The 115,343-nt window shown below is 53.9% G+C and carries 80 protein-coding genes, 1 tRNA gene, 1 other RNA gene and 1 pseudogene (2 of these 83 running past the window's edge); 53 read left to right on the forward strand and 30 right to left on the reverse strand.

What is annotated here, in order from left to right:
• Both xylH and xylR read left to right on the forward strand, forming a co-directional pair.
• Window positions 1–835, forward strand: the 3' portion of a protein-coding gene (xylH, locus tag MUA00_RS15970; RefSeq protein WP_271124015.1) for a xylose ABC transporter permease XylH. 347 nt of this gene lie to the left of the window's left edge; only the last 835 of its 1,182 coding nucleotides appear in the window; its start codon lies off the left edge, out of view; it ends in the stop codon at window positions 833–835.
• A 93-nt stretch (window positions 836–928) separates the two neighbouring features.
• Complete coding sequence (gene xylR / locus MUA00_RS15975; RefSeq protein WP_271124016.1) at window positions 929–2,107, forward strand: D-xylose utilization transcriptional activator XylR; 1,179 nt, start codon at window positions 929–931, stop codon at window positions 2,105–2,107.
• Window positions 2,108–2,188: 81 nt separating this feature from the next.
• On the opposite strand, the gene MUA00_RS15980 is transcribed toward xylR, so the two are convergent.
• Entirely contained in the window at window positions 2,189–3,037 is an 849-nt protein-coding gene (locus MUA00_RS15980) for a protein bax (protein WP_271124017.1), read from the reverse strand.
• Between the two features lie 314 nt (window positions 3,038–3,351).
• On the opposite strand from MUA00_RS15980, the gene MUA00_RS15985 reads away from it, so the two are divergent.
• The 3 genes from MUA00_RS15985 (at window position 3,352) to yajD (ending at window position 7,194) form a co-directional block, all read left to right on the forward strand.
• Entirely contained in the window at window positions 3,352–5,370 is a 2,019-nt protein-coding gene (locus tag MUA00_RS15985) for an alpha-amylase (protein ID WP_271124018.1), read from the forward strand.
• A 133-nt stretch (window positions 5,371–5,503) separates the two neighbouring features.
• The gene (gene avtA / locus MUA00_RS15990) at window positions 5,504–6,754 is read left to right on the forward strand and encodes a valine--pyruvate transaminase (protein WP_271124019.1); all 1,251 of its coding nucleotides are present in this window, start codon (window positions 5,504–5,506) and stop codon (window positions 6,752–6,754) included.
• 95 nt (window positions 6,755–6,849) lie between these two features.
• A complete protein-coding gene (yajD, locus tag MUA00_RS15995; protein WP_271124020.1) occupies window positions 6,850–7,194 on the forward strand; it encodes an HNH nuclease YajD in 345 nt (114 codons plus the stop codon).
• A gap of 37 nt (window positions 7,195–7,231) precedes the next feature.
• Here yajD and MUA00_RS16000 read toward each other — a convergent pair whose 3' ends face one another.
• Both MUA00_RS16000 and MUA00_RS16005 read right to left on the reverse strand, forming a co-directional pair.
• Complete coding sequence (locus tag MUA00_RS16000; RefSeq protein ID WP_271124021.1) at window positions 7,232–8,371, reverse strand: HlyD family secretion protein; 1,140 nt, start codon at window positions 8,369–8,371, stop codon at window positions 7,232–7,234.
• A 16-nt stretch (window positions 8,372–8,387) separates the two neighbouring features.
• On the reverse strand, window positions 8,388–8,726 hold the full coding sequence (locus MUA00_RS16005; RefSeq protein ID WP_271124022.1) for a DUF3302 domain-containing protein: 339 nt from the start codon (window positions 8,724–8,726) through the stop codon (window positions 8,388–8,390).
• A 185-nt stretch (window positions 8,727–8,911) separates the two neighbouring features.
• On the opposite strand from MUA00_RS16005, the gene MUA00_RS16010 reads away from it, so the two are divergent.
• Window positions 8,912–9,541, forward strand: a complete 630-nt coding sequence (locus tag MUA00_RS16010; protein ID WP_271124023.1) for a helix-turn-helix domain-containing protein — start codon at window positions 8,912–8,914, stop codon at window positions 9,539–9,541.
• Between the two features lie 159 nt (window positions 9,542–9,700).
• Complete coding sequence (gene ompA / locus MUA00_RS16015) at window positions 9,701–10,750, forward strand: porin OmpA (RefSeq protein ID WP_271124024.1); 1,050 nt, start codon at window positions 9,701–9,703, stop codon at window positions 10,748–10,750.
• A 121-nt stretch (window positions 10,751–10,871) separates the two neighbouring features.
• On the opposite strand, the gene exaC is transcribed toward ompA, so the two are convergent.
• On the reverse strand, window positions 10,872–12,410 hold the full coding sequence (gene exaC, locus MUA00_RS16020) for an acetaldehyde dehydrogenase ExaC (protein ID WP_271124025.1): 1,539 nt from the start codon (window positions 12,408–12,410) through the stop codon (window positions 10,872–10,874).
• A 188-nt stretch (window positions 12,411–12,598) separates the two neighbouring features.
• Here exaC and MUA00_RS16025 point away from each other — a divergent pair, with 188 nt between their 5' ends.
• Window positions 12,599–13,471, forward strand: coding sequence for an ROK family protein (locus MUA00_RS16025; protein WP_271124026.1), 873 nt, complete (start codon window positions 12,599–12,601; stop codon window positions 13,469–13,471).
• A gap of 96 nt (window positions 13,472–13,567) precedes the next feature.
• Here MUA00_RS16025 and selB read toward each other — a convergent pair whose 3' ends face one another.
• The 3 genes from selB to MUA00_RS16040 all read right to left on the reverse strand — a co-directional run bounded on the left by selB (window position 13,568) and on the right by MUA00_RS16040 (window position 17,485).
• On the reverse strand, window positions 13,568–15,418 hold the full coding sequence (gene selB / locus MUA00_RS16030) for a selenocysteine-specific translation elongation factor (protein WP_271124027.1): 1,851 nt from the start codon (window positions 15,416–15,418) through the stop codon (window positions 13,568–13,570).
• Window positions 15,415–16,806 carry an L-seryl-tRNA(Sec) selenium transferase gene (selA, locus tag MUA00_RS16035; protein ID WP_271124028.1) on the reverse strand — a complete coding sequence of 464 codons (1,392 nt, stop codon included), beginning with the start codon at window positions 16,804–16,806 and terminating at the stop codon, window positions 15,415–15,417. The genes selB and selA overlap by 4 nt, the downstream gene beginning before the upstream one ends.
• A 70-nt stretch (window positions 16,807–16,876) precedes the next feature.
• Window positions 16,877–17,485, reverse strand: coding sequence for a glutathione S-transferase (locus tag MUA00_RS16040; protein WP_271124029.1), 609 nt, complete (start codon window positions 17,483–17,485; stop codon window positions 16,877–16,879).
• Between the two features lie 473 nt (window positions 17,486–17,958).
• Here MUA00_RS16040 and MUA00_RS16045 point away from each other — a divergent pair, with 473 nt between their 5' ends.
• From MUA00_RS16045 to MUA00_RS16070, 6 genes are all read left to right on the forward strand, one after another.
• Window positions 17,959–19,878 carry a PTS mannitol transporter subunit IICBA gene (locus MUA00_RS16045; protein ID WP_271124030.1) on the forward strand — a complete coding sequence of 640 codons (1,920 nt, stop codon included), beginning with the start codon at window positions 17,959–17,961 and terminating at the stop codon, window positions 19,876–19,878.
• 179 nt (window positions 19,879–20,057) lie between these two features.
• Window positions 20,058–21,206, forward strand: a complete 1,149-nt coding sequence (gene mtlD / locus MUA00_RS16050; protein WP_271124031.1) for a mannitol-1-phosphate 5-dehydrogenase — start codon at window positions 20,058–20,060, stop codon at window positions 21,204–21,206.
• Between the two features lie 46 nt (window positions 21,207–21,252).
• On the forward strand, window positions 21,253–21,792 hold the full coding sequence (gene mtlR / locus MUA00_RS16055) for a mannitol operon repressor MtlR (protein WP_271124252.1): 540 nt from the start codon (window positions 21,253–21,255) through the stop codon (window positions 21,790–21,792).
• Between the two features lie 82 nt (window positions 21,793–21,874).
• Window positions 21,875–22,237 (forward strand): YibL family ribosome-associated protein, encoded by a 363-nt coding sequence (locus tag MUA00_RS16060; RefSeq protein WP_271124032.1) that lies wholly within the window; start codon window positions 21,875–21,877, stop codon window positions 22,235–22,237.
• A gap of 102 nt (window positions 22,238–22,339) precedes the next feature.
• On the forward strand, window positions 22,340–22,594 hold the full coding sequence (locus tag MUA00_RS16065) for a type II toxin-antitoxin system Phd/YefM family antitoxin (protein ID WP_271124033.1): 255 nt from the start codon (window positions 22,340–22,342) through the stop codon (window positions 22,592–22,594).
• Window positions 22,594–22,899, forward strand: coding sequence for a type II toxin-antitoxin system RelE/ParE family toxin (locus MUA00_RS16070; RefSeq protein ID WP_271124034.1), 306 nt, complete (start codon window positions 22,594–22,596; stop codon window positions 22,897–22,899). Before MUA00_RS16065 ends, MUA00_RS16070 begins: the two co-directional genes overlap by 1 nt.
• A gap of 37 nt (window positions 22,900–22,936) precedes the next feature.
• Here the strand turns inward: MUA00_RS16070 and ghrB are convergent, their stop codons facing one another.
• The 6 genes from ghrB to MUA00_RS16100 all read right to left on the reverse strand — a co-directional run bounded on the left by ghrB (window position 22,937) and on the right by MUA00_RS16100 (window position 28,946).
• Window positions 22,937–23,911 (reverse strand): glyoxylate/hydroxypyruvate reductase GhrB, encoded by a 975-nt coding sequence (gene ghrB, locus MUA00_RS16075; protein ID WP_271124035.1) that lies wholly within the window; start codon window positions 23,909–23,911, stop codon window positions 22,937–22,939.
• A 60-nt stretch (window positions 23,912–23,971) separates the two neighbouring features.
• Window positions 23,972–25,255, reverse strand: a complete 1,284-nt coding sequence (locus MUA00_RS16080; RefSeq protein WP_271124036.1) for an MFS transporter — start codon at window positions 25,253–25,255, stop codon at window positions 23,972–23,974.
• A 69-nt stretch (window positions 25,256–25,324) separates the two neighbouring features.
• Window positions 25,325–26,263 (reverse strand): sugar kinase, encoded by a 939-nt coding sequence (locus MUA00_RS16085; protein ID WP_271124037.1) that lies wholly within the window; start codon window positions 26,261–26,263, stop codon window positions 25,325–25,327.
• A gap of 3 nt (window positions 26,264–26,266) precedes the next feature.
• A complete protein-coding gene (locus tag MUA00_RS16090; protein ID WP_271124038.1) occupies window positions 26,267–27,016 on the reverse strand; it encodes a sugar phosphate isomerase/epimerase family protein in 750 nt (249 codons plus the stop codon).
• A gap of 113 nt (window positions 27,017–27,129) precedes the next feature.
• Entirely contained in the window at window positions 27,130–28,149 is a 1,020-nt protein-coding gene (locus MUA00_RS16095; protein WP_271124039.1) for a LacI family DNA-binding transcriptional regulator, read from the reverse strand.
• A gap of 137 nt (window positions 28,150–28,286) precedes the next feature.
• The gene (locus MUA00_RS16100) at window positions 28,287–28,946 is read right to left on the reverse strand and encodes an OmpA family lipoprotein (RefSeq protein ID WP_271124040.1); all 660 of its coding nucleotides are present in this window, start codon (window positions 28,944–28,946) and stop codon (window positions 28,287–28,289) included.
• A gap of 153 nt (window positions 28,947–29,099) precedes the next feature.
• On the opposite strand from MUA00_RS16100, the gene MUA00_RS16105 reads away from it, so the two are divergent.
• Entirely contained in the window at window positions 29,100–31,430 is a 2,331-nt protein-coding gene (locus tag MUA00_RS16105; protein WP_271124041.1) for a molybdopterin guanine dinucleotide-containing S/N-oxide reductase, read from the forward strand.
• On the opposite strand, the gene MUA00_RS16110 is transcribed toward MUA00_RS16105, so the two are convergent.
• Window positions 31,399–31,839, reverse strand: coding sequence for an N-acetyltransferase (locus tag MUA00_RS16110; RefSeq protein ID WP_271124042.1), 441 nt, complete (start codon window positions 31,837–31,839; stop codon window positions 31,399–31,401). The genes MUA00_RS16105 and MUA00_RS16110 overlap by 32 nt on opposite strands.
• Window positions 31,836–32,399, reverse strand: a complete 564-nt coding sequence (tag, locus tag MUA00_RS16115; protein WP_271124043.1) for a DNA-3-methyladenine glycosylase I — start codon at window positions 32,397–32,399, stop codon at window positions 31,836–31,838. Before tag ends, MUA00_RS16110 begins: the two co-directional genes overlap by 4 nt.
• A gap of 142 nt (window positions 32,400–32,541) precedes the next feature.
• Between tag and MUA00_RS16120 the strand changes: the two genes are divergently transcribed.
• Window positions 32,542–33,258, forward strand: a complete 717-nt coding sequence (locus MUA00_RS16120) for an autotransporter domain-containing protein (protein WP_271124044.1) — start codon at window positions 32,542–32,544, stop codon at window positions 33,256–33,258.
• Window positions 33,259–33,265: 7 nt separating this feature from the next.
• On the opposite strand, the gene MUA00_RS16125 is transcribed toward MUA00_RS16120, so the two are convergent.
• Complete coding sequence (locus MUA00_RS16125) at window positions 33,266–33,556, reverse strand: helix-turn-helix domain-containing protein (protein ID WP_271124045.1); 291 nt, start codon at window positions 33,554–33,556, stop codon at window positions 33,266–33,268.
• A pseudogene (locus tag MUA00_RS16130) lies at window positions 33,549–33,704 on the reverse strand (type II toxin-antitoxin system RelE/ParE family toxin); the annotation flags it as partial. The pseudogene MUA00_RS16130 and the gene MUA00_RS16125, both read right to left, overlap by 8 nt.
• Before the next feature lie 558 nt (window positions 33,705–34,262).
• Here MUA00_RS16130 and MUA00_RS16135 point away from each other — a divergent pair.
• Window positions 34,263–35,471: an L-lactate MFS transporter gene (locus tag MUA00_RS16135; protein ID WP_271124047.1), complete on the forward strand. Its 1,209-nt coding sequence runs from the start codon at window positions 34,263–34,265 to the stop codon at window positions 35,469–35,471.
• Here the strand turns inward: MUA00_RS16135 and MUA00_RS16140 are convergent.
• On the reverse strand, window positions 35,462–36,049 hold the full coding sequence (locus MUA00_RS16140) for an HD domain-containing protein (protein WP_271124253.1): 588 nt from the start codon (window positions 36,047–36,049) through the stop codon (window positions 35,462–35,464). The genes MUA00_RS16135 and MUA00_RS16140 overlap by 10 nt on opposite strands.
• Window positions 36,050–36,366: 317 nt before the next feature.
• Between MUA00_RS16140 and eptB the strand changes: the two genes are divergently transcribed.
• The 15 genes from eptB to MUA00_RS16215 all read left to right on the forward strand — a co-directional run bounded on the left by eptB (window position 36,367) and on the right by MUA00_RS16215 (window position 56,583).
• Complete coding sequence (gene eptB / locus MUA00_RS16145) at window positions 36,367–38,049, forward strand: kdo(2)-lipid A phosphoethanolamine 7''-transferase (protein ID WP_271124048.1); 1,683 nt, start codon at window positions 36,367–36,369, stop codon at window positions 38,047–38,049.
• Between the two features lie 100 nt (window positions 38,050–38,149).
• Window positions 38,150–38,226: transfer RNA gene (locus MUA00_RS16150), tRNA-Pro, on the forward strand.
• Between the two features lie 32 nt (window positions 38,227–38,258).
• Window positions 38,259–38,372: non-coding RNA, RtT sRNA (locus MUA00_RS16155), on the forward strand.
• A gap of 697 nt (window positions 38,373–39,069) precedes the next feature.
• A complete protein-coding gene (dppA, locus tag MUA00_RS16160; protein WP_271124049.1) occupies window positions 39,070–40,677 on the forward strand; it encodes a dipeptide ABC transporter periplasmic-binding protein DppA in 1,608 nt (535 codons plus the stop codon).
• Window positions 40,678–40,904: 227 nt separating this feature from the next.
• Window positions 40,905–41,924 (forward strand): dipeptide ABC transporter permease DppB, encoded by a 1,020-nt coding sequence (dppB, locus tag MUA00_RS16165; RefSeq protein ID WP_271124050.1) that lies wholly within the window; start codon window positions 40,905–40,907, stop codon window positions 41,922–41,924.
• A 9-nt stretch (window positions 41,925–41,933) separates the two neighbouring features.
• Entirely contained in the window at window positions 41,934–42,836 is a 903-nt protein-coding gene (dppC, locus tag MUA00_RS16170) for a dipeptide ABC transporter permease DppC (RefSeq protein ID WP_271124051.1), read from the forward strand.
• 11 nt (window positions 42,837–42,847) lie between these two features.
• Window positions 42,848–43,831 (forward strand): dipeptide ABC transporter ATP-binding protein, encoded by a 984-nt coding sequence (dppD, locus tag MUA00_RS16175; protein ID WP_271124052.1) that lies wholly within the window; start codon window positions 42,848–42,850, stop codon window positions 43,829–43,831.
• Window positions 43,828–44,832, forward strand: coding sequence for a dipeptide ABC transporter ATP-binding subunit DppF (gene dppF, locus MUA00_RS16180; RefSeq protein WP_271124053.1), 1,005 nt, complete (start codon window positions 43,828–43,830; stop codon window positions 44,830–44,832). Before dppD ends, dppF begins: the two co-directional genes overlap by 4 nt.
• A gap of 587 nt (window positions 44,833–45,419) precedes the next feature.
• The gene (bcsO, locus tag MUA00_RS16185; protein WP_271124054.1) at window positions 45,420–45,986 is read left to right on the forward strand and encodes a cellulose biosynthesis protein BcsO; all 567 of its coding nucleotides are present in this window, start codon (window positions 45,420–45,422) and stop codon (window positions 45,984–45,986) included.
• Window positions 45,977–46,783 (forward strand): cellulose biosynthesis protein BcsQ, encoded by an 807-nt coding sequence (gene bcsQ / locus MUA00_RS16190; RefSeq protein ID WP_271124055.1) that lies wholly within the window; start codon window positions 45,977–45,979, stop codon window positions 46,781–46,783. Before bcsO ends, bcsQ (MUA00_RS16190) begins: the two co-directional genes overlap by 10 nt.
• 20 nt (window positions 46,784–46,803) lie before the next feature.
• Window positions 46,804–48,924, forward strand: coding sequence for a UDP-forming cellulose synthase catalytic subunit (bcsA, locus tag MUA00_RS16195; RefSeq protein WP_271124056.1), 2,121 nt, complete (start codon window positions 46,804–46,806; stop codon window positions 48,922–48,924).
• Window positions 48,921–51,239 (forward strand): cellulose biosynthesis cyclic di-GMP-binding regulatory protein BcsB, encoded by a 2,319-nt coding sequence (bcsB, locus tag MUA00_RS16200; protein WP_271124057.1) that lies wholly within the window; start codon window positions 48,921–48,923, stop codon window positions 51,237–51,239. The genes bcsA (MUA00_RS16195) and bcsB (MUA00_RS16200) overlap by 4 nt, the downstream gene beginning before the upstream one ends.
• Before the next feature lie 13 nt (window positions 51,240–51,252).
• Window positions 51,253–55,113: a cellulose biosynthesis protein BcsC gene (locus MUA00_RS16205; protein ID WP_271124058.1), complete on the forward strand. Its 3,861-nt coding sequence runs from the start codon at window positions 51,253–51,255 to the stop codon at window positions 55,111–55,113.
• Window positions 55,113–55,580, forward strand: a complete 468-nt coding sequence (gene bcsD, locus MUA00_RS16210; protein ID WP_271124059.1) for a cellulose biosynthesis protein BcsD — start codon at window positions 55,113–55,115, stop codon at window positions 55,578–55,580. Before MUA00_RS16205 ends, bcsD begins: the two co-directional genes overlap by 1 nt.
• Window positions 55,581–55,614: 34 nt before the next feature.
• On the forward strand, window positions 55,615–56,583 hold the full coding sequence (locus MUA00_RS16215; protein WP_408639720.1) for a glycosyl hydrolase family 8: 969 nt from the start codon (window positions 55,615–55,617) through the stop codon (window positions 56,581–56,583).
• Window positions 56,584–56,654: 71 nt separating this feature from the next.
• Here the strand turns inward: MUA00_RS16215 and bcsG are convergent, their stop codons facing one another.
• From bcsG to bcsE, 3 genes are read right to left on the reverse strand one after another with little or no spacing between them, the layout of a single operon-like run.
• A complete protein-coding gene (bcsG, locus tag MUA00_RS16220) occupies window positions 56,655–58,334 on the reverse strand; it encodes a cellulose biosynthesis protein BcsG (protein ID WP_271124061.1) in 1,680 nt (559 codons plus the stop codon).
• Window positions 58,327–58,518 carry a cellulose biosynthesis protein BcsF gene (gene bcsF / locus MUA00_RS16225; RefSeq protein ID WP_271124254.1) on the reverse strand — a complete coding sequence of 64 codons (192 nt, stop codon included), beginning with the start codon at window positions 58,516–58,518 and terminating at the stop codon, window positions 58,327–58,329. The genes bcsG and bcsF overlap by 8 nt, the downstream gene beginning before the upstream one ends.
• Before the next feature lie 2 nt (window positions 58,519–58,520).
• Window positions 58,521–60,083: a cellulose biosynthesis protein BcsE gene (gene bcsE, locus MUA00_RS16230; RefSeq protein WP_271124062.1), complete on the reverse strand. Its 1,563-nt coding sequence runs from the start codon at window positions 60,081–60,083 to the stop codon at window positions 58,521–58,523.
• A 173-nt stretch (window positions 60,084–60,256) separates the two neighbouring features.
• Between bcsE and bcsR the strand changes: the two genes are divergently transcribed.
• The 8 genes from bcsR to MUA00_RS16270 all read left to right on the forward strand — a co-directional run bounded on the left by bcsR (window position 60,257) and on the right by MUA00_RS16270 (window position 75,060).
• Window positions 60,257–60,436, forward strand: coding sequence for a cellulose biosynthesis protein BcsR (gene bcsR / locus MUA00_RS16235; protein ID WP_271124063.1), 180 nt, complete (start codon window positions 60,257–60,259; stop codon window positions 60,434–60,436).
• 16 nt (window positions 60,437–60,452) lie between these two features.
• Window positions 60,453–61,217, forward strand: coding sequence for a cellulose biosynthesis protein BcsQ (bcsQ, locus tag MUA00_RS16240; protein ID WP_271124064.1), 765 nt, complete (start codon window positions 60,453–60,455; stop codon window positions 61,215–61,217).
• On the forward strand, window positions 61,214–63,832 hold the full coding sequence (bcsA, locus tag MUA00_RS16245) for a UDP-forming cellulose synthase catalytic subunit (protein ID WP_271124065.1): 2,619 nt from the start codon (window positions 61,214–61,216) through the stop codon (window positions 63,830–63,832). Before bcsQ (MUA00_RS16240) ends, bcsA (MUA00_RS16245) begins: the two co-directional genes overlap by 4 nt.
• Window positions 63,833–63,842: 10 nt before the next feature.
• On the forward strand, window positions 63,843–66,155 hold the full coding sequence (gene bcsB, locus MUA00_RS16250; RefSeq protein WP_271124066.1) for a cellulose biosynthesis cyclic di-GMP-binding regulatory protein BcsB: 2,313 nt from the start codon (window positions 63,843–63,845) through the stop codon (window positions 66,153–66,155).
• Between the two features lie 104 nt (window positions 66,156–66,259).
• Window positions 66,260–69,736 carry a cellulose synthase complex outer membrane protein BcsC gene (bcsC, locus tag MUA00_RS16255; RefSeq protein ID WP_271124067.1) on the forward strand — a complete coding sequence of 1,159 codons (3,477 nt, stop codon included), beginning with the start codon at window positions 66,260–66,262 and terminating at the stop codon, window positions 69,734–69,736.
• A 150-nt stretch (window positions 69,737–69,886) separates the two neighbouring features.
• Window positions 69,887–71,881 carry a biofilm formation regulator HmsP gene (gene hmsP / locus MUA00_RS16260; RefSeq protein ID WP_271124068.1) on the forward strand — a complete coding sequence of 665 codons (1,995 nt, stop codon included), beginning with the start codon at window positions 69,887–69,889 and terminating at the stop codon, window positions 71,879–71,881.
• A 191-nt stretch (window positions 71,882–72,072) separates the two neighbouring features.
• The gene (locus MUA00_RS16265; RefSeq protein WP_271124069.1) at window positions 72,073–73,359 is read left to right on the forward strand and encodes a dicarboxylate/amino acid:cation symporter; all 1,287 of its coding nucleotides are present in this window, start codon (window positions 72,073–72,075) and stop codon (window positions 73,357–73,359) included.
• A gap of 216 nt (window positions 73,360–73,575) precedes the next feature.
• A complete protein-coding gene (locus tag MUA00_RS16270; protein WP_271124070.1) occupies window positions 73,576–75,060 on the forward strand; it encodes a M16 family metallopeptidase in 1,485 nt (494 codons plus the stop codon).
• 46 nt (window positions 75,061–75,106) lie between these two features.
• On the opposite strand, the gene kdgK is transcribed toward MUA00_RS16270, so the two are convergent.
• Window positions 75,107–76,039 (reverse strand): 2-dehydro-3-deoxygluconokinase, encoded by a 933-nt coding sequence (gene kdgK / locus MUA00_RS16275; RefSeq protein ID WP_271124071.1) that lies wholly within the window; start codon window positions 76,037–76,039, stop codon window positions 75,107–75,109.
• Window positions 76,040–76,272: 233 nt separating this feature from the next.
• Between kdgK and pdeH the strand changes: the two genes are divergently transcribed.
• Window positions 76,273–77,046 (forward strand): cyclic-guanylate-specific phosphodiesterase, encoded by a 774-nt coding sequence (gene pdeH, locus MUA00_RS16280; protein WP_271124072.1) that lies wholly within the window; start codon window positions 76,273–76,275, stop codon window positions 77,044–77,046.
• A gap of 65 nt (window positions 77,047–77,111) precedes the next feature.
• Window positions 77,112–79,178, forward strand: a complete 2,067-nt coding sequence (locus tag MUA00_RS16285; RefSeq protein WP_271124073.1) for an AsmA family protein — start codon at window positions 77,112–77,114, stop codon at window positions 79,176–79,178.
• 92 nt (window positions 79,179–79,270) lie between these two features.
• On the opposite strand, the gene MUA00_RS16290 is transcribed toward MUA00_RS16285, so the two are convergent.
• The 3 genes from MUA00_RS16290 to MUA00_RS16300 form a co-directional block, all read right to left on the reverse strand.
• On the reverse strand, window positions 79,271–80,596 hold the full coding sequence (locus tag MUA00_RS16290) for an MFS transporter (protein WP_271124074.1): 1,326 nt from the start codon (window positions 80,594–80,596) through the stop codon (window positions 79,271–79,273).
• Window positions 80,597–80,858: 262 nt separating this feature from the next.
• Complete coding sequence (yhjD, locus tag MUA00_RS16295; RefSeq protein ID WP_271124075.1) at window positions 80,859–81,920, reverse strand: inner membrane protein YhjD; 1,062 nt, start codon at window positions 81,918–81,920, stop codon at window positions 80,859–80,861.
• 51 nt (window positions 81,921–81,971) lie between these two features.
• Window positions 81,972–82,871 (reverse strand): LysR family transcriptional regulator, encoded by a 900-nt coding sequence (locus MUA00_RS16300; RefSeq protein ID WP_271124076.1) that lies wholly within the window; start codon window positions 82,869–82,871, stop codon window positions 81,972–81,974.
• 119 nt (window positions 82,872–82,990) lie between these two features.
• Here MUA00_RS16300 and MUA00_RS16305 point away from each other — a divergent pair, with 119 nt between their 5' ends.
• Window positions 82,991–83,749 (forward strand): SDR family NAD(P)-dependent oxidoreductase, encoded by a 759-nt coding sequence (locus tag MUA00_RS16305; RefSeq protein ID WP_271124077.1) that lies wholly within the window; start codon window positions 82,991–82,993, stop codon window positions 83,747–83,749.
• Between the two features lie 41 nt (window positions 83,750–83,790).
• On the opposite strand, the gene MUA00_RS16310 is transcribed toward MUA00_RS16305, so the two are convergent.
• Window positions 83,791–84,189 (reverse strand): YdeI family stress tolerance OB fold protein, encoded by a 399-nt coding sequence (locus tag MUA00_RS16310; RefSeq protein WP_271124078.1) that lies wholly within the window; start codon window positions 84,187–84,189, stop codon window positions 83,791–83,793.
• A gap of 274 nt (window positions 84,190–84,463) precedes the next feature.
• The gene (locus tag MUA00_RS16315) at window positions 84,464–84,637 is read right to left on the reverse strand and encodes a DUF1127 domain-containing protein (protein WP_271124079.1); all 174 of its coding nucleotides are present in this window, start codon (window positions 84,635–84,637) and stop codon (window positions 84,464–84,466) included.
• Between the two features lie 176 nt (window positions 84,638–84,813).
• On the opposite strand from MUA00_RS16315, the gene MUA00_RS16320 reads away from it, so the two are divergent.
• The 10 genes from MUA00_RS16320 (at window position 84,814) to MUA00_RS16365 (ending at window position 113,228) form a co-directional block, all read left to right on the forward strand.
• A complete protein-coding gene (locus tag MUA00_RS16320; RefSeq protein WP_271124080.1) occupies window positions 84,814–86,232 on the forward strand; it encodes an aminotransferase-like domain-containing protein in 1,419 nt (472 codons plus the stop codon).
• Between the two features lie 165 nt (window positions 86,233–86,397).
• Complete coding sequence (locus MUA00_RS16325; RefSeq protein ID WP_271124081.1) at window positions 86,398–88,038, forward strand: STY4199 family HEPN domain-containing protein; 1,641 nt, start codon at window positions 86,398–86,400, stop codon at window positions 88,036–88,038.
• Between the two features lie 1,510 nt (window positions 88,039–89,548).
• Window positions 89,549–89,935: a hypothetical protein gene (locus MUA00_RS16330; protein WP_271124082.1), complete on the forward strand. Its 387-nt coding sequence runs from the start codon at window positions 89,549–89,551 to the stop codon at window positions 89,933–89,935.
• Window positions 89,936–89,964: 29 nt separating this feature from the next.
• Window positions 89,965–90,549 (forward strand): helix-turn-helix domain-containing protein, encoded by a 585-nt coding sequence (locus MUA00_RS16335; RefSeq protein WP_271124083.1) that lies wholly within the window; start codon window positions 89,965–89,967, stop codon window positions 90,547–90,549.
• 71 nt (window positions 90,550–90,620) lie between these two features.
• Window positions 90,621–91,592, forward strand: coding sequence for an OmpA family protein (locus MUA00_RS16340; RefSeq protein ID WP_271124084.1), 972 nt, complete (start codon window positions 90,621–90,623; stop codon window positions 91,590–91,592).
• Between the two features lie 213 nt (window positions 91,593–91,805).
• Window positions 91,806–107,003, forward strand: a complete 15,198-nt coding sequence (locus MUA00_RS16345) for an Ig-like domain-containing protein (protein WP_271124085.1) — start codon at window positions 91,806–91,808, stop codon at window positions 107,001–107,003.
• 91 nt (window positions 107,004–107,094) lie between these two features.
• Window positions 107,095–109,020: a TolC family protein gene (locus MUA00_RS16350; RefSeq protein ID WP_271124086.1), complete on the forward strand. Its 1,926-nt coding sequence runs from the start codon at window positions 107,095–107,097 to the stop codon at window positions 109,018–109,020.
• 23 nt (window positions 109,021–109,043) lie between these two features.
• Window positions 109,044–111,308, forward strand: coding sequence for a type I secretion system permease/ATPase (locus tag MUA00_RS16355; protein ID WP_271124087.1), 2,265 nt, complete (start codon window positions 109,044–109,046; stop codon window positions 111,306–111,308).
• A complete protein-coding gene (locus MUA00_RS16360; RefSeq protein ID WP_271124088.1) occupies window positions 111,301–112,578 on the forward strand; it encodes an HlyD family type I secretion periplasmic adaptor subunit in 1,278 nt (425 codons plus the stop codon). Before MUA00_RS16355 ends, MUA00_RS16360 begins: the two co-directional genes overlap by 8 nt.
• A gap of 281 nt (window positions 112,579–112,859) precedes the next feature.
• The gene (locus MUA00_RS16365; RefSeq protein ID WP_271124089.1) at window positions 112,860–113,228 is read left to right on the forward strand and encodes a hypothetical protein; all 369 of its coding nucleotides are present in this window, start codon (window positions 112,860–112,862) and stop codon (window positions 113,226–113,228) included.
• Window positions 113,229–113,315: 87 nt separating this feature from the next.
• Here MUA00_RS16365 and MUA00_RS16370 read toward each other — a convergent pair whose 3' ends face one another.
• The 3 genes from MUA00_RS16370 to gorA all read right to left on the reverse strand — a co-directional run.
• On the reverse strand, window positions 113,316–113,783 hold the full coding sequence (locus tag MUA00_RS16370) for a hypothetical protein (protein WP_271124090.1): 468 nt from the start codon (window positions 113,781–113,783) through the stop codon (window positions 113,316–113,318).
• A complete protein-coding gene (locus MUA00_RS16375) occupies window positions 113,780–114,547 on the reverse strand; it encodes a winged helix-turn-helix domain-containing protein (protein WP_271124091.1) in 768 nt (255 codons plus the stop codon). The genes MUA00_RS16370 and MUA00_RS16375 overlap by 4 nt, the downstream gene beginning before the upstream one ends.
• Before the next feature lie 451 nt (window positions 114,548–114,998).
• A protein-coding gene (gene gorA, locus MUA00_RS16380) for a glutathione-disulfide reductase (RefSeq protein WP_271124092.1) crosses the window boundary here: on the reverse strand, window positions 114,999–115,343 show its 3' end. The gene runs 1,008 nt beyond the window's last position; only the last 345 of its 1,353 coding nucleotides appear in the window; the start codon falls outside the window, past its right edge; it ends in the stop codon at window positions 114,999–115,001.

A 115,343-nucleotide genomic window follows, 5' to 3' on the forward strand; every position in this document is an offset into this window, starting at 1 on the left:
GCTTGCGCTCGGCCTGGTGCTGGGAGCCTGGAATGGCTGGTGGGTGGCGTATCGCAAAGTGCCGTCGTTTATCGTTACGCTGGCGGGTATGCTCGCCTTTCGCGGCGTGCTGATTGGCATCACCAACGGGACAACCGTTTCACCAACAAGCGCTGCGATGTCGCAAATCGGGCAAAGCTACCTGCCGGATGGTATTGGCTTTGGCGTCGGGGTCCTGGCTCTGATGGCGTTTGTGGCCTGGCAATGGCGGCTTCGCGTGCGTCGGCAGGCGCTTGGGTTGGCCACACCCGCTTCAACGGGCGTTGTTGGGCGACAGGCGGTAACTGCGGTCATCGTGCTGGGAGCAATCTGGCTGCTGAATGATTATCGCGGCGTTCCCACGCCGGTGCTGATTCTGACGCTGCTGTTGCTCGCCGGCATGTTTATGGCGACCCGTACCGCGTTTGGTCGCCGCATTTATGCCATTGGCGGCAATATCGAAGCGGCGCGCCTTTCGGGCATTAACGTGGAGCGCACCAAGCTTGCCGTATTTGCCATTAACGGGCTGATGGTAGCGATTGCCGGGTTGATTCTGAGTTCGCGCCTGGGGGCCGGTTCTCCTTCTGCGGGGAATATTGCCGAGCTGGATGCTATCGCCGCGTGCGTGATTGGCGGCACCAGCCTTGCAGGCGGAGTCGGCAGCGTGGCCGGCGCGGTGATGGGCGCCTTTATTATGGCTTCGCTCGATAACGGGATGAGCATGATGGATGTCCCGACGTTCTGGCAGTACATCGTTAAAGGCGCCATTTTGCTGCTGGCGGTGTGGATGGACTCGGCAACAAAACGTCGGGCGTGAGAATGTGCAAGCGATCACAATGCCGGGGCAAGGTTCCCCGGCTTTGCCGTTGCTATGGTATTCAGATACCGGGTAATTTCAGGAACTTTTAGCATGTTTGAGAAACGTCATCGCATTACGTTGTTATTCAATGCCAATAAAGCTTACGACCGTCAGGTCGTTGAAGGCGTTGGCGAATATTTGCAGGCGTCTCAATCAGAATGGGACATTTTTATCGAAGAAGATTTTCGCGCCCGTATCGATAACATCAAGGAGTGGCTGGGGGACGGGGTGATTGCGGATTTTGACGATACGGAAATCGAAAGGTTACTTAAAGGGGCCGATGTGCCGATTGTTGGCGTGGGCGGCTCGTATCACAGGCCCGAGCATTATCCGCCGGTGCACTATATCGCAACGGATAATCACGCTCTTGTGCAGAGCGCGTTTTTACATTTGAAAGAAAAGGGCGTGCAGCGTTTTGCTTTTTACGGCCTGCCGGGTTCAAGCAATAAGCGCTGGGCGGTGGAGCGCGAGCATGCCTTCCGTGAGCTGGTTGCTGAGGAAAAATACCGCGGCGTGGTGTATCAGGGGATCGAGACCGCGCCGGAAAACTGGCAGCACGCGCAAAACCGGCTGGCGGATTGGGTGCAAACGTTGCCGCCGCAGACGGGCATTATTGCGGTTACCGATGCCAGAGCGCGCCATTTGCTGCAGGTTTGCGAGCACTTGCATATTCCGGTGCCGGAAAAGCTTTGCGTGATTGGTATCGATAACGAAGAGCTGACGCGCTATCTGTCCCGCGTTGCGCTGTCATCCGTGGCGCAGGGCACACGGCAAATGGGATACCAGGCGGCCAAGCTGCTGCACCGCCTGCTGGATAACGAAGCGTTACCGCTACAACGGGTTCTGGTGCCGCCGGTGCGCGTGGTGGAAAGGCGCTCAACGGATTACCGCTCTTTGCACGATCCGGCGGTCATTCAGGCGATGCATTACATCCGCAATCACGCCTGCAAGGGCATTAAGGTAGAGCAGGTGCTGGATGCGGTAGGTATTTCACGTTCCAATCTTGAAAAGCGATTTAAAGAAGAAGTGGGTGAAACTATTCATGCGGTTATCCATGCGGAAAAGCTGGAGAAAGCGCGCAGCCTGCTGATTTCTACATCCTTGTCGATAAATGAAATTTCGCAAATGTGCGGTTATCCTTCGCTGCAGTATTTCTATTCGGTATTTAAAAAAGAGTACGATGCAACGCCAAAAGAGCATCGGGAACGTCACAGCGAGATCCTGGTTTAATTAAAAAAAACGCCTTCAGATTGAAGGCGTGTAATGTTTTTTTATTAACTTTGTTTTAACACTTCTTTTTTAATTACTTGTTCAGTTAGCAGCCATTAAACGTTGGTTGCTTTGGTACATCGCAAACAGATAATTGTTATAGCTATTACCTCTTGTCGAATACCCTTTCAGCTTGTGAATCATATTGCTGGCCGTCACTTCCTGATCGGCTTTACGCAATTGCGCGCGCGATTTACGGAAAGATTTATAGGCCGGATGCGTGTTCAGGTTAACCACGTAGGCGTTAACGCCTTCTTTTACCGAATCGAAATGCTGATAACCTTTTACCTTACCGGAGCCGTTATTGCAGTGACGTTTGCTGCATTTCATGCCAAAAAGGTTGTTATTGCTGCGGGCAAGCTTAGATGTGCCCCAGCCGCTTTCAGCCGCCGCCATCGTTGCCACCATGTTGGTTGGGATGATGTCGACTTTTTCCATAAGCTGGTTCCACGGTACACGGTTAGTGTTGCCGTTCCAGGCGATTTTATAGCGCTGAGTAATGCTTTTCAGACGCGTGCGCTCAGACGGCGACCAGCGCTTTTCGTACTGCTTGGAAACAAGCCAGTTGCGATCGGCGGTGATAGCAGCATTTTGACTGGTAATATATGGCATGACCGTCCGGAGAAACGCTTTTTTCCTTGGTGTTCCGGAAGGGTATTTTCGCAAATCAGGGAGAGATGCCAGTTCACTATTGCGAGAATACTCTTTTTTACTACTTGCCAGTTTCTTACTTGGTGTCTTAGTACTGTGTATCTTTGTGCTTTTTGCCTTAACGGTATGGGCTTTATGCGATTTTGGCTCATGTTTACTTGCTATTACCCCAGTTGAAAAACTGAAGGTCAGTAACATAAGTATCGCAGCCCCAAATCGTCGGATTGGGGTTGATATCATTAGATCTCCTGGGCGGATCGATGCGTCTCGTGTGCCTTAATTGTCAAAGGAATCGAATAAACTAAACGCGAATAGTACCAAAAATAACTTTCCAGGGCACCAAAAGAAATAATCCGATTCTGAATAGATGTCACGTACGATTTCCTTATGACAGCGGAAACTATCGTAATATGCGAGAGTTATCGCATATTTTAGCGAATTGATACCTGGATCACTCACCCTCCTTTCTCCTCCCTCTCAACTTGCTTTTCAGGAGGAATAACACCCGTAAAAACAATGCCACACTGGTTAAAAGATACCCATGGGTAAAAAAAATGAAAAAAATTCCTCTGCTGCTTTTATTGTTCCCGGGCCTGGCGCTGGCAAACTGGGCAGCGCCGGGTTTAAACACCTTTAAAGAACAAAGCCCTGGCCTGTTTATGAGCGAGTCAAAGCTTGCAAAAGGCGTTCTGCCGCTAAGTTTTAAGCAGGAGCAGACCTGCTGGCAGCCCGCCGAAACCATCAGGCTGAACCAAATGCTCTCGCTCAAACCTTGTGAAGGGGAAGCGCCGCAGTGGAAGCTGTTCCGCGAGGGAGATTACCAGGTACAAATCGATACGCGCAGCGGCACGCCAACGTTAATGCTGAGCGTAAAGAGTACCGCGACAGCGGCGCCCGTTGATGTGACTCGTCAGTGTCCAAAATGGGATGGAAAACCACTGACCATTAACGTGAGCAAAACTTTCCCGGAAGGGAGCGAAGTCCGTGATTTTTACAGCGGGCAAACGGCTAGCGTTAAACAGGGACAGGTAACCATGATGCCTGCGGCAAACAGCAATGGCCTGCTGCTGCTCGAAAGCGCATCCACAGAAAAAAACGCGCCGTTTGACTGGCATAATGCGACGGTTTATTTCGTGCTCACCGACCGTTTTGAGAACGGCAATCCAGCCAACGATAACAGCTACGGTCGCCATAAAGATGGTATGGAAGACATTGCCACCTTCCACGGCGGCGATCTGGCGGGCTTAACCAGCAAACTCGATTATCTGCAAAATCTCGGCGTTAATGCGCTGTGGATAAGCTCTCCGCTGGAACAAATTCACGGCTGGGTAGGCGGCGGCACAAAAGGGGACTTCCCGCATTACGCCTATCACGGCTATTACACCATGGACTGGACGAAGCTCGATGCCAACATGGGCACCGAGGACGATCTGCGCAAGCTGGTGGATGAAGCTCATAAGCGCGGCATCCGTATTCTGTTTGATATCGTCATGAACCACACCGGCTATGCAACGCTTGCGGATATGCAGGAATACCAGTTTGGCGCGCTGTATCTGAAAGGTGACGAGTTGACAAAAACGCTCGGCAAAAAATGGACCGACTGGAAACCCGGCCCCGGTCAGAGCTGGCACACCTTTAATGACTACATCAACTTCAGCGACAAAACGGCCTGGCAAAACTGGTGGGGTAAAAACTGGATCCGCACGGATATCGGCGATTACGACAATCCAGGCTTTGACGATATCACCATGTCTCTCGCCTTCCTGCCGGATTTAAAAACGGAATCTAAGCAGGCCGCGGGTCTGCCGGTGTTCTATCGCCACAAGCCGGACACGAATGCCAAAGAAATCGCCGGTTATACGGTGCGCGATTACATGACTCACTGGCTTAGCCAGTGGGTGCGCGATTACGGCATCGACGGCTTCCGTGTCGATACCGCAAAACACGTTGAAAAAGATGCCTGGAAGCAGCTAAAAGCACAGTCGGTAGAAGCGCTGGCCGCCTGGAAAAAAGCTAACCCGGATAAAAAACTGGACGATGGTCCGTTCTGGATGACGGGCGAGTCCTGGGGCCACGGCGTGATGAAAAGCGATTATTACAACAGCGGTTTTGACGCGATGATCAATTTTGATTATCAGGAGCAGGCCGCGAAAGCTACCGGCTGCCTGTCGAACATGGATATCACCTGGCAGCAAATGGCGGAAAAATTGCAGAGCTTCAATGTGCTTAGCTACCTTTCTTCCCACGATACCCGCTTGTTCCGCGACGGCGGGCAACGCGCTGCGGAATTGTTGTTGCTGGCGCCCGGAGCGGTGCAGATTTTCTACGGCGATGAAACAGAGCGCCCGTTTGGCCCGACAGGTTCCGATCCGCTCCAGGGCACGCGCTCCGATATGAACTGGGGTAAAAATGCCGCCACGCTCGCGCACTGGGAAAAAATCAGCCAGTTCCGGGCTCGCCATCCGGCAATTGGCGCGGGCACACAAAATACGCTGAGTATGCAAGAGGGTTATGGCTTTAGCCGCCAGAGCGGCGATGACAAAGTGATGGTGGTGTGGGCGGGGAATCCATGATCGGCATTTAATGCTAAGTATTCCGCTCTGGGCAGCATATTGACAAGGGTAGGCTATCCTTAATGCGTTTGCACCGCGACTTCTGCGGCGCTATGGTTAGCCTCTTTTTGACAGTAAGCGACAGATCTACGTTATGACGTTTTCACTTTTCGGCGACAAATTTACCCGCCATGCAGGCATCACGCGCCTGATGGAGGACCTCAACGACGGTTTACGCACGCCGGGCGCTATTATGCTCGGCGGCGGTAATCCGGCACAGATCCCTGCGATGAACGATTATTTCCAGGCCCTGCTGGCGGACATGCTGGCAAGCGGGAAAATGACTGACGCGCTGTGCAATTACGATGGTCCTCAAGGGAAAAGTGAGTTACTCGGCGCGCTTGCTACACTGCTTCGCACCGAATTAGGCTGGGATATTGAACCGCAGAATATTGCACTGACAAACGGCAGTCAGAGCGCATTTTTCTACTTGTTTAACCTGTTTGCTGGTCGCCATGCCGATGGCAGCACCAAAAAAGTGCTTTTCCCGTTGGCGCCTGAATATATCGGCTACGGTGATTCGGGTCTCGAAGAAGACCTGTTTGTCTCGGCGCGTCCGAACATCGAGCTGTTGCCGGAAGGCCAGTTTAAATATCACGTCGATTTCGAACATTTGCACATCGGTGAAGACACCGGGATGATTTGCGTCTCGCGTCCAACTAACCCGACTGGCAACGTCATCACGGATGAAGAGTTGATTAAACTTGATGCGCTGGCGCACCAGCACGGCATCCCGCTGGTGATTGATAACGCTTACGGCGTGCCGTTCCCCGGCATCATTTTCAGCGAAGCGCGCCCACTGTGGAATCCGAACATCGTGCTGTGCATGAGCCTGTCGAAGCTTGGTCTGCCTGGCACCCGCTGCGGCATTATTATCGCTAACGAAAAAATCATCTCTGCCATCAGCAATATGAACGGTATTATCAGCCTGGCGCCGGGCGGCATCGGCCCTGCGATGGCAACGGAGATGATCAAACGCAACGATCTGCTGCGCCTGTCCGAAACCGTCATCAAACCGTTTTATTACCAGCGCGTTCAGGAAACTATCGCGGTTATTCGCCGCTACTTGTCGCCAGAACGCTGCCTGATCCATAAACCGGAAGGAGCGATTTTCCTCTGGCTGTGGTTTAAAGATTTGCCGATAACGACTGAACTGCTTTATCAGCGCCTGAAAAAGCGCGGCGTGCTGATGGTGCCGGGCGATTATTTCTTCCCGGGGCTGGATAAACCGTGGCCGCATACGCATCAGTGCATGCGCATGAACTACGTGCCGGAGCCGGAAAAAATCGAGGCGGGAGTGAAGATTCTGGCCGAAGAGATTGAACGAGCCTGGACGGAAGCATAGTCGAGTCACCAAAGCCTTCTCCCGCCGGGGGAAGGCTGACAAACGAAATTTAGCCGAACGCTGACTGTAACCTTACTCATTTTCAGGTATTCATCATGGCCATTATCCCGAAAAACTATACGCGACTGGAAAGCGGCTACCGCGAGAAAGCGCTGAAACTCTTCCCGTGGGTCTGCGGGCGCTGTTCCCGCGAGTTCGTCTATTCGAACCTGCGCGAGCTTACCGTCCACCACATGGATCACGACCATACCAATAACCCGGAAGACGGCAGTAACTGGGAGTTGCTGTGCCTGTATTGTCACGACCACGAGCATTCAAAATACACTGAAGCCGATCAATACGGTTCCACCGTAGTCGCCGGCGAAGACGCGCAAAAAGACGTTGGCGAAGCGACCTGGAGTCCTTTTGCCGATTTGAAGGCGATGCTGAATAAGAAATAAGACGCTCGGCGCTTTGTTGTCTTAATCACCTTGATTGTTAATGATCAACGTAAAGATAATGCGTCCAACTGGTCATACGCAGCAGGATTTTTCGCAGCAAAGATAAGTGTTCGAAATGGTCGGTATAAATAGCGGCCTGCGCCGTGGTGCCCGCCGGGAGCCTGTCCACTTCGGCGTTCGGTTCGAGGGCGATTTCAGCATAGATACCATCCAGCTTTGCATCCTCATTAAGCCCTTGCAGGAAGCCCTGCGCCTGGTAGCTGCTGTTGCCGACCACCGGCAGTATCTGCTTCACCCGGCCTGCAAAGACCTTGCCGGGAATGCCGTTGAAAATCACTTCCGCTTCGTCGCCTGGGTTCAAACGTAAGGCCGAGTTTTGCCGGAATGCAGCATAAATATTGCCGCTTTGCTGCGGCACAAAGACCATAGCGGGCCTGAGCGGCAGCGGGCGTAGATACATTCCCGGTTTTAACAGAACCTGGGTGGCATAGCCCGCTTGCGGGGCGCGAACGACCGTTTTGTCGAGATAATATTGCGCCTCTTTCAGGCTGGATTTAAGTTTATAGACCGTAGCGTTTTCCCCGCCGACTAACGCATTGAGCTGCGCGATTGTTTGTTCGCGCCTGGATTGCGCTGACTGCCATTGCGCCTGTGCGGCCAGATAGTGTTGCCGAGCGTTAACCACTTCCTGATCGGTGAAGGGACTTTTTAGCTTGTCGCGGCTACCTTCCCGATAGCGATTTGCATCTTTTAACGCCAAATCCCGGTTCGCTTTATATTGCGCAATATCCGCTGTTTGCGAAGCGAGGCGAGCTTTAAGCACTTCGACATTCTGCTGTGCGCTCTCAATTTCACCTTTAATGACATCGACTTTCGCCTGATACGGAGTGGGATCGATACGGAAAAGAAAATCCCCTTTTTTCATCATCTTATTGGTATTGTGCGTGACTTCTGTCACCACACCTTCCACCTCGGGAATAATCGGCACCGTCACCGTTAACATCTGTGCGCGTTCGCTATAAGGATGGTTGTAATTCATGGTAAGAATTAAGCTGCTCAGAATAACAACGCCGCCGAGTATTGCCGTCGGTACCGACCATTTATTTAACGGGATGTTAAAGATTTTAAAGAGGCCGATACAAAAGGCGGCATAAATGAGAATAAGCAATAATTCCATAATAATTCCCGGTAAATTAATGAATCACATCGTTGAGCTTTTCTTTATCCTCAGCGGCGAGTTTGCTTTCAAGGTAAGCAAGCCGGGTTTGTAACGCAGCGATAGAATTACTTTCATTTTTATGGAAACCCCACCCGCGGTCTTCGCGATATAACATTGCCCAGATCCAAATAAACGGCCACAGCACATGCAGCGTTAACAGGCTGACCCAGCCTGCGGCATGAATAGCATCCTGATGTGGATGGTTACGCTCGACGGCAATTTCATAAGGAATATCGTGAATCACGATAATACCGTAGAAAACAATTATCCCGGCGAAGCACAGCAGGCCCAGAGCAAAATAGTTCAGAAACATAAAATTTAATTCCTGTAATGTGGGACGGGGTACGTTAATTTTTCAGATGACGCTGTGCCAGCGCTAATTTATTTAAAAATAAATTTTTATGGCCCGGTGAGCCCTGCAATAATGAGTCGAAAATCACCTTTGAACATATTCGTCTATAATGGCTAAAAATTGTAAACGCTTTTTAAGGATTGCCTGTGACCACTTCCGCACCTGTTCGCCCGGACGATTCCATCACCCGTCTGCTTGATGTTCTGCAACCCATCAGTACGCCAATAGAAGTGGTTCCTCGTAAGCGCCTGCACTGGGATTACAAAGGAAGAGCGCAGTTTTATCTCTTTTTGAAGGGGGAAGTTTCCGTGCTGCGCGCGTCCGATGGGCTGGTTATCGCCACCGCCTACGATCCGCATCTTTTTGGCATAGCGGAGGGCGTGCAGCCGCTGCACTGGAACATCCTGCGTATCGAAACAGAGTCAACCATCATGCGTGTTGATGCACAAAAAGCCATGGAGACGATTACTGCGAATAATTTATGGCAGGATGTCGCAATTATGATGTCCTATTTCACCAGCTATTTATTTTATCGCGATGCGTTAGTCGTTCAGCAACGCACCTATTCTGTTATTCGCGATCATCTCCTGGAAATGATGCAATTACCTGAAGAGACCCGATTACGCGTTTCTATACTTGAATATATCCAGGATAGAACGCATTTATCACGCAGCAGCGTACTCAATATGGTTTTTTCATTGAAAGAAAGTAAGCATATTGAAACAAAGCGCGGTGGATATTTACTCTCCATGAAAGACCTACCTGAAAGTTTTTGAACATTTAATGCGGTGCTGGATAACCCAGCGCCGCTTTGTTTAAAAATAAACGAATTGTTAATTCTCATCCTGGAGTAATCCTAATATCCTTTTTGTCGACAAGCTTATGGCAATTAAATTCTGAAGCGTGGCTCGGATACAGGAACTCCAGGACATAATATGAAAAAGACACTTGTAGCTTTACTTATGGTTAATGCGTTAGCCGCGACTAACGCCTTTGCCGCCGCAGATGCTAACACCTGGTACGGTGGCGCTAAAATGGGCTGGTCGCATTATTTTGATGCCAGCGGTAATAAAGATTTCAGCGATAACGTTAATAACGCAACCGATTTTGATTTCGATAAAGACAACGTTAGCGGCGGCGTATTCGGTGGTTACCAGATTACCCCCTGGCTTGCGGTCGAAGGCGGCTATGACTATCTCGGCAATATGGATATTCACGGTAACCACGGCGTGCCGGGTGCAAAACTCGAAAGCCAGGGCCTGCAAATGTCTCTGAAAGCCAGCTACGGATTGACCGACAACTGGGATATTTACGGCCGCGCCGGTGCGATGGGTTATCGCGCTGAAACTAAAAACGCGGGCCACAATAAATTCGATACCGGCGTTCGCCCGCTGGCGGCTGTCGGTACGGAATACGCGTTTAATAAAAACTGGGCTGGCCGCGTGGAATACCAGTGGGTCAGCAACGTGGGCAACTCGAACCAGATTGGCGTCAGTAGCGATGTCAGCTCGGTATCCGCAGGCCTGGTCTACCGCTTTGGTCAGCATGACGACGCCGCCCCGATTGCAGCCGAGCCGGTAGCCGCGGTTGCGGCACCCGAAGTAAAAACATTCAATCTCAAATCTGACGTGCTGTTCGGCTACAACTCCGCCGCGTTGACGCCAGAAGGTCATGCGGCAATCCAGCAGATGTACAACAGCCCGGAAATGCAGGCGGCTAAAAACAGCTCAACGACGGTTGTGGGTTACAGCGATCGCCTGGGTTCAGATGGGTACAACCAGCAGCTTTCCGCCGAACGCGCCCAGTCCGTAGCAGATGCGCTGATTGCGCAAGGTATGCCTGCTCAGAACGTTCGCGCAGAAGGCCGTGGTGAGAGTAACTCCGTCACCGGCAACAGTTGCGACAACGGTTTACCTAAGTCACAACTGATTAATTGCCTGGCGCCGGATCGCCGCGTAGTGGTTGAAATCGCAGGAGAGAAATAAGCACTAAGAAGTGAAGCCAGAATCGATCATACGATCGTTGAAGTCCTAAAAAAATAAACCTCATTGATGTCCGTTGCCCGATATTTACTATCGGGCTTTTTTTGTGAAGCGGACAAATCAATCAGAACAGGCCCAGCGGCTTGTCGGAATAACTTACCAGCAGGCATTTGGTTTGTTGGTAATGCTCAAGCATCATTTTATGGGTTTCGCGTCCGATGCCGGACTGTTTGTATCCGCCAAACGCCGCGTGAGCCGGGTAGGCGTGATAACAGTTGGTCCAGACTCGTCCTGCCTGAATGCCGCGGCCCATTTTGTACGCCAGGTTACCGTTGCGGCTCCAGACGCCCGCGCCCAGGCCGTACTCGGTATCGTTCGCCAGTTCCAGCGCTTCTTCCATGGTTTTGAAGGTGGTAACGGCAAGTACCGGCCCAAAAATCTCCTCCTGGAAAACGCGCATGTTGTTTTTACCAAACAGAATGGTCGGTTCCAGGTAGTAGCCCGCTTTCAGATCCCCTTCAAATGCCTTGCGACGTCCGCCGGTCAGCACGTCCGCGCCTTCTTTTTTGCCGATATCGATGTAATTGAGGATGGTTTCCATCTGACCCTGGGAAACCTGCGCGCCCATTTGCGTGCTGGCGTCCAGCGGGTTGCCGCTGCGGATGGATTCTACGCGGCGAATGGCGCGTTCCATAAAGCGTTCATAGATGGATTCCTGCACCAGCGCGCGGCTTGGGCAGGTACAGACTTCGCCCTGGTTAAAGGCGAACAGCGCAAAACCTTCCAGCGCCTTGTCGAAGAACGCATCCTCTTCGTCCATCACGTCGGCAAAGAAGATATTCGGGGATTTGCCGCCCAGCTCAAGGGTGACCGGAATAATATTCCGGGTGGCGTACTGCATGATTTGCTGGCCCACTTCGGTGGAGCCGGTGAAGGCCACTTTGGCGATGCGTTTGGATGTCGCAAGATATTCACCGATTTCACCGCCCGCGCCGTTCACCACGTTAATGACGCCCGGCGGCAGTAAATCCCCGACCAGTTCCATCAACAGCAATACGGAAAGCGGCGTGAGGCGCGCCGGTTTAAGCACGATGCAGTTCCCTGCCGCCAGCGCCGGGGCCATTTTCCAGCTCGCCATCAGCAGCGGGAAGTTCCACGGGATAATTTGTGCGACCACGCCCAGCGGTTCGTGGAAGTGATACGCTACGGTTTCGCCGTCAACTTCGCTGATCCCGCCTTCTTGTGCGCGAATACAGGAGGCAAAATAGCGGAAGTGGTCGACTGCCAGCGGAACGTCGGCAGCGCTGGTTTCGCGGATAGGTTTGCCGTTATCCCAGGTTTCGGCCGCGGCGAGCAGGTCGATGTTCTGCTCCATGCGGTCGGCAATTTTTAGCAGGATATTCGCTCTTTCCTGCACGGACATGCCGCCCCATGCCGCTTTCGCCTCGTGAGCCGCGTCCAGCGCGAGATCGATATCGCCTTTGCTGGAACTGGCGATTTCACACAGCGGCTGGCCGGTTACCGGGGTAAGGTTTTCGTAATATTTGCCGTCTACCGGCGGGACCCACTGGCCGCCAATATAGTTGTCATAGCGCGGTTTCAGTTTGAGCGGGAAGCCATATTCGCCGGGGATAATTCGGGTATCTGGAGGATTGTTTGTCATGGTGTTCTCCTTGTCGCGGTTGCTTATCAAGGGTAGACGCCAGCGGCGATTTCTTCGCCAGCGTTTGAAGGCTTTACGACGCGGCTCACGGATTAAATTTTTTTGATTCGGAGTATTCAGCCAGCAGGCTAACTAATTTGATTCATACTAAAAGATTACTTTTTCCCGTTTCGCAACAAGGATTGCTCATGCGCCTGTTTATTAGTTTTGATGTAGGCGGTACCCATGTAAAACATGGTCTGTTCACCGAAGAGGGGGAGGTGCTGATTGCTGAAGAATATGATACCCACTACGACCGCCAGCTTTTTTTGAGCTCATGGCAAAGCGTGGTGGCGGGCTACCGGCAGCATAACGAAATCGCCGGTATCGCCATTAGTTTTCCGGGCTATATCAATCCGCACACCGGCCAGGTGCCAAAGGCCGGATCGCTCGCGTTTCTGGATGGCTGCAACCTGCTTGAAATATTTGGCGAGCTAACCGATTTGCCGATAACCGTCGAAAACGATGCGAACTGCGCCGCGCTCGGTGAGATGTGGCTGGGCGCAGGCCATGATTATGATTCGCTGGTGTGCGTGACCATTGGTACAGGTATCGGCGGCGGCATTATCGTTAATCGCGAACTGATGCGCGGTTCGCACTTCCGGGCCGGGGAATTCGGGGTGCTGCCCGTAGGACAATACGGAGAAGACATGCACCAGTTGGCTTCCGCCAAAGGGCTGATGGACGCCTGCCGCAGAGAGATGAATATCCCGGCAGATGAAAAAATCCACGGCCAGGATATTTTTGCCCGTGCCGAGACGGATTTACATATTCAGGGCGTGATTGATAACTGGGTGAAATATCTGGCGCGCGGCATTTATAGCGTGGTGTCGCTGTTCGATCCGCAGGCGATTTTGCTCGGCGGCGGCGTGAGCACCCAGCCGATGCTGTACCCGATGCTGGAACGCCATCTCGAAGGGTTTAAGTTCTGGGACGTGCTGAAGGTGCCGATTCGCCCCTGCAAGCTCGGCAACAAAGCCGGCATGCTCGGGGCGGTTTGGTTGGCTAAGCAGAAGGATTGATGATGGATTGTGTCGGATGGCACTGGGGCTTATCCGACCTACACGAGTCCGGGCTATAGGTTTTGTAGATCAGCGCAGCGCCATCCACAGAATTCCTTAAGCATTTTCCTTCTGGAATAACGCCTTATCCCGCAATACATGTTCATTACCGCGACGGCGTGTAAAGCCGATCCTGTCGAAATATTCCAGAATTTGTATGGCGAGCTTGCGGCCGACGCCCAGCCGGTCACGGAAATCTGCCGCGCTGGTTGCGCCCTGCGTTTGATCCAACTCGCGGATCAAATTAGCAAATGCCTGAATCCGATCGTTACGGTAATAACGATCTTTTAAGATCGCCGTCACCAGACCGAGCTGAGCGGCAAAGCGCAGCAGTTGGCGAACCAGTTGCTCATCCTGTTTAATTTCCGCTGCCAGGTCGCGCACCCACCAGGGGTCGTCACCAAACAGACTGTCGATTCTCTCCCATATCGCCTGCTGATCCGCTGAAAAACCGGGGCTATGGTCGGGCAGATGCAGCCAGCCCTGGCGGCTGATGATTGCGCCTTCACGGCGCATTTTTTCGATAAGCGCCAGCACCAGCGGTTCGTCTTCAGCCGGCAGCGCCATGCGGCGCAGGCGTTCGCGTCCAGGGCCTGGCTGATCGTCATGCTGCTGATGGTAGCGCGCAAGCGTATCAAGGAGTTTTTGCCGCCAGCGGGCGGCGACTTCGTCGCTCAGCAGGTTATCTCCCGCCTGCAAGTAACCCGGTTTCGCCAGCAGCTTCTGCAGGCCGCTGCCGGTGAGCTGGCGCGCCCAGGCAAAGGCTGGCAGGGATACCGCGCCGCGCTGTAAATGTAAGTCCAGAACCTGCGGGTCGCCGCTGGTTTGCTCAAGACGATGAAGCCATTCAAGATAAGCGGGCTGACGTTTGCCGCGGCGTGGAGCGTGCAGAAGAAGCGTTCGCGCGCCGGCAAGCGTGACGCGTGCGGCTATATCGCGCAGCACAAGTCGGTCATTTTCCGCCAGCCACAGCGGCACATCCAGCACCAGTTCAGCCAGCTCGCCCTCAAGCAGAGAAACTCGGCCGGTAACGTGGCTTGCAGCGTGATGAATGTGCAGCGGCTGCCATTGTTGTAGCGGCGAATGAGCCTGAAGCTGAACGATAACGCGTTCCACTGGCTGCAGCGGTTTTTCCGTAAGCAACCAGTCGCCGCGGCTGATATCCGATTTTTCAGCGTCACCGCTAATATTGAGCGCGATACGTTGCCCGGCAAAGGCGGTGTCTGTCGGCTGGTTTTGCGCATGCAGGCCGCGCACGCGCATAGGTTTATCCGCTCCGGTTAACCACAGGGTATCGCCAACCTTCACCTCGCCGCTCAGCGCCGTGCCTGTTACTACCAGACCTGCGCCTTTAACAGTGAAAGCGCGATCGATCGCCAGGCGGAAGCGGTGCTGACGAGGATGCGGGCGTTCCGGAAGCTTTTGTAAATGGCTGCGCAGTTCGGCAATGCCTTTTCCTGCTGTGGCAGCGGTAACGAAGATTTTTGCATCCTGCCAGCCCGCTTCGCTGAGCATCGCCTGAACCGCTTCTCGCACTTCTTCAATACGCGTTTCGCTGACGCGGTCTGCTTTGGTCAGCGCGACGGTAATGGCAGGTTTGCCAGTCAGTTGCAAAATGGCGAGATGTTCGCGAGTTTGCGCCATCACGCCGTCATCGCAGGCCACGACCAGCAGAGCGTGATCGATGCCGCCCACGCCCGCCAGCATATTAGCGAGAAATTTTTCGTGCCCCGGCACGTCGATAAAGCCGATGATTCGTCCGTCCGGCTGCGGCCAGTAGGCGTAGCCGAGGTCGATGGTCATGCCGCGTTTTTTCTCTTCCGGCAGGCGATCCGCGTTAACGCCCGTCAGGGCCTGCAACAGCGTCGTTTTTCCGTGGTCCACGTGTCCGGCGGTGGCGATAATCATTGGGTCAGCATCTCCATGAAGCCAGCTTCATCTTCGAGGCAGCGTAAATCCAGCCACAGGCGTCCGTCGCTGATGCGGCCGATGACCGGTTTGCGTTGCTCACGCAGGCGCTGCGTTAACGCATTAAGCGTGACCCCGCGGCCATCTTTTGGCGTAAAGGTGATGGCGGCGCTCGGCAGCCTGTCGACCGGCAAAGAACCGCTGCCGATTTGCGATAAGCAGGGTTCTACGCGCACCTCAAACTGTTCGCCAAAATGAGTCTGCAACGCAGGAAAAAGACGCTGTGCTTGTTTGCTGATGGACGTTGCATCTCGGGTTAGCAGGCGCAGCGTCGGCAATCTTTCAACCAGGGTTTCCGGGTGCTGATACAGGCGCAGCGTGGCTTCCAGCGCTGCCAGCGTCATTTTATCGGCGCGCAGGGCACGCTTGAGCGGATGGCTTTGAATGCGGGCGATAAGCTCTTTTTTGCCAACGATAATCCCCGCCTGCGGGCCGCCGAGCAGTTTATCTCCTGAGAAGCTCACCAGGCTTACGCCAGCCGCAAGCATCTGCTTCGGCATCGGTTCCGGCGGCAATCCCCACTGGCTGAGGTCGACAAGCGAGCCGCTTCCCAAATCGCTGATTACCGGAACGTTCAGTTCGTTACCCAGTTCGGCCAGCTCTGCCTCGGACACCGTTTTGGTAAAGCCTTCAATCTGATAATTGCTGGTATGCACCTTCATCAGCAGCGCGACGTTTCCGTCAACGGTCGCCTTGCGATAATCTTTCAGGTGCGTGCGGTTAGTGGTGCCGACTTCGACGAGGCGGCAGCCGGCCTGGCGCATCACGTCAGGAATGCGGAACGCGCCGCCGATTTCTACCAGTTCGCCACGCGAGACAACGACTTCGCCGCCATCCGCACAGGCCGCCAGCATTAACAGTACCGCCGCCGCGTTGTTATTGACGATGCAGGCGTCTTCCGCACCTGTTAGCTCGCACAGCAGGTCCGCCAGCGCCCGGTCGCGGTGTCCGCGTGCTGCGCCATCGAGATTGTATTCCAGCGTAATCGGGGAGCGCATCACCTGAGCGACAGCTTCAACGGCGGCTTCAGCCTGCAAAGCACGTCCCAGGTTGGTATGCAGCACGGTGCCGGTCAGGTTAAAGACCGGCTGCAATGCGCTGCGCTGGTTTGCCTCAAGTTTTTGCTTCGCCTGAGCTGCCCAATCCTCGTTCCACGGCGGCAATGTTTCCTGCAAACGGATGTGCTCGCGCGCATCATCAAGCATTTCGCGCAGGGTGCTGACCACGCGGGAATGGCCGAATTCATGCAGCAGGGCGCTGAAAGATGCGTCACGCAGCAGGCGGTCTGTCGCCGGAAGTTGGCTATACAAAGTACGATGAGAGGTCATGGCAAGCCGTGAGAGTTGAGGAATTTTGCGTTAGTTTACAGGGGGAGCAAGCCCCCTGTCGTGGGGGAGATCATGACTTAGGCGGTTCGGTGCGGGCAAAGCTTTCGCGCTGGAAAAGTTCTTCCACCAGTTTGACGAGATGCGGACGGTCAACGCACCAGCCAGGAGAAACGCGGCGAAAATTGAGGTAGCCCACGGCGCAGGCCACGGCAATGTTCGCAACGGTTAGCGGTTCGGCGGATAGCGTTTTGTCTGCGGCGAATTGTTCAAGCATGTCCAGCCCGCGGCTGATTTTTTCCCGCTGGCGCAGCAGCTCGATTTCTGACTGCTGAGCGGGCGGGCGCTGCTGTTCACGGACTGAAACGAGCGCAGCATCCATTATGCCGTCCGCCAGGGCTTCCAGTTGGCGCATTTTCAGCGCGGCTTTTGGTTCGCGAGGGATAAGCGCGGGCGCAATGTCGAGAAGTTCGAGGTATTCCGCAATAACCGGCGAGTCGAACCAGTGTTCATCGTCGCTTGTTACCAGCGCGGGCACTTTCCCGAGCGGATTGTAATGCGGCGCGTTGCTTTCGGTTGTCCACGGGTTGTCATTCACAAATTCAAAAGTAATGCCTTTCTCCAGCAGGATGACCGAAATTTTGCGTACGTACGGGCTGGTGTAATTGCCGATCAGTTTCATTACATCGTCCATTTTTAGCCAACAAGAGATAAGTATGGATCAGGATGGGTGAAAAGGCAGCGTCAGGAAAACATGTAATAAAGTTACATCCGGAAACTATCGCAGCGGCGCAGGTTGCCCTGGATCACACTCGGAAAATTCTGATGAAAATACTTTGTGATGTAAGTCACAAATAAATAACAAACCCGAAAAGGATAAATGTGATTTTCATCACAAATAACCTCAATCTTCGGTTAAAAGGTTATCACTGTATTATTTTTACACGGCAATTTTGTGAGGATGATCACGGAGTAAGGCCCCTTATTCCCTAATTATTAGTGATCTATGTCACATTAATTCCCGCCCGCTGGACAGCTTAACGATCACGTGCCAGATTCGCCTCACTTAAAGCATCTGGCAGGCTTCTCTGCCGCCACGTTAACAATAAACCTCGGGCTGCTCTCCAGCGCGTAAACACAACAAGGGGTGTGCGTATGTCATCCGATATCAAGATCAGAGTGCAAAGCTTTGGTCGTTTCCTCAGCAATATGGTAATGCCTAACATCGGCGCATTTATTGCCTGGGGTATTATCACAGCGTTATTTATTCCCACCGGATGGTTGCCAAGTGAGACGCTGGCGAAACTGGTAGGCCCGATGATCACCTATCTGCTGCCGCTGCTCATCGGTTATACCGGTGGTCGCTTAATCGGCGGCGACCGTGGTGGCGTGGTTGGCGCTATCACCACGATGGGGGTTATCGTCGGCGCGGATATGCCGATGTTCCTCGGCGCGATGATTGCCGGTCCTCTGGGCGGCTGGGCGATTAAACATTTCGACGCCTGGGTAGACGGTAAAATTAAATCCGGCTTTGAAATGCTGGTGAACAACTTCTCCGCTGGCATCATCGGGATGATCCTGGCGATTCTGGCGTTCATGGGCATCGGCCCGGCTGTTGAAGTGCTCTCCAAAATTCTGGCGGCGGGCGTTAACTTCATGGTTGTCCATGACATGCTGCCGCTGGCTTCTATCTTCGTCGAACCGGCGAAAATCCTGTTCCTCAATAACGCAATCAACCACGGTATCTTCTCGCCGCTGGGTATTCAGCAGTCCCACGAACTGGGCAAATCAATCTTCTTCCTGATTGAAGCAAACCCGGGTCCGGGTATGGGCGTGCTGATGGCGTACATGTTCTTCGGTCGTGGCAACGCTAAGCAGTCTGCGGGCGGCGCGGCAATCATCCACTTCCTGGGCGGTATCCACGAAATTTACTTCCCGTATGTGCTGATGAACCCACGTCTGATCCTGGCCGTTATCCTCGGCGGTATGACCGGCGTATTCACGCTGACCATCCTGAACGGCGGCCTGGTTTCACCTGCTTCTCCGGGTTCTATCCTTGCGGTACTGGCGATGACGCCAAAAGGCGCTTACTTCGCTAACATCGCAGCCATTATTGCAGCGACGGCGGTTTCCTTCGTGGTCTCAGCAATCCTGCTGAAAACCAGCAAGGTGAAAGAAGAAGACGACATCGAAGTGGCGGCTCGCCGAATGGCTGAGATGAAAGCGCAATCTAAAGGCGGTACGGCTCCGCTGGCCGTGGGCGCTGGTCTGTCTAACGATCTGAGCCACGTGCGTAAAATCATCGTAGCTTGCGACGCCGGTATGGGTTCAAGCGCAATGGGCGCGGGCGTTCTGCGTAAGAAAGTGGGCGACGCGGGCCTGAAAAATATCTCCGTCACCAACTGCGCGATTAACAGCCTGCCGGACGACGTTGACCTGGTCATTACGCACCGCGACCTGACCGAGCGTGCTATGCGCCAGGTGCCTCAGGCGCAGCATATCTCTCTGACCAACTTCCTCGACAGCAGCCTGTATTCCAACCTGACCGAGCGTCTGGTGGCTTCACAGAACCTGAGTGAGAAAGAAGTGAAGGTGATGAGCAGCCTGGAAGACAGCTTTGTCGCAAGCGAAGAAGGGCTGTTCCGCCTCGGCGCTGGCAATATCTTCCTTGGCCTGACCGCAGCGACCAAAGAAGAAGCGATTCGTTTTGCCGGTGAGCAACTGGTAAACGGCGGTTATGTGCAGCCTGAATATGTGGATGCGATGTTCGAGCGTGAAAAACTGACCCCAACTTATCTGGGCGAAGGTATCGCAGTTCCACACGGCACCGTTGAAGCAAAAGATCGCGTGCTGAAAACCGGCATCGTCTTCTGCCAGTACCCGGCGGGCGTACACTTCGGCGAAGAGCCGGAAGATATGGCGCGTCTGGTTATCGGTATTGCTGCCCGCAATAACGAACACATCCAGGTTATCACCAGCCTGACTAACGCGCTGGATGATGAGTCTGTGATTGAGCGTCTGGCGAATACGACCAGCGTACAGGAAGTGCTCGACCTGCTGGCCGGTAAAAAGTAAGTCACGGAAGCGGCGGGTGGCGCTCCCGCTTACCCGCCCTACGTAGGGTGGATAAGCGAAGCGTCATCCACCGGGCTTTCCCTCTCCCTATGGGGAGAGGGCTCGGGTGAGGGTCGTTATAGCAAACGATCTTTCACCCCAGCCCTCTCGGGTGATTCAAATTTAAGAAGGTGACAGACATGAAAGCATTACATTTTGGCGCAGGTAATATCGGACGTGGCTTTATCGGCAAACTGCTGGCGGACGCAGGCATTCAGCTTACGTTTGCCGATGTGAATCAGGTTGTGCTGGACGCACTTAATGCGCGCCACAGCTATCAGGTACACGTGGTTGGCGAGCAGGAGCAGGTCGATACCGTTTCCAACGTGAATGCCGTTAGCAGCATCGGCGACGAGGTTATCGACCTGATTGCCGAAGTGGATCTGGTCACCACCGCCGTCGGGCCAGTCGTGCTGGAACGTATCGCGCCATCCGTAGCGAAAGGCCTGGTGCTGCGCCGCGCAAACGGCAACGAAAAGCCGCTTAATATCATCGCCTGTGAAAATATGGTGCGCGGCACCTCGCAGTTAAAAGCGCACGTATTGAAAGCGCTGCCGGAAGACGACCAGGCGTGGGTTGAAGAGCACGTTGGCTTTGTGGATTCCGCCGTTGACCGCATCGTGCCGCCGTCAGCATCCGCAACCAACGACCCGCTGGAAGTCACCGTTGAAACCTTCAGCGAATGGATTGTTGATAAAACCCAGTTTAAAGGCGAGCTGCCGAACATTGCCGGCATGGAGCTGACGGATAATCTGATGGCGTTTGTCGAACGTAAACTCTTCACGCTGAATACCGGGCATGCTATAACCGCCTACCTCGGCCAACTGGCCGGTCACCAGACCATTCGCGATGCGATTCTGGATGAAAAAATCCGCGCCGTGGTGAAAGGGGCGATGGATGAGAGCGGCGCGGTGCTGATCAAACGTTACGGCTTTGATGCCGATAAGCACGCGGCCTACATCCAGAAAATCCTCGGCCGTTTTGAAAACCCGTATCTGAAAGACGATGTGGAGCGCGTTGGCCGTCAGCCGCTGCGTAAATTAAGCGCGGGCGACCGCCTGATTAAGCCGCTGCTCGGTACGCTCGAATACGATTTGCCGCACGCAAACTTAGTTGAAGGGATTGCTGCTGCCATGCATTACCGCAGCGAGCAGGATCCGCAGGCTCAGGAACTGGTTGCATTACTGACCCAAACGGGTCCGCAGGCAACGCTTGCGCAGGTTTCTGGCCTTGATGCAAACAGCGACGTGGTCGCTCAAGCGGTGAAAGCTTATAACGCAAAAGCGTAATGGAGAACGGACGCGGTTATGCCGCGTCCAACACTAAATTTCAGTGATGCAGGCAAAGATGGAAGAAACACAGGCCTTTGAAAACCGAGTGCTTGAGCGTCTGAATGCCGGCAAAACCGTCAGAAGCCTGCTAATTGCCGCCGTTGAGCTTCTCACCGAAGCGGTAAATATCCTGGTGCTTCAGGTATTCCGTAAAGACGATTATGCGGTGAAATATGCCGTTGAGCCCTTGCTGGACGGGGATGGCCCGCTGGGCGATCTCTCGGTGCGCATGAAGCTTATCTACGGGCTTGGCGTTTTGAATCGCGCCGAATACGAAGATTGCGAATTGCTGATGGCGCTGCGCGAAGAGCTTAACCACGACGGCAACGAATACAATTTTACCGATGACGAAATCCTCGGGCCCTTTGGCGAACTGCACTGCGTTGCGGCTTTTCCGCCTGCGCCAACAATTGTCGACGGCGGCGATCCTGAGCTGCAGGCCATGCAGAGGCAGCGCTACCAGCAAATCGTCCGTTCAACGATGGTGCTTTCCCTGACCGAGCTGATCTCCAGGATCAGCCTAAAAAAAGCCTTCCAGAAATAGTCTCATCCACAGACCCTTTTCGCCCTCTTCCACCGAATGGTGTATCCTTGCCGCAAAGCACTTTATTCACGGTTAATTAAAAATGAAAGAAATCGAAAAAGCAGAAATTAAACGTCTTAGCGATCGTCTGGACGCCATCCGCCATGAAATGCCCGAACTGCATCTGATCAACGAAGCGGAAAAATACGCCGAGCTGGAAAAAGAGAAAGCGAAGCTTGAGATTGAAATTGCCCGTCTGCAGGCGGTACGCAACCAGAAGCTGAGCAAAGAAGCGCAAAAGCTGATGGCGCTGCCGTACAAACGGCCTATCACTAAAAAAGAACAGGCGGACATGGGCAAGCTGAAGAAAGCCGTGCGTGGCCTGGTTATCGTGCATCCAATGACGGCGTTAGGCCGCGAAATGGATCTCGAAGAGATGACCGGTTTTTCTAAGACTGAGTTTTAATTCCCTTCCCCCTTGTGCCTTCTGGTCCACCCGGCCTGATTAGATTAAAATAGGTATGAATCGAACGATTCATACCTGATTAAACGATCTGAGGGCGCAGCTATGCTTAGTTTTACAGCCAATCAGGCTAAAACCCAGTTTGGGGAAATGATCGCTAAAGCCCAGCGTGAGCCGGTGAGCATTACCAAAAACGGCAAACCTTCCGTTGTCGTGATGTCTGTTGATGATTACAACGAACTCGAAGCGTTAAAGTTACAGCTCCTGCGCGACAGGCTCGCTCATTCCATCGCTCAGGCCCAGGCTGGTCAATTGCATGAGGGTGAAGCGGTTTTTGACGAGTTAATGAAGGATCTTTAATGGCTCGCTTCAAACTGACGGAAGATGCGCGGGAGGATTTGCGCGAAATAAAGGGATTTTCTCAGAAGCGGTTTGGCGCACTTGTGGCTCGGGAGTATCTGGCTGGTATGCGAGTCACCCTGCAACATCTGGCTGCCATGCCAGGCATAGGTACAGATGAGACGGCAGAGTTACTTGCTGGCGTATGGAGTTTTCCCTATATGAGCCACACGATTTACTACCAACCCGTTGCGGAAGGGATATCTGTTATCGGCATTATTCACCAGAGCAGAATGCCTGGGCTGTTACTGAAGCGTGAACGGTAAAGGTTGAGCCAGCAGGCTTCCCCGCTGGCTCAAACACCTACTTCAATACCTGTGGGTTCACGCAGTTCTCTTTCACGTCGCCCGTTAGCGCGGCAATCAGATTATCTACCGCGCAGGCGGCCATGTTGTAACGCGTTTCGTGCGTGGCGGAGCCGATGTGCGGCAGGGCGACGACGTTTGGCATCTCCAGCAGCGGGGAGTCGACCGGCAGCGGCTCCTGCTCGAACACGTCAAGGCCGGCGGCATGAATGGTGCCCGCCTGCAGCGCCTGAATCAGGGCTTTTTCGTCAATCACCGGACCGCGTCCTGCGTTAATCAGAATGGCCGATGGCTTCATTTTGGCTAGCTGTTCTGCGCCAATCATATGGTGCGTCTCTTCGGTCAGCGGCAGGGAAATACAAACAAAGTCTGATTCCGCAAGCAGCGTATCCAGGTCGCAATAGCGCGCATCGAAACGCTCTTCCGCTTCTTTGTGATGACGGCGAGCGTTATACAGAATCGGCATGCTAAAGCCGAAGTGCGCGCGCTGCGCCAGCGCAAGACCGATGCGGCCCATACCCAGAATACCCAGCGTTTTGTGGTGCACGTCAATGCCGAACCAGTCCGGGCCGATGCTGCCTTTCCACTCGCCCGCTTTGACTCGCTCGGCCCCTTCTACCGCGCGACGAGCGGTTGCCAGCACCAGCGTCATCATGGTGTCCGCGACGGTTTCAGTCAGTACCGTAGGCGTATGCATCAGCGCGATGCCGCGGGCGGTCAGCGCATCAACATCAAAGTTATCGTAGCCGACAGAAACGGTCGAAGCGGCGCGCAGCTTTGGCGCATGCTCTAACAACGCTTCATCGACCTTCTCGCTGGAACCTAAAATCCCTTGCGCATTAGCGAAAGCTTCGGCGTTCTGTTTTACGGTTTCCGGGCTTAAATCGCTTAGCTGAGTGACGTTGAAATGGCTTTCAAGGCGGGTGAGCAGGTCGTCAGGTAACTTTTTATAGAGGATGACGGACGGCTTCATGATGTTCTCCGTAATTGAATTAAGCACTACCGGGCGGCGTGCGTACCGCCCGGTCAAAAGTCATGCGTGGCGGACACCCACCGGCATTTGTTGATTTGTTGCCGGTTTCACTATCAGAGTTAGCCACACTGAGGCGATCAGCGCCACCCCCATAAAAATGTAGGACGCGGAAGGGCTGCCGGTTGCCCCGTTCAGGTAACCCACAAACCAGGAGCCGACAAACGAACCCAGCGCGCCCATGCTGTTAATCAACGCCATGGCGCCGCCGGCCACGTTTCTTGGCAGCATCTCCGGAATGATGGCGAAGAAGGGACCATATGGCGCGTACATAGCCGCTCCGGCAATCACCAGCAGAGTATAAGAAACCCAGAAGTGATCGGCGCCAACCAGCCAGGAGCCGAGGAAAGCCAGCGCGCCAATCAGCAGCAGCGGCCAGACGAACAGCTTACGATTCTGCATTTTGTCAGAGGCCCAGGAAACGGCGATCATCGCGATGGTTGCCGCCAGGTAAGGCACTGACGAGAGCCAGCCCACTTCCACCATGCCCATGCCGGCTGCGCCTGCGCCGCGGATTATCGACGGCAGCCACAGCACGAAACCGTACACGCCGATGCTCCAGCAGAAATATTGCATACACAGCAGCACTACGTTGCGGGAGCGGAACGCTTCGCCGTAGTTACGCACGGCTTTAATGCCTTCCTGTTCTTTTTGCAGTTGCGCCTGCAACGCGGCCTTCTCAGCATCGGAAAGCCAGCCAACCTGCGTTGGTTTATCTTTTACCAGCACCCACCAGGCAAACGCCCAGATAACCGCCGGAATACCTTCGAAGATAAACATTTCACGCCAGCCGAACGCCTGAATCAGGTAGCCGGAAACCACCGACATCCACAGAACCGTGACCGGGTTGCCGAGAATGAGGAAAGTATTGGCGCGTGAGCGTTCGGATTTGGTGAACCAGTTACTGATGTAAATCAGCATCGCGGGCATTACCGCCGCTTCCACCACGCCCAGCACGAAGCGAATGGCCGCCAGCGCTGGAATGTTGCTGACCATGCCGGTCAGAGATGCGCAGCCGCCCCATAAAATCAGGCAGACGAAGATAAGCTTACGCACGCTGCGACGTTCGGCGTACATGGCGCCGGGGATCTGGAAGAAGAAGTAACCGAGGAAGAACAGGGCGCCCAGCAGGGACGAAATGCCTTTGGTGATGCCGAGGTCATCATTAATACCGGCGGCGGATGCAAAACTAAAGTTGGCGCGGTCGAGGTAGGCCAGGCTGTACGTGATAAACACGATAGGCATGATATACCACCAACGTTTTGGCGCGATTGTATTGGTTTTCATAAGGCTTGCCTCTATGTTGAGGAGAGTCGCATCGGGCCGGATGTAGGGTACAGCCGATGCCGTTTTCGTTTATTCGCCCAGCGCAGCTCGGGTTGGCAACCCTTCGCTGTCACCGATGACCTGTATCGCCAGCGAGCCGATTTTGTTACCGCGGCTGACGGCATGTTGTAAGGATTTCCCTTCCAGCAGGGCGCTTATCACCCCGACCGCAAAGCCATCTCCGGCGCCCACGGTATCAACCACGTTCTCCACTTTTACGGCGGCTACCGCGCCTTTTTCGCCCTCAGCGGTTTTATACCAGGCTCCGTCAGCGCCGGTTTTCAGCACCACGGTTTTAACGCCCTGATTGAGATAAAAATCGGCAATGCCTTCCGGGGTTTTTTGGCCGGTGAGGATAAGACCTTCTTTCACGCCGGGCAGAACCCAGTCTGCCTGGAAAGCCAGTTGGTTGAGCTGCTTTATCATTTCGGCTTCGCTTTTCCACAGCACCGGGCGCAGGTTCGGATCAAAGGAAATTGTTTTTCCTTTTTCCTTCATAGCCTTAGCCGTGTGGTTAAGCAGTTCGAGGGAAGAATCAGAGAGCGCTGCCGCAACGCCGCTTAAGTGCAGATGGCGCGCGCTGAAAAAGTAATCCTCGCTGAAGTCTTCCACGGAGAGGTGACTTGCTGCCGAACCTTTACGGAAATATTCCACGATGGGATCGGTTCCATCTTCAACTTTGGATTTGAGCTGAAAACCCGTTGCGTAGCGTTCATCCGTGGTGACGCCACGGCTGTCGATTTGCTCTTTCGCGAGCTGTTGCAGGACGTAGCGGCCAAAAGAATCGTTGCCCACGCGGCTCACCCAGCCTACCTTCAGCCCAAGGCGCGCAAGGCCGGTTGCGACGTTCAGCTCAGCGCCCGCCACGCGTTTTACAAACTGTTCGGCCGCGGCTAAATCACCGGTTTCGGTGGCCACAAACATTGCCATCGCTTCACCGATGGTGATGACATCCAACTGATTAGTCATCGCTTACTCCTCGCGTAACAGATTAACGTAATGGCGGGTGACGGCGGTCAGATCGCGGCCTTCAAGCGGAAACTCTATGCCGCGTGGCGCATCGCCTGGCAGACTGTTAAGCAGTTCCAGCCAGCGCGGTTCGGCGTCGTCCAGCGCAACAGCACGGTAGTGATAATGATGTGGGATGGCTGCTTTAACGTGGATGTAGCTGACGTTTGCTGCCAGCACGCGCGCTGCGGCTTCGGGTGAATCGTCGACCCACAACCAGTTCGCCATATCAAAGGTTAGCGTCACCGGTAGATTCAGCACGTTGCAGGCGGCCTGGAAGCGCTGCATGGGCGCGAGTTTTCCACTGGCGGTCTGATCGTTTTCCACCACCAGCGCGACGTCACTTTGCGCCAGCCACTGCTGTAATAATGGAAACTGCTGGCTGCTGCGGAATTCGCCGAGGGAAAGCTTCAGCCAGCTCGCATTAAGCTGGTGGGCTTCGAGCAACAGCGAAGGAATCAGCGGATTGAGTTTGCCGTCTTCAGCGAAAAGCGGTTCAGGCGCGGAATAACAGGCCTGCAGCTTGTGATCTGCAATTTGCCGCGCCAGTTCCGGCAGGGAATCCAGTTGCGTATTGCTAAGGAGTTCGCGGCGGATTTCTACGCCGTCTGCCCCTGCGTTGGCGATAATCGGCAACAGCGCCTGCTGGCCGCCAAGTGCGGCGATGCGGTCATGCCCGTAAGCGGCGGTGACGACAATAATTTTTCGCGGCATGAAAAGCTCCATCACGGTAATAGCTAAATAAGATAACTATTACGCTAGATGGAACCGGTTCCAAAGAGAAGCCAGGCATGCTGAATTTATGATCGCTATCACGAAGATAATTTTTAACGGGCGGTGGACCCACGCACGATTAATTCACCGGAAAAGACCTGCTCATGCACGCTTTCAGCGGCGCCTTCAATACGCTTCACCACCTGTTCAAGCGCGGCATAGCCTATCTGCCAGGTCGGCTGTTTCAGAGTGGTGATGCCCACGCCTGCAAGCTCGGCCCATTCGAGTTCATCGAAGCCCAGCAGGCCAATATCGCTGCCCCAGTGCAGGCCGATGCGGCGCATGGCGCGGGCAACCTGCAGAGTAAGCGCGCCATTTGCGGAAATTACCGCTTTGCGCATTCCGCGAAAGCGTGTGTGAAACTGGCGCAGCGTGTTATCCATCAGCTCCGTTTCGTGCAGGGGGATCTCGGCGTTTTCCGCCACGATGCCGGGATAACGATCGATAGTGTTACGAAACGCGCGCAGGCGTTCGCGGCGGGTATTCACCATGCCGAGCGGTTCACTCAGGAACAGAATCGCTTCAAAGCCTTGCTCGATAAGATGCACGGTTGCGGTAGTGGCGGCCTGAATATTGTCCAGCCCCACCACGTCACAGGCGAAATCGGGGATTTTACGGTCGATAAGCACCATCGGCAGCGCCGACTGTTGCAGACGGTTCAGTCCTTCCTCGCGCATCCCTACGGCGTTCACCACAATCCCTTCAACCTGGTAGCTGCGCAGTAAATCAAGGTAATGCAGCTCCTGATCCACTTCGTTGTTGGTATTGCAGACCAGCGGCGTAAAGCCTTTTTCCCGGCACGCGGCTTCGATGCCGCTCAGCACGTCGACGGAATAGGGATTGGTAATGTCGGCAATGATCAGGCCAATCAAACGCGTGCGGCCACGCTTCAGGCCACGCGCCATCTGGCTGGGGCGATAATCAAGGTCGGCAATGGCCGTTTCGATACGAATGCGCAGGTCGTCGGACAGCAGATTTTGCTCGCCGTTAAGATAGCGGGAAACGCTGGTTTTACCGGTTTTCGCCGCTTTTGCGACGTCGCTTATCGTAGGGCGCGCAACCTTGCCGTTCATGTCCGTCTCCTGGAGGGGGTAACTTTCTGGAGAGTAACATAAATTTTGTTGGCTGTTGGTGGATGGCGCTAACGCTTATCCACCCTACGGAGTGGGATGCGTAGGGCGGATAAGTGCAGCGTCATCCGCTATAGCGTTTAAGACAGAGGGCTTAACGTAATCTCTACGCGGCGGTTCTGCGCTTTGCCTTCGGCGGTGCTGTTGCTGGCGATTGGATTCGCCGGGCCCACGCCTGTGGTACGCACGCGGCTGGCGTCCACGCCCTGGGTTATTAGCGCGCTGCCTACGCCGTCCGCGCGCTGCTGGGAGAGCTTCATGTTCAGCTCATTGCTGCCGGTGCTGTCCGTGTAGCCCACGATGTTAACCGCGGTTTTTGGATACTCTTTCAGCACCATTGCCACGCCGGTTAGCGTATTGGCGCCTGCGGGTTTAAGCGTTGCGCTGCTGCTGTCGAAGGTGACGTTGTTCGGCATGTTCAGCACGATGTTATCGCCATTTCGCGTCACGCTTACGCCTGTTCCCTGCATTTTATCGCGCAGTTTCGCTTCCTGCACATCCATGTAATAACCCACGCCGCCGCCCAGAGCCGCACCGGCCGCCGCGCCAATCAGAGCGCCTTTGCCGCGATCTTTTTTTGATGAGGAGAGCGCGCCTACGCCTGCGCCCACCAGCGAGCCAATTCCGGCGCCGACGCCGGATTTACCTGCTTCTCTTTCGCCGGTGTAGGGGTTGGTCGTACAGCCAGAAACTGCTAACGTGCCGCAAACCAGGGCGGCAATCATCACGCGATTTTTCATCTCATTTCCTTTGCGAATTATATTTTTGTGCCGCACACAACTGCGGCGATTGATTATGCCGGGTGAATGTGTAGAAAATTCCACAGAGTCGTCTGAATTTGTAAACAATATTGAGTGGCCGCAGGCCGCCATCTGCAAACACCGGAGCCCCATTTGGCTAAGACATTCTCAACAAATAAAAAAGTGTTAACCGCCGCCCACTGGGGGCCGATGGTGGTTGAGACTGATGGCGAGCGCGTGCTCACATCCTATGGCGCGCTGAATACAGGGCACGAAAACACACTCCAGCAGGCCGTGCCGGATCAGGTGCACAGCAAAGCGCGAGTGCAGTTTCCTGCGGCGCGAAAAGGTTTCCTGGCATCGCCGGATGCGCCGCAGGGCGTGCGCGGCGAGGATGAATATGTGCGCATCAGTTGGGACGAAGCCCTGAAGCTGATTCATCAGCAGCATCGGCGTATTCGCAACGCTTACGGCGCCGCGTCGATTTTTGCGGGTTCCTATGGCTGGCGTTCTAACGGCGTGCTGCACAAGGCCGCCACGCTGCTGCAGCGCTATATGAGCCTCGCCGGCGGTTACACCGGCCATCTGGGGGATTATTCCACCGGCGCGGCGCAGGTGATCATGCCTTATGTCGTGGGCTCCAACGAAGTTTATCAGCAGCAAACCAGTTGGCCTTTGGTGCTTGAGCACAGCGATGTTGTGGTGCTGTGGAGCGCCAACCCGCTGAACACATTGAAGATCGCCTGGAACGCCAGCGACGAGCAGGGCGTGAAGTATTTCGAGCAGCTAAAAAACAGCGGTAAAACGGTGATCGCCATCGATCCGATGCGATCGGAGACGGTGGATTTCTTCGGCGATCGCGCCCAGTGGATCGCCCCGTATATGGGTACCGATGTGGCTTTGATGCTCGGTATCGCCCATACGCTCGCCAGGCATGGCTGGCACGATACGGAATTCCTGGCCCGCTGCACTTACGGCTACGACAAATTTGCCGCCTATCTGAAGGGCGAAACCGATGGTCAGCCGAAAAATGCCGAATGGGCGGCGAAGATTTGCGGCGTGCCGGTGCAAACTATCGAATATCTGGCGCAGCTATTTAGCAGCAACCGCACCATGCTGATGTCGGGCTGGGGAATGCAGCGCCAGCAGTACGGCGAGCAGAAACACTGGATGCTGGTGACGCTGGCAGCCATGCTCGGGCAGATTGGCACGCCGGGCGGCGGATTTGGTCTTTCATACCATTTCGCCAACGGCGGTAACCCTACGCGGCGTGCGGCGGTACTCGGCTCGCTGCAAGGGTCAGTGGCTGGCGGGACGGACGCGGTTGAAAAAATCCCCGTTGCCCGCATCGTTGAAGCGCTGGAAAACCCAGGCGGCATGTATCAGCACAACGGGATGGAGAAAACCTTCCCGGATATCCGCATGCTGTGGTGGGCGGGCGGCGGCAACTTTACCCATCATCAGGATACTAACCGCCTGATTAAGGCGTGGCAGAAACCGGAGCTGGTGGTGATTTCGGAATGCTTCTGGACGGCGGCGGCGAAACACGCGGATATCGTACTGCCGATTACTACCTCGTTTGAACGCAACGATATGACCATGACCGGCGATTACAGCAACCAGCATCTGGTGCCGATGAAGCAGGTCGTTGCCCCGCGCGGCGAAGCGCGTAATGATTTTGACGTCTTTGCCGAATTGAGCGAATTATGGGAGCAGGGCGGCAAAGCGCGTTTCACCGAAGCGAAAAGCGAGCTGCAGTGGCTGGAAACCTTCTACGAAATTGCTCGCAGCCGTGGGGCGGCTCAGCAGGTTACGCTGCCGGAATTTAGCGATTTCTGGGAAGCTAACCAGCTTATAGAAATGCCGGAAAGCGAGAAAAATAACGATTTTGTGCGCTTTAGCGATTTCCGCCAGCACCCGCAGGAAAATCCGCTAAAAACGCCGAGCGGAAAAATTGAAATTTACTCAGAGCGAATCGCCGCTTTTGGTTATGAAGACTGCCCGCCGCACCCGACCTGGCTTGCGCCTGACGAATGGCAGGGCAACGCGGAAAAAAATCAGCTCCAACTGCTTTCGGCTCATCCGGCCCACCGGTTGCACAGCCAGCTCAACTATTCGGCATTGCGTGATAAATATGCCGTTGCCGGGCGGGAACCGCTGACGCTGCATCCTCAGGACGCCGCCGCGCGCGGCATAAGCGATGGCGATCTGGTGCGCGTCTGGAATCACCGTGGGCAGGTGCTGGTGGGAGCGATGGTGACGGAAGGCATTAAGCCTGGCGTGGTGTGCATTCACGAAGGGGCATGGCCAGATTTGGACGGCGAGAAACTGTGTAAGAATGGCGCGGTGAATGTGCTGACGCTGGATATTCCTACGTCACGCCTGGCAAACGCCTGCGCGGCCAATTCCTCGCTGGTATGGGCTGAAAAATATAACGGCCCGGCGCCAAAGGTTACGGCGTTTGATCCGCCCGCCAGCTCATAATCCAGGTTGGGTGGCGCGTTTCTTCCTGCCAGGCGCTTTCTTCGATACGAAAGCCCTGATGGTGGTAGAAATGCACCGCCCGCTGGTTTTTCTGATAAACCTCAAGACTCAGTTCCGGGAAGCGAGCCTGCGCATGTTTTATCAGCGCGCTGCCAATGCCTTTGCCTGAAAAAGTATCGGCGACAAACAGCGCGCCGATAAAGCGTTGGTCCAGGATGCTGATAAAGCCAACGATTTTTTCTTGCTCCACGTAAACCCAGGTGCGCGACTGCGGAATGTAGACGTTGCGCACAATCGATTCGCTTTCCTGCCAGTAACTTTTGGCGATAAACGGGTGGGCATCAATGGTGCTGGCAAGCCACAGCGCAATCAGCGCATCCATCTCACCGGGAAGCAGGCGACGAATCATTTGATATTGTCGGGATGGCAAAAACAGCCGGTAACATGGTCATTAACCAGCCCGCAAGCCTGCATAAACGAATAGCAAATTGTGGAGCCGACAAATTTAAAACCGCGTTTTTTCAGGGCCTTAGACAGCGCGTCTGAAGCCGGTGTCGTGGTGGCTATCTCGGTGAGCGTGGCGGCGGTGGTCACCTGGGGTTCGTTGTTCACAAATGACCAGACAAATTCCGGAAACTTTTCGCCGTTCGCCTCCATCGCCAGATAAGCTTTGGCGTTATTGATAATGGCCTCGATTTTACCGCGATGGCGAATAATGCCTGCATCTAGCACCAGCACATCAACATCTTCCGGCTGGAGCAACGCCACGGCCTGCGGGTCAAAATCTTTAAAGCAGCGACGATAGTTTTCGCGCTTTTTCAGCACGGTTATCCAGGAAAGGCCAGCCTGTTGCCCTTCAAGGCAGATCATCTCAAAAAGTTTTTTCCCCTCCGTGACCGGGACACCCCACTCCTTATCGTGATATTCGAGATAAAGCGGGTCCTGAGTAACCCATCCGCAACGCTGCATAAGACTGTTCCCTCTGATGAAATATTTACGAGCTAACTTGACGTGCCAGATAAAGAGACAATAGTTAATTCAGGGTTTTCCACAAGCCCGACAAAAACACAAAAAGCATCGCCGGATTTGGCTCTTCTCTGGAGTCGTTTTGATGATAAAAAATTCTATACGCAGTGGTCGCCGTGTCACGTTTATCACGGCGCTGGCCTCGTGGTGCCTGCTCCATGCCACACATGCATTTGCATGGCAGCAAGAATATATTGCAGAAGAATCAACGGGCGATGCCCAGGACCGTTATACCTGGGATAGCGACCGCGCGCCAAGCTATAACGAGATCCTTGCTGAACGCATTCGCTCATCCACGGTTGTGCAAAGCCAGCAGGGGCTGAACTATTCTGCCGGAAATGATAGCACCAGCCGTGATAATTCGCGGCTCGGCATCGGCTGGACTTTCCCCGTATTGGGAAACATTACTACCGGCCCAACCGCGGAATATAGCTGGGACGGCAGCTCAACGGGCATCTATAACGAATATGGCGACAGCGTGGTGGCTTCGCGCTTTAACGACCAGCTCTGGCATGCCAGCGTTTCCAGCGTGGGCTGGCGGCTGGATTCGTCCGTGGGATATATTCGCCCGTGGGCGCAGGTAAGCTACAACCACCAGTACGGCGATAATATCTGGAAAGCGCAGGCCGGCTCGCGCACCTTTGCTGCAAGCGTCCAGGACATCAGTTGGATGGATGTCACCGTCGGCGCGGATATGCCTATCGGCAAAAATGTGGCGGCGTTCGCTTCTATGTCGCAGGCCGAGGGCGTTTCTACTGGCGAAGCTTATATATATAACCTGGGCGTGAGCGCGCGCTTTTGATAATGGTTCAGCCTCTGGCGGCGAGTGTAAGATCGATCCCACAGGCTGCGGCATAGCGCTTAAGCGTCTGCCACGTTGCTTTCGTTATATGGCGCTCAAGGCGGCTTATCGCGGGAGGTGTTATGCCCATTCTTTTTGCGACTTCCGCACGCGTTAAACCTGCGCTTTCCCTCCACTGCGTTAATTGCTCAAGCAGGGCGATTTCTTCGCTCATTTCGTCATAGGCGGCCAGGGCTTCGGGTGTATCCAGCAGACGTTTAATGACGGTTTCATGCTTAATGGGGATAACTTTAGCCATGGGTCATTTCCTCAAGACGTTTAATGGCGAGCCTGATTTCATGAGCAGGCGTTTTTTCATCTTTCTTAATAAATGTTCTGAGTATCCAGATTGTTTTTCCTCTTTGATAAATAAATATTGTCCGCGCGATATTCGTGCCATCTTCCCTTTTAGAACTGGAGGGAGCATTTCCAACTCTTTTACTCCTGCCGGATGATAGGCCAGTTCGAACATAACTCACTTACCTGTCGTTGTTAATATTAACTTATAAGTTAATATCTGCGTCTATTCTAAAAGCACAGCAGGCGATCATGAGATAAAGAGTGCTCTAACTGAGATACCTCTGCCGGTACAGGTCGTTAGAACTGGAAAACGCCGCGAAAATTTTTTGAAGAGAAAGGAATGACGATAGGTTTAGTTAGCGTTCGCTAACTTCTTTAATTGAAGAAACGGAGCGCCATTACGTTGATTTCTGTCGATCTCCTTTACAATTGTGTTAACCCCGTCACAGTATGATTTAACATTTTATATACAGCAATGACGCGCCTTGTAATGATAGTGGTTACTCACAAACTCGTGTGCTGATGTCGTGTTCAGGTCGTTCATTCCCGCTCAGAGGCATTTCATTCCGTCTTCAACGCACTTCATGCCTTTTTCTCCTGGAATAAAATGCGCTTCGTTATCTTAAGCGGCAGATAACTTCCCTTAGATTTGCAGGACATCTGCCATGAACGCTGCTCAATACAACCGCACTCGTTGGTTAACCCTTATCGGGACGATTATTACCCAGTTCGCTCTGGGTTCCGTTTATACCTGGAGCCTGTTTAACAGCGCCTTATCCGAAAAGCTCAACGAACCCATCAGCCAGGTGGCGTTCTCCTTCGGTTTATTAAGCCTGGGCCTTGCCATCTCTTCTTCCGTTGCCGGTAAATTGCAGGAACGCTTTGGGGTTCGTAAGGTAACGATGGCGGCGGGCGTGCTGTTGGGCGTCGGCTTCTTCCTGACGGCCCATTCAAATAATTTAATGATGCTGTGGCTAAGCGCGGGCGTGCTGGTTGGGCTTGCGGACGGCGCGGGCTACCTGTTAACGCTTTCTAACTGCGTAAAATGGTTCCCGGAGCGCAAAGGGCTGATTTCCGCTTTTGCGATTGGCTCTTATGGCCTGGGCAGCCTTGGGTTCAAATATATTGATACCCACCTACTTGCAACCTACGGCCTGGAAAATACGTTTATGATCTGGGGCGCGCTGGCGACGGTGATGATTTTATTCGGCGCGTCGCTGATGAAAGATGCGCCGGTACACGAAGCGCAAGTCGTTAATGGCGTGACCGAGAAAGATTACACGCTGGCAGAATCTATGCGTAAACCGCAGTACTGGATGCTGGCGGTAATGTTCCTGACTGCCTGCATGAGCGGCCTGTATGTGATCGGCGTAGCGAAAGATATTGCCCAGGGCATGGTGCACTTAACCGCGGAATCTGCGGCGAACGCCGTCACGGTGATAGCGATCGCTAACCTGAGCGGTCGCCTCGTGCTCGGCATCCTGTCCGATAAAATCGCTCGTATCCGGGTAATTACGCTCGGCCAGGTCATTTCCCTGATTGGTATGGCGGCCCTGCTGTTCGCTCCGCTTAACGAAGCAACATTCTTTGCGGCGATTGCCTGCGTGGCCTTTAACTTCGGCGGCACCATCACCGTTTACCCCTCTCTGGTAAGTGAGTTCTTTGGCCTGAACAATCTGACTAAAAACTACGGCGTGATTTATCTGGGGTTCGGCATCGGCAGCATCTGTGGTTCGATTATCGCCTCGCTGTTTGGCGGCTTCTATGTGACCTTCTGCGTGATCTTCGCTTTGTTGATTTTGTCTCTGGCGCTTTCCACAACGATTCGCCAGCCGGCGCGTGCAGCTATGCAGCATGAACACGCTCACGCCTGATAGCGCGCTATTATTTTCGTAAACCATGCCGCCGGAACGTTATACGGCGGCATCATTAATTGTGAAATTCCCCGTTCGATAATGCCGTGCGCCTGCTTTTTTAAGCTCGCGTCGCCTCGCTCTAAGCCTGCCAGTTGTAACTTCTTTTCGATTAAATAAACTCGCGCAAAATGCGGGTCGTAACGCAAAATTTCACGAGTATTATCAATAATATCCGCAAGCTTAATGGTTTGTGCGTCCGGACAGGCCTGAGCGGTATGCAGAAAATGGGCGCGTTTGCGATGGGCGCGATTGATGCCGGGAAGCTGCTCTGGATTGGTTAGCATCGCCACCAGGGCGGCCACTTCAGGGCCGAAACGCTCTTCAATATCAATAATGGTTGTGCCGGTGTCTTCCACCGTGTCGTGCAGCCAGGCGGCGGCCAGCACCTCTTCTTTGCAACAGACGCTGCGCACCAGTTCCACGACGGCCGCAGGATGGACGATATAGGGTTCATTGGTATATTTGCGGCGTTGCTCGCAGGCGGCGTGTGCCCTGGTGGCATAACGACGGGCGCGCTCTTCTAAGGATTGCATGATGTACCCTCCGCATGCCGTTTGCCCGGCCGGGGCTTATATTGTTAATGCAAAGTGTTTGTACAAGAATAACCGTGTAAATCCCGGACTAATAAATCGTATTGATTCATGCTTTATTGTGTAAATATCACGCTTGCTCACTCTTTTTGTCGATACTTTTTTCACTCGCTGTGCTCTACTAGCCCGCGCCATTGCTATAACTCATGGCCTGAGAATCATCCTGATTCCCTTGCAACGCTTTCTTTCTCAGAACTCCCTCAAAGTTTAAAGGTCTGAGTAACGTTTTATACGTCTTCTTATTTTGCGCCAGGACACCCTGAATGAATTACATTAAATCGATGACCCAGCAGAAATTATGCTTTCTGTTAGCGGTATACATCGGCCTGTTCTTAAACATCTCGGTTTTTTATCACCGTTTTGATGGATTAGCGCATGACTTCAACGCATGGAAAGCGTTTGCCGCTGTGGCGGAAGTGTGCGCCACAGTGCTGGTCACTTTCTTCTTACTGCGTGTGCTTTCGCTGTTTGGACGTTTAGTCTGGCGAATCCTCACCACCTTTATTGTGCTGTGCTCCGTGGGCGCCAGCTATTATATGACCTTCCTCAATGTGGTCATTGGCTATGGCATTATCGCTTCGGTAATGACCACGGATATCGATCTGTCGAAAGAAATCGTCGGCTATCATTTCGTTTTATGGATGGTGCTGGTTAGCGCCATTCCGCTGTTTCTTATCTGGAGCAATACCTGCCGCTACACGCTTCTTAAGCAGTTGCAAACCCGCGGGCATCGCGTGAAGAGCGTGGCGATTGTTCTGCTCGCAGGCCTGATGGTTTGGGCGCCGCTGCGCTATCTCGATAAGCAGCAAAACCGTAACGAAAAACGCTCAACGGTAGATATGCCAAGCTATGGCGGCGTGGTGGCGAACTCCTACCTGCCATCAAACTGGATTTCCGCGCTTGGCCTGTTCGCCTGGGCACAGGCGGATGAGTCGAACGATAACAGCTCGCTGATGAACCCGGTGAAGAAATTCACCTATGTGGCGCCAAAAGACATTGATGATACCTATATGGTGTTCATCATCGGTGAAACCACGCGCTGGGATCACATGGGCATTCTGGGCTATGACCGCGACACCACGCCGAAGCTTGCCCAGGAGAAAAACCTGGTCGCTTTCCGTGGCGAGTCGTGCGATACCGCAACCAAGCTTTCGCTGCGCTGCATGTTTGTGCGTGAAGGCGGGGCGGAAGATAACCCGCAGCGTACCCTGAAAGAGCAGAACGTTTTTGCCGTTCTCAAGCAGCTTGGCTTCTCCTCAAGCCTGTACGCAATGCAAAGTGAAGTCTGGTTCTACGGCAACACCATGGCGGACAACTTCTCCTATCGCGAGCAGATTGCCGCTGAGCCGCGTAACAGCGGGAAACAGGTTGATGACATGCTGCTGGTCGAAGAGATGAAACGTTCTATCGATGAGCATCCGAAGGGCAAACATCTGGTGGTTCTGCACACCAAAGGCTCGCATTTCTCCTATGTGCAACGTTATCCGCGCAGCTTTGCGAAATGGACGCCGGAGTGCGTAAGCATTGATAAAGAGTGCAGCAAAGAGCAGTTAATTAACGCCTTTGATAACTCCGTGCTGTATACGGACACGGTTATCGCGGACATCATCAATAAGCTGCGTGATAAGCGTGCGATTATCTTTTATGCCTCGGATCACGGTGAATCAATCAGTGAGCACAAACACCTGCACGGTACGCCACGTGATATGGCTCCGCCAGAGCAGTTCCGCGTGCCGCTGCTGGTCTGGGCGTCTGATAAATACCTTGAAGACCCGGATCGCGCCCGTTCTTTCGAACATATGAAAGAGCAGGCGGCTATGAAAGTACCGCATCGTCACGTGGAACTGTACGACACCATTATGGGTTGTCTCGGTTATACCTCGCCAAACGGCGGGATTAACGAGAACAATAACTGGTGCCACGTTCCGCAGAAGGCCGCGCAGTAACATTTGCGATACAAGCGCTTGCTTTTAAGCCAAACGATTTGAATTTTTAAGTTAAGGGATTGACGGCTAAAACGGTGCGCAGTAAGATGCGCTCCGCATTCGGCGAGTAGCGCAGCTTGGTAGCGCAACTGGTTTGGGACCAGTGGGTCGGAGGTTCGAATCCTCTCTCGCCGACCACATTCAGAAAAACCTGCTTCGGCAGGTTTTTTTACGTCTGTAGCTTACAGAGGATGAGAACCTCCGAAGGAGGTTTGAGCCGAGCGCAGCGAGACAACGTTGCTTTAGCAACGGCCCGCAGGGGGATAATCCTCTCTCGCCGACCACATTCAGAAAAGGCCAGCTTTCGAGCTGGCCTTTTTGCATCTGTAATTTATGCATCCGTAGGTTGGATAAGCGTCAGCGCCATCCAACGATTATTATGGACAAAGGCGGATACCGCATTGCTTATCCGCCCTACAAATCCCCCTCTCTTCCCAAAATACCCGTTCCATCGTCCAACACACGCCTTTATATGATTTTGTGACATATTCCATCGTATTTTGTTATGAAAAACCGTGGTTTTTTGCTCCATTGCTTATGTTTCCATCTAGCACGATTCGCTGTAAGAGATGCAGATCACAAAATAAATCGTTCATATAATCATCGTTCGGCAAGAAATTTTTTAAAAAGCGCGCAACCGATTACCGCTATCGGTTGCAAATTAAGCAGTGTAATATTCTGGTAACAAGCCCGTAGCATAAATTTCCCTGCTGGAAATGACCCTGCTGGCTTTTTTTTAACTTTGTTCGCTGTTTCTCACCCCGGTTGTAAATCCCCGATACCTGTATTGACGTTTAAACGATCTGTTGACAGATTGTAGGGCGTGAGGGGCACTTTATGGACAGTCCGCACTACCACACAGCTAGCCTGACGAAAGGAACCCCTGGCCTCACCAACGCCCGCGGGCACACCGGACAGACCGCACTCAAATAACAAAGGTCTAACGGATAAAAACAACACATCTCACATTGGAGCAGAAGAATGAGTATTTCCTTGAAGAAGTCAGGGATGCTGAAATTTGGTCTGAGCCTGGTAGCTTTGACCGTTGCAGCCAGCGTTCAGGCTAAGACCCTGGTTTATTGTTCAGAAGGATCGCCTGAAGGTTTTAACCCTCAGCTTTTCACTTCTGGCACAACTTACGATGCCAGCTCAGTGCCAATCTATAACCGTCTGGTCGAGTTCAAAATCGGCACCACAGAAATCATCCCGGGCCTTGCTGAAAAATGGGAAGTGAGTGAAGACGGCAAAACCTATACCTTCCACCTGCGTCAGGGCGTGAAGTGGCAGGACAATAAAGACTTCAAACCAACGCGTGATTTCAACGCCGACGACGTTGTGTTCTCCTTCGATCGTCAGAAAAACGCCCAGAACCCGTACCATAAAGTTTCTGGCGGCAGCTACGAATACTTCGAAGGCATGGGCCTGCCGGACCTGATAAGCGAAATCAAGAAAGTGGACGACAAAACCGTTCAGTTCGTGCTGACTCGCCCGGAAGCGCCGTTCCTGGCGGATATGGCGATGGACTTCGCTTCCATCCTGTCCAAAGAATATGCGGACAACATGATGAAAGCCGGCACGCCGGAAAAAACTGACCTTAACCCAATCGGTACCGGTCCGTTCCAGCTTCTGCAATACCAGAAAGACTCCCGCATTCTGTACAAAGCGTTCCCGGGCTTCTGGGGCACCAAGCCGCAAATTGACCGTCTGGTCTTCTCCATCACGCCTGACGCCTCCGTGCGTTACGCTAAGCTACAGAAAAACGAGTGCCAGGTGATGCCGTACCCGAACCCGGCTGACATCGCTCGTATGAAGCAGGACAAGAACATCGATCTGATGGAACAGGCTGGCCTGAACGTGGGTTATCTTTCCTTCAACACCGAGAAGAAACCGTTCGATGACGTAAAAGTACGTCAGGCGCTGACTTACGCGGTGAACAAAGAAGCGATCATCAAAGCGGTTTATCAGGGCGCCGGCACCGCCGCTAAAAACCTGATCCCACCAACCATGTGGGGCTACAACGATGACGTGAAGGACTACACCTACGATCCTGAGAAAGCGAAAGCGCTGCTGAAAGAAGCAGGCCAGGATAAAGGCTTCACCGTTGACCTGTGGGCAATGCCTGTTCAGCGTCCGTACAACCCGAACGCTCGCCGTATGGCTGAGATGATTCAGGCTGACTGGGCGAAAGTCGGCGTTACCGCCAAAATCGTCACCTACGAGTGGGGCGAGTACCTCAAGCGCGCTAAAGCGGGCGAGCACCAGGCCGTGATGATGGGCTGGACCGGGGACAATGGGGATCCGGACAACTTCTTCGCCACGCTGTTTAGCTGTGATGCGGCGAAAGACGGCTCTAACTACTCTCGCTGGTGCTACAAGCCGTTTGAAGAACTGATCCAGCCTGCGCGTGCGGCAGAAGATCACAACAAACGTATCGAGCTGTACAAGCAGGCTCAGGTAGTGATGCATGACCAGGCTCCGGCGCTGATCATTGCTCACTCCACCGTATACGAGCCTGTGCGTAAAGAAGTGAAAGGTTATGTGGTTGATCCATTAGGCAAACATCACTTCGAAAACGTGTCTGTCGAATAATAAAACGGACCCAACCCGAAGCCGGTTGAATACGTAGGGTGGATAAGCGATAGCGCCATCCACCACTTATGTGGTTGCGGCGGATGGCGCACTGCTTACCCGCCCTACGGTTCAGCCCTTCGCAAGCTTCGGGTGAATAAATTATTCCCTCTATGATGAGGGAAAGATTTGTGAGCAATACAATCCTTGTGCTGCAAAGCCCAGGGAGATTACAGAGAATCCGGGATATGTTGCAGTTCATCCTTCGACGTCTGGGGCTAGTTATCCCCACGTTTATCGGTATTACCCTACTTACCTTCGCCTTTGTGCATATGATTCCCGGTGACCCGGTGATGATCATGGCCGGCGAGCGTGGTATCTCTCCTGAACGTCATGCCCAGTTGCTGGCCGAACTCGGTCTCGATAAGCCGATGTGGCAGCAGTACCTCCATTACATATGGGGCGTAATGCACGGCGATTTAGGCATTTCGTTAAAAAGCCGCCTCCCGGTATGGGATGAGTTCGTGCCGCGCTTTAAAGCGACCATGGAACTCGGCGTATGCGCCATGATTTTCGCCGTTGCCGTGGGTATCCCGGTTGGCGTGCTGGCAGCCGTTAAACGCGGTTCCATCTTTGACCACACTTCGGTTGGCCTGGCGCTTACCGGTTATTCCATGCCTATCTTCTGGTGGGGCATGATGCTTATCATGCTGGTTTCGGTGTACTGGAACCTGACTCCGGTTTCCGGGCGCGTCAGCGATACGGTATTCCTTGACGACACCATGCCGCTTACCGGTTTTATGCTGATAGACACCGCTATCTGGGGCGAACAGGGCGACTTCATCGATGCGCTTGCCCATATGGTCCTGCCTGCCGTCGTGCTCGGCACCATTCCATTAGCGGTAATCGTGCGTATGACCCGTTCTGCCATGCTTGAAGTGCTTGGCGAAGACTACATCCGTACCGCGCGTGCGAAAGGCCTGACGCGTATGCGCGTCATCGTGGTTCATGCCCTGCGCAACGCAATGTTGCCGGTGGTGACGGTTATCGGCCTGCAGGTCGGGACGCTGCTTGCCGGCGCGATTCTGACGGAAACCATTTTTTCCTGGCCGGGCCTTGGCCGCTGGCTTATCGACGCGCTTCAGCGTCGTGATTACCCGGTAGTGCAGGGCGGCGTATTGCTGGTGGCGACGATGATTATCCTCGTTAACCTGCTCGTCGACTTACTGTACGGCGTGGTGAACCCGCGTATACGCCATAAGAAATAAGGGGCCATCATGACGCAAGTAACTGAAAGTAAAGTAGTGGCGGCGCCGAAGCCAATGACGCCATTCCAGGAGTTCTGGCACTATTTCAAACGTAACAAAGGCGCGGTCGTAGGCCTCGTGTACGTCACGGTGATGATTCTGATTGCCATCTTTGCCAACGTCCTCGCCCCGCACGGCCCGGCTGAACAGTTCCGCGATGCGCTGCTGCATCCGCCGGTCTGGCAGGAAGGCGGTAGCTGGCAGTTTATTCTCGGTACCGATGACGTAGGCCGCGACATTATGGCTCGCCTGATGTACGGCGCGCGCCTGTCGCTGCTGGTGGGCTGCCTGGTCGTTGTGCTGTCGTTGATTATGGGCGTGATACTCGGCCTGATAGCCGGATATTTCGGCGGCCTTATCGACAACATCATCATGCGTATCGTTGACATTATGCTGGCGCTGCCAAGCCTGCTGCTGGCCCTGGTGCTGGTGGCGATCTTCGGCCCGTCGATTGTTAACGCCTCGCTTGCTCTGACGTTCGTTGCGCTGCCGCACTATGTGCGACTGACGCGTGGCGCGGTGCTGGTGGAAGTTAACCGCGATTATGTCACCGCTTCCCGCGTGGCGGGCGCAAGCCCGATGCGCCAGATGTTCATCAACATTTTACCGAACTGCCTTGCACCGCTTATCGTGCAGGCGTCTCTGGGCTTCTCTAACGCCATTCTCGATATGGCCGCTCTTGGCTTCCTTGGCATGGGTGCGCAGCCGCCAACACCGGAATGGGGCACCATGCTCTCCGATGTGTTGCAGTTCGCGCAAAGCGCCTGGTGGGTTGTCACCTTCCCCGGTGTCGCAATCCTGCTGACGGTGCTGGCATTTAACCTGATGGGTGACGGGCTGCGTGATGCGCTCGATCCTAAACTCAAGCAGTAAAGGGCGACGTAATGGCGTTATTGAATGTAGATAAATTATCGGTGCACTTCGGCGACGAAGGGACACCGTTCCGTGCCGTAGACCGCGTAAGTTACACGGTAAATCAGGGCGAAGTTGTCGGTATTGTAGGCGAATCGGGTTCCGGTAAATCCGTCAGCTCGCTGGCGATTATGGGGCTGATTGATTATCCAGGCCGCGTCATGGCCGAGAAGCTGGAATTTAACGGCCAGGACCTGCAGAAGATTTCTGAGAAAGAGCGTCGCAATCTGGTAGGCGCCGAAGTGGCGATGATTTTCCAGGACCCGATGACCAGCCTCAATCCTTGCTACACCGTTGGTTTCCAGATAATGGAAGCGATTAAGGTGCACCAGGGCGGCAACAAGAAAACCCGTCGTCAGCGTGCCATCGACCTGCTGAACCTGGTGGGTATTCCCGATGCGGCATCGCGTCTGGACGTTTATCCGCACCAGCTTTCCGGTGGGATGAGCCAGCGCGTGATGATAGCGATGGCGATTGCCTGTCGTCCAAAACTGCTGATTGCCGATGAACCGACCACCGCGCTGGATGTCACTATTCAGGCGCAAATCATCGAGCTGTTACTGGAACTGCAGCAAAAAGAAAATATGGCGCTGATCCTTATCACCCATGACCTTGCGCTGGTGGCCGAAGCGGCACACAAAATTATCGTGATGTACGCAGGTCAGGTGGTGGAAACGGGCGAAGCGAAGGACATCTTCCGCGCACCGCGTCACCCTTATACCCAGGCGCTGCTGCGCGCGCTGCCGGAATTTGCGCAGGACAAAGCCCGTCTGGCCTCGCTGCCGGGCGTTGTACCGGGCAAGTACGACCGCCCGAACGGCTGCCTGCTGAACCCGCGTTGCCCGTATGCGACAGACCGCTGCCGTGCCGAAGAGCCGGAACTGAATCTGGTGGACAACGGACGTCAGTCCAAATGCCACTACCCACTCGATGATGCCGGGAGGCCAACCCTATGAGTACCGAACAGGCCGCCACGCAACCGCTGTTGCAGGCCATCGACCTGAAAAAACACTACCCGGTGAAAAAGGGCATTTTCGGCCAGGAACGCCTGGTGAAAGCGCTCGACGGGGTTTCCTTTAACCTCGAACGCGGTAAAACGCTGGCGGTAGTAGGCGAATCCGGCTGTGGGAAATCCACTCTCGGCCGCCTGCTGACGATGATCGAAATCCCGACCGGCGGCGAGCTGTACTATCAGGGCCAGGACTTGCTCAAGCCTGATGAAACGGCGGAAAAGCTGCGTCGCCAGAAGATCCAGATTGTGTTCCAGAACCCGTACGGCTCGCTGAACCCGCGTAAAAAAGTGGGGCAAATTCTGGAAGAGCCGCTGCAAATCAACACCAGCCTGAGCAAAGCCGAACGCCGTGAAAAAGCGCTGGCGATGATGGCGAAGGTCGGCCTGAAAACCGAGCATTACGACCGCTATCCGCATATGTTCTCCGGCGGCCAGCGTCAGCGTATCGCTATCGCACGCGGTTTGATGCTGGATCCGGACGTTGTGATTGCGGACGAACCTGTTTCCGCGCTGGACGTATCCGTGCGCGCGCAGGTGTTGAACCTGATGATGGATCTGCAGCAGGAAATGGGGCTGTCGTACGTGTTCATATCTCACGACCTGTCGGTGGTAGAGCACATCGCTGATGAAGTGATGGTGATGTACCTTGGCCGTTGCGTGGAGAAAGGTACGAAAGACCAGATCTTCTCCAACCCGCGTCATCCGTACACGCAGGCGCTGCTTTCAGCCACGCCGCGCCTGAACCCGGACGACCGTCGCGAGCGCATCAAGCTGACCGGCGAGTTGCCAAGCCCGCTGAATCCGCCTCCGGGCTGTGCGTTCAACGCCCGCTGCCGTCGTCGTTTTGGGCCGTGCACGCAGCTTCAGCCGCAGCTCAAAGAGTACGGCGGCCAGTTAGTGGCTTGCTTTGCTGTTGACCAGGATGAGAACGGGGAAATTCGTTAAAATATAAAGCCGGGGATTCTCCCGGCTTTTTTGTAGGGCGGATAAGCTTGCGTCATCCGCCTTCTGGAACGTTTAGGGTGGGTGACGCTCGTGCTTACCCACCCTACAGTTACTGTATTTTTCCAGTCTGTAATATTGCGCAGCCGCTTGGTATATTTTCCCTTTAAATAATCACACAAATATTCCTTTCGCGATAAATGTTAATTTCTCTCACAAAATAAATCTTTGGGCTTTCTTATTTTTTAACGTATCGCACAGCTTAAAATAGGGTTATTTGCTTTATGTCGGGATAAATAATGTGCTACTGCCTTGACGGACTAATACTTTATGCTTATATAGAATTGAATAAGAAAAAAAGATGGAGATATGGCTCAGGCTATCGATATCATATTACGAATAACCCGCCGTGCAGGTTACGGAAATAATAATAAATAGTGTAATTATCACGCCACGCAAATGAAACACGCTGCGTGGCGTTTGTATGTATGTCACTGCCGCAGACAAAACTTTAATTTCCAGCAATGCCTGGCCACGATAAAGCCGTGCGTGGCATTCATAATATTTACTTGTAAATCATGGGCATCGAAATGAAAAGTTATGATGATTTGCAGCGTTTCAAGGACAAGACACGCACGGGCGCTATTGGGTTCAAGGATATGTCGGCGCAAACTCAGCAGTTAAGCACCAGTAACTGGGCGATTATCAAACAGCTTTCCGGCGATAACGATGATTCGGTGCTGGCGCAGGCCGGCAGCGTCGCGGTGCCTGTACCGCAGGCGATCAAACCCGGCGAATTTGACGCAGCTTTTGCTAAGCCGATACCTGCACAGGTTATTGAGCCGGTGGGCGCGCATCACTCTATTCTTGGCAGCCTGAACGCGGCTATGCCAGTTGAAAAAGCCGCAGAAAATTCGCTCCCGGAAGAGAAACCCGCGGCGGCTTCCCTGTTTGCACAACTGACCCCCGCCGCCGCGGCCCCTGCGCCATCTGCTGCTCCAGCTTTTGAACCCGCGAAACACTATGCCGCGCCGGCAAAAGCCGAACCTGTGCGTTTTGAACAGCTTTTTGCGGCCAAAGGGGCAACGACGACAAACCATCCTGCCAAAGACCTCCCGTTACAACCGCTCCTGGAGATGATTGCTTCATGCCGCTAGTTTGTGTTTGCTCGCCAAAAGGTGGGGTAGGAAAAACCACGATCACCGCCAACCTGGCGTACGCCCTGGCGCGTTCCGGCAGCAAAGTGCTGGCCATTGATTTCGATGTGCAAAACGCGCTGCGTCTGCATTTTGGCGTACCGTTGTCCGACGGACGCGGCTTCGTGGCTCGCGCCAGCGAGTCTGCCGACTGGAGCCAGTCCGTGCTCACCGCGGGCAGCAACATGTTTGTGCTGCCTTATGGCGATGTTACTGAAGAACAGCGCCTCGATTTCGAACAGCGTCTTACTAACGACAGCCATTTCCTGACGCGTGGATTAAGCGCCCTGCTTAATTATCCCGGCCTGGTGATTCTGGCTGACTTCCCCCCGGGACCCAATCCTGCGCTGAAGGCCATGTCTCAACTGGCCGACCTGCATCTGGTGACGATGCTGGCGGATACCGCTTCGCTGTCGCTCCTGCCGCACATCGAAAACCATCGGCTGACGGGCGGCGAGCCGCTTAATCATAAAGCCGGATATTATTTCCTGATAAACCAAAGCGATAGCCGTCGTCACATTAGCCGTGATGTCACTGCTTTTATGCAGCAGCGTCTCGGCGATCGTCTGCTCGGCATTATTAACCGGGATGAAAGCGTCGCTGAAGCCAATGCCTCACAGCAATCGATATTTGATTTCAGCGCAGCCTCTGCCGCTGCTTTTGATATTGAGCTGGTGAGCAAACGCGTGGCGGGCATTCTGGGAATAAAAATTGGTGACGGTGCTGTACACGCCGGTCTGAGAACGTCTAATTTCTGAACACACTTTCAGGAAGTCCTATGAAAAAGGCCCTGTTTTATTTACTGCTATTGGTGTTGGCGCCAATAGCCGTGCTGATCGTTATTACGCCTATGGACAGCCAAAAGCAGTATATTTTTGGTTTAATCAGCATTGGCGTTTTGTTTTTATTAGGTTTTAGCAAAAAGCACAGCATTTCCGTCATCATGATGGTGGTGGCTGTTTTAATGTCTACCCGATATATCTATTTTCGTGCAACGCAGACCCTGCATTTTAATTCTGAAATAGAAGCCATACTGGGCATCGGTCTTTTTTTAGCAGAACTCTACATTTGGATAATTATAATGTTGAGCTATCTGCAAAACCTCTTCCCGCTTAAGCGCACGATTGTGCCGCTGCCCGATGACACGTCAAAATGGCCAACCGTTGACGTCTATATCCCGACGTATAACGAAAGCCTGGAGGTGGTGCGTGATACCGTACTGGCGGCCCAGTGCCTTGATTATCCTGCCGATAAACTAAAAATCTATTTGCTGGATGACGGTAAGCGCAGCGAATTCGCGGTGTTCGCCGCAAACGTCGGCGTCGGCTACATCACGCGTAACGACAACTCTCACGCCAAGGCGGGCAACCTCAACCACGCCATGAAGCTGACAAAAGGTGAGCTGATCTGCGTGTTCGACTGCGATCACGTTGCCACACGTATCTTCCTGCAGGCGACCGTTGGGGCGTTTCTGGTTGACCCGCGACTGGCGCTAATGCAGACGCCGCATTACTTCTATTCTCCGGACCCGTTTGAGCGCAACCTTTCCGTCGGGCGAAATATTCCCAACGAAGGCCAGCTTTTCTACGGGCAAATTCAGCGCGGCAACGATAACTGGAACGCGACGTTTTTCTGCGGTTCCTGCGCGGTTATCCGTCGCAGCGCGCTGGAAGAAATCGGCGGCTTTGCCGTTGAAACTGTTACCGAAGATGCGCACACCGCGCTGAAAATGCAGCGTCTGGGCTGGAAATCCGCCTATCTGGATATCCCACTGGCGGCAGGCCTTGCCACCGAACGTCTGGTGCTGCACGTCATTCAGCGAACCCGCTGGGCGCGCGGCATGACGCAAATCATGCGTCTGGACAATCCTCTTTTAGGCCGCGGCCTGAAGTGGCAGCAGCGCCTTTGCTACCTGACGGCGATGCTCTCGTTCCAGTTTGCTTTGCCGCGCGTGGCGTTCCTGACCGCGCCGCTGGCTTATCTGCTGTTTAACCTGAACATTATCCACTCCTCGGCGAGCCTGATTTTCGCCTATATGTTGCCGCACCTGTTCCTGTGTATTTACCTGAACTCGCGGCTGAACGGGCGGTTCCGCTACAGCTTCTGGGGCGAAATCTACGATATGGTGCTGGCGTTCCATCTGATTCTGCCAACCATCATCACGCTGATATTCCCGAAACGTGGCAAATTCAACGTAACGGACAAAGGCGCGCTGCTGGACGTAGGCTATTTCGATTTCAGTATCGTGCGTCCGCACATTGTCATCGCAGTGCTGCTTGCGATAGGCGTTATCGCCGGGATTGTGCGCGCCTGCGCCCATGACTATTTTGGCGTCGACCCGAAAGTTATCGCGCTGAACGTAGCCTGGGGCGTATACAGCCTGATCTTCCTGCTGGCGGCGATTGCCGTTGCGCGTGAAACCCGGCAGACGCGTAAAACCATTCGTATCGACGTTAGCGTGCCGGTTGTTATTCACTATGCGAGCGGCATTTCTTCGCGTAGCCATACTCTTGATTTATCCATGGGCGGCTGCCGCATCGCGGTGGTGGATGAACGCCATCTGCATGACGAAATCGAAGAAGTAGAGCTGCAGTTGCAGTCTGGCACCATCAGTATTCCGGTTAAGATAATCGCCAGCGACGACAAATCTATTCGCCTGATGTTCGACGAAATTCCCCTCGACCGCCGCCGTGAACTGGTGCGCGTGGTGCTGGCCCGTGCCGATGCGTGGATCCATCCGCCAAAACCGCAGGACAATCCGTTCCGCTCGTTGCTGACCATCATTCGCAGCGTGTTCGATCTCTTCTGGCTGACCTGGAAATCCCGCCGTGAAAATCGTCGTCGACGTCTTGAAGAAGCCCGCCGCATAGATAACGCCAACGAGGACAGCGCAGTATGAAATGGATGTTCCGTAAAGCCTGCCAGATGTTCCTGGCTTTCAGCGTCCTGGCGATGCCGGTTATGGCTGAAGAGCCGACAAGCGTGGAATCCCTTCTGCCGGTAGATTTTCCGCCCCCGGCCGCGGAACCTGCGCCTGCTGGTCTTGCGCCTTCAGCCTTTACGCCCGGTAACGTCAGCAGCGTTACCGTTGCACAGATGGGGCAGCCTCTTGGCGTCGTGTTAAGCGGCGGACAGCTACAGGGCGGTATCGACTTCACCCTGTCGGCGGATCAGGTTGTTACCAACGCCCAACTGATGCTGAACCTGAAAGTGTCTCCGGCGATGGCGGCGCGCAACACTACGCTACAACTGATGCTCAACGGCCAGCCGCTTGGCACGGTGCCGCTGGGCTCGGCGGACAGCAACGTTTCTACCTACCAGCTCGATATCCCGGCGGCGATGGTGGTATCACGCAACAATATCAGCTTCAAGATTAATGACGGCGACGCGCTGCTTTGTCAGCGGGATCTGTCGGATAAATATCAGGTCACCATCATGCCGAGCACCCGGCTTGATCTGGAAGCTCAACAGCTCAATATCGGCGCCGATTTAAGCCACTTCCCGCGTCCGTTCTTTGACGAGATGCAGATGACTCCTGCGACCATGATGTTCGCCTTCCCGGCGAAAACGCTGCCTGAACAGGTGAGCGCGGCGGCGCAGGTTGCCTCATGGCTGGGGATTCAGGCTGATTATCGCGGCATCTCCTTTGAAGCCATGCAGGACAAACTGCCGGAGAAAAACGGCATTCTGTTCGGCAAGCCCGGTGAATCTATCGGCGGTCTGAAGCTTCCGGCGAGCAATGGCGCGATGCTGCAAATCATCGATAATCCCGGCAACCCGGTTTATAAGCTGTTGCTGGTGGTGGGTAATAACGATCGGCAGCTACGCAGCGCCGTCTGGCGGCTAACCCGCGGTCAGTTCAAAACGCTGACCTCCAGCGCGGCGGTTGAGCCGCAGACCATTCCGGTCAGCAAGCCCTACGACGCGCCGCGCTGGATTTCTACCGAACGTCCGGTACGCCTGAGCGAGCTGATGCGCAAAGACCAAAGCCTGACCGCCACCGGCATCTGGCATGATTCCCTGCGCCTGGCGTTCCGCGCCGCGCCCGATCTTTTTATGTGGGACGGCGACACCATTCCGCTGAAGATCGGTTATCGCTTCCCGTCGGAGCCGTGGATCGATGAGGATCGCTCGTATCTGTCGATGACCTTCAACGGCACCTTCCTGCACAACCTGCCGGTCAACAAGCAGGGCGCGCTGGAAACGCTGTGGCACAAAGTGGGCGGCGACGCGCGTCAGGAAAGCTACGACATGCCGCTTGAGCCGTATTTGATTTACGGCGACAACCAACTGGCGCTTTATTTTAAGATTGAAACCAAAGAAAACGCGCCGTGCAGCGTGCTGCTTAACAACAATATCAAAAGCCGTATCGACGAAGATTCGTGGATTGATTTGAGCAACACTCGTCACTTTGCGCTGTTGCCGAATCTTTCGTATTTCGTTGGGGCTTCGTTCCCGTTCACACGTCTTGCGGACTTCTCGCAAACCGTGCTGCTGCTGCCTGAAAATCCAGGCGAAAGCGAAATTGGCACGCTGCTGGATTTGGCTGCCCGTTCAGGCAACGCCACCGGCACTGCGCTTAGCAACAACCGGGTTATGTTTGGCCTCCCTTCCGGCGGAGCGAATCAGTTGCACCTGAGCGAAAGCGATGTGCTGGCGGTTTCCACGCTGGAACAAAGCGCGTTTAACCGTGCGCTGCTGGCTCAGTCCTCGTTTACCAGCAACGAACATACCTTCGGCGTGCGCGAACCAGGTATGTGGGAAAAAGCCCAGCGCTGGCTGGAAGGAGACTGGGGCGCGTCGGGCGTTGACGCTGACCGCTACTTCTCCTCCAACGAGGCGTGGCGTGGATTCGTGAGCTTCCGCTCGCAGTGGAACCCGTCGCGCCTGGTGGTGATGGCGATTGGCAGCAATGGCGAACAGCTTTCCCGTTTGCACAACGACCTCAGCTCGGCGCGTATCAACGCGGGGATTCGTGGCGACGCCGCCATCATCACCGATGAAAACGGCGTGCGCAGCTTCCGCGTTGGCCCGCAGTTCCCGAGCGGCCAGATGCCCTGGTACATGATGGTGGTGTGGTACGCCAACCAGCATTCGGCGCTGCTGGCGATTTTTGGCCTGCTGTTTGCGACGATTATTGGTTTGAGCCTCTATGCCCTGCTGAAACAGCGCGCGCGCAAACGTCTTAACCCTCGGGGTGATGATCGTGAGTAAAGGTGGTAGCAGAATGAATCATAAGAATAAAACCGCCAGACATTTGTCCACGCTTTGCCTGTTTGGCGGGCTGGCGATGGGAGCCATACACAGCGCGCAGGCGGCGGACACTAACAATCCGGCGTTAAAAGCCTTGTTCGAGCAGGCCAACTACTGGCATGAAAAATCTCACGACGATCTGGCGATGGAATCGCTGAAAAAAGTGCTGATGGTGGATGCCGGCAATACCCAGGCGTTATATCTGATGGCGCTGTGGTCGCAGCAGGCGGGCGATCTCAAAGGCGCTGCCCAGTGGCGTGAACGTCTGGCGTCGGTTTCCCCGCAGGACGGCAATTTACAGGCGCTTGATAACGCCAAACAGATGCAGCAGGTGCCGCGTGGGCAGCTTGATCTGGCCCGTCAGCAGGCGCGCAGCGGCAACGTTCCGGCAGCGCTGGCAACCTGGCGTTCGCTGTTTAACGGCGATCGGCCGCCGCCGAGTCTTGCGCCGGAATACTATCTGACGATGGCCGGGGAAAAATCGCTCTATCCGCAGGCTGTGACCGAGCTGCGTCAGCTCACCGCGCAATATCCACAGGACAACAGCGCGCGTATTGCGTTGGGTAAAGTGTTGACCTACCAGGAAGATACGCGTCGCGAAGGCATGGATATCCTCCAGACGATGGCCAGCGGCAGCCAGGATGCGGATAAATCCCTGCGCCAGGCTTTGCTATGGCTGGGGCCGAAGGCGGGCGACGATCAATATTATCAGACTTATTTACAGCGCCACCCGAAAGACGCCGCCGTGCAGGAGTACTTCCGTAAAAGCATTGGCGGAACGGCAAAGGGCGAAGGTTTTACCGCGCTTAACAGCGGTAATGCCGATGCGGCGCGCAGCCAGTTTGAACAGGTATTACAGACCAACCCGGAAGACGCCGATGCGTTGGCCGGGATGGGCTATGTTGCTCTGCGTAAAGGGGATTACGCCGCAGGTGCGCAGTATCTGAACCGGGCGGCAAGCCTTGGCGGAGCGGATTCAGATGCGCGTAAACAGCAGGCTGCCGACGCCGAATTTTACGGCCAGCTTGCCGGCGCGCAGGCGGCCTTTAAGCAAGGCAACGTCAGCCAGGCGCTGGCGTTAAGCGCTCCGCTGGCGCAACAAAGCGGCGAGCAGGGAACGTCTGCCAAACTGTTCCGCGCCGACGTGCAGCGTCACAACAAAGATTACACCGCCGCCGAGCAGACGCTGCGTAGCGTGCTGGACGACCAGCCGAATAACGCCTCCGCGCGTGAAAACCTCTACTACGTGCTGCGCGATCAGAACAAAACAGCGGAAGCTCAGGCGATGCTGCAAACGCTGCCGTCAAGCCTGCAGGCTAAGCTCCAGCCGCGAGTTTCCGGCGGCAACCCGACCGATCCTGTGCGCCGACAGGCGCAGCAGGCGGCGGCAAATGGCGATCCGCAGCGTGCGATTGCCATCCTGCAACAGGGCGTGGCCCGTTATCCCTCCGACCCATGGCTGCGTCTGGACCTGGCTCGCCAGTTACAAAAACAAGGGCGCAGCGCCGAAGCGGCGAACGTCATGGCTCCGTCGTTCCGCAGCAATGCGAGCAACACCGAGCTGTACGCCGCCGCGCTTTTTGCCAGCGAAAACAACGCCTGGCAGCAGTCGCAGACGCTGCTGTCGCGCATTCCGGCCGCCAGCCAGAATAGCGATATGCGCGAGCTGTCCCAGCGTGTGAACTACAACCTGCAAATGGCGGTTGCCGAACGCTATCTGGCGCAGGGCGATACCACCGCCGCCGCAAATACGCTCAAAGCGTTAGCCGTCCGTCCACCGCAGAGTCCGGCGGATGCAGGCAAGCTGGCGCGCATGCTGGCGCAAAGCGGCGACGTTAATACCGCCGTTTCCATCGTGCGGGACAATATGCGCCGTGGCGTGCAGGGCAACGCCGGCGATTATGCTGACCAGGTTAGCGTGCTTAATCAGGCGGGTCTGGGGCGTGAAGCGCAGGCGTGGCTCGCTAATCCTGAACTGCAATCGCGCAGCACAACGACCCAACTGGCGAGCCTTCGCAACGGCTATGTTATTAACGAAGCCGACCAGCTTCGTACCCAGGGCAACTATGCGGCGGCTTATGACAAGCTGATCCGCGCGATGCAGAGTGACCCGCAGAATACCGATCTGATATTTGCCATGGCGCGCCTGTATCAGTCCGGCAAAATGAACAAAGAAGCGGGTGTGGTTTACGACTATCTGATGACGCGCGACACGCCGGAGCAGGATGCCCGGGCGGGCGCCATCGACGTGGCGTTAGCCAGCAAAGACGTGGATAAGGCGAAACAGTTGGCGGCCGGGCTGCGTAACGACGAAACGCCGCAGCGTTTGCTGCTGCTTGCGCGTGTATCGGAAGCAGAAGGCAACCATCAGCAGGCGATGAGCTATCTGCGCACCGCTCGCGGCAAGCTGCTTGGCTTGCAGAACAGCAACGGCGAAACGGCTCCGATGCTCGGCGGCCTGGCGTTAGCGGATAATCCGTTTGTGGGGACTGCCAGCCGTAGCGCCAGACCAGCGTCCGCCTCGCTGTATGGCGAGGCGATGCCGTGGCAGGAAGCGCAGTTGGCGCGTAATCCGCAAACCGCTCCGCCGGGCACAACGCGTACCGATCTGCCTGTGGAAAGCGAGCAGGCCGGCACGCTGCGCCAGGTGGACAATATGATGGAGCAACTGACCGACAAAACCGCCACCTGGGCGCGCGGTGCGGTTTCCGTGCGCGGACGCGATGGTGAAAGCGGCCTGAGCAAGCTCACTGAAATCAAATCGCCGCTGCAATGGTCTACCGTCCCCTTTGGCGATTCGCGCTTTGATATCAACGTTACGCCAATCAGCCTGAACGCGGGAAGCTCATCTGAGGAGTCCAGCCGCCGCTTCGGCACCGGGGCGCTGATTCAGGGCGCGGTAGGCGAAGAGTTGTATAACGCATCAACCACCACGCCAAAAACGCTGACCGATGTCGATAAGATCAAGGTGCCATCGCAGGGCTCGCAAAACGCGTCTGGCGTAGAAGTGGGCATGGCGCTGACCGGCGACCAGTACAAGCTTGACGTTGGCTCCACGCCGCTCGGCCAGGATCTGAACACCGTCGTGGGGGGCATTCAGTGGTCACCGCAACTGACGGATTACCTCAAGCTGGTGCTGACCGGCGAGCGTCGCGCCGTGATGGACAGCCTGCTGTCTTATGTCGGCGTTGAAGACAAATACAGCGGCAAGAAGTGGGGCCAGGTCACGAAAAACGGCGGCAGCGCGCAACTGAGCTACGACAACGGCGACGCCGGGTTTTATGCCGGATTCGGGCTGTATAACTACCTGGGTGAAAACGTGCCGAGCAACAGCAACGTCAACGGGTCGGCGGGCGTCTATCTGCGTCCGTTCCACTACGATGACCGGGAGCTGAAGACCGGTATCAGCATGAGCTATATGGACTTCTCCAAAAACCTCAGCTATTTCAGCTACGGCCAGGGCGGCTATTTTAGCCCGCAGGATTACGTTAGCGTCTCCTTCCCGGTGGATTACACGCAGAAGTTCGACAACTGGAAGCTGGGCGTCGGCGCGTCGCTGGGTTATCAGTCTTATACCCAGGACGAAAGTCCGTACTTCCCGGGCGATTCGGCCCTGCAATCGCAGTTGGAAAACTACGTGGCTAACGGCTTCGCCAAAGAAGCTTACTACGGCGGCGGCAGCGAAAACGGCCTCGGCTACAATCTGCGCGCGTCGGCTGATTATAAGATTAACAAAGATATGAGCATGGGTGGCCAGGTGGGTTACGACACCTTTGGCGATTACAACGAAAGTACCGCGCAGGTTTACTTCCGCTACTTGCTGGGGAACAAATAATGAACGACCAACAACTGCTGCATTATTTCCAAAACCAGCAGGCGCAGCCGGGCTGGTTCTCGCTGATTCACATCATGATTGATAGCATGGTGACTAACGTTGGCGAGGCGCAAAGTCGCCCGTTCCTGGTGCAGATGGGCGACAAGCTGGGCGCGCGTTTCCCATTAACGCTCGCGAGAACCGTGGGCGAGCTTGAAGAGCAGATAAATGTTCAGCTCGCCGCCTTCAACTGGGGCTATATTGATATCGAGGCCAGCGAAACGGCGATGCAGATTCGCCATATGGCGCTGCCTGTTCCTGCTGACGAAGCGCAGCAGGCCGCCTGGAACAGCGCGTTTAGCGCCGTGCTGGAGGGGCTTTATGCCCGCTGGCTGCGGGATCAGGGCGGTAAATCGCATGTTTCACTGTGGCGTGAGGCGTCCCCATCGGCCACGGTGGTGCATTTCAGATATCAAAACAGCAGGTAGAGGTGAAGGAATGTGGCAGCGATGCAAAGTGCTGATGATGGCGGTAATCGCGTTGGTTATCAGTCAGCAGGCGTTGGCAGGTCAGGCGTGGGAAAGCTATAAAACCCGGTTTTTGATGGCGGATGGTCGTATTATCGACACCGGTAATAACAGCATCAGCCATACGGAAGGGCAGGGTTTCGCCATGATGATGGCGGTGAGGAATAACGACCGCGCAAGCTTCGACAAGATCTGGCGCTGGACGCAACAAAACCTCAAAAATCCCGATAACGGGCTGTTCTACTGGCGCTATAACCCGGTTGCCGCCCAGCCTGTCGCCGATAAAAACAACGCCACCGATGGCGACACGTTCATCGCCTGGGCGCTGCTCAAAGCGGGCGATCTTTGGCACGATGACAGCTATTTAAAGGCGTCGGATGCGATAACCCGCGCGCTGGTGGAGCATAACGTCATTAACTTTGGCGGTTACCGCGTCATGCTGCCGGGCGCGAAGGGCTTTAACCTCAACAGCTATGTGAATCTTAACCCGTCCTACTTTGTTTTCCCGGCCTGGCAGGACTTCGCCAACCGCAGCCATTTAACGGTATGGCGGGATCTGATTAACGATGGGCAAAAGCTGCTGGGTAAAATGCGTTTTGGTAACCCCCAGCTTCCGGCTGACTGGGTTTCGCTGTATGCAGACGGACACGTTGTGCCCGCCAAAGAGTGGCCAGCGCGTTTTAGCTACGACGCCATTCGCGTGCCGCTTTATGTGAAGTGGTTCACCCCGGCAAGCCCGCTACTGGAACCTTATAAAGCCTGGTGGGGACGCTTCGCGCGCGCCCAGACCCCGGCCTGGGTCAACGTTACTACCAACGATCCCGCGCCTTACATGATGGAAGGCGGTTTGTTGGCGGTACGCGATCTGGTCATGGGGGATAACGCTCAGGGCGAGCTGCAAATCACCCAGCAGGAAGATTATTATTCCGCGAGTTTGAAGATGCTGGCGGGTTTGGCGCGATAGTCGTTAGCGGGGCAGGATGCCCCCGTCCTTTCTCCTGAGAGAGGACGGGGCGCCCCACCCAAAGCGGGCGCTTACTGCGGGTAAGGCACCCAGTCGCCGCCGCTAAGACGAACGTACGGTTTGTCCTGATACTGAATCACTATTGCGTTCGAGTTCTCGGACACTCTGGCGGTTTGCGGCAGGTTCTTCGTTAACGCATCCCAGTCCACCCGGTCGGCAACAAAGTTTTTGCCGTCTACCGAGCGGGCGACCAGCTCGGAAATCGCCAGCATGCTGCTCGGCTGGTTGATTTCGATGGCGTCGCCTTCGTGCGGGGCCTTCATGCCAACGAATTTCACCCCCGACGGGACATGGGTGATATCCGGGCTTGGAATGTCACGCAGCCCGGAAACCTGCATTTTATCGCCTTTCAGCGCCGCGCCATGCTCCGGCACAATCACCACCATCACTTTGCGGCCGGATTTCTCAAGCTGTGTCAGAAACGCGTCCAGTTCATCAAACAATTTCTGCGCGCGGGCCTTATAGTCGGCGGTTTTGCTGGTGCCCGGATAGTGATTACCGTCGTGCAGCGGCAGCAGGTTGAAGAAGGTTGCGCTGCGGGCGTTTGGTTCACGCTCTTCACCTTCCATCCAGCGATTCAGGACGGCGGTATCGTCGTAAACCGGTGAATTATCAAACGAGAGCAGACCGGCTGGCAGCTCAGCCTGGTTCATCAACGGAGCCTGCATACCGCCGTTTTCGCGGACTTCTTTGAGGAAATCGCCGAACACGCCGTTGTGATCCAGCATCAGGTGCTGGCTGAAGCCAAGTTTTGCCAGGTTTTCAAACAGATAGCATTGGTTTCCCGCAGGCTCGTAGAGATTCTTGTGCGACGGCTGTCCGCAGCTTGCGCGCAACAGGCGAATGGCCGCCGGACCGCTGTAGGACGTCGCCGAGTTGAAGTTTTTAAACAGAATATCAAAGTGTTTCCACAGCGGATGCGACTCTAACCCGGCCGCGTCGATATCAGCCCAGGAGAGCGAACAGATGTTGATAACCAGCAGTTCGAAAGGCTGAGCGCCGGCGGGAAGCGCCGTCGGGAATTGGGTTGCACGTTTCGCTTCGCTTGCGTAGAAGCTATTCAACCAGGCGGTCAGATTTTGCGTGGTTGGCGGAGCGGTCTGCGCGGGAATATCACCCGGCACAGGCGCGACCGCGTTTCCTGTTTCTGTTTCAGTTGCCGTGGCGCCCGCCGTTGCGGCCGCAGGGGCCTGGCTTTGCGCCGGAAACAGCGAAATAGCCGGACCCGCGATAGTCAGTACGTTGAGCCAGACGAGCGCCCCCACAACAAACACCGTGACGCGCACCCATTGCGAGACAAACAGCCAGACGACCAGCAGCACAAAGGCGGCGCCCACCATCTCCCAGTTAATAAAGCGGGTCACTAAATCGATAATATAATCCAGGCTAAAGCCCGCAAGCTGCGAGCCCTGGCTTACGATGCTTTCCGGGCCGGGCAGCCAGGTATCGTGCCAGAACAGACCAATCCCTACGGGGAGCGCAATCCAGTTGCGCAGGCGATGCAGCTTTAAGCCTGGGAGCGGGAACAGCAAAAATGCGATAAAGACCAGGTTCGCCAGCGGATGAAAGTTGAGGTAACCCGTCCAGAGCAGGCCGAACTTCAGTAAAAAGTAGTAATTCCAGCCACCGAGGCCGCGCCAGTTTTGCCAGAAAGGGGCGTTTAACGATCCCGCCTTCGCTTGATTAGTCATGTGGATGGTCTGCCTTGACGGAAGGCCGGCGCAGCGTACCGGCCGGTTTAACGTAACGTGGTTTTAAAAATAAAAGACGAATCAGCGCCGTCAGACGCGGTAGCCAGCGATGCGCGAAATATCCCAGCGGGATAAAAACGATCGCGCATAACAGCACCAGTTGCATGATGTCGGTTATGTTCATCATTATTGCGCCCGCTCCCCTTTTGACGCCTTGAGAAGCGTGACCGGCACGGGCACCCGGCGCACTATTTCCCCGCCGCGTTTAACATTGCGCGCCTCGCTAATCTCAACGGAAACGGCGAGAGGTTTGACCCATTTTTCCGGGTTCATCGCCTGCATCTGCACAATTTCAGCGGCAATCTGGCTGTCTTCGTACCACACCATGCGGTTGGAGAAAATATCCCCCACCGGCAAGGGGAATATGTGTCTGAGCGCGGTGTCCAGATCGTTGATACGACAAAACGATAAAAACAGCACGACGCGATTATCACTGAGGGTGACGATATCGCCCAGGCGGTTGGTGTGGCAAAGCGTGAGCGCCTGTTCGGAGCGATAACCCGGCACAGGGCGTAGGGCAACCATCACCCCTTTTCCATCCTGCGGCAGCAAAGCGTTGTCCATCAAAGAGGAGATCGCGCGGCAGAACACGTCCCAGGGCTGGTAGCCGCGAAGTTTCAACGGCTGCATTTGATCGATAAGGATATTGATGTCTTCCGGTACATGGCGGCTGAACTGCGTGCCCTGCACGCTTTCGATCATCATCAGGCTGCGGGAAAGCGGCGCGTTCCAGGGGATGACTAGCGTTGCGCCGCAGCCCAGCAGCAGGCGTTCATCCGTCGTGCGCAGGCTGGCGGTATTTTCGCGCACGATGATTTTCAGCGCGCTGCCGCGCTGGCGACGAAGGGCGTGGATTTGACGCGCAAGGCTGTCTATCTGGTTATTTTGCGAAAGCAAAAAGATAACGGTCGCTACCTGAGCGGTTCGGGCTGCCTGGAAAAGGGCTTCGTTTGTGTCGAACGTTTGCCAGTATTCCGAGAACGGCGGCGCGCCTTCAAGAACGGCAATATGGCTTAAGATTTGTTTTTCGTCGCTGCGCGGCTGTACCACGGTTTCGGTGGTTTCAACCCGTTGCCAGCCATTGTTGGTCCAGCGTACATCCAGTTGTTGCCGGGCGCTGACGCCTTTTTCGCTGCACCAGAATGCGATGTCGTAATGGTGAACATCGCCCTGATAGCGCAGACTCGCCAGGCCATTGAGTATCCGATGTTCGCTGACTAATAAAGATCGTTGTTTATCGCTATTATTTCCGACATTAAGGAACAGGAACGTACATTTATACCGCTGTGTCCATTTACTGATATTTAACAGCCATTTGCATAATTCTTCAGCAGATATATTTTCCCAGACGTTGTCTGCGCCCAGTAGTATAAAGAAATAGTTTTCAGGGTTAATGTTACACATTAAATCACGGCGTAAAAAGTTTAGACTATTTTGCGAGTTTGGCATGTTAAATAAGTTAACTTTTTTCGGGCCGTGATCGCCATCCAGTTTGACAATATCTTTCGCCTGCGCGCCCATAGTAATAATCGCCGTTTTGGCGTGGCTATTTTGTGACACAATTGTTTGATTTAAAAGAGTAATTGCATCTTCCCGGCGATCAATATTCAGCCACCAGACACCACCGGCAGGCATGTGTCGCAATTCATCCCACAGTGAACGGATGCCGACTGAAAATATAGGCTCCATGGCGTCCCCTTGAGCATAAATTAGTATGTATGTCAGTTTACTAGCGAAAGCCTGGAAATAAACCTAACATTGAAAATAAATAGCATCAGTTTTAGCATTGTAAATCAATTTTCGTTTTCCGAACATTTGCCATTATCCTTCTTAAGGATAGCGGTTAAGGAATGTGAGCCATAATGCATAAAAAAGAAGCTGGAGATGTTCAGGAAAAGACCCTTGTCTATGCTTTCCAGAATGATTTTTTAGCGCTCAGTAAAGCATTTTCACTGCCCGAAATAGATTACGCAGATATTTCACAGCGCGAGCAGTTGGCCGTGGCGATTAAACGCTGGCCCTTACTGGCGGAACTCACGTAACAATAGGGAGTGCCTGATGGCGATCATTGGGTTACAAGGGTTGCGTGGCGGCGTGGGAACCACCTCGATCACCGCAGCGCTTGGGTGGTCCTTGCAACAGACAGGAGAGTCGGTTCTGGTGGTGGATGCTTCACCGGATAATTTACTGCGCCTGCATTTCAACATCGATTTTGCTCATTCCGGCGGCTGGGCACGGGCGCTGCTGGATAAAAGCAACTGGCACGATAAAGCATGGAGCTACGCCTCCCACCTCGATATTCTGCCTTTCGGGCAATTAACCCCCGGCGAACGTGAAAATTTCTCCTCGCTTGAAAAAGCGCTCGGTTATTTCAGCCACTCGCTCGATGAACTCAAAACAAGCGGGCGCTATCAATGGATTCTGGTGGATTTACCCTATGGCCACGACCCGCTGACGCGTCAATTATTAAGCCAGATCGATAATGTGCTGACCGTGGTTAAGCCCGACACTAACTGCCACACGCGTCTGCACCAGCAAACGCTGCCGCAATCGTCGCAGATTCTGGTCAACTATCTGCTGGTGGCAAGCCAGCTACAGGATGATATTTATCAGGTCTGGCTGCAAACCCAGCGCAGCATGATCCCTGTCGTCATTCATCGTGATGAAGCGATGGCCGAGTCCGCCGCATTGAAACAGCCGCTCGGTGAAGCCCGCCCGGGTTCCCTTGCGGCGCAAGAGCTGATGACCCTCGCTAGCTGGTGTTTGCTGAATTTTTCTCAGGCAAAGCAAACCGGCGCAAAAAACGCAGGGACTGAAGAATGACGACGCTTGCAAACTGGCTGTTGCTGCCCGCTGCCAGCCAGCGTCTTAGCGTGCGTTATCGCACTTATCGTCGTAACGGCTCGCCGCCTTTTAGCGCCGCGCTCGGCTGTCTCTGGTTCATTTTGGCGTGGGCGCTGTTACCGCTGGAAAACACACGCTGGACGCGCATTCGTACCCGCCATGCCCAGCTTTATCCGCATATTAATCCGCTTCGTCCTCGCCCGCTGGATGCCGTGCGTTACGCGCTCCAGAGCCTCTGGCTGCTTATCTGCGCGCCGGAAACGCAAAGACAGGGGCCGCGCTTTAAATCTTTGAACAGAATGCGGGACTTGCGAATGAGCTGGCACGGCTGGCTTGATAGCCTGCCCGAACGCTTAAGCCGGCAAACCAGCCATCTGAGGAGCGAAAAAGAGTTGGGCCATCTCAATCGTGGCCTGCGCAAAATTATTCTCGGCGTGATTGTGGCGTTTTCCACGATTCTGGCGCTGTTGTGCATTACCCAGCCGTTTAACCCGCTGGCGCAGTTTATTTTCGTGATTTTGCTGTGGGGTGTTGCTCTGCTGGTGCGGCGTCTGCCGGGCCGCTTCGCCGCGCTGATGATGATCGTGCTGTCGCTTACCGTTTCCTGTCGCTATATCTGGTGGCGCTATACCTCCACGCTGAACTGGAACGATCCGGTGAGCCTGGTGTGCGGCCTCGTCCTGCTGTTCGCGGAAACTTACGCCTGGCTGGTGCTGGTGCTGGGTTACTTCCAGGTCGTCTGGCCGCTTAACCGCCAGCCGGTGCCGATGCCTGAAGACACCAAAACCTGGCCGGTAGTCGATATCTTTGTTCCAACGTACAACGAAGATTTGAGCGTGGTAAAAAGCACGATTTACGCCTCGCTGGGCATCGACTGGCCGAAGAATAAGCTCAATATCTGGATTCTGGACGACGGCGGGCGCGAAGAGTTTCGTCAGTTCGCAGACCAGGTTGAGGTGAAGTACGTTGCCCGAACCACGCACGAACACGCCAAAGCCGGGAACATCAACAACGCGCTAAAGTACGCCACCGGCGAGTTTGTGGCGATTTTTGACTGTGACCATGTGCCGACGCGCTCGTTCCTGCAGTTAACGATGGGCTGGTTCTTTAAAGAGAAACAGCTTGCGATGATGCAAACGCCCCATCACTTTTTCTCGCCCGATCCGTTTGAGCGCAACCTTGGACGCTTCCGTAAAACGCCTAACGAAGGCACGCTGTTCTACGGTCTGGTTCAGGACGGGAACGACATGTGGGATGCGACTTTCTTCTGTGGCTCCTGTGCGGTAATTCGCCGTGAACCGTTGGATGCGATTGGCGGTATCGCCGTTGAGACGGTGACCGAAGATGCGCACACGTCTTTGCGTTTGCACCGTCGCGGCTGGACGTCGGCTTATTTGCGTATTCCGCAGGCGGCTGGGCTTGCGACAGAAAGTTTGTCCGCGCATATCGGGCAGCGTATTCGCTGGGCGCGAGGCATGACGCAAATTTTCCGTCTGGATAATCCGCTGCTAGGCAAAGGGCTGAAGTTCGCGCAGCGCCTGTGTTATGCCAACGCCATGTTCCACTTTCTGTCCGGTATTCCGCGCCTTGTCTTCCTGACGGCTCCGCTGGCGTTTCTGCTGCTGCATGCCTATATCATTTATGCTCCGGCGTTGATGATCGCGCTATTTGTACTGCCGCATATGATTCACGCAAGCCTGACCAACTCAAAAATTCAGGGCAAATATCGTCACTCTTTCTGGAGTGAAATCTACGAAACGGTACTGGCCTGGTATATTGCGCAGCCAACGCTTATGGCGTTGCTTAACCCGCATAAAGGCAAGTTTAACGTTACGGCCAAAGGCGGCCTGGTCGAGAATGAATATGTCGACTGGGTGATCACCAAACCTTACCTGTGGCTGGTCGTGCTCAATCTGTTGGGCGTGCTGTTTGGCGTCTGGCGTTTCTTTAACGGCCCGGAAAACGAAGTGCTCACGGTGGTAGTGAGCGTGGTGTGGGTATTCTACAACCTGATTATTCTTGGCGGAGCGGTGGCCGTTTCCGTGGAAAGCAAACAGGTCAGACGCGCGCACCGCGTTGAGATTGCCATGCCCGCGGCCATTGCCCGTGAAGACGGGCATCTGTTCCCCTGTACCGTGCGCGACTATTCCGACGGCGGGGTGGGTATCAAAATTCATGGCCCGGCCAATATTCTGGAAGGGCGAAAAGTGAGCCTGCTGCTTAAACGAGGCCAGCAGGAATACGCCTTTCCGGCGCAGGTGATACGCGTTTTGGATGATGAGGTAGGGTTACAGCTTGCCAGCATGACTACCCGTCAACACATTGATTTTATTCAATGTACATTTGCCCGGGCCGATACCTGGGCGCTCTGGCAGGATAGTTTCCCGGAGGACAAGCCGCTGGAAAGCCTGCTGGATATCCTCAAGCTCGGTTTCCGGGGCTACCGGCATCTGGCGGAGTTTGCTCCGCCGTCACTGAAATTTATTTTCCACGCCGTCACGATGCTGGTGGACTGGATTGTGTCATTTATTCCGCGCGGTCCGGAAAAAGAACCGGCAGAGCAGCGGACCGTGTCCGAATTGGCCCAACAATGATGAATTTGCGATGAAAAGAAAAATATCCTGGTTTTGCGCAGCGGCGCTGGGTCTGAATGCCCTGCCAATGATGATGACAAATGCGAATGCCGCCGATGCGGTCACGCCCGCCGATCCCGTTGTGAATGCGGCGCCTGAGTCGCCGGCCGTCGTTAGTACGAATGCGCCTGCCGTTGAGGACAACGTTCCTTCCAGAGACGTAAAGCTCAACTTCGCCCAAATCGCGCCGCCTCCGGGAAACATGGTGCTGCGCGGCGTGAACCCGACCGGCTCGGTTGAGTTCGGCATGCGCAGCGATGAAGTCGTCTCCAGAGCAATGCTGAATCTGGAATACACCCCGTCGCCTGCGCTGTTGCCGGTGCAGTCACAGCTCAAAGTTTATCTGAACGATGAACTGATGGGCGTATTGCCGGTGACCAAAGAGCAACTGGGCAAAAAAACCTTTGCTCAGGTGCCTGTCGACCCGCTATACATCACCGACTTTAACCGCGTGCGTCTGGAGTTTGTGGGCCATTACCGCGATATCTGCGAAAACCCGGCGAATTCAACGCTGTGGCTGGACGTTGGGCGCAGCAGTTCTCTGGCGCTGACCTACCAGCGTTTGCCGATACAAAACGATCTGTCGCATTTTCCGGTCCCGTTCTTTGATAGCCGGGACGATCGCCCGTTGGTATTGCCGATGGTCTTTGCCGGCACGCCTGATATTGAACAGCAGCGTGCCGCAGGAATTATTGCTTCCTGGTTCGGTTCCCGCACCGTGTGGCGCGGCCAGCAGTACCCCGTGCTTTACAACCAGTTGCCCGATCGTAACGGCATCGTCTTTGCAACCAATGACAAGCGTCCGGATTTCTTACGCGACCATCCGCCGGTAAAAGCGCCGACGGTGGAGATGATAAGCCATCCGGATAATCCGTATGTGAAACTGCTGGTGGTGTTTGGCCGCGACGATAAAGACCTTATCCAGGCGGCAAAAGGCATCGCGCAGGGTAACGTGCTGTTCCGCGGCAACAGCGTTACCGTTGACGAAGTGAAGCCGCTTCTTCCGCGTCAGCCTTATGATGCGCCAAACTGGGTGCGCACCGACCGTCCTGTCACCCTTGGCGAACTGAAAAGTTATGAAGAGCAACTGCAGTCCTCCGGCCTTGAGCCGTCTGCGATTAGCGTCACGCTGAACCTGCCGCCGGATCTGTATCTGATGCGCAGCAACGGTATCGAAATGGGTCTGAAGTATCGCTATACCGCACCGCCGCTCAAAGACAGTTCGCGCATGGACATCAGCCTTAATAACCAGTTCCTGCAGTCGTTTAACCTACAGCCTAATGAAGAAAACAATAAGCTTCTGCTGCGCTTGCCGGTATTGCAAGGGCTGCTGGATGGTAAAAACAATGTGGCTATTCCGGCGCTGCGGCTGGGCACGGCCAACCAATTGCGCTTTGATTTCTCGTACATGAATCCGATGCCGGGCGGTTCCATCGAAAACTGTATTACCTTCCAGCCGGTGCAAAATCACGTGGTGATTGAAGATGATTCAACGATCGACTTCTCCAGCTATTACCACTTTATTGCGATGCCGGATCTGCGAACCTTTGCCAACGCTGGCTTCCCGTTCAGCCGGATGGCGGATCTGTCGCAATCGGTCATCGTGGTGAATAAAGACCCGAAACCGGCGCAGGTTACGGCGATGCTGGGCGCGCTCGGCACCATCGGCGCGCAAACCGGCTTCCCGGCTATTAACGTCGCTATTACCGACAATGCCAACGAAATTAAGGATAAAGATGCCGATATCATGCTGATCGGCACAATCCCCGATGCGCTCAAGGACGATAAGCGCGTCGACCTGCTGGTGGACGCAGCGCAAAGCTGGGTGAAAACCCCAATGCGCCAGTCGGCTTTGCAAAGCGCGATGTCGGATAAAATTGACCGCGTGGCGGATACAAAAACGACTATCTCCTCGCAGGGGGCGATGGCCGCCATTGTCGGCTTCCAGTCCCCGTATAACGACCAGCGCAGCGTTATCGCGCTGCTTGCCGACAGCCCGCGTGGTTTTGAGTTGCTGAATAATGCAATGAACGACAGCGGCAAACGTGCGGCGATGTCGGGTTCGGTGGTCGTTATCCGTGAATCCGGCGTCAACGGCATTCGCGTCGGGGATATTTACTACGTCGGCCATCTGCCGTGGTTCGAACGTATCTGGTACGCGCTTTCCAACCATCCGATGCTGCTGGCCTTCCTGGCGGCAATCAGCGTTGTTCTGCTGGCCTGGGTGCTGTGGCGCATTCTGCGTATTCTGAGCCGTCGCCGTATCGATCCGGATGATGAGTAAGCGTTATGAAGCCGTGCCGGAACAGGCTATAAGTTGACCATGGAAGGTATCAGCAATTTATTGTTTTCATGCTCAGGGTAAGTTAATCCCGAACTGGGGCAGGTATGCACAAATACTCAATAAATATTATTAGCTTATCGCTGGGTCTCTTGCTGATGCCCTGGGCGGTCGCCGCCGTCACGCCGCAACAGCAGCTTCTTGAGCAGGTGCGCCTGGGTGAAGCCAGCAAGCGTGAGGATTTGGTGCGCCAGTCTCTTTATCGTCTGGAGTTAATGGACCCTGATAACCCGGACGTGATTGCCGCACGGATGCGTTATTTACTGCGCCTGGGCGATAACGAGGGCGCAAAGAAACAGCTCGGCCGCTTATCGCAGTTAGCTCCCTCTTCGTCGGCTTATCAGCAGTCGGTAACGACCATGACGCTTTCGACGCCGGAAGGGCGTCAGCAATTGCAACAGGCAAGGCTGCTTGCGACTACGGGCCATACCGCAGAAGCCGCCGCGGCCTATGAAAAGATCTTCAACGGCAATCCACCGGCGGGCGATCTGGCGGTGGAATACTGGACGCTGATGGCTAAAGAACCGGCCCGGCGCCGCCTGGCTATTGACAAGCTTAAAGCGCTGAATGCCGCAAACCCCGGTAATGCCGAATTGCGCAGTAATCTTGCGCGCCTGCTGTTTGCCAGCGGGCGAAGTGAGGAAGGTTTTACGGTGCTTGAACAGATGGCGAAGTCGAATAACAGCCGCCAGGACGCTGCGCAAATCTGGTATGACCAAATCAGTCATCTTCCGGTCAGCGATGCAAGCGTTGCCGCGTTGACTCGTTTCCTTGGCGTCTTCACCGAAGGTGAAACGGTGACCGCCGCTCGCGCTAAACTTGCTGAGCAGCAAAAACAGCTTTCCGATCCCGCTTTTAAAGCCCGTGCGCAGGGGCTGGCGAATGTCGAAACCGGCCGCGGAGGAAAAGCCGTTGCGCAATTACAGGAGGCGCTGGCCTCCGGGCATAACGACAGCGAGGCCGTAGGCGCATTAGGCCAGGCTTATTCACAGCAGGGAAACCGCGCCCGTGCCGTGCAGCAGCTTGAAAAGGCGATCCGCATGGATCCCAACAGCGATAACCGCAGCAAATGGGACAGCCTGCTGCAAACTAACCGCTACTGGCTGCTTATTGCGCAGGGCGACGAGCAGCTCAAAGCCAATAATCTCGCGGGCGCGCAGCTTAAATATCAGCAGGCCAGGCGCGTAGATAATACCGACAGCTACGCGGTGATCGGGCTTGGAGACGTGGCCGTTGCGCGTAAAGACGATGTCGCCGCCGAGCGCTTTTATCAGCAGGCGTTACGTATGGATCGCGGCAACAGCAACGCGGTGCGAGGGCTTGCGAATGTCTACCGCCGTCAGTCTACCGAACGGGCAACGGCGTTTATCCACAGCCTTTCCGCCAGCCAGCGGCGCAGCATAGACGATATCGAACGCAGCCTTGAGGGCGACCGTCTGGAGCAGGAAGCTGCCGCCCTTGAAAGTCAGGGGCAATGGGGGCGAGCCGCGGAAGTTCAGCGTCGGCGTTTGCAGCTCGACCCGGAAAGCGTATGGATAACATATCGTCTGGGCAAAGATTTATATGCCGCCGGCAAGCACAGCGAGGCGGACGTGTTAATGCGCGGGCTTGCAAAACGCCGCCCCGCAGATCCGGAGCAGGTTTACGCCAACGGGCTGTATCTGTCGGGGAATAATCAGGCTGACGCGGCGCTGGCCCATTTAAATACGCTGCCGCGCGGCCAGTGGAACGACAATATCAACGAGCTGGCCGAGCGCCTGCAAAACAATCGCGTGCTGGAAACGGCTAACCGCCTGCGTGACGGCGGCAAAGAAGCCGAGGCTATTGCGCTCCTTAAACAGCAGCCTCGGTCCGATCGTATCGATCTGACGCTTGCCGACTGGGCGACGCAGCGCGACGACCACCGTGCTGCCGTGGCGCAATACCAGCAGGTTCTCCAGCGCGACCCGAAAAACGCCGACGCGCGGCTTGGGCTTGCGGAAGAGTACGTGGCGCAGGGCGATAAAACGCAGGCTCGCGAGCAGCTAACCCGCATGCAGCAGGCTCCGGCCAGCGGGCAGGCGTCGATGAATACCGAACGCCGTATCGCCAACATTCAGAGCGCCCTTGGGGATAAAAGCCAGGCTGAAAAAACCTTCTCCCGTATTATTCCCGCCGCGAAAATTCAGCCGCCATCGATGGAAAGCGCGCAGGCGCTACGCGATGCCGCTCGTTTTCAGGCTGAAAACCATCAGCCGCAGCAGGCGCTGGAAACCTATAGCGACGCGATGGTTTCTTCTGGCGTGGCGGGTAAACGGCCAGCGGATAACGACACGTTTACGCGCCTGACGCGCAACGATGCGAAAGACGACTGGCTTAAGCGCGGCGTGCGCAGCGATGCGGCCGATCTTTATCGCCAGCAGGATGTAAACGTCACGCTCGATCATGATTACTGGGGGGCGAGCGGTACGCCGGGGTATTCAGATTTACAGGCGCACACCACGATGCTTCAGGTGGATGCGCCGCTCAGCGACGGCCGGATGTGGTTCCGTACCGATATAGTGAACATGGACGCCGGGACGTTTAATAACAGCGGCGACGGCGGCTATAACGAACGCTGGGGGACCTGCGCGGAAAACGCCTGTTCCGGCAGCAATCAGCAACGGGCAAACGGTGCGAGCCTGGCCGTCGGCTGGAAGAATACAACCTGGAATGCGGATATCGGCACCACGCCGCTTGGTTTTGACGTGGTAGACGTGGTCGGCGGTGTGAGTTATAGCAACGATCTCGGCCCGCTGGGTTATACGCTGAATGCCCACCGCCGCCCGATTTCCAGCTCGATGCTTTCGTTTGCAGGCCAGCGCGATCCAAATACCAACACGGTTTGGGGCGGCGTGCGCGCCACGGGAATTGGGGTCAGCACCAGCTATGATAAAGGCGAAGCAAACGGCGTCTGGGCAAGCCTGAGCGGCGATACGCTCACCGGGAAAAACGTGGAAGATAACTGGCGAGTGCGTTTTATGACCGGTTATTACTACAAGCTGATTAACGAAAACAACCGCCGCCTGACCGTCGGCCTGACCAATATGCTCTGGCACTACGATAAAGACCTGAGCGACTATTTCCTTGGCCAGGGCGGCTATTACAGCCCGCAGCAGTACGTTTCGTTTGCAATCCCGATTATCTGGCGTCAGCGTACCGAAAACTGGTCCTGGGAGCTCGGCGGTTCAGGCTCCTGGTCGCATTCAAAATCTAACGCCGGAAAGCGCTATCCGGTTTCAGGCCTGGTGCCGGCTACGCTGGATTATCCTGACCGTAACGATACTTTCGGCGGCAGCAGCAGTAATGGATTTGGTTACACCGCCCGTGCGCTGGTTGAACGCCGCCTTGATTCCCACTGGTCGATTGGCGCCGGAATAGATATTCAGGAGGCGAAAGATTATACGCCAAGCCACGCGCTGATATTCGTGCGCTACTCGCAGGCGGGCTGGCAGGGAGATATGAATATGCCTCCGCAGCCTCTTGTGCCGTACGCTGATTTCTAAACGTCTGCGGGAGAGAGGCGGAATAAGGGTTTTTAGCGCTAAAGCAGGAAACAGATTTTCCTTATTCTCCCCGCCCACTGCCTTAAACTATCAACAATGCAGTATACTCAGCCCGCATAACAGGCGGGCCAGAAACAGCGGAGAGTAAGCTTGCGAGTCAGTCGTTCCTTAACGATTAAACAAATGGCGATGGTGTCAGCCGTTGCCGTGGTGTTTATTTTCATTTTTATCGTCGTGCAGCTTTTTCACTTTGTGCAGCAAAGCCGCTATGACACCGCAAGCCAGATGGAAAAAATTGCCCATTCGGTGCGTCTGCCCCTGTCCGAAGCCGTCTTAAAAGCCGATATTCCTCAAGCGGAAGCTATTCTCTCGCAAATTCAACCTTCCGGCATCATCAGCCGGGCGGATGTCGTACTGCCTAACCAGTTCCAGGCCCTGCGTAAAAGCTTTGCGCCGGAGCGCCCGATTCCGGTCTGGATCGCGCGCCTGTTTGAGCTGCCGGTGCAAATTTCCCTGCCGCTGTATTCGTTAGAACGCCCGGCGAACCCGCAGCCGCTGGCTTATCTGGTGCTGCAGGCGGATTCCTGGCGGATGTACAAATTTATTATCAGCACCATTTCCACGCTGCTGACCACTTATCTGCTGCTGGCGCTGATTTTATCCGTGGCAATAAGCTGGTCGATTAACCGTTTAATTATCCATCCGCTGCGTAGAATCGCTCGCGAGCTGGATGATCTTAGCCCGCAGGACGCGGCAGGCCATCAGCTTAAGCTGCCGCCGCTGCATCACGATGATGAAATCGGCATGATGGTGCGCAGCTACAACCGTAATCAGCAGATGGCGCTGCGTCTGCACCAGGACATGTGCGCGATGAGCACCCGTCACGCGGTGACGGATCTGCCAAACAAAGCCCTGCTGCTGGCGCTGCTTGAACAAGTGGTGGTGAATGAGAAAAACAGCGCGCTGATGATAGTTGCCAGCGAAACGCTCAACGACACCGCCGGCGTGCTCAACGAAGAGCAACGCGAAACGCTGCTGTTGACTATGGTAGGCAAAATCAAAAGCGTGCTGCCGCCGCGAATGGTGCTGGCGCAGCTTAGCGGCAACGACTTCGGGATTATCGCCCACGGCACAAAAGATTCCTGGCAGGCTATGGCGCTGGCTCAGCAGATTATGGCGGCGCTTAATGAAAAATTGCCGATTAACGGGTTACAGCTTAAGCCGACCGCGAGCATTGGTATCGCGATGTATCACGGCGGGCTAACGGCAGAACAGCTTTATCGTCGCGCGGTTTCCGCTGCGTTTTCCGCACGTCGTCACGGCAAAAATCAGATTCATTTCTTTGATCCGGAACAAATGGAAAACGCGCAACGTCGCCTGACGGAAGAACACGACATCCTGCATGCGCTTGAACAGCAGCAGTTGGCTATCTGGCTGCAGCCGCAGGTGAATATGCGCAACGGCGAAACGGTGAGCGCGGAAGTGCTGTTGCGTATGCAGCAGCCCGACGGCTCCTGGGCTTTGCCGGACGGGTTGATTGAGCGTATCGAAGCCTGCGGGCTGATGATAACGATTGGCACCTGGATCCTCGAAGAATCCTGCCGCACGCTTTCCGCGTGGCAAAAGCGGGGAATCGCCATGCCGCTCTCAGTTAATCTTTCGGCGCTGCAACTGCTGCATGAGGCGATGGTGCCTTCGCTGCTGGAAATGCTCACGCGCTATCGCATTCAGCCCGGCTCGCTGATTCTGGAGATTACGGAAAGCCGCCGTATCGACGATCCGGATGCGGCGGTGAAAATTCTCCGCCCGCTTCGTAAAGCGGGTGTGAGAATTGCGCTGGACGATTTTGGCATGGGCTATGCCAGCCTGCGCCATCTGCATCATATGAAGGCCTTACCGATAGACGCGCTGAAAATCGACAAAAGTTTTGTTGATGGCCTGCCGGAAGACGGTGCGATGGTCAGCGTGATTGTCGCAATGGCTAAGACTCTGGGCCTGAAACTGGTTGCTGAAGGGGTGGAGAAAGCCGCTCAGCGCGACTGGCTGCTGGCTGAAGATGTATTGATAGCGCAAGGCTATCTTTTCTCTAAGGCGCTGACCTTAGAAGAGTTTGAAGCTCGCTATCTTTCTGCGCCGATTGAGTAGCGCCCTTGTTGCAAATGTTATTGAGCTGATGCGAGTCAACTCTGAATTTAACAATTTTGTTTACAAATTAGCGCTGTATCACGTCCCCTCTTTTTCATGGGTGTTATTTTTGCAGCCGCAGGCCGTAAGGCTTACCCGTTATAGGGTATTAAAAAGCGGCGCTGCGGAATTTTTCCTCTCAAGGACACCTTATGAAAATCTCACTCTTCAAAAGCCTCTACTTCCAGGTGCTGACCGCAATTGCCGTAGGTATTTTGCTTGGGCATTTTTACCCAGAGTTGGGCGCGCAGATGAAACCGCTTGGCGATGCCTTCGTTAAGCTGATTAAAATGATCATCGCGCCCGTCATCTTCTGTACCGTGGTGACCGGTATTGCGGGTATGGAAAGCATGAAAGCCGTGGGGCGCACCGGTGCGGTGGCGCTGCTCTATTTCGAAGTGGTCAGTACTATCGCGCTGATTATCGGCCTGGTGATTGTGAATCTGGTGCAGCCGGGCGCGGGCATGAACGTCGACCCCGCCACGCTTGATGCCAAAGCCGTTGCGATGTACGCCGAACAGGCGCAACAGCAGGGCGTAGTGGCGTTTCTGCTGGATGTGATCCCCGGCAGCGTGATTGGCGCTTTTGCCAGCGGCAACATTTTGCAGGTGCTGCTGTTTGCCGTGCTGTTTGGTTTTGCGCTGCACCGTCTGGGCCATAAAGGCCAGTTGATTTTTAACGTTATTGAAAGCTTCTCGCAGGTCATTTTCGGCATCATCAATATGATTATGCGCCTCGCGCCAATCGGCGCTTTTGGGGCAATGGCGTTTACCATCGGTAAATACGGCGTCGGTACGCTGGTGCAGCTCGGCCAGCTCATCATCTGTTTCTACATTACCTGTATCTTGTTTGTGGTGGTGGTGCTCGGTTCTATCGCGCGGGCTACGGGCTTTAGCATCTTCAAATTTATCCGCTATATCAGAGAAGAGCTGCTGATTGTGCTGGGTACGTCCTCCTCGGAGTCCGCGCTGCCGCGTATGCTCGACAAAATGGAGAAGCTCGGCTGCCGTAAATCGGTGGTGGGGCTGGTTATTCCAACGGGATATTCCTTTAACCTGGACGGCACGTCGATATACCTGACGATGGCGGCGGTGTTTATCGCCCAGGCGACCAACAGCCACATGGATATTTTCCATCAGATCACGCTGCTGGTGGTGCTGCTGCTCTCTTCTAAAGGGGCGGCGGGCGTGACAGGGAGCGGGTTTATCGTGCTGGCGGCGACCATCTCCGCCGTGGGGCATTTACCGGTGGCAGGCCTGGCGTTGATCCTCGGCATCGACCGTTTTATGTCCGAAGCACGCGCGCTGACCAACCTGGTGGGTAACGGTGTGGCGACGGTCGTCGTTGCTAAGTGGGTTAAGCAACTCGATGAGAAACAGCTTAAAGAAACGCTTGATAACAAACATTCCGCCAAAAAAGTGACCGAAGTCTCCCCTTAATCCCCCCAATTGCCCGCAGCGACTTGCCCTCGCTGCGGGTGGCTGCGCATAATTACCCCCAATTACAGTAGCGCTTGGCTATTTTTTTATTTTTACGTGACGTTTTCGCGCAAATGCGGTCAAACGGAATGGTGAAACGTCACCAACGTCGGCTTTTTCAGGTAATCCTGCGCCGACGTTATACTTTTTAACCAGGAATGTTTCTCAGGGGTTCACATGCAGGGCACCAAAATTCGACTCTTAGCTGGCGGATTGCTGTTGGTCGCCGCCGCCAGTAACGTGCAGGCAGAAACGCTACAGCCCGACCCGGCCTGGCAACAGGGCCAGCTTGCAAATGGTTTTCAGTGGCAGGTTCTTGCTACTCCGCAGCGCCCCAGCGATCGTGTAGAAATCCGTCTGTTGGTGAATACCGGCTCCTTAACTGAGAGTACCCAACAAAGCGGCTACAGCCACTTTTTGCCACGCCTGGCGCTGACTCAACATGGCAGTCTGCAACCTTTGCAGGCCCGTTCGTTATGGCAGCAGAGCGTGGACCCAACGCGTCCCCTGCCGCCGGTTATCGTCTCTTATGACTTCACGCTGTTTAATCTCAGCCTGCCGAACAACCGCAATGATTTGCTTAAAGAAGCGCTGACCTTCCTTGCGGACAGCAGCGGAAATATGGCGGTGACGCCTGAAACCGTGAATACCGCTTTGCAAACTCAGGATATGGTCGCGACCTGGCCGATGGACACCCAGGATAGCTGGTGGCGCTACCGCCTGAAAGGCTCCACGCTGTTGGGCCACGATCCTGCTGAAAATTTAAAACAGCCGGTCGATGCCGGGCAGCTCAATGCGTTCTATAAAAAATGGTACACCCCGGATGCCATGACCCTCATCGTGGTCGGGAACGTGGACAGCCGCAGCGTTGCTGAGCAGATCAATAAAACCTTTGGCGAGCTGAAAGGCAAACGCGAAACGCCGGTCCCGGTGCCAACGCTCTCTCCGCTTAAGCTTGAGCCGGTCAGCCTGATGACCGACAGTGTGCGTCACGATCGCCTGTCGCTGATGTGGGACAACCCATGGCAGCCGATTCGTGATTCCGCAACCCTGCAGCGCTACTGGCGTGCAGACCTTGCCCGTGAGGCGCTGTTCTGGCACGTGCAGCAGAATCTCAGTAAAGGGAATGCGAAAGACCTTAACCTGAGTTTTGACTGTCGGGTGCTCTACCAGCGTGCGCAATGCGGCATTAATCTGGAAACGCCTAACGATAAGCTCAATGGAAACCTGGCGACCGTAGGACGCGAACTGGTGCATGTGCGGGATAAAGGGCTGTCACAGGAAGAGTTTGACGCGCTGATTGCACAAAAGAGCATGGAGCTGACAAAACTGTTCGCCACCTATGCCCGCACCGACACCGACGTGCTGATTAGCCAGCGCATGCGTTCGTTGCAAAACCAGGTCGTGGATATCGCGCCGGAACAGTATCAGAAGCTGCGTCAGAGCTTCCTGAATAGCCTGACGCTGACGATGCTTAATCAGGATTTGCGCCAGCAGCTATCGCAGGATATGACGCTGGTGCTGCTGCAGCCGAAAGGCGAGGCGGAGTTCAATATGAAAGAGCTTCAGGCGACGTGGGCGAAAGTTATGACGCCTGCTCAGGCACAGCCGCTGACGGATAATCCTAAGCAGGATGTGTCGGATATTCCGCCTGCTCAGTGATATGTTGGCTATACCCTCTCCCCGGTGGGGAGAGGGATAGTAAACCTTAATCCGGCATCGCTTCCTTAGGAATAATAGCCCCACGGTACTGAATCACAGTGCTCGCCGTTAAGTGCCCGCGTTTTGCTGCAGCTTCTGCGCTGCCGCCAGTCAGACGTACGGCCAGATACCCGGCGCTGAATGAATCCCCGGCCGCGGTTGTATCAATCACCTTTTCTTTCGGTAATTTCACCGCTGGCACTTCAAGCCAGGTTTCGCCAGCAATGGCGACCAGGCAAGATTCTGCGCCGCGTTTAATGACGACTTCGCTCACGCCTGCTGCCTGAGTACGTTGAATCACCTCTTCTACCGGCTTTTTGCCCCACAGCAGGTCTTCGTCATCCAGCGTCAGGAAGGCGATATCCGTGCAGTTCAGCATCTGCTGATAAACCTTTTGCGTCTCTTCTTTGCTCGTCCACAGACGAGGGCGATAGTTATTGTCGAAAATCACCTTGCAGCCGTTAGCGCGCGCTTTGCTTAACAGCGCCATTAATTTTTCACGGCTGGCCGGATTAAGGATGGCAAGGCTGATGCCGCTCAGATAGAGATAGTCGAACTTTGCCAGCTCCCCGCAGATCGCATCGGCCTGCTCGCTTTCCAGCCAAAAGCGGGCCGCCGCTTCGTTACGCCAGTAATAGAAAGTACGTTCGCCGCAGGCGTCCGTTTCGATGTAATACAGGCCAGGCAGACGGTGTTCAAGGCGTTGTGTAAGCGAGGTCTGGACGTTTTCTTCGTGCCACGCATCCAGCATCTGCTGGCTGAAGTTATCTTCGCCAAGCGCGGTAACGTAGTGCACTTCGAGGTCGCCTGCTTCAACCTGACGAGCAATATAGACAGACGTATTAAGGGTGTCGCCACCAAAGCCACGGCTGACTTCCGCACCTTTTTGCGACAGTTCAATCATACATTCGCCGATAACGGCAATTTTCCGGGTTGGCATAAGTCGAGAACCTGAATAAGTGAAATTGGCAATATTGTGAGCCGCAGCTAAAAACGAGTCAAACATTTTAAAACGATGTTTCGGAAAACTTTGAGCCATGCCAGCTTATTGATGGCGCGATGGAAATTTGTGAAGACGGCTTTGCGCTAATGATGAACATAAAGTTATCAATCGCAACGCCGATAACCTCTCGACGGGCCATCTGAGTTATCAAGTCAAACAGGACGTGCAAGATGAAGTTGAAGCAGATTACTCACCGGCTTAATACGGCTGAAGCGAGTGTCGAAAGTTTGCAGGAAAGACGGTTTTGGTCGCAGTGCCAGCGGCAATATACTTTTCAGCCGATTTATAAAATCGACGGGACGTTAATGGCGGTTGAGCTACTGACGATAGTGACGCATCCGGGCGAGGAAGATGTACGCATTCCTCCGGATCGCTATTTTGCTTCTATTTCGACCCGCAATCGTCTGATGGTGATTGAAGAACAACTGCGTCTGCTGGAAACATGGCAATCAACCTTCCTTGGGTACGGCATTCTCGCCTCGGTAAATGTGGACGGTCCGGCGCTGATGGCGATGAAGCATCACCAGCCGATCCTGGCGCTTATCGACAAGCTCCCCTGGGTGCGTTTCGAACTGGTGGAACACATCACTCAACCTCAGGCTGCGACGCTTGCGCGTATGCAAGAGTTCGGCCCGCTCTGGCTTGATGACTTTGGCACAGGGATGGCGAACTTCTCGGCGCTTAGCGAAGTGCGTTATGACTACATCAAAGTCGCGCGCGACCTGTTTGTCATGCTGCGTAAAAGCGAAGAAGGCCGCACATTGTTTACCGGATTGCTCCAGTTGATGAACCGCTACTGCAAAGGCGTTATTGTCGAAGGAATTGAAACGCTTGATGAATGGCGTGATGTTCAGAATTCTCCGGCTTTTGCTGCGCAAGGCTACTATCTTTCTCGCCCTGTCCCGTTTGAGGAGCTGGAAAATGTACTGATTCGTCTTCCCTGATGCCGTTTTGGCTACCCTAAACTATCTTTAGTTAATGGTAAGCCACGGTAGGTAGGTGAAAAGATATGACAAGAACCGGTAAAATTATCAGCGCTGTAGTCGGGGTTTTATTGTTGTTGGTTGTGGTAGTCATCATCATTATTGCTACGTTTGACTGGAATCGACTCAAGCCGACCATCAACCAAAAAGTCTCGACGGAGCTCAATCGTCCCTTTGCCATACGTGGTGATTTAGGGGTGGCCTGGGAGCGTAATAAAGAGGAAACCGGCTGGCGCAGTTGGGTGCCATGGCCGCATGTTCATGCCGAAGACATTATCCTCGGCAATCCGCCTGATATTCCTGAAGTGACTATGGTGCATCTGCCGCGCGTGGACGCCACGCTTGCGCCTTTGGCACTGCTCACCAAAACCGTTTACATCCCGTGGATCAAGCTCGTGCAGCCTGATGCGCGGCTGATTCGTCTGTCTGAAAAAAACAATAACTGGACCTTTAAGCTTGCGGGCGATGAAAACAAAGATCCTAACCAGCCGCCGTCTGCCTGGTCGTTCCGCATGGACAATATCCTGTTCGACAAAGGACGCATTGCCGTTGATGACAAAGTGAGCAAAGCGGACATGGTCATCATCGTCGATCCCCTTGGCAAACCGCTGCCGTTTAACGAAGTTTCCGGGGCGAAGCCAACCGGGAAAGATGCCGCAAAAGCGGGCGACTATGTGTTTGGGTTGAAGGTGGACGGGCGCTACAACGGCGAACCGATTGAAGGCACCGGTAAAATCGGCGGTATGTTAGCGCTGCGTAGCGAAGGGGACACGGCTTTCCCTGTGCAGGCGGATGTTCGTTCCGGCACTTCTCGCGTTGCGCTCATTGGCACCATCAACGATCCGATGAAAATGGGCGGCGTTGACTTAAGGCTTAAATTCTCCGGCGATTCGCTGGGTAATCTCTACGAGCTGACCGGCGTGCTGCTGCCGGATACGCCGCCGTTTGAAACCGACGGGCACCTGCTTGCGAAAATCGATACCGAAAAAGGCTCGGTCTTCCGCTATCAGAATTTTAACGGCCGTATCGGCGACAGCGACATTCATGGCTCCTTGACGTTCACCCAGGGCAAACCGCGTCCTAAGCTTGAAGGCGATATGGAATCTAAACAGCTCCGACTGGCGGATTTAGGCCCGCTGATCGGCGTTGATTCTGGCAAGGGTGCGCAACAAAGCAAAAAATCCGAAGAGAAAAAAGGCGAGAAAACCGTGCAGCCTGCCGACAAGGTTCTGCCGTATGACCGCTTCGAAACGGACAAATGGGATGTCATGGATGCGGACGTTCGCTTTAAAGGAGGCCGTATTGAACATAGCGGTACGCTGCCGTTAAGCGATCTCTCAACCCATGTGATTCTTAAAAATGCCGACCTGCGCCTGCAGCCGCTCAAATTCGGCATGGCGGGCGGCACCATCAACGCCAATATTCACCTTGAAGGCGATAAGAAACCGATGCAGGGCCGGGCGGATATTCAGGCGCGCCGCCTGCAGCTAAAACAGCTAATGCCAAAAGTGGAATCGATGCAGAAAACCCTTGGCGAACTGAACGGCGATGCGGATATTCGCGGGCGCGGCAACTCGGTAGCCGCGCTGCTGGGCAGCAGCGACGGCAATCTTAAGCTTCTGATGAACGATGGGTTAATCAGCCGTAACCTGATGGAAATAGTCGGGCTCAACGTGGGTAACTATATCGTCGGGCAGATTTTCGGTGATGATGAAGTGCGCATTAACTGCGCCGCTGCGAACCTGGATTTACGGGGCGGGATTGCCACGCCGCGCATCTTTGCTTTTGATACGGAAAATGCCCTGATTAACGTAACGGGCACAACCAATTTCGCCAACGAACGGCTCGATTTAACTATCGATCCGGAGAGCAAGGGGATTCGTATTATTACCCTGCGCTCGCCGCTCTATGTACGCGGCACGTTTAAAAATCCGGATGCCGGCGTGAAAGCCGGGCCGCTGATTGCCCGAGGCGCAGTCGCCGCCGCGCTGGCGACCCTTGTCACACCTGCCGCTGCGCTGCTGGCGCTCGTTTCGCCATCCGAGGGTAACGATAACCAGTGCCGGAACATTCTGGGACAGATGAAGAAGTAATTTGAAAAAGGCGGCGGGTGGCGCTGGCGCTTACCCGCCCTACAAAGCGGGAAAGTAGGGTGGATAAGCGTCAGCGCCATCCACCGAAGAGTTTACAAAGACTGGTGACGAGTCTCTTTGGTCAGCAGCAAGGCAACCAACGTCAGCGCGGCCATCGCGGCCAGGTAGACGCCGACATAGAACAGGCCATAGTTTGCCTGCAGCCAGGTGGCGATATAAGGCGCCACCGACGCGCCCAGAATCGACGACATGTTGTAGGAAAACGATGCGCCTGTATAACGCACTTCTGTCGGGAACAGTTCCGGCAGCAGCGCGCCCATCGGGCCGAAGGTCAGGCCCATCAGGCTCAGGCCAATTAACAGGAACGCCATGACCAGCGCAGGGCTACCGGAACCCAGCAGCGGTTGGAAGATGCACAGTGCGAAGACAATTATCAGGCTGGTTATCACAATCATGCATTTCCGGCGGCCAAACGCATCGGCCAGATAGCCCGCAATCGGCACCATCACGCCAAATCCAATCACCGCCATCATCAGCATCCACAGGACGTCGTTGCGCGAGAAACCGAGGCCAACCGGAACCGCCGCTGTGCTGTAGGTCATGGAGTAGACCGTCATTATGTAGAACAGCGTGTAAGTGGCAATCATGATAAAGGTGCCTAAAACCGTCGCTTTCAGATGCTTAGTCAGAAGCGTACCCATCGGCACTTTTACCTGTTTTCCCGCTTTGGCGATTTTGGCAAACACCGGCGTTTCATGCAGCGAGACGCGAACATACAGGCCGATGATGACCAGAACGGCGGACAGAATGAACGGTACGCGCCAGCCCCAGGACATGAACTGTTCGTCAGTCAGCAGCCAGGAAAGCAGCAGGAAGGTGCCGTTAGCAAAGAAGAAGCCAATCGGTGCGCCCAACTGTGGGAAGGAGCCGTACAGCGCGCGTTTGCGCGGCGGCGCGTTTTCCGTGGCCAGCAATGCCGCGCCGCCCCATTCACCGCCCAGGCCCAGACCCTGTCCGAAACGTGCAAGCGCCAGCAGCAGCGGAGCCAGAACGCCGATGGTTTCGTAGCTCGGCAGCAGGCCGATAACCACGGTAGAAATCCCCATCGTCAGCAACGAGGCGACAAGCGTCACTTTGCGGCCCACGCGGTCGCCAAAGTGGCCAAATAGCGCGGAACCAATCGGGCGTGCAATAAAGGCGATGGCGAAGGTTGCCAGCGACTGTAACGTCGCGGCGGTCGGGTCGCCCTGCGGGAAGAAGATATGCGGGAAGACAATCACTGCCGCAGTGGCGTAGATATAGAAGTCGAAAAATTCAATGGCCGTGCCGACCAGCGAAGCAACGACAACTTTTCCCCGTGAGTTAACCGGCGTGGCGTCAGCCTCGCTCTCGATAGTTGTGGCAATGGATGCTTGCATAATTTTTTCTTATTTATAGGACGAACGAACGGCCATATTACGCATAGCAAATGCCTTATTTCAATGCGGCGGCCGCGCGGGGCTTGTATGAAATGCGTACAATAAGCGGATAATTTTCAGTCCCGGCGGGAAACTTCTATGGAATGCTTCACATATTTTATAAATCAGCAGATAAAACTGGTTTTTGGTTAAATAAAAGTTACAGGCTGGATTTATGTGCTGATTTGCTTTTCCTCTCCCTGTGGGAGAGGAAAAAAGAGACTTACTTATGGGATTTTCCCGGCATCCGCGGGTCGTCTTTGTATTCAGCGGTGGCAATCCACGCCGCGCAAAACAATGTGAGACGCGCGAAGAAATAGAAGAACGCCATTAAGCCTAATACCGAACCAAAGGCTGCCCCGGACGGGGAGCTGACAAGCTTTGGCAGGCTGTAAGTCATGATTATCTTGATCACCTCAAACCCAATAGCCGCGATGAATGTACCGCGTATCAGCGCTTTTTTCCGCGGACGATGACGCGGCAGGCGCCAGAATATCCAGAAGAAGAGCAGGTAGTTGGCGCAGATGGAGATAGCCAGGCCAATCAGGTGCCAGGCCGGTTTGAGCCAGTCAATGCCGTCCAGGCGCAGGAAGCTGATGATAGTCGCCTGTGCCGAACCGGCAATGGAGGTAATCGAAAGGGTCACAATCAGCGCGACCAGCAGGCCAATCAGCGAAATAAAATCGCGCAGATACTTCACCCAGAATTTCTCATCATCCTGCGGGTTGCGCTCCCATTGATCGCGCGACTGGGCGCGCACGGCCTCGCGCAGGTTGCCCATCCAGTTAATACCGGAATAAAGCGCAATCAAAAGCCCCACCAGACCGACCGTCGTACGCTGTTGCACGGCGGTGCTTATGGTGCTTTTCAGCGTGGTGGCAAGCGTCGGGTCGCTGACGTTTTCCAGAATTTTATTGAAGATGTCCTGCAGCAGCGTGGGATGCGAGGCGAGGACATAACCCCCGGCGGCAAAGGCCACCATCATGATGGGAATCAGCGATAAAAACGAAAAATAGGTAATCGCCGCGCCAAACTGGTTGCCGAGGCGATCGTTAAACCGCTCGGTGGCACGCAAAAGGTGCGCCACCATCGGACGCCGCGCTACTTTATTTACGGTGGCGATCGTTTCGTTTACCGTTTCGTTGCCCGTTGTTATTTTGACCAGCGGCTCCGACTCATCGGGCTGTCCAACGGGCGCGGTTTCGGGTTTGGGTTCAGTCTGAAACTGGGCGACAGGTTCGTAATCGAGCGAGTCGGTGGGACGCTTGTCCTGATTGTCCGTCATTAAATTCTCCTTATGTATTGACGGGATCTTAAGGAAATTATAGCTGGAACACTAATCTACATAGGCTTTCATTACGCCTGTTAGCCATTCCATAAATAAATGGACGCGGCGCGAAAGGTTACGACGATGCGGATAAAGCAGCGAAACGGGCATGGGTGCGGCGCGATATTGCGGCAGGATTTCTATCAGTTTTTTACTCTTCAGCAGATCTTTTACGCCAACGCGCGGCACCTGAATAATCCCCAGCCCGGCGAGGCAGGCCGCATGATAAGTTTCAGTGCTGTTTACGGTGATGACGCCGCCGGTTTTAATCCACTGGGTGGTTTTATCAACCAATAGCTCAAAGCCTTGCGGGCGCGTACCGAGATTGAGCGCATAATGCACCACGGCGTGAGATGCGAGATCCTCCAGCTTTTCCGGATAGCCGAAACGCGCCAGATAATCTGGGCTAGCGCAGTTAATTTGCGTTAGTTTGCCAAGGTTTCGCGCGACCAGGCCGGAATCTTTCAGTTGACCCACCCTTACTACGCAATCAAAACCTTCGCGTACTACATCCACCATTCTGTCGCTGCTGGAAAGCTCCAGTTCAATGCCGGGATACTGCTGTAAAAACGCCGGTAATTTCGGCATGACGAGATTTTTCGCCACCGACACAGGCATATCTATCCGCAGCCGCCCGCTGATGCTTGATGGATCGTGCAAAAAAAGACCATCGAGTTCTTCGAGGTTTGCCAGTAAATCCCGGCAGCGTTCGTAGTAAACCATACCGTCCTGAGTGAGCTGGACGCGACGCGTGGTTCGATAGAGCAAACGCGTGCCAAGCAGGCTTTCCAGCGCCTGAATCTGTCGCGATACGCTACCTTTAGGAAGTCCCAGAGTGTCTGCCGCCCGAGAAAAACTTTCCAGTTCGGCTACTCTGATGAACAGTTGCATTGCATGTATTTTATCCACTTTTGCCACACATTATTGTTGATAGTGAAACAGTGATGCGCACCTGGCAGTCTTTATTGATTTTGTAGCAGCTAATAAGCTTTACCTCAATCACCGGACAGCAACCAATGAGGCAAATCATGAAACAATCTATCGCGTTAGTGACCGGCGGAAGCCGCGGGCTGGGTAAAAACGCCGCTCTGCGGCTGGCGGAGAAAGGAATCAATATTATCCTGACGTACAACAGCAGCCAGGCCGAAGCGCAGGATGTGGTGCGTGAAATTGAGCTAAAAGGCGTAAAAGCGCTGGCTATTCAACTGAACGTCGCTGAAAGTGCGGGATTTGCAGATTTTGCGGCGGAAGTAAAACAGCAGCTACAGCATGTCTGGCAACGCGACTCGTTTGATTATTTATTAAACAATGCGGGGATCGGCCTGGATGCATCGTTCGAAAAAACAACCGAAGCGCAGTTTGATGAATTAATGAACATCCACCTGAAAGGTCCCTTCTTTCTGACGCAGCATCTGCTGCCGCTGATTAAAAACGGCGGCCGCATTCTGAACGTATCAACCGGCCTGACCCGTTTTGCTCTGCCGGGCAAAGCCGCTTATGCCGCTATGAAAGGGGCGATGGAAGTGCTGACGCGTTACCAGGCCAAGGAGTTAGGCGCACGCGGTATTGCGGTAAACATTATTGCGCCGGGAGCCATTGCGACAGATTTTGGCGGCGGCGTGGTTCGCGATAATGAACAGGTCAGTAACGCTATTGCCGCGCAAACTGCGCTGGGCCGGGTGGGGCAGCCGGACGATATCGGAAATGCGATGGCAGCCATTCTGAGCGATGAGCTGGGCTGGGCGAACGCGCAGCGTATTGAGGTTTCAGGTGGGATGTTCCTGTAAAAGACAGGGTGGATAATGCATCTCCACCCTGCATTTAGCTTTTACTGCTTCTGAAAGTGATCCACTTTCATCACGGCAGGTTTCTGTTTCTTATCCAGCGTCCCGTTAATGGCTACCAGTTCGTCGGGGCTGAGCTTGCGACCATCAAATATGGCTAGCGGAATATTCACATCCAGGGTGCCGGTTTTATCCCTGAACTGATATCTGTCTTCGCCGGTCTTTTTAATGATGTTGCCGGTCAGCGATATGCTCGCCCCGTCGTGCATCGCTTTCGCCTGCACCACCGTCATCCCTTTAGCGTCTTCCATGCCGCGATAGCCTTTATCCATGGCATGCGGAGGCGGCGGAGCGGCATCGGTTTTAAAGCCACCCTGATCGTCTGCCATCACCGGCAGGCTAAGTACGGCACTGAGTCCCGCTATCACCAGAACTTTCTTCATAGGTTCTCCTTAAGCTTGAGCTTCTGGGTACACCTCTTAAGCCTGGCATAAGGTTTGGAAACCGTCTTATAAGCGGGAACCGGTTAGTCCGCAATAAACAACGTTGCGCCGCTGATGCCGGGATATTCGGTTGCGGGCAGGGCTGCCCAGTCGGTTGTGCTAAAGGGTAAATCTGCGATGTGCATTGTTATACCTGATTATTTGCAGGTTGAATGTTCTTCCATAGATAGCAGCAAATAATAACGGCGCCAATATCAGGCGCCGTCAGGGAAAATTATTTCCAGCGTGCCAGATCATCCTGGGTCAGCCCAATGTCGCGTAATTGTTCTTTACTGAGTCTCTGTAAGGTCCGCGCGGTCTGGCGCTGCAACCATTTTTGCCGGAAATACTGATAAACCATCACAAAGCCATAAAAAGGTTTGCGGGAACGATTTTCATCAAAGCCCATGATGTTTCTCCTCTGCTTGCGTCGGGGTTCATCATGCGCTGTCCTGCAAAAGGCATACAGATTCAAAAATCACTTTTATTTAACATACAGAAACGCTAAAACATGAACTGAATGGCGTTTTTTCCATCGCTCTGTACTGGTTTCAGGTTCTGTATGGCTAACTGTGAGGATACAGCATGACGCGCTACCAACATCTTGCCACTTTGCTGGCGGAACGCATCGAACAGGGGTTGTATCGCAGCGGTGAGCGATTACCTTCGGTGAGAAGTCTTAGCAGCGAGCACGGCGTCAGTATCAGCACCGTTCAGCAGGCCTATCATATTCTTGAAGACAGCCAGCTTATTTCACCGCAGCCGCGTTCCGGCTATTTCGTCACTCAACGCAAAGCGCAGCCGCCGGTTCCCCAACTGACCCGGCCGGTACAGCGTCCGGTTGAGATTACCCAGTGGGATGCAGTGCTCGAACAACTCATTGCCCGCGAGGAATGCGACGTGGTTGCTTTCGGCAGCGGAGCGCCGGACGTAACGCAACCCACCATCAAGCCTTTATGGCGCGAGCTAAGCCGTATCGCACAGCACCAGGAAGCTGAACTGCTCGGCTATGACAGCGTGTACGGAATGCGCACGCTGCGCGAGCAGATTTCCCGCCTGATGTTAGACAGCGGTTGCGTTGCCACCGCTGAAGATATTCTTATCACCAACGGCTGCCACGAAGCGCTGTCGATTGCGATTCGCGCGGTCTGTGAACCGGGCGATATTGTGGCGGTGGAATCGCCGTCGTTTCACGGCACCATGCAAATGCTGCGTGCGTTCGGCATAAAAGTTGTTGAAATACCAACGGATTCCGTGACGGGTATCAGCGTCGAAGCGCTGGAGCTGGCGCTGGAGCAATGGCCTATCAAAGCGGTGATTCTGGTGTCGAACTGCAATAACCCGCTCGGATTTATTATGCCGGAAGCACGCAAAAGAGCGGTGCTCAACCTTGCGCAACGCTTTGATATCGCGATTATTGAAGATGATGTTTATGGCGAGCTGGCTTACGAATATCCACGTCCGATGACGATCAAATCCCTCGATTTGGATGGTCGCGTGCTGTTGTGCAGCTCATTTTCTAAAACGCTGGCTCCAGGGCTGCGCGTGGGGTGGATTGTGCCGGGGCGCTATCTCGATCGTGCTTTACACATGAAATATATCGTCACCGGCAGCACCAGTACCTTTGCTCAGATGGCGGTTGCGGAGTTTATTCGTAACGGTAATTACCATCGTCATCTGCGCCGGATGCGCCAGCATTATCAGCGAAACCTTGATGTGTTTACGTGTCGGGTGCGGCAATACTTCCCGTGCGGCATCTGCGTCAGTCGGCCGCAGGGCGGTTTTATGATGTGGGTCGAACTGCCGGAAAATATCGATATCGTGCCTGTTTGTTGCGCTTTGCGGGAGCAAAATATCCATATTGCCGTCGGCTCGCTGCTTTCCGCCTCAGGGAAATACCGTAACTGCCTGCGTTTGAACTATGCTTTGCCGGTCGACGCCTCAATCGAAGCGGCATTGCGTAAAACGGGTGAAGCATTAAGCTACGTTCTGGAAAATGCTTAATTTTCCCTCTCTTTTTAGGGCATAGAACCAGAAGCAGTTGCGCTAAGATTCGGTTTAATGGCGCATCTGTATCCAAAGCCAATAACAATAAAATACCATCGTTGATGGACGGCGCGTTAAACCGCGTCAGGCGCTTATGCGCCAATTACCTTATAAAGGATAATCATGACCAGCACCGCACAGCTGCTGACACGGGATAAGTTTGAAACTTGCCTGAGTGTGATTCGTCAGGCGTCGTTACAAATCCTTCCGTTACTTAAAATTCGCGCCGCGGATGGCAAAGATCCGCAATGGTTTTTTCAACAGCTTGAGCAAGCCCGGCAGAGCATGGGGAGCTGGGCTGCGGTGGCGCGTCGTCTTAATCTTAACGATGCGGAGATCTCGCAGTTCACGCTGTCGTTACGTCATCTGCAACAGCTTGTGCCGCAGTATGAAAGCGGGCAGGAGGTTAGCGATAACCAACTGATTTCCGCGCTGCGTTTTGTAAGCTACCTCGAACTTGTACGCAGCAAACAGCCGCTGTTGAGTTATTCCACCGATTTGGCCGTCGAAGGTGGAGAGCAGCAGCAGATGGCGCAGCGGCAAATTCGCGCGCTGGAGTTAATGCTCCGTGGGCTGATAAACCGCGCCTGGGGCAGCCAGCCGCAGTTGGTTAATCATCTTAAAACCCAGTTCGGTGCCGATAAAGTCCGGCGCTGGCTTAAAAATGCCGAACGAGGGGATATTCTCAGCGGCCTGCGTTTTAGCGAGTTATCGCTTCTGCTGGTGGATAAAAAGGAGTTTGCCCGACACTATGCGGCGCTCTATCAAAATGCTCCACAGCTCAGTTTGCTTATCGACAAGCGCAAAACTTTGCAAACCTTCCTCGATGATATTCGTCAGATCCGTAACGACCTGATGCAGCAACGCCCTCTCACTACGGTACAGATAGCCTTACTGGATAATTATTATCGGGAAACCAGCTCGCCGGTTCAGCGCGCTTTTGATGAAGGGCGCACAAAAGTCAATCCTGCGGCTTTGCTGGTAGGGGAAGAGCCTCAGCTACAGGAGTTTATCGCCCAGGCGCAGAAAAAACATGCGGCAAACGGCGGCGATAACGAAGATATCAGCGATACCATCGCCCGCCCGGATTTGCGTAACGCCAACAAGCATCACGATGCTGCGGAAACAGCCTCCGTAGCACTCTGGGCTATGGTCGGCGTGGTGATTGTCGGGATGGTGATTTTCGCGTTATTTATCGTTAATGATGCGACCCGCCCCCCGCAAGACGCAGCTCAAACTCGCGTGATAACAACGGCTATGGCTGCCGATCGTCCGCCTGAAAATGACAGCCCGCGTGACATGCTGGCAAATATGGGGATCGCCTGGGATGAAAACAGTCTGCGTTCGGCTATTGAGCGTGGGGATTCACGTATCATCCGCTTATTTATGCAGGGTGGAATGAACTGGAAAGCTTCTTACGCTGAATCTGCCCTGGCGGCAGATTATCGCGATGCGCTGACAACGCTGCTGCAATATCGCAAGCAAATGGATGAATTACGTCCTTGCCGCAGAATGGTGAATACCACTAGCCAGGCGATGAAAGACGGGCAAAGTCTGACGTCAATGCGTAAGCAGTTTTTGCAAGCTTTTTGCAGCTCGCCGGGTGTTATAAAACGTCAGAAGGAAGAGCTTGAAAGAGCCTTATTGCGCCAGGCCGCCCAAAAGAGACGATATGAAGAGTCTAAAGCGCAAGGCCTGCAGCCTGAGCCGCTAAATACAGATGAAGTGGAGATTCAGCAGGCAATTTATAACGCCTTACGTTAAAAGGTAATGACTGTTTATCCCCTACTGTTGTCATCGTAGGGGAGATAAACGCAAGTGCCGTTGGCATGTCAAAATTTCTCCCACGCCATTCACCAACTATCGCAGAAGTAATGACGACAAACTCTTTTATTCCCGCCTGCAGTATTTCAAGCTTATCTGCGATGATAATCATAGAAAATCAATAGCTGTAATAACAAGCCGTAATGCAATTCGTTAAGGCTTTTGTCACATAATCTTTTAAAACATCGGTTTTTAATTACTCTTACGGGTAATAAGCGATACTGATTTTTAGATGAGCCCATGGCTCATTTATAGGAAGCCGCTTTTTAATACCTGTTGAAGTAATAATTAAGCTAGAAAGAAGTTTTTTAAGGCTTTATTAAGGTGTTATTTAACGTGAAGTCTTAATGCCCGGTTTATGGATCCCCGCATTTTCTACAGCATAAATATCTATGTTATTGCCAAAACGTTTGTGCCAGGACATTTTCAGATAAGCGCTGCTTGCATCGCGGGCGTTATGAAACGCTTTATCTCCAGATAAACAGGGAAAGAAAAATAGACGCTAATGTTACATCGTACTGAAATGCATGGGCTGGAGCCTTTTCACAGGTATTGGGCTACCGGAAGGACGAATAAAACGCCTGATGCGAGAAAAATCCGACTATTTATGGCTGCTCACACAGCGGCTGGCTATTTGTGATAGTGATATTTTCTCGCGCGCTTCGATTTTTTACAGAACAAAATTCTGCAAAATGACGACGCCTTGCACTGCTTGTTAAGTTAATGCCTTATATATCAAGGAACAAAAGGGCTTCTGTTTAATGAAAATGAGGGCTGGGGGAAGCTTACCGCTCTGCTCACTCTCAGGCAGCCTGTTTGTTTATTTTTTACTTTTAGTTAAGCAGCTTGTGCCTTTTTGTGCCCCGATGAAACTTTTGAGTAGCGAAGTTGTATATAACGCAAAATTTCTCATTATCAGGGGTTGTGGATAATTCTGAAAAGTTCCTGGCCAGAGGCATTAAACGGTATTAAGGTTTTTTGAGATTTTTTTGAGAAACTGATACTTGGTTGTAACTCATTGATTTTATTCTTTTTTAAAATGTTTCTGTATACTTTGTTTATCACGAATAAATAAAAAGTTCTTAATAAAATGATTCGTGTTGATTTGCATTTGACAGCAGATGATAGTGGTGTCTAAAGAGCAGCGCAGCCGTTTTCATCAGAGAGATGTACTGCTGTCGGGTAAAATTTGGAGTTTTATTTTTATTATTTATTGGTGATGTTTTAGGGGGTTCGGCCAGTGAAATGTTCTCATGTTTTTGCGTTTGTTTTTGAGTGTCAGCCTTAAATAGATAGATATTTTACCTTTTGGTTTTTTTCTGGTTTTATGTTTTGAGTGTTTTGATGGATAACTTATTACTTTCTTTTTTGTTTTAAAATAATACTATTGATGACCTCATTTGTCTTATGCGGGAATTTTAGTTTAGAGGTTTAGAGAAAGGACAGGATTATGATGGGAAAGGAACTTGCCGGATACTACATTGGAGAAAATATCCATTTCGAGCTTGCACGTAAGAAACTGACAAAACTGGACGACAGCGGCCGACCACTTAATAGTTTTACCTTCAGAGACACAATGTTGAGGTTGTTTCTTTATCTCCTGGAGAACGCGAATGGGAATATCGTAACAAACGAACAGATTCTCTTTGATGTGTGGGATTCATACGGATTGAGGTCTTCCAGCCAACGGCTGTGGCAGGTTATGCAATCTCTGAAGTTTCGGCTTGTCATGCTCGGTGGTCCCCATGACCTTATCCTGAGAATAGAAACATTTGACTCTAAAGGATATACCCTAAAAAAAGGCATTGTACGTCCTCTCTATTTCGTCGGTACTTAATGGATTAACTCTAACAGGGAGCTCTTATTATGAGAGTGTATATTCTTTCTGAGAATATGTATTTTACGGAAGGAATGGTCCGGTTAATGACCCATGCTGGGTATACTACCCACATACTGCGGTTTGAAGATGAGATAGACAAAGAATTATTTCATCGCGGTTCATCATGCGTCGTATTTGCAGATGCAAAGCGGATTAATGATTGCCTGGAAAGCATTATGAATGTGGAAGTTCATAGCTTAGTAAAAATCTTCTGCATATCTGGCCATTTTTGCAACGGTGAATTATATAGAAATAATTTTGTATCGATGATACCCAGGCGAACCAGTATTGAGAAAATCATCTCGATGCTGAATCAGCTTTCTAAAGAACCACAGCGGAAAGTGGGCAGTAATGATTCCAGGCTCTCATCCCGAGAATTAACTATTCTTTATTATCTTTTTAAAGGGAATTCACAAAAAGAGATATCTGACAAATTAAACCTGTCTATCAAGACAATATCAGCTTACAAGGCTCGTGCATTGCTGAAGTTAGGCGTGGGAAGGATCAGTCTAAAATCAATTCCCTATGTGCGGGGGTATATATCAAGAGCGCCAGGAGGGTTCTGTTTTTAACTGTGACAAGCGCGCAGGGTTAGTTTTAATAGCTATTAAACACACACATACTGAAGAGGGTAACAAAAATCATGGCGCGTAGTCGTTATATTAATAAAATGTTTTTACTTATTTTATTTACCATGCTGACGTATGGTGCGAATGCCCATGCTCAGATAAACCATAAATCTAATGACAGTAAACTGACATGGGTTATGGATGCAGAGCCAACGCCGAATCAATTTCGTGTAGAAAGCTCCCGAGCCCGAGTCATTGTATTTCGACTCACAAAAAACAACGATGATCTGATGGCTAAGCCATTAAACATCTTTTTTAATGGCCAGTACCACGCCAGCCTTATGCCGGAACATCAGAGTATCGCTCTCCCTGTATGTCCGGGTAAAAAGAAGTTATCAGTTTCTATTGACGCCTTACCGAACGGCAAAAATCCACAGTCGGCAATTGTTGAAGATGTGACGCCTGCGCTGCAAGCCGGGGAGATTTATTTTTATCAAGTCGCCACGGACAGTAACGGGAAAGTTTTTGCTCGCTGGGTCAACGTCGATATGGCGCGTGAGGTCCTGAATAACGTGAATATTCAGGCGCATACTATTTCTCGCGTAGCAAAAGATGAAGCCTGTCCTACTGAGATTTACTCCATTAACTCTTCTGCCCTGTTTAAATTTGCCCGTCATGATGTGCAGGGAATGGTGAAAGGAGCCACTGAATCATTAGCAGAGCTTTCTGAGCAAATCATTAAAAGCTATATGTCTATCGATAAAATAATTGTTAAAGGTTATGCCGATCCGGTAGGAAGTGACGCAGAAAATAAATATCTGTCAGAAAAACGTGCCGCGACGGTTGCTAACCAGCTTCGCGCTTCTGGATTGTCTGATGATGTTATTTCATCGCAAGGAATGGGAGAGTCAAATCTTTTAGTTACTGACTGCGATAAATATTCAAACGTTGCCGATATTACGAGTTGTAATCAGCCAAACAGGAGGGTCGAAATCGAAGTTTATGGTGTTGCAATGAACTCAACTGCAACATTAGATACCCATTAAAACTCGCAAAGTTAATCCTTGCTATTATTGTATTCAAAGGAAATTAATATGGTTGCCATGGTAAAAATTAATATACGTGGAACTAGAGGGATCGTTTCATCACACGAAGTCAACGCACAAAGCAATGCTGCGACAGTTATTCAGGTCCCAAAACACGGTAAATTAAATATTGAGCTGATTGATGCAGCGACAGGTCAGGGGCCACAGGTTCTGATGACTAAGCGCGTTGGCAACAATCTTGTGCTCTTTTTTGACGGCGAAGATACCGCTGACGTTATTCTCGAAGATTATTACGAAAATGACGAAGTCCATTTAATCGGCCAGGCTGAAAATGGACAGTACTATGAATATATTCCGGTATCCGGCGACGTAAATGAGTACGCGCCGATGCTGATGGATGGGGGATCCGGCGAGGCGGCATTAGGAGGCGAGCCTTCTGCTTTTGCCGATCCTATTGCTGATGATAACCAGTTCGCATGGTTACCGTTCCTGCTTTTTGGCGCAGGTGCTGCGGGTATTGGCGGTCTTGCTTATGCTGCGTTTAAAGATAAAGATTCCAAGCCCGCTGACGATCACGAAATAAGTATTGTTATCAATCCGGCTACCGATAAGGATAAAGACGGGCGTCCTGAAATCACCGGCAGCTCTTCCAGCCCTGATTCAAAAGTCGTTATTACCCTTCCGGACGGCACAACCGTTACCACGCAGACAGACAAAGAGGGTAACTGGGCTATCGAAGCGCCTACCTCTCAGCCAAACGGTATTATCACCGTTACGGTAACGGATTCTGACGGCAATTCCTCTACGGTGACCGGTAAATACGAAGATAATACCGCGCCTGAAAAACCGGTGATTTCCGCTAACGATGACGATCATCTGGCAGGAACCGCTGAACCGGGTTCAAAAGTTACCGTTACCGACAAAGAAACGGGTGAAACCACTACAGTTGTTGCGGATGAAGACGGTAAATGGAGCATTGAACCTAACCCGGTAGCAGAAGGCGGCAATGAGGCGACGGTGGTCGCTGAGGATCCTGCAGGTAACGTTTCCCCGCCTGTTGATGTAACGCGTCCAGATACAACCGTGCCTGATAATATCTCTTCCGGCATCGTTAAGGGTTCCATCTCCCTGGTGGATGATGTCGCTCCTGTGACCGGCGTTATCGCAGACGGCAGTAAAACCAACGATACCCGCCCTACCTATACCGGTAAAGCGACCGGCGATATTGATCACGTCAATATTTACGATAACGGCAAGCTTGTCGGCAGCGCTAAAGTTGGCAGCGATGGCCGCTGGAGCTTTACACCAAAAACCAGCCTCGCGGAAGGTTCTACGCATGAATATACCGTTGCTGCCGTAGACAAGGCTGGCAATGAAGGTGCGCGCGTTAGCGGCACCAACGATGCCGGATGGACATTCACTATCGATACTTTGCCTCCTGATAATAAAACCTCGGGCATCGTTGTTGATTCCATTACCCTGGTTGACGACGTTGCACCGGTTACTGGCCTCATTAAAGATGGTGATAAGACGAATGACACTCGCCCGACCTATTCAGGTAAGGCAACCGGTGATATCGATCATGTCAACATCTATGACAACGGCAAACTTGTCGCAAGCGTAAAAGTTAACAGCGACGGCACGTGGAGTTATACGCCGGAGAAAGATCTGGCGAACGGCTCAAGCCACGAATATAGCGTATCTGCAATAGATCAAGCCGGTAACGAAGGTCCACGAGCGAGCGGAACTTCTGACAGCGGCTGGAACTTTGTTATCGATTCGGACACCCCGGATAACATCACTTCAGGCATTGTTGACGGTTCTCTGAGCCTGACGGACGACGTCGGTGCTATTACCGGAAATATTCCTGATGGCGGCGTGACAGATGATAGCCGCCCTACGTTCAGCGGCCAGGCTACCGAAGATATCGACCACGTTAATATCTACGATGATGGCAAACTGATCGGTTCCGCCGAAGTGGCTGAAGACGGCCGCTGGAGCTTCACGCCGGAGACCGATCTGGCTGAAGGTGACCATGAGTTTACCGTTTCTGCGGTGGACAAAGCCGGTAACGAAGGCCCGCAGACCAGCGGCACCTCAGATGACGGCTGGAACTTCACGGTAGACACTACCGCGCCGGGCGAAAACGCCATCGTGGACGGCAGCATTACCCTGACCGACGATGTTGGTCCGGTGACAGGTACCATTGCAGACGGCAGCACGACCGATGATACACAGCCGACCTACAGCGGCGTTATCAGTAGCGAAGGTCTGGCGGAAGGCGTGGTGAGCGTCAACGTCTATGACAACGGCGAGCTGATTGGCAGCGCGGTGGTGGATCAGAGCACCGGAGCATGGAGCTTCACGCCGGACAGCGATCTGGCGAGCGGCAGCCATGGCTTCACGGTGGCGGCAGTGGACGCGGCAGGCAACGAAGGTCCGCAGGTCAGTGGTACTTCTGACGATAGCTGGGACTTTACGCTGGACAATAGCGCGCCGGGTGAAAATGCGTTTGAAAGCGGCAGCATCACTCTGATCGACGATGTCGGTCCGGTGCAAGGCACCATCGACGACGGCAGCACGACCGATGATTCGCAGCCAACCTACAGCGGCATTATCAGCAGCGAAGGTCTGGCGGATGGCGTGGTAAGCGTCAACGTCTACGACAACGGTGAGCTGATTGGCAGCGCGGCGGTGGATCAGAGCACCGGAACATGGAGCTTCACGCCGGGCAACCCTCTGGCGAGCGGCAACCACACCTTCACGGTGGCGGCAGTGGACGCGGCAGGCAACGAAGGTCCGCAGGTAAGCGGTACCGACGATGCAGGCTGGGACTTCAACCTGCTGACCAGCGCGCCGGCGCAGCCGTCCATTGAGAACGTGAGTGACGATTACACCCACGGGGAAAATGCGGATACCGGCTTCCTGCAGAAAGGTCAGGCCACAAACGACAGCACGCCGACGATAAACGGCAGCGCAGGTCCTGACATGAAAGTCCAGATCTGGGCAACGGACAGCGAAGGCAATCGTGTTCTGGCAGGCGAAGGCGTGGCGGATGAAAACGGCCGCTGGAGCATCACTACATCAGAGCTGGGCGCGGACGGCACCTACAACCTGACGGCAACGGCCGTGAATGCGGCAGGCGTTTCCTCTGCGGAAACCGGCATCTTCCCGATTGTGCTGGATACCGCAGCACCGGAAGCGGCCAAAGCCGATCTGATGGACGATCAGGGTGACGTGCAGGGTGCAGTGGCAGCCGGCGGCGTGACGGATGACCGTAATCCGCAACTGAGCGGCACCGGCGAGCCGGGCGCAACCGTAGACGTGTTCCTGGACGGCGCAACCACGCCGGCAGGCAGCGTGGTGGTGGGCGAAGACGGCAACTGGACGCTGGCACTGGCGAACCTGAGCGACGGCGAGCACAGCTACCAGACCAGGATCACAGACGCTGCGGGCAATGAAACGCGTGGAGAAGAAGTCAGCTTCACCGTGGATAGCAGCAGCATGACGATTACTATCGACCAGGCGAACGACGACGCGGGCAGCATCACCGGTGCGGTAATGAACGGCGGTCTGACCGACGACAGCACGCCGGAACTGCAGGGTACGACACAGGCTGGTGCCATCGTGACCATCCGCGATGCGGAAGGCAACGTGCTGGGTACCGCCACCGCAGACGATGCTGGCGTGTGGAAATTCCCGCTGACCGAAGTGGCAGACGGCGAACACACCTGGACGGCAGAAGTGACCAACAAGGCGGGTAACACCGTACAGGCGAACCTGACTCTGACAGTGGATGCGACGGCGCCGGAAGCGGCCAAAGCCGATCTGATGGACGATCAGGGCGAAGTGCAGGGCACAGTGGCAGCCGGCGGCGTGACGGATGACCGTACCCCGCAACTGAACGGCACCGGCGAGCCGGGCGCGACCGTCACCGTGATTGTTGATGGCGCAAGCACGCCGGCAGGCAGCGTGGTGGTGGGCGAAGACGGTAACTGGACGTTGCCGCTGGGCACCCTGGATGACGGCGAGCATAGCTACCAGACCGTTATTACCGATGCGGCAGGCAATGAAACGCGTGGAGAAGAAGTCAGCTTCACCGTGGACAGCAGCAGCGTGGAAATCACCATCGACCAGGCGAACGACGATGCGGGCAGCATCACCGGCGCGGTACTGAACGGCGGTCTGACCGACGACAGCACGCCGGAACTGCAGGGCACCACGCTTGCAGGCGCCACCGTGACCATCCGCGATGCGGAAGGCAACGTACTGGGCACCGCTACGGCGGACAGCGCAGGCGCATGGAAATTCCCGCTGGCTGAAGTGGCAGACGGTGAGCATACCTGGACGGCAGAAGTGACCAACACGGCGGGTAACACCGCACAGGCCACCCTGACCCTGACGGTGGACACCACTGCTCCGGAAGCGGCCAAAGCCGATCTGATGGACGATCAGGGCGAAGTGCAGGGCGCAGTGGCAGCAGGCGGCGTGACGGATGACCGTACCCCGCAACTGAACGGCACCGGCGAGCCGGGCGCGACCGTCACCGTGATTGTTGATGGCGCAAGCACGCCGGCAGGCAGTGTGGTGGTGGATAAGGACGGCAACTGGACGCTGCCGCTGGGTACCCTGGATGACGGCGAACACAGCTACCAGACCATTATCACCGATGCGGCAGGCAACGAAACGCGTGGAGAAGAAGTCGGCTTCACCGTGGACAGCAGCGGCGCGGCGATCACCATTGACCAGGCAAACGACGACGCGGGCAGCATTACCGGCGCGGTACTGAACGGCGGCCTGACCGACGACAGCACGCCGGAACTGCAGGGCACCACGCTTGCAGGCGCTACCGTGACCATCCGCGATGCGGAAGGCAACGTGCTGGGCACCACTAGCGCAGACGATGCTGGCGTGTGGAAATTCCAGCTAGCTGAAGTGGCTGACGGCGAGCACACCTGGACGGCAGAAGTGACCAACAAGGCGGGTAACACCGCGCAGGCCACTCTGACCCTGACGGTGGACAGCACAGCTCCGGCAGCACCGACAATCACTTCAATGGAAGATGATGTGGGTACCGTGCAGGAAGTCTGGACCACTCCGGGCAATGTAACGGACGATCCTGCTCCGACCTTTATCGGCACCGCAGAAGCGGGCACTACGATTAATTTGTATGACGGCGACAACGTGCTGGGCACGGTGGTTGCAGATAAAGACGGTAACTGGAGCTATACGCCGACCACAAACCTGGTCGATGGCGAACACAGCATCAGCGTCACCAGCACAGACGCGGCGGGTAACGAAAGTGAACGCAGCACTGTCTGGGACTTCACGCTGGATACCAGCACGACAGCTCCGGTGATTATCACCAACACCACGGGTGAAATTGGCGGTACGGCAGAGCCGGGCGCAACCATCACCATCACTAACCCTTCAGACGGCAGTACCGCCAGCGTTGTGGCCGATGAAGACGGTAACTGGAGCATGCAGCCAAACCCAATTGGCGTAGGTGATACCGATGTAGCCGTTGTGGCCACCGATCCGGCAGGCAACACCAACTCCACCGTAGTGGATGGTCCACAAGACAATACCGCACCGGGTGCGGATGCATTCGAGGACGGCAGCATCACTCTGATCGACGATGTCGGTCCGGTGAAAGGCACCATCGACGACGGCAGCACGACCGATGATGCACAGCCGACCTACAGCGGCCTTATCAGCAGCGAAGGTCTGGCGGACGGCGTGGTAAGCGTCAACGTCTACGACAACGGCGAGCTGATTGGCAGCGCGGCGGTGGATCAGAGCACCGGTGCCTGGAGCTTCACGCCGGGCAGCGCCCTGGCGAGCGGCAGCCACACCTTCACGGTGGCGGCAGTGGACGCGGCAGGCAACGAAGGTCCGCAGGTAAGCGGCACGGCAGACGAAGGCTGGGACTTCAACCTGCTGACCAGCGCGCCAGCGCAGCCGTCCATTGAAAACGTAGTGGATGATTACAGCCAGGGCGAGGACCCCGACACCGGGTTCCTGCAGAAAGGCCAGGCCACCAACGATGCCACACCGACCATTAACGGCACCGGCGAGGCGGGAACCACGGTCCAGATTTGGGCGACGGACAGCGAAGGCAACCGTGTTCTGGCAGGCGAAGGCGTGGCGGATGAAAACGGCCGCTGGAGCATCACCACATCAGAACTGGGCGCGGACGGCACCTACAACCTGACGGCAACCGCCGTGAATGCGGCAGGCGTTTCCTCTGCGGAAACCGGCGTCTTCCCGATTGTGCTGGATACTGTGGCACCGGAAGCGGCAACCGCAGAGCTGCTTGACGATCAGGGCGAAGTGCAGGGCGCAGTGGCAGCCGGCGGCGTGACGGATGACCGTACCCCGCAACTGAGCGGCACCGGCGAGCCGGGCGCGACCGTCACCGTATACCTGGACGGCGCAACCACGCCGGCAGGCAGCGTGGTGGTGGGCGAAGACGGTAAATGGTCACTGCCGCTGGGCACTCTGGATGACGGCGAGCACAGCTACCAGACCAAGATCACAGACGTTGCGGGCAACGAAACGCGTGGAGAAGAAGTCGGCTTCACCGTGGACGGCAGCGGCGTGGAGATCACCATTGACCAGGCGAACGACGATGCGGGCAGCATCACCGGCGCGGTACTGAACGGCGGTCTGACCGACGACAGCACGCCGGAACTGCAGGGCACCACGCTTGCGGGTGCCATCGTGACCATCCGCGATGCGCAAGGCAACGTACTGGGTACCGCTACTGCAGATAACAACGGTATGTGGAAGTACCAGTTGGCTGAAGTTGCGGACGGCGAGCACACCTGGACGGCAGAAGTGACCAACACGGCGGGTAACACCGCACAGGCCACCCTGACCCTGACGGTGGACACCACTGCACCAGCAACACCGACTATCACTTCTATGGAAGATGATGTGGGTACCGTGCAGGAAGTCTGGACCACTCCGGGCAACGTAACGGACGATCCGGCGCCGACCTTTACCGGTACGGCAACACCAGGCACTGTAGTCTCCATTTATGACGGCGACAACGTGCTGGGCACGGTAACCGCTGACAATGACGGCAACTGGAACTACACCCTGACCACAAACCTGGTCGATGGCGAGCACAATATCAGCGTCACCAGCACAGACGCGGCGGGTAACGAAAGTGAACGCAGCACTGTCTGGGACTTCACGCTGGATACCAGCACGACAGCTCCGGTGATTATCACCAACACCACGGATGAAATTGGCGGTACGGCAGAGCCGGGTGCAACCATCACCATCACCGATCCTTCAGACGGCAGTACCTCCACCGCTGTAGCGGATGAAGAGGGTAACTGGAGCATGCAGCCAAACCCAATTGGCGTGGGTGATACCGATGTAGCCGTGGTGGCCACCGATCCGGCGGGTAATACCAACTCCACCATTGTGGATGGTCCGCAGGACAGCACGCCACCGGATAACATTACCTCTGGCATTGTCAGCGGCAGCATTACGCTGACGGATGATGTTGAGCTTGTTACCGGCTCGATTGCCGATGGCAGCAAAACGAATGACACTCGTCCAACCTATGCAGGCCAGGCAACCGCAGATATCGATCATGTCAATATCTACGATAAGGGCACTCTGATCGGTTCAGCCGAAGTGGGTACAGATGGCCGCTGGAGCTTCACGCCGGAGACCGATCTGGCTGAGGGTGATTACGAATTTACCGTTTCTGCGGTGGACAAAGCCGGTAATGAAGGCCCGCAGGTCAGTGGTACCGCTGACAGCGGCTGGAACTTTACGGTGGACACTACCGCACCGGGTGAGAATGCGTTTGAAAGCGGCAGCATCACTCTGATCGACGATGTCGGTCCGGTGAAAGGCACCATCGACGACGGCAGCACGACCGATGATGCACAGCCGACCTACAGCGGCGTTATCAGCAGCGAAGGTCTGGCGGACGGCGTGGTGAGCGTCAACGTCTACGACAACGGCGAGCTGATTGGCAGCGCGGCGGTGGATCAGAGCACCGGAGCATGGAGCTTTACCCCGGGTAGCGCCCTCGCGAGCGGCAGCCACACCTTCACGGTGGCGGCAGTGGACGCGGCAGGCAACGAAGGTCCGCAGGTAAGCGGCACGGCGGATGCAGGCTGGGACTTCAACCTGCTGACCAGCGCGCCGGCGCAGCCGTCCATTGAGAACGTAGTGGATGATTACACCCACGGGGAAGATGCGGATACCGGCTTCCTGCAGAAAGGTCAGGTCACCAACGACGGTACGCTGACGGTAAACGGCAGCGCGGGTCCTGATATGACCGTTCAGATCTGGGCGACGGACAGTGAAGGCAACCGTGTTCTGGCAGGTGAAGGCGTGGCGGACGAAAACGGCCGCTGGAGCATCACTACGGCAGAGCTGGGCGCGGACGGTGCCTACGATCTGACGGCAACCGCCGTGAATGCGGCAGGCGTTTCCTCTGCGGAAACCGGCGCCTTCCCGATTGTGCTGGATACCGAAGCACCGGAAGCGGCAACCGCAGAACTGCTTGACGATCAGGGCGAAGTGCAGGGTGCAGTGGCAGCCGGCGGCGTGACGGATGACCGTACTCCGCAACTGAGCGGCACTGGCGAGCCGGGCGCGACCGTCACCGTATACCTGGACGGTGCAACCACGCCGGCAGGCAGCGTGGTGGTGGGCGAAGACGGCAACTGGACGCTGGCACTGGCGAACCTGAGCGACGGCGAGCACAGCTACCAGACCAAGATAGCCGACGCGGCAGGCAACGAAACGCGTGGAGAAGAAATCAGCTTCACCGTGGACGGCAGCGGCGTGGATATCACCATCGACCAGGCGAACGACGACGCGGGCAGCATCACCGGCGCGGTACTGAACGGCGGTCTGACCGACGACAATACGCCGGAACTGCAGGGTACCACGCTTGCAGGCGCCACCGTGACCATCCGCGATGCGGAAGGCAACGTACTGGGTACCGCTACTGCAGACGGTACTGGCGCATGGAAATTCCCGCTGACCGAAGTGGCAGACGGCGAACACACCTGGACGGCAGAAGTGACCAACCTTGCGGGTAACACCGCGCAGGCCACCCTGACCCTGACGGTGGACACTACAGCTCCGCAAGCGCCAGTTATTACTGCCATACAGGATGACGTTGGTTCTGTTCAGTTTACCTCGCAGGTCCAGGGTAACGTGACGGACGATCCGGCGCCGACCTTTACCGGCACCGCAGAAGCTGGCACCACAATTACCTTGTATGACGGCGAAAACGTGCTGGGCTCGGTGGTTGCAGACAAGGACGGTAACTGGAACTACACCCCGACGACCAATCTGGTGGAAGGTACCCACAGTGTGACTGCCACGGCGACTGACGCCGCAGGTAATGTCAGTGAATCCAGTGCGAAATGGGACTTCCTGTTAGATATTACGCCTCCGAACGTAGGCATTTCTGGAAACTCCGCTGAGTCTTTGAGCGGGATGTCTGAACCGGGAGCAACCATTACAGTTATTGATGGTGCTGGTAAAGAATTCACCACCGTTGCCGATCATACCGGCCGCTGGATAATCGCGCCGAACCCGATTGAGGCGGGCGTTTCCGGTAAGATTTACGCCACCGATCCAGCAGGGAACCAGGGCGATCCGGTTGCCTTCCAGGGCGCGGCGCTGGGCAGCTATAACCTGCTCAATGAAAGCACCCAGGTGAATACCACCACGGTGGGCGATCAGGCGAACCCAACAACTACCCGACTGGCCGACGGCCGTATCGTGGTGATCTGGCAGGGGGCGGGTACTTCGGCGACTGAAGTGTATATGCAACTGTATGCAGCAGACGGCGTACACAAAATCGGTACCGAGCAGCAGGTCAACCAGCGTACCAATAATTTTCAGGACAGCCCACAGGTGGTGGCGCTGGCGGACGGCGGCTTCCTGATCGTCTATGAGTCCTGGAATGGAGGGCTGGACAGTAATGGCGATGGCGTTATCGCACGCCGCTATGGCTCCGACGGCCAGGCGGTAACGGATGAGTTTGTCGTGAACACCACGACGAGTGGGAATCAGAACAGCCCGAGTGCGATGGCGACGCCCGACGGCGGCTACATCATCACCTGGCAGGATCAGAGCAAGAATATCGTTCAGCGCACCTACGGCAACGATAACCAGCCGGAAACCGGCGAGGTTGTGGTGGCAACCGGCAGCAATATGGGCGCTTCCGGCGGACCGGAAATGGCGTCCTTCACCGACGGCGCTCACAGCGGGATGTATATCACCGTCTGGAACGCCTCTTCCGGCCCGTCCGACAGCAGCTCAACCGGCGTGGTGGGGCAAATCTTCGGCGCGGACGGTAAGCCGCTGGGCAATGCCTTCCAGGTGAACACCACCATGGACGGCAGCCAGAACTACCCGGATGTCATCACCCTGAAAGACGGCAGCTTTGTGGTTTACTGGGACAGCAATGACTCAGGCGCTAACGGCTCTGATATACGCGCAGTGCATTACACGGTGGATCCTGCTACCGGCGCGGTATCCGTGCAGGGCACCGGCGACTTTATCGTCAACACCTATACCGACGGTAAGCAGTACAAGCCGGTGGGCGTGGCGCTGGAAGACGGCGGCTATCTGATTGTCTGGGGTTCAGCGGGCGGCGACGGCAGCGGTTCGGCCATCTACGCGCAGCGCTACGATGCCAACGACAACAAAGTGGGTCGCGAGTTTATCGTCAATACCACCACCAACGGCAATCAGGGTTACGGCGGTGATACCGTGGACTTAACCCACATTCTGGACGCCACGCTGATGGCCGACGGCAATGTGTATGTTTCCTGGCAGTCGGACAACGTGGACGGCAGCGGTATGGGCATCGAGGGGATCGTGGTTGATCCTAACGCGGCTTATTACTCTGAATTTACCGTTAACAGCACCACGGCGGGCAATCAGAATCATTCTTCGGTGGCTTCGCTGCCGGACGGCGGCTCGATTGTTGTGTGGCAGTCCGCCACCGGTGACGGCTCGGGAACCTGTATTAAAGGGCAGATCCTCGATGCCAAAGGGCAACCCGTTGGCGGTGAGTTTACGGTTAACAGCACGACTTCAGGCGATCAGCTGATGCCGCAGGTTGCGGTATTGCCGAACGGTGATTTTGAAGTGTTGTGGAGCAGCGGCGTCTACATCAAGGGACAAAAGTTCTCTTACACCTATGATGGCGATTCGCAGATTAGCGGCGCGACGATGTCCGGTTCGGAGTTCAATATTAACTCCGGGACGGCGGCAGATAACCAGTCCAACCCGGTCATTACGGTGCTGGCGGATGGCGGCTATCTGGCGGTATGGCAGGCGGCGGTCAACGGCGTCTGGCAAGTCTTTGGACGCCAGTACGATATGAATGGTTCGCCGGTGATGGAACAGACCGTTCTGACCACCACGACGCTGAATTCACCGACAATCTGGAACGCCTTTACTGGCGACTGGAATCCACTGCCTTCTATTACCACGCTGTCTGATGGCCGGGTGGCTATTGCTTACACCAATAAAGGCACCGGTTATGACGCCACGGTGATGCTGTACGATCCGGCAACGAAGACAACGACTACCTCAATCGTTGTTAATCAAACGCTGTCCGATAATCAGGCTTCACCGGTTGTGACGGCGCTGGGCAACGGTAACTTTATTGTCACCTGGGATTCCAACAATAACGGCGGACCGGATCAGACAGGCTTTGGCGTGTGGGGCCGGCTTTTCGACTCCGAAGGCCATGCTTTGTCGGATGAGTTTCTGATCAACACCGCGACGGCTGGCGATCAGCACATGCCAATCGTAGTCAGCCGCGAGGACGGCAGCTTTGTAGTGGTCTTCGTCTCCGCGACGGATGGTGCGCCGGGCGCCGGGACTCACGGCATCTATGCTCAGTACTTTGATGCCGACGGGAATAAAGTCGGTCAGCAGATGCAGATTAACCAACTGACCTATGGCGATCAGATTGAAGTGGACGCGACCTTCCTTGCAGGCGGACAACTGTATGTCACCTGGACCGATCAGGGCGTGGCGGACGGTGCCGGCTCAGCCATTAAGGGCCGCATCGTGGACCTGGTGGAAACTCTGGGTCTGGAGCAGGAAACGGCGAAAAACGACGACCCGACCACCATTGACTACTCCCCTTCTGCTGAAGCTGTGGTCGATAGCCTGCCGCCAAACGTTGGGATTTCGGTCAACAATTCAGACAGGCTGGGCGGCCAGACCGAACCGGGAGCAACCGTGACGGTCATTGATGCGAAAGGCAATTCACATGTTGCCGTGGCGGATGCTAAAGGCGCATGGCATCTGGAGCCGAACCCGCTGGGGGTAGGCGACAAAGGTTATATCTCCGCTTCTGACGCAGCGGGTAACCAGGGGGTGCCAATTCTGATTCGCGGTACGGCGCTGGATGGTTACGATCTGCTGAACGAAAGCACCCAGGTGAACACCACCACGGCGGGCGATCAGGCCAACCCGACGGTTACTCGTCTTGCTGATGGCAGAATAGTCGTTATCTGGCAGAGTAATGACGGTTCTGTGTTGCTGCCAGATAACAACGTTTATATGCAACTGTATGAAGCAGACGGCGTACACAAAATCGGTACCGAGCAGCAGGTCAACCAGCGTACCAATAATAACCAGGACAGTCCGCAGGTGGTGGCGCTGGCGGACGGCGGCTTCCTGGTCGTCTATGAGTCCTGGAATGGAGGGCTGGACAGTAATGGCGATGGCATTATCGCACGCCGCTATGGCTCCGACGGCCAGGTGGTAACGGATGAGTTTGTCGTGAACACCACGACGAGTGGGAATCAGAACAATCCGAGCGTGCTGGCGACGCCCGACGGCGGCTACATCATCACCTGGCAGGATCAGAGCAAGAATATCGTTCAGCGCACCTACGGCAACGATAACCAGCCGGAAACCGGTGAAGTTGTGGTGGCAACCGGAAACAATATGGGCGCTTCCGGCGGACCGGAAATGGCGTCCTTCACCGACGGCGCTCACAGCGGCATGTATATCACCGTCTGGAACGCCTCTTCTGGCCCGTCCGACAGCAGCTCAACCGGCGTGGTGGGGCAAATCTTCGGCGCGGACGGTAAGCCGCTGGGCAATGCCTTCCAGGTGAACACCACCATGGACGGCAGCCAGAACTACCCGGATGTGATCACCCTGAAAGACGGCAGCTTTGTGGTCTACTGGGACAGCAACGATTCCGGCGCTAACGGCTCTGACATACGCGCAGTGCATTACACGGTGGATCCTGCTACCGGCGCGGTATCCGTGCAGGGCACCGGCGACTTTATCGTCAACACCTATACCGACGGTAAGCAGTACAAGCCGGTGGGCGTGGCGCTGGAAGACGGCGGCTATCTGATTGTCTGGGGTTCAGCGGGCGGCGACGGCAGCGGTTCGGCTATCTATGCGCAGCGCTACGACGCCCACGACCATAAGGTGGGACGCGAGTTTATCGTCAATACCACCACCAACGGCAATCAGGGTTATGTCGGTGATGGCGTGGACTTAACCCACATCCTGGACGCCACGCTGATGGCCGACGGCAATGTGTATATTTCCTGGCAGTCGGACAACGTGGACGGCAGCGGTATGGGCATCGAGGGGATCGTGGTTGATCCTAACGCGGCTTATTACTCTGAATTTACCGTTAACAGCACCACGGCGGGCGATCAGAACGCTCCGATGGTGGTTTCATTACCAACGGGTGGACTGTTCGAAGTATGGGTATCTGCTAACGGCGACGGCTCAGGTACCGGAATCAGAGGTCAGATGCTGGATGCCAAAGGCCAGCCGGTGGGCAACGAGTTTACGATTAACAGCACCGTAACGGGTAACCAACTGACGCCGGTAGTACTGGAAAATGGTAATATTGGAGTGGTCTGGAGCAGTCCGGCTTCCGGCGGCGCCAACTATATCAAGGGCCAGCAGTATACCTATACTTATGACAGCGACGGCAACGTGAATGGCTTAACGGCCGTGGGGCCGGAGTTCAACATCAGTTCTGGCGCTGGCGCAACCGGTCAGGCCCATCCGGAAATTACTTCTCTCTCTGACGGGGGATATCTGGTGGTGTGGGAAGCCATTGTCAACGACGAGTATAAAATTTTCGCTCGTCAGTACGGCGAGGATGGTTCACCGGTCAGCGGGGAAATGACCCTGAGTTCTACCGGATTAGGTGTCGGTATTTTTGGCAACAGCAACTTCTGGAGTCCGCTGCCTTCAGTCTCACAGACCAGCGACGGCAAAGTCGCGATCGTTTTTGCCACGGGGGGAAGCGGTTATGACAGTAGCCTGCTGATGTACGATCCGGTTACCCATACCGCGGGAAGCGCCGCCGTAGTGAACCAGACCGTCAATGGCGATCAGGCTTCTGCGAGCGTTAGCGCGCTGGATAACGGTAATTTTGTGGTTACCTGGGATTCCAATAACAAAAGTGGTCCCGACCAGAACGGCTACGGCGTGTGGGGACGTATCTATGACGCCAGCGGTCAGGCCGTTTCTAACGAGTTCCTCATTAATACCGTTACCGTAGGCGATCAGCATCTTGCGCAGGTTGTAAGCCGTGCCGACGGCAGTTTCGTCGCCGTCTTTATTTCGGCAACCGACACGGCGCCGGGGGCCGGTACGAACGGTATTTACGCCCAGTACTTCGACGCCCATGGCAACAAGGTTGGGCAGCAGATGCAGATCAACCAGTTGACCTATGGCAACCAGGTTGAAGTGGACGCCACCTTTATGGAGGGCGGTCAGCTTTACGTGACCTGGACCGACAAGGGCGTGGGCGACGGCAGCGGATCGGCGATCAAGGGCCGTATTGTTGACCTGAATGAAACGCTGGGCCTGTCTGATGATGGCGATGGTTTAACCCATATCGAATACCAACCGGCGCAGTACTACCTGAACGGTACAGAAGGTGACGATTCACTGGACGGTCGTGGTGCTATCACTATTGATGGTAAAGGTGGAGATGACACGCTGTTTATTAACAGCACTGATTTCACCTCTATCAAGGGTGGTGACGGATACGACACGCTGGTGTGGGATTCCAATAATAACTTTGAGCTGGGAAGCGTTTCTTCGAAAATTAGCAGTATCGAAGGAATTCATATGGGAAATAACGCTGCGCAGACGCTGGTTATTAGCGCCAATGATGTTCTTGAAATGACCAAAGATAACGGTGAAACGGAGCATGTACTGAAAATCACCGGTGACGACGGCGATTCAAATAAGAGTGGAGCAAAAGATACGGTAAATATTGATAAGTCAGTATGGACCTCCTCTGGGTCACAAACTGAAAAAGGTGTGGATTACGATGTTTATGTTCATAACGATGACACAACTGTGAAGTTGATAATCCAGAATGGACTGAATGTTGTTTAAGTAAGACAGACGGCGGTGGCTTCGGCCACCGCCCGATGAGTTTTTATTTTTTTTATTTTTTATTTTATTAAGTTCAGTTTTAAGGGAAGTTATGAAACGGTTTTTATCAAACGGAACCCTATTTATTAGGGGGGCTGGCTTCGCTTGCAGCCTGATGATCGTCATACCTTATTCGACGGCTAATGCAGATGATTTTATTGAGTTAATTCGATTGACGGAGTCACATCCTTCGATTCAATCGGCACTGTCTTCAAGTAATGCAGCTTATTTTGATATCGAACAAGCCAAAGCGGCTACTAATTTACAGATGAGCGCAGGGATCAGCGCTTCCGGGTATTCCGGGCAACCGGGTGCCGAAAATAACCCACTCTCACCACACCTTAGTATCAGTAAAGTTTTGTACGATCATGGTCGTACCGATGCGGTCGTTGAAGGAAGGGAAGCAACATATAATATACAGCGCGCTCAAATTATGGTGGTGCGTGAAACGATTAACCAACAAGTTTTATCGTTATATACAGCAGCGCTGACAAATGCCAAAGTTGTGGCGGTACTGGATAAAGAAATCGCTGCATTAAACGATCTTTTACAGCGAGTAAAAAATATCGCCATCATCGACTCAGGGCGAGCGTCAGAAATTAATCAAGTATCTACCCGTTTAAGCGCTATTGTCGCCAGTCGTGAAATGTCTTATACCAATCAGCAGCAGGCACTGACACAGCTCTCTCAATTATTAAATAAAGATATTGCGCTGGTGAATGGCCTGCCTGAATTAAAAAAAAGCGGCCTACTGCCTGCCAGCCTGGCCGTGGCCGAAAGCTCGCTGCAAACGAATCCCTCTTTGGTTGTTGCACGCCATAAACGCGATGAGGCGCTTGCATCCGTAAAGCTTGCCTCGAAATGGAATCGCCCTCAATGGAGCGTCCAGTTGAAGATGGATAGCCCGCGTGTGAACGGTGAAATGGAACCCTTTAAGGCGGCAACCCTGCAACTCAGCAGTGACATGAGTCTGTGGGATGGCGGGGCGGGTTCGTCGGCGTTAAAAGGGGAAACCCGACGCCTTTCTGCCGCTGAACAAGAGTTTGATGCCACGATGCGTATGCTCAGGCAGCAGCTCGCTCAGCAGTGGATTTCTCTGCCATTACGCGAAAAGCAAATTCGTGCTCTTGAGCAACAGACCGCGTCAGCAAAGAAAACCTGGGATAACGGGCAAATACAATTTTTTGCGGGTCAGCGTCCTTTAACGGATCTTATTTCGTTTGTGACAGATTATTATTCAGGCCTGGCCAGCTATGAAGAACAAAAAGTCCAGTACAGCGCTGCACAATGGCAAATTGTTTCCTCCCTCGGAAAAATGAGCGATCTGGCGAAAAAAGTTAAATCACTTCCGGGACCAGCCTTGTCTGCGACGGAGAAAGCGAGTATTTCCATCGCCAGCAAAACAAATAACCAAACATTTAACGCTATTAATACCGCGTCTGCGGTCACCTCCGAGCGCCTGGGTATTGATGAATTTAAACGCGCGGTTGACCAGGCGAAGACTGGCAGTACGCCAGCGGATAAACCATCAGCGGCTTCTGTGATGACAACGCCTGTGCTAGCTAACAAACAGCAAACTGTGAATGAAATTAAGCCGCCTGTTATACCGGTGAGCACGGCAGGATATATTATTGAACACAAGCCAAAGGTACTCTTCAGTTCTGCACAAGAGGTGAAGCCTGAACAACGCCTTATCAGCGACGTTAAACCAACGGTTATTCCGGTGCATACGGCAAATACTGTCGCAGAAAAACCAACGGTTGCGATAAATATTCCAGCGCCAGCCGTAGCGCCTGAAAATAACAGTATCGTGAAATTAACGCCTTCCGTGATTCCTGCGGCTCCGCTAAATGTTTCGCCGGAAAAAGTGATTTCACCCGCTCAGAGTATTAAGGAGTCCGGGCAGAAGCGTTCAAACGTTGCTGAAACCGGAAAAGGGTCTGCCTCACAACAAATACTGCGTGAATGGCCGTGGTAGTCCCCAGCAGGGAAGAGAAAATTATGACAATTTTAGAAACGCAACATCCTGATTTTTCCCTGGAAGAGTCAATTAAAAATAAAGCAACGTCAGAGCATTTCACAAAAGACAATTCTCTGGTTCCTGCCATGCAAAGCGCATTACGTATATTTGATGTCCGTCTGACGGCCACCGAAATTACCAGCGATATGCCCGCTTGTCCGGATGAGAAAGAACCGCAGAAACAAAATGAATGGGCGGTCGCTGCATTACAGCGCCGCGGGGTAGTTGCCGTCTGGCAGTCTATTCCTCTGACGAATATGAAGTCTTTCCTGCTGCCTGCTATTGTGCGGCTGGAAACGGGGTTTGTTGTATTAACACATTACGACGAAAAAACGTGCCGGGTTATTATTCCTGAACTGGGAAGCGGCGCTGTTGAAATCTGTCGTGAAAACTTCTCCGCCAGCTATCCGGGGGAGATGTTATTACTTCGTCCGAAGTCACAGGTAGACAGCCGTACCGATGATTTAATTAAGACCACTGACCGACACTGGTTCTGGCATACCATCTGGAGCTTTAAACGTTATATTTTTGAAGCCGTGGCGCTGTCTGTGATTATTAATGTTCTGGCGCTGGGCATGTCTATTTTTACAATGACTGTTTATAACCGCGTCCTGCCAAACCAGACATATGTCACGTTGTGGACTATGGCCGTAGGGGTTTCTCTTGCGCTGCTGTTTGAGCTAATGGCTCGTCTGGCTCGCGCCTGGATAACGGATCGGGCAGGTAAGAAAATCGATCTGGTCCTCGGGGCGCAAATCTTCCGCCATGTCCTGCACGGAAAGATGGAAAACCGGGCGCAGTCGAGCGGTGCGTTTGGCAACGTTATGCAAAGCTTTGAAACGGTGAGGGATCTGACCACCTCCGCAGTGCTGACAACCATCGCTGATTTACCTTTTGTTGTTTTATTCCTGTCGGTGATTTACATGGTTGCCGGCCCGCTGGTGTGGTGCGTTCTGCTGTCTTTATTCTTCATCGTCGGCATGGTTCTGTTGATGCAGATCCCGCTGAAAAAACATGCTGAAGAGTCGATGAAAATTGGCAGCAACCGTTATGGATTAGTGATCGAAACGCTCGATAACCTGGAAACCATCAAGGCCCTACGGGCGGAAAATCTGGTCTCCAGCAAGCATGACACCGCCAGCGTCAAGTTGTCTGAGATATCAATGAAATCGCGTTTCCTGGCCACGATGGGGTCAAGCATGATTCAGACCACCCAGCAGTTCAGTACCGTGATTTTATTGCTCTGGGGCGCCTATCTGGTTGGCGACGGCACGATTTCTATGGGCGGCATCATTGCCACGATGACGTTAATGGGACGTGCTGTCGCACCTGTCGGCACGCTGGCCGCGCTGGGTTTGCGTATTCAGCAGGCTAAAACTTCGCTTGGCATACTGAATAAGCTGATGCAGACGCCAACGGAAAAGGATCAGAAAAAAGTGTATGTCCAGTTGCCTCAGTGCAGCCAGACGGACATTGTTTGCGATGATTTAAGCTTCACCTATAAGCCGGATCTGCCTGCGGTTATTGAACATCTCGATTTGCGTTTTCGTTACGGTGAACGCGTTGCCATTCTGGGAAAAATGGGCAGCGGTAAATCATCTCTGTTACGTTTACTTATCGGTCTCTACCAGCCAACGGGCGGTACAGTAACGGTCAGCGGTGTTGATATCCGCCAGATTGAAACGGGTGAGTTACGTTCACGTATTGCTTTAGTGAGTCAGGAGCCTCGCATGATGTTCGGCACGCTGCGGGACAATATCCTGATGGGCGCGCCCTATGCTAGCGATGAAGAGTTCATGCATGTCGCCAAAATAACGGGTGTTAATGAGATTGCTGCTCGTCATCCACAGGGGTTTGGTATGCCGGTGGGTGAACGAGGTGAAACGTTATCCGGCGGGCAAAAACAGGCGATAGCCCTCGCTCGCGCATTGTTAACAAATCCGGATGTGCTTCTTCTTGATGAACCGACCTCGGGTATGGATATGGGTTCTGAGCGTATGGTGCTTCAGGCATTACTTCCTGCGCTAAAAGGCAGAACGGTCATTATCGTTACGCACCGACCAGCGGTGCTGAAATATGTCGATCGTGTCATTGTGATGGATGAAGGCCTGAAGGTTGCTGACGGCCCTAAAAATGACATTATCGCCAGCTTGAATGACGGCAAAATCCCCTCGGCATCTGTGATCCGATCTTCCGCACGTCCGGCTGCAGTTCAAATGAAGTCTGATGAGGTGGAGCATGCTTAATTTATTGCGTCGTAATAAAAAAAATGAGGATGCGGGGATTGCCCGTACGGATATGGGATATCAGTTTGGTGCGCATACCGCCAGTGACATTGTCCGGGCGGCAAAACAGGATCGCTGGGAAGGATGGTTAGCGATAAGCCTTATCAGCGTGGCGTTAATGCTTGGCACACTGCTTTGGTCTGCTTTCTTCAATATTGAAGAGGTAACAACAGGTTCGGCCAAAATTATCCCCAGCTCCCGCGAACAGGTTCTGCAAAGCCTGGAAGGGGGCATACTGGATGCGCTTCTTGTGCATGAAGGGGATACCGTAGAGAAAGGGCAGATTTTGGCTCGTATCGATCCCACGCGCGCGCAGGCATCGTTCAGGGAAAGTGCTAATCGACTGTTAGCGTTGAAAGCGCAGGCTGCACGCTTGTCCGCAGAGGCGACGGGTAAAACGCCCGACTTTCCGGATGAAGTTAAGGCCGAACCTGAACTCCTGCAAAGGGAAATGGACGCTTATAAACTTCGTAAAAGGGCGCTGGATGAATCAGTTGCAGGCTTCGTGCGCACAAAGCAACTGATTCTAAAGGAACTTGCCATGGCGAAAGCGCTGGCGGCCCAGTCTTTGCTCTCAAAAACGGAAGTCCTGAAACTCGAGCGGCAGGCTAACGATACTGAATCGCAAATTGTTGAGCGTCGAAACCGCTATCGTAGCGAGGCCAACGATGAGCTTTCGAAGGTAGAAGTTGAAATGTCGAGCCTCCAGGAAACGGCACAGGGCAGGCAGGATACGCTTGTAAGGACGGAGCTGCGCTCACCGGTGCGGGGCATTGTTAACAACATAAGAATCAACACCATCGGGGGCGTTATCCAGCCGGGTGCGGAAATTATGGAAGTTACGCCGCTGGACGATCAGTTGCTTGTTGAGACAAAAATAAAACCCTCGGATGTGGCATTTTTGGCTCCTGGGCAAGAAGCCGTGGTTAAACTCTCTGCTTATGATTACTCAATATATGGTGGGCTGAGCGGAAAAGTACAACATATTAGCCCGGGCGCATTAAAGGATGAGGATGCGAAAGCACCTAAAAAAGCAGCAGGAGGAGAAGAAACGTATTATCGTGTGATGGTGCTAACCGAAAGTAATACGCTGGTTAAAAAAGGTAGCCGGGAATTGCGTGTTATTCCGGGTATGACGGCGACAGTTGATATCAGAACCGGTGAGAAGAGCCTCCTTCAGTACCTTTTGCGCCCTTTACTGCGCGTTCAGGAAGCCTTTAGAGAAAAGTAAAATTTGATTATAATTAAGATATTAACCACCCCAGAATAGTGATAAAATATCTAACGGTGAGAATGATTAATTCTCCAAAGTTGTTTGTATTAGATTGTAGAATAAACATGAAATATTAATTTCCCTTTGGCTATTTTGAACAGCCGTTGTTCAGAGTAGCCATTTTTTTATTATGCGTGCTGAAATTTCCTAAAACATCTCAAAACGTGTGAATATAATTGCAGACCTGATATTATGCTATATCACTTAAATTTCATGGACAGATAATAAAGGCGTAGATTATGGTTAAAAAAGAGCGTGGACTGCCAGAAGGTTATTATCTTAATAAGGTAATAGTTGCGATTGTAATTGCCGCAATATGGCTGCTATTTAAAGTGAGTACAGGCTCTGAGGTTACAGGATACATGATGGCTTTTTCAGGGATATCAGTGTTGCTTTACCCCTATTCAAGATTCTTCTATGAAAAGATAATCAGCTATGTCGTTGCCGATAATAAATTATACTTCCCGGTGTTGGTGTTTATTGTTGTGAAACTAATAACGATGTGCTTGTGCTGGTTCTTTTCATTCCTTATTGCTCCCGTGGGGCTTGCTTATCTGTTTTATTCCCGCCCAGTGTTTGACTCTTCTCATAGCGACGGCCAGCCCTAATTTTCGCCCAGGTAAAAACCACCTCCTAAAGGTGGTTTTAAGGTAACCTGCTGAAAAAAATTGAATTAATGTGTGAGGTGTTTATTCTCAGCGCTCGTTGTTATGACAATAAGCTAAAGGAAGACTGCCGTTGTAAATAACATAATCGCCATTTTTTTGCTTTATAATATTGTATTGAACAGATTTGTTTTTTTCGAGATAGAAAACATATATAAGCTTTTGCAGAACGGCATCATCCACCCTGTCGTTGTTTTCTTTGGAAACGTTTACGGAAGACATTTTGTAATTGTTATTTTTTTCGGTGAACGAAAAAAATAACAGTCGATTAAGGGTGAGTTTTTTATTTTGCTCATCTTTTACCTCTCCTCTTAACGATGCTGTTCCTTCTTTTCCCGTAAACGTAAAACGGAGCATTGCCCTTAAATATGTATCACTATTGTTTGCCTGGAAGTGAGCCGTACAAGAAAAAAAACGTGCCTGATGTGTGCGATACATAAAAAATGCCACAAAAAAGCAAATTATCACTAATGTCGTAGCGAAATAGAGTTTTTTCATGACGCCCTCACTCCTCTTAACAATAAAGAAACGCAATGTGGTTTGTCACCATTTATTGGTTTATTGCATGCTAATATTGTTGCCGAATGCATTATACTATAAGCAGTAATATAGATGTGTGGGAATTTAGAACAGTTAGGGTTTAACTGCTCAAGTACCTTTTCATGAATGTCTTTTTCTTGCATATCATCATTAATATAAACCAGGCAGGCGCCAATTTTTTTGTAAAAAACAAATGACTCAGAGACTTGCTTTTTAGGCGGTAAATTAATTACAACGAGAAAAATTATGGCGGCCAGAATAACATAACTAAGGGATATAAATTTATGTTTATTATTTATTATTGGCTTTAACAAAAGTGGTTTATTTTTAATGGTGCTCTCTGCGATAGAAATCTCTTCCGTGGTTTCATCCGCCTGAATATTGTCGGAAATTATTTCTTCCACAGCGATGTTTAAATTAAAAATAAAACCTTTTTTAGGGACGGTGTTAATCCAGTTACCTGCGTTGCCATCCATGATTTTTAGCGTCTTGCGCAATATACTTATATTTTGGTAGAGATTATTAGGCGTGATCTCGCTGTGTTGCTCTCCCCACGCGAATTCAAATAATTCTTGTTGCGTGACAAGTCTTCTATTCGCCAGCAACGCTAACAGGCACCGGCCGGCTGATACCGGTAATGAGATGGGTTGTCCTCCATTTTCTCTATTTACCAGTTGATATAGTTCGGGGCAGAACTCAATATTTTTATTTATCAGATACATAGATCCTTCGCGACTCTAATTTTTAGCGTTTAGATTAAAAGGTTCTGTAGATTTCTTTTAGCGCAGATAAACATTACCACAATTAATGTAAAGTGTTTAACGCCATTTTTGCGGCGTATGTCTGTTAAATTTATTTTGATGCACGGGCAGGCCTGACAAAAACAGAGATAATATGGCGGCAACCTGTAAGAGATATAAAACCTGACTTTTGCAATGCACAGATAATTTAAGGGTAACGGAAAAACGAGCTTAACGATATATTGCTCTCTAATTTAACCGCGTTTGCACCGGACACGACTGTTTTTCAGTTCACAGATTTAAACGTTTGTGTTTCTCCCACCGAAGCACGATGTTTCCTCTGCAATAATATTTATGGGGAGAATCCATCGCCACCCTGACGATGGACTCTCTTCGCAATTGAAGTTATAGAGAACAGAGGCTAAATACGCAATCAGCGCATAGTCACGAACTCTTCTGCGCCGGTCGGGTGAATCGCGACGGTGTTGTCGAAATCTTTCTTGGTTGCGCCCATTTTCAGCGCTACCGCAAAGCCTTGCAGCATTTCATCCATACCATAGCCGATGCCGTGGATGCCGACGATCTTCTCATCGTCACCCGCACATACCAGCTTCATGCGGCATGGCTGACGGTGAGAGGTTACAGCGGTGTACATCGCCGTGAAGGAAGATTTATAGGCCTTCACGTTGGCGTCGCCGTACTGCTCGCGCGCCTGGGGTTCAGTTAAGCCCACGGTGCCGATTGGTGGGTGGCTGAATACCACGGTTGGGATATTGCT

This window comes from Dryocola boscaweniae (assembly GCF_025215095.1).
GTDB lineage: Bacteria > Pseudomonadota > Gammaproteobacteria > Enterobacterales > Enterobacteriaceae > Dryocola > Dryocola boscaweniae.

Excerpts from the sequence above, each read along its gene's own strand:
- ompA (WP_271124024.1), top strand. The coding sequence starts at position 9,701 with ATGAAAAAGACACTTGTAGCTTTACTTATGGTTAATGCGTTAGCCGCG.
- MUA00_RS16265 (WP_271124069.1), top strand. The coding sequence starts at position 72,073 with ATGAAAATCTCACTCTTCAAAAGCCTCTACTTCCAGGTGCTGACCGCA.
- bcsE (WP_271124062.1), bottom strand. The coding sequence starts at position 60,083 with ATGGAGCCTATATTTTCAGTCGGCATCCGTTCACTGTGGGATGAATTG.
- pdeH (WP_271124072.1), top strand. The coding sequence starts at position 76,273 with ATGAAGTTGAAGCAGATTACTCACCGGCTTAATACGGCTGAAGCGAGT.
- MUA00_RS16120 (WP_271124044.1), top strand. The coding sequence starts at position 32,542 with ATGATAAAAAATTCTATACGCAGTGGTCGCCGTGTCACGTTTATCACG.
- MUA00_RS16090 (WP_271124038.1), bottom strand. The coding sequence starts at position 27,016 with ATGCCGCGAAAAATTATTGTCGTCACCGCCGCTTACGGGCATGACCGC.
- avtA (WP_271124019.1), top strand. The coding sequence starts at position 5,504 with ATGACGTTTTCACTTTTCGGCGACAAATTTACCCGCCATGCAGGCATC.
- MUA00_RS16215 (WP_408639720.1), top strand. The coding sequence starts at position 55,615 with ATGATGGCGGTAATCGCGTTGGTTATCAGTCAGCAGGCGTTGGCAGGT.
- MUA00_RS16285 (WP_271124073.1), top strand. The coding sequence starts at position 77,112 with ATGACAAGAACCGGTAAAATTATCAGCGCTGTAGTCGGGGTTTTATTG.
- bcsD (WP_271124059.1), top strand. The coding sequence starts at position 55,113 with ATGAACGACCAACAACTGCTGCATTATTTCCAAAACCAGCAGGCGCAG.
- MUA00_RS15985 (WP_271124018.1), top strand. The coding sequence starts at position 3,352 with ATGAAAAAAATTCCTCTGCTGCTTTTATTGTTCCCGGGCCTGGCGCTG.
- MUA00_RS16045 (WP_271124030.1), top strand. The coding sequence starts at position 17,959 with ATGTCATCCGATATCAAGATCAGAGTGCAAAGCTTTGGTCGTTTCCTC.
- MUA00_RS16355 (WP_271124087.1), top strand. The coding sequence starts at position 109,044 with ATGACAATTTTAGAAACGCAACATCCTGATTTTTCCCTGGAAGAGTCA.
- MUA00_RS16025 (WP_271124026.1), top strand. The coding sequence starts at position 12,599 with ATGCGCCTGTTTATTAGTTTTGATGTAGGCGGTACCCATGTAAAACAT.
- MUA00_RS16270 (WP_271124070.1), top strand. The coding sequence starts at position 73,576 with ATGCAGGGCACCAAAATTCGACTCTTAGCTGGCGGATTGCTGTTGGTC.
- MUA00_RS16335 (WP_271124083.1), top strand. The coding sequence starts at position 89,965 with ATGAGAGTGTATATTCTTTCTGAGAATATGTATTTTACGGAAGGAATG.
- bcsF (WP_271124254.1), bottom strand. The coding sequence starts at position 58,518 with ATGAACATAACCGACATCATGCAACTGGTGCTGTTATGCGCGATCGTT.
- bcsQ (WP_271124055.1), top strand. The coding sequence starts at position 45,977 with ATGCCGCTAGTTTGTGTTTGCTCGCCAAAAGGTGGGGTAGGAAAAACC.
- selB (WP_271124027.1), bottom strand. The coding sequence starts at position 15,418 with ATGATTATCGCCACCGCCGGACACGTGGACCACGGAAAAACGACGCTG.
- bcsB (WP_271124057.1), top strand. The coding sequence starts at position 48,921 with ATGAAATGGATGTTCCGTAAAGCCTGCCAGATGTTCCTGGCTTTCAGC.
- MUA00_RS16095 (WP_271124039.1), bottom strand. The coding sequence starts at position 28,149 with ATGAACGGCAAGGTTGCGCGCCCTACGATAAGCGACGTCGCAAAAGCG.
- bcsA (WP_271124065.1), top strand. The coding sequence starts at position 61,214 with ATGACGACGCTTGCAAACTGGCTGTTGCTGCCCGCTGCCAGCCAGCGT.
- dppB (WP_271124050.1), top strand. The coding sequence starts at position 40,905 with ATGTTGCAGTTCATCCTTCGACGTCTGGGGCTAGTTATCCCCACGTTT.
- yhjD (WP_271124075.1), bottom strand. The coding sequence starts at position 81,920 with ATGACGGACAATCAGGACAAGCGTCCCACCGACTCGCTCGATTACGAA.
- MUA00_RS16345 (WP_271124085.1), top strand. The coding sequence starts at position 91,806 with ATGACTAAGCGCGTTGGCAACAATCTTGTGCTCTTTTTTGACGGCGAA.
- bcsG (WP_271124061.1), bottom strand. The coding sequence starts at position 58,334 with ATGACTAATCAAGCGAAGGCGGGATCGTTAAACGCCCCTTTCTGGCAA.
- MUA00_RS16375 (WP_271124091.1), bottom strand. The coding sequence starts at position 114,547 with ATGTATCTGATAAATAAAAATATTGAGTTCTGCCCCGAACTATATCAA.
- MUA00_RS16320 (WP_271124080.1), top strand. The coding sequence starts at position 84,814 with ATGACGCGCTACCAACATCTTGCCACTTTGCTGGCGGAACGCATCGAA.
- MUA00_RS16110 (WP_271124042.1), bottom strand. The coding sequence starts at position 31,839 with ATGATTCGTCGCCTGCTTCCCGGTGAGATGGATGCGCTGATTGCGCTG.
- bcsO (WP_271124054.1), top strand. The coding sequence starts at position 45,420 with ATGAAAAGTTATGATGATTTGCAGCGTTTCAAGGACAAGACACGCACG.
- ghrB (WP_271124035.1), bottom strand. The coding sequence starts at position 23,911 with ATGAAGCCGTCCGTCATCCTCTATAAAAAGTTACCTGACGACCTGCTC.
- MUA00_RS16340 (WP_271124084.1), top strand. The coding sequence starts at position 90,621 with ATGGCGCGTAGTCGTTATATTAATAAAATGTTTTTACTTATTTTATTT.
- MUA00_RS16325 (WP_271124081.1), top strand. The coding sequence starts at position 86,398 with ATGACCAGCACCGCACAGCTGCTGACACGGGATAAGTTTGAAACTTGC.
- mtlR (WP_271124252.1), top strand. The coding sequence starts at position 21,253 with ATGCAGGCAAAGATGGAAGAAACACAGGCCTTTGAAAACCGAGTGCTT.
- bcsB (WP_271124066.1), top strand. The coding sequence starts at position 63,843 with ATGAAAAGAAAAATATCCTGGTTTTGCGCAGCGGCGCTGGGTCTGAAT.
- MUA00_RS15980 (WP_271124017.1), bottom strand. The coding sequence starts at position 3,037 with ATGATATCAACCCCAATCCGACGATTTGGGGCTGCGATACTTATGTTA.
- yajD (WP_271124020.1), top strand. The coding sequence starts at position 6,850 with ATGGCCATTATCCCGAAAAACTATACGCGACTGGAAAGCGGCTACCGC.
- MUA00_RS16000 (WP_271124021.1), bottom strand. The coding sequence starts at position 8,371 with ATGGAATTATTGCTTATTCTCATTTATGCCGCCTTTTGTATCGGCCTC.
- MUA00_RS16100 (WP_271124040.1), bottom strand. The coding sequence starts at position 28,946 with ATGAAAAATCGCGTGATGATTGCCGCCCTGGTTTGCGGCACGTTAGCA.
- MUA00_RS16360 (WP_271124088.1), top strand. The coding sequence starts at position 111,301 with ATGCTTAATTTATTGCGTCGTAATAAAAAAAATGAGGATGCGGGGATT.
- bcsC (WP_271124067.1), top strand. The coding sequence starts at position 66,260 with ATGCACAAATACTCAATAAATATTATTAGCTTATCGCTGGGTCTCTTG.
- selA (WP_271124028.1), bottom strand. The coding sequence starts at position 16,806 with ATGACCTCTCATCGTACTTTGTATAGCCAACTTCCGGCGACAGACCGC.
- MUA00_RS16135 (WP_271124047.1), top strand. The coding sequence starts at position 34,263 with ATGAACGCTGCTCAATACAACCGCACTCGTTGGTTAACCCTTATCGGG.
- MUA00_RS16060 (WP_271124032.1), top strand. The coding sequence starts at position 21,875 with ATGAAAGAAATCGAAAAAGCAGAAATTAAACGTCTTAGCGATCGTCTG.
- MUA00_RS16080 (WP_271124036.1), bottom strand. The coding sequence starts at position 25,255 with ATGAAAACCAATACAATCGCGCCAAAACGTTGGTGGTATATCATGCCT.
- MUA00_RS16370 (WP_271124090.1), bottom strand. The coding sequence starts at position 113,783 with ATGAAAAAACTCTATTTCGCTACGACATTAGTGATAATTTGCTTTTTT.
- MUA00_RS16350 (WP_271124086.1), top strand. The coding sequence starts at position 107,095 with ATGAAACGGTTTTTATCAAACGGAACCCTATTTATTAGGGGGGCTGGC.
- dppC (WP_271124051.1), top strand. The coding sequence starts at position 41,934 with ATGACGCAAGTAACTGAAAGTAAAGTAGTGGCGGCGCCGAAGCCAATG.
- bcsR (WP_271124063.1), top strand. The coding sequence starts at position 60,257 with ATGCATAAAAAAGAAGCTGGAGATGTTCAGGAAAAGACCCTTGTCTAT.
- bcsA (WP_271124056.1), top strand. The coding sequence starts at position 46,804 with ATGAAAAAGGCCCTGTTTTATTTACTGCTATTGGTGTTGGCGCCAATA.
- bcsQ (WP_271124064.1), top strand. The coding sequence starts at position 60,453 with ATGGCGATCATTGGGTTACAAGGGTTGCGTGGCGGCGTGGGAACCACC.
- MUA00_RS16315 (WP_271124079.1), bottom strand. The coding sequence starts at position 84,637 with ATGGGCTTTGATGAAAATCGTTCCCGCAAACCTTTTTATGGCTTTGTG.
- MUA00_RS16365 (WP_271124089.1), top strand. The coding sequence starts at position 112,860 with ATGGTTAAAAAAGAGCGTGGACTGCCAGAAGGTTATTATCTTAATAAG.
- MUA00_RS16005 (WP_271124022.1), bottom strand. The coding sequence starts at position 8,726 with ATGTTTCTGAACTATTTTGCTCTGGGCCTGCTGTGCTTCGCCGGGATA.
- MUA00_RS16330 (WP_271124082.1), top strand. The coding sequence starts at position 89,549 with ATGATGGGAAAGGAACTTGCCGGATACTACATTGGAGAAAATATCCAT.
- MUA00_RS16125 (WP_271124045.1), bottom strand. The coding sequence starts at position 33,556 with ATGGCTAAAGTTATCCCCATTAAGCATGAAACCGTCATTAAACGTCTG.
- MUA00_RS16310 (WP_271124078.1), bottom strand. The coding sequence starts at position 84,189 with ATGAAGAAAGTTCTGGTGATAGCGGGACTCAGTGCCGTACTTAGCCTG.
- dppD (WP_271124052.1), top strand. The coding sequence starts at position 42,848 with ATGGCGTTATTGAATGTAGATAAATTATCGGTGCACTTCGGCGACGAA.
- eptB (WP_271124048.1), top strand. The coding sequence starts at position 36,367 with ATGAATTACATTAAATCGATGACCCAGCAGAAATTATGCTTTCTGTTA.
- dppA (WP_271124049.1), top strand. The coding sequence starts at position 39,070 with ATGAGTATTTCCTTGAAGAAGTCAGGGATGCTGAAATTTGGTCTGAGC.
- dppF (WP_271124053.1), top strand. The coding sequence starts at position 43,828 with ATGAGTACCGAACAGGCCGCCACGCAACCGCTGTTGCAGGCCATCGAC.
- xylR (WP_271124016.1), top strand. The coding sequence starts at position 929 with ATGTTTGAGAAACGTCATCGCATTACGTTGTTATTCAATGCCAATAAA.
- MUA00_RS16040 (WP_271124029.1), bottom strand. The coding sequence starts at position 17,485 with ATGAAACTGATCGGCAATTACACCAGCCCGTACGTACGCAAAATTTCG.
- MUA00_RS16085 (WP_271124037.1), bottom strand. The coding sequence starts at position 26,263 with ATGACTAATCAGTTGGATGTCATCACCATCGGTGAAGCGATGGCAATG.
- MUA00_RS16065 (WP_271124033.1), top strand. The coding sequence starts at position 22,340 with ATGCTTAGTTTTACAGCCAATCAGGCTAAAACCCAGTTTGGGGAAATG.
- MUA00_RS16205 (WP_271124058.1), top strand. The coding sequence starts at position 51,253 with ATGAATCATAAGAATAAAACCGCCAGACATTTGTCCACGCTTTGCCTG.
- MUA00_RS16070 (WP_271124034.1), top strand. The coding sequence starts at position 22,594 with ATGGCTCGCTTCAAACTGACGGAAGATGCGCGGGAGGATTTGCGCGAA.
- kdgK (WP_271124071.1), bottom strand. The coding sequence starts at position 76,039 with ATGCCAACCCGGAAAATTGCCGTTATCGGCGAATGTATGATTGAACTG.
- exaC (WP_271124025.1), bottom strand. The coding sequence starts at position 12,410 with ATGACAAACAATCCTCCAGATACCCGAATTATCCCCGGCGAATATGGC.
- MUA00_RS16290 (WP_271124074.1), bottom strand. The coding sequence starts at position 80,596 with ATGCAAGCATCCATTGCCACAACTATCGAGAGCGAGGCTGACGCCACG.
- tag (WP_271124043.1), bottom strand. The coding sequence starts at position 32,399 with ATGCAGCGTTGCGGATGGGTTACTCAGGACCCGCTTTATCTCGAATAT.
- mtlD (WP_271124031.1), top strand. The coding sequence starts at position 20,058 with ATGAAAGCATTACATTTTGGCGCAGGTAATATCGGACGTGGCTTTATC.
- MUA00_RS16305 (WP_271124077.1), top strand. The coding sequence starts at position 82,991 with ATGAAACAATCTATCGCGTTAGTGACCGGCGGAAGCCGCGGGCTGGGT.